At 63.8% G+C, this 112,232-nt stretch carries 110 protein-coding genes, 1 tRNA gene and 1 pseudogene; 38 read left to right on the top strand and 74 right to left on the bottom strand.

The genetic code is table 11. The features are described from left to right. The first annotated feature begins 13 nt into the window (after window positions 1-13). From JQ628_RS29855 to JQ628_RS29845, 3 genes are all read left to right on the top strand, one after another. Complete coding sequence (locus JQ628_RS29855; protein WP_212228797.1) at window positions 14-1,087, top strand: glycosyltransferase family 2 protein; 1,074 nt, start codon at window positions 14-16, stop codon at window positions 1,085-1,087. Further along, on the top strand, window positions 1,084-1,923 hold the full coding sequence (locus JQ628_RS29850; protein ID WP_212228795.1) for a ChbG/HpnK family deacetylase: 840 nt from the start codon (window positions 1,084-1,086) through the stop codon (window positions 1,921-1,923). Before JQ628_RS29855 ends, JQ628_RS29850 begins: the two co-directional genes overlap by 4 nt. A 121-nt stretch (window positions 1,924-2,044) precedes the next feature. Beyond that, on the top strand, window positions 2,045-2,887 hold the full coding sequence (locus JQ628_RS29845) for a DUF2076 domain-containing protein (protein WP_212228793.1): 843 nt from the start codon (window positions 2,045-2,047) through the stop codon (window positions 2,885-2,887). Window positions 2,888-2,959: 72 nt separating this feature from the next. Here JQ628_RS29845 and JQ628_RS29840 read toward each other — a convergent pair whose 3' ends face one another. Next, window positions 2,960-3,694 carry a L,D-transpeptidase gene (locus tag JQ628_RS29840; protein ID WP_212228791.1) on the bottom strand — a complete coding sequence of 245 codons (735 nt, stop codon included), beginning with the start codon at window positions 3,692-3,694 and terminating at the stop codon, window positions 2,960-2,962. 299 nt (window positions 3,695-3,993) lie between these two features. On the opposite strand from JQ628_RS29840, the gene JQ628_RS29835 reads away from it, so the two are divergent. Further along, window positions 3,994-4,770, top strand: coding sequence for a protein phosphatase CheZ (locus tag JQ628_RS29835; RefSeq protein ID WP_212228789.1), 777 nt, complete (start codon window positions 3,994-3,996; stop codon window positions 4,768-4,770). A 186-nt stretch (window positions 4,771-4,956) separates the two neighbouring features. Here JQ628_RS29835 and JQ628_RS29830 read toward each other — a convergent pair whose 3' ends face one another. Continuing rightward, window positions 4,957-5,478 carry a hypothetical protein gene (locus tag JQ628_RS29830; protein ID WP_212228835.1) on the bottom strand — a complete coding sequence of 174 codons (522 nt, stop codon included), beginning with the start codon at window positions 5,476-5,478 and terminating at the stop codon, window positions 4,957-4,959. A 320-nt stretch (window positions 5,479-5,798) separates the two neighbouring features. Between JQ628_RS29830 and JQ628_RS29825 the strand changes: the two genes are divergently transcribed. The 3 genes from JQ628_RS29825 (at window position 5,799) to JQ628_RS29815 (ending at window position 9,183) form a co-directional block, all read left to right on the top strand. Beyond that, a complete protein-coding gene (locus tag JQ628_RS29825) occupies window positions 5,799-6,095 on the top strand; it encodes a co-chaperone GroES (protein ID WP_212228787.1) in 297 nt (98 codons plus the stop codon). Window positions 6,096-6,230: 135 nt separating this feature from the next. Next, window positions 6,231-7,874, top strand: a complete 1,644-nt coding sequence (groL, locus tag JQ628_RS29820) for a chaperonin GroEL (RefSeq protein ID WP_212228785.1) — start codon at window positions 6,231-6,233, stop codon at window positions 7,872-7,874. Window positions 7,875-7,986: 112 nt separating this feature from the next. Beyond that, window positions 7,987-9,183, top strand: a complete 1,197-nt coding sequence (locus JQ628_RS29815; RefSeq protein ID WP_212228777.1) for a hypothetical protein — start codon at window positions 7,987-7,989, stop codon at window positions 9,181-9,183. A 67-nt stretch (window positions 9,184-9,250) separates the two neighbouring features. Here JQ628_RS29815 and JQ628_RS29810 read toward each other — a convergent pair whose 3' ends face one another. Together JQ628_RS29810 and JQ628_RS29805 are read right to left on the bottom strand one after the other, a co-directional pair. Further along, window positions 9,251-9,616 carry an META domain-containing protein gene (locus JQ628_RS29810; protein WP_249128604.1) on the bottom strand — a complete coding sequence of 122 codons (366 nt, stop codon included), beginning with the start codon at window positions 9,614-9,616 and terminating at the stop codon, window positions 9,251-9,253. Between the two features lie 263 nt (window positions 9,617-9,879). Continuing rightward, the gene (locus JQ628_RS29805; protein WP_212228773.1) at window positions 9,880-11,544 is read right to left on the bottom strand and encodes an L-lactate permease; all 1,665 of its coding nucleotides are present in this window, start codon (window positions 11,542-11,544) and stop codon (window positions 9,880-9,882) included. 297 nt (window positions 11,545-11,841) lie between these two features. Between JQ628_RS29805 and JQ628_RS29800 the strand changes: the two genes are divergently transcribed. After that, window positions 11,842-13,590 (top strand): ABC transporter ATP-binding protein/permease, encoded by a 1,749-nt coding sequence (locus JQ628_RS29800; RefSeq protein ID WP_212228771.1) that lies wholly within the window; start codon window positions 11,842-11,844, stop codon window positions 13,588-13,590. A gap of 8 nt (window positions 13,591-13,598) precedes the next feature. Here JQ628_RS29800 and JQ628_RS29795 read toward each other — a convergent pair whose 3' ends face one another. Then, window positions 13,599-14,102 (bottom strand): HPP family protein, encoded by a 504-nt coding sequence (locus JQ628_RS29795; protein WP_212228769.1) that lies wholly within the window; start codon window positions 14,100-14,102, stop codon window positions 13,599-13,601. Between the two features lie 72 nt (window positions 14,103-14,174). Continuing rightward, a complete protein-coding gene (locus tag JQ628_RS29790) occupies window positions 14,175-15,188 on the bottom strand; it encodes a TorF family putative porin (RefSeq protein WP_212228768.1) in 1,014 nt (337 codons plus the stop codon). A gap of 176 nt (window positions 15,189-15,364) precedes the next feature. On the opposite strand from JQ628_RS29790, the gene JQ628_RS29785 reads away from it, so the two are divergent. After that, entirely contained in the window at window positions 15,365-15,982 is a 618-nt protein-coding gene (locus JQ628_RS29785; RefSeq protein ID WP_212228766.1) for a hypothetical protein, read from the top strand. Here JQ628_RS29785 and glcF read toward each other — a convergent pair whose 3' ends face one another. Together glcF and JQ628_RS29775 are read right to left on the bottom strand one after the other, a co-directional pair. Beyond that, window positions 15,983-17,296, bottom strand: a complete 1,314-nt coding sequence (gene glcF, locus JQ628_RS29780; RefSeq protein WP_212228764.1) for a glycolate oxidase subunit GlcF — start codon at window positions 17,294-17,296, stop codon at window positions 15,983-15,985. It abuts the gene before it with no gap. Then, window positions 17,293-18,528: an FAD-binding protein gene (locus JQ628_RS29775; RefSeq protein WP_212228762.1), complete on the bottom strand. Its 1,236-nt coding sequence runs from the start codon at window positions 18,526-18,528 to the stop codon at window positions 17,293-17,295. The genes glcF and JQ628_RS29775 overlap by 4 nt, the downstream gene beginning before the upstream one ends. Window positions 18,529-18,856: 328 nt before the next feature. Here JQ628_RS29775 and JQ628_RS29770 point away from each other — a divergent pair, with 328 nt between their 5' ends. Then, window positions 18,857-19,195 carry a putative quinol monooxygenase gene (locus JQ628_RS29770; RefSeq protein WP_212228760.1) on the top strand — a complete coding sequence of 113 codons (339 nt, stop codon included), beginning with the start codon at window positions 18,857-18,859 and terminating at the stop codon, window positions 19,193-19,195. 1,090 nt (window positions 19,196-20,285) lie between these two features. Continuing rightward, window positions 20,286-20,489 carry a cold-shock protein gene (locus JQ628_RS29765; RefSeq protein WP_212228758.1) on the top strand — a complete coding sequence of 68 codons (204 nt, stop codon included), beginning with the start codon at window positions 20,286-20,288 and terminating at the stop codon, window positions 20,487-20,489. 124 nt (window positions 20,490-20,613) lie between these two features. On the opposite strand, the gene JQ628_RS29760 is transcribed toward JQ628_RS29765, so the two are convergent. Further along, window positions 20,614-22,107 (bottom strand): FAD-linked oxidase C-terminal domain-containing protein, encoded by a 1,494-nt coding sequence (locus tag JQ628_RS29760; protein WP_212228756.1) that lies wholly within the window; start codon window positions 22,105-22,107, stop codon window positions 20,614-20,616. Window positions 22,108-22,482: 375 nt separating this feature from the next. On the opposite strand from JQ628_RS29760, the gene cycA reads away from it, so the two are divergent. Further along, window positions 22,483-22,866, top strand: a complete 384-nt coding sequence (cycA, locus tag JQ628_RS29755) for a cytochrome c-550 CycA (RefSeq protein WP_212228754.1) — start codon at window positions 22,483-22,485, stop codon at window positions 22,864-22,866. A gap of 291 nt (window positions 22,867-23,157) precedes the next feature. Here cycA and JQ628_RS29750 read toward each other — a convergent pair whose 3' ends face one another. The 4 genes from JQ628_RS29750 to JQ628_RS29735 form a co-directional block, all read right to left on the bottom strand. Next, entirely contained in the window at window positions 23,158-24,039 is an 882-nt protein-coding gene (locus JQ628_RS29750) for an AraC family transcriptional regulator (RefSeq protein ID WP_212228752.1), read from the bottom strand. A gap of 93 nt (window positions 24,040-24,132) precedes the next feature. After that, window positions 24,133-24,657, bottom strand: coding sequence for an SRPBCC domain-containing protein (locus JQ628_RS29745; protein WP_212228750.1), 525 nt, complete (start codon window positions 24,655-24,657; stop codon window positions 24,133-24,135). After that, window positions 24,635-25,000: an ArsR/SmtB family transcription factor gene (locus JQ628_RS29740; protein WP_212228741.1), complete on the bottom strand. Its 366-nt coding sequence runs from the start codon at window positions 24,998-25,000 to the stop codon at window positions 24,635-24,637. Before JQ628_RS29740 ends, JQ628_RS29745 begins: the two co-directional genes overlap by 23 nt. A gap of 185 nt (window positions 25,001-25,185) precedes the next feature. Beyond that, window positions 25,186-26,166, bottom strand: coding sequence for an alpha/beta fold hydrolase (locus JQ628_RS29735; protein WP_212228739.1), 981 nt, complete (start codon window positions 26,164-26,166; stop codon window positions 25,186-25,188). 263 nt (window positions 26,167-26,429) lie between these two features. On the opposite strand from JQ628_RS29735, the gene JQ628_RS29730 reads away from it, so the two are divergent. Further along, window positions 26,430-26,606 (top strand): hypothetical protein, encoded by a 177-nt coding sequence (locus tag JQ628_RS29730; RefSeq protein ID WP_212228737.1) that lies wholly within the window; start codon window positions 26,430-26,432, stop codon window positions 26,604-26,606. A gap of 116 nt (window positions 26,607-26,722) precedes the next feature. Here the strand turns inward: JQ628_RS29730 and JQ628_RS29725 are convergent, their stop codons facing one another. From JQ628_RS29725 to JQ628_RS29705, 5 genes are all read right to left on the bottom strand, one after another. Next, window positions 26,723-26,983 (bottom strand): hypothetical protein, encoded by a 261-nt coding sequence (locus tag JQ628_RS29725; protein ID WP_212228736.1) that lies wholly within the window; start codon window positions 26,981-26,983, stop codon window positions 26,723-26,725. A 92-nt stretch (window positions 26,984-27,075) separates the two neighbouring features. Beyond that, window positions 27,076-27,735 carry a tetratricopeptide repeat protein gene (locus JQ628_RS29720; RefSeq protein ID WP_212228735.1) on the bottom strand — a complete coding sequence of 220 codons (660 nt, stop codon included), beginning with the start codon at window positions 27,733-27,735 and terminating at the stop codon, window positions 27,076-27,078. A gap of 93 nt (window positions 27,736-27,828) precedes the next feature. Next, window positions 27,829-27,954 carry a type B 50S ribosomal protein L36 gene (gene ykgO / locus JQ628_RS29715; protein WP_006611362.1) on the bottom strand — a complete coding sequence of 42 codons (126 nt, stop codon included), beginning with the start codon at window positions 27,952-27,954 and terminating at the stop codon, window positions 27,829-27,831. Between the two features lie 317 nt (window positions 27,955-28,271). Beyond that, complete coding sequence (locus tag JQ628_RS29710; protein ID WP_212228734.1) at window positions 28,272-28,721, bottom strand: MaoC family dehydratase; 450 nt, start codon at window positions 28,719-28,721, stop codon at window positions 28,272-28,274. A 12-nt stretch (window positions 28,722-28,733) separates the two neighbouring features. Next, complete coding sequence (locus JQ628_RS29705) at window positions 28,734-29,210, bottom strand: MaoC family dehydratase (protein ID WP_212228733.1); 477 nt, start codon at window positions 29,208-29,210, stop codon at window positions 28,734-28,736. 104 nt (window positions 29,211-29,314) lie between these two features. Between JQ628_RS29705 and JQ628_RS29700 the strand changes: the two genes are divergently transcribed. From JQ628_RS29700 to JQ628_RS29685, 4 genes are read left to right on the top strand one after another with little or no spacing between them, the layout of a single operon-like run. Then, entirely contained in the window at window positions 29,315-30,199 is an 885-nt protein-coding gene (locus JQ628_RS29700; protein ID WP_212228732.1) for an amidohydrolase family protein, read from the top strand. 36 nt (window positions 30,200-30,235) lie between these two features. Then, window positions 30,236-31,084, top strand: a complete 849-nt coding sequence (locus tag JQ628_RS29695; protein ID WP_212228731.1) for a dienelactone hydrolase family protein — start codon at window positions 30,236-30,238, stop codon at window positions 31,082-31,084. Further along, window positions 31,081-31,824, top strand: coding sequence for a haloacid dehalogenase type II (locus tag JQ628_RS29690; protein WP_212228728.1), 744 nt, complete (start codon window positions 31,081-31,083; stop codon window positions 31,822-31,824). The genes JQ628_RS29695 and JQ628_RS29690 overlap by 4 nt, the downstream gene beginning before the upstream one ends. A gap of 3 nt (window positions 31,825-31,827) precedes the next feature. Further along, window positions 31,828-32,310 carry a YbaK/EbsC family protein gene (locus JQ628_RS29685; RefSeq protein WP_212228718.1) on the top strand — a complete coding sequence of 161 codons (483 nt, stop codon included), beginning with the start codon at window positions 31,828-31,830 and terminating at the stop codon, window positions 32,308-32,310. Here the strand turns inward: JQ628_RS29685 and JQ628_RS29680 are convergent. The 5 genes from JQ628_RS29680 to JQ628_RS29660 form a co-directional block, all read right to left on the bottom strand. Next, window positions 32,307-32,684 (bottom strand): cysteine rich repeat-containing protein, encoded by a 378-nt coding sequence (locus JQ628_RS29680; protein ID WP_249128585.1) that lies wholly within the window; start codon window positions 32,682-32,684, stop codon window positions 32,307-32,309. The genes JQ628_RS29685 and JQ628_RS29680 overlap by 4 nt on opposite strands. A gap of 124 nt (window positions 32,685-32,808) precedes the next feature. Then, the gene (locus JQ628_RS29675) at window positions 32,809-33,798 is read right to left on the bottom strand and encodes a tripartite tricarboxylate transporter substrate binding protein (RefSeq protein ID WP_212228714.1); all 990 of its coding nucleotides are present in this window, start codon (window positions 33,796-33,798) and stop codon (window positions 32,809-32,811) included. Window positions 33,799-33,842: 44 nt separating this feature from the next. Then, window positions 33,843-34,340 carry a TPM domain-containing protein gene (locus JQ628_RS29670; RefSeq protein ID WP_212228711.1) on the bottom strand — a complete coding sequence of 166 codons (498 nt, stop codon included), beginning with the start codon at window positions 34,338-34,340 and terminating at the stop codon, window positions 33,843-33,845. Between the two features lies 1 nt (window position 34,341). After that, complete coding sequence (locus tag JQ628_RS29665) at window positions 34,342-35,229, bottom strand: TPM domain-containing protein (protein WP_212228695.1); 888 nt, start codon at window positions 35,227-35,229, stop codon at window positions 34,342-34,344. 19 nt (window positions 35,230-35,248) lie between these two features. Further along, a complete protein-coding gene (locus JQ628_RS29660) occupies window positions 35,249-35,851 on the bottom strand; it encodes a LemA family protein (protein WP_212228693.1) in 603 nt (200 codons plus the stop codon). Window positions 35,852-36,155: 304 nt separating this feature from the next. Here JQ628_RS29660 and JQ628_RS29655 point away from each other — a divergent pair, with 304 nt between their 5' ends. From JQ628_RS29655 to JQ628_RS29645, 3 genes are read left to right on the top strand one after another with little or no spacing between them, the layout of a single operon-like run. Then, window positions 36,156-37,019: an enoyl-CoA hydratase gene (locus tag JQ628_RS29655; protein WP_212228691.1), complete on the top strand. Its 864-nt coding sequence runs from the start codon at window positions 36,156-36,158 to the stop codon at window positions 37,017-37,019. Between the two features lie 18 nt (window positions 37,020-37,037). Next, on the top strand, window positions 37,038-38,183 hold the full coding sequence (locus tag JQ628_RS29650) for an acyl-CoA dehydrogenase family protein (protein ID WP_212228689.1): 1,146 nt from the start codon (window positions 37,038-37,040) through the stop codon (window positions 38,181-38,183). A gap of 10 nt (window positions 38,184-38,193) precedes the next feature. After that, window positions 38,194-39,390, top strand: a complete 1,197-nt coding sequence (locus tag JQ628_RS29645; protein WP_212228675.1) for an acyl-CoA dehydrogenase family protein — start codon at window positions 38,194-38,196, stop codon at window positions 39,388-39,390. A gap of 182 nt (window positions 39,391-39,572) precedes the next feature. Here JQ628_RS29645 and JQ628_RS29640 read toward each other — a convergent pair whose 3' ends face one another. From JQ628_RS29640 to JQ628_RS29615, 6 genes are all read right to left on the bottom strand, one after another. Next, window positions 39,573-41,885 carry a xanthine dehydrogenase family protein molybdopterin-binding subunit gene (locus JQ628_RS29640; RefSeq protein ID WP_212228673.1) on the bottom strand — a complete coding sequence of 771 codons (2,313 nt, stop codon included), beginning with the start codon at window positions 41,883-41,885 and terminating at the stop codon, window positions 39,573-39,575. A 124-nt stretch (window positions 41,886-42,009) separates the two neighbouring features. Further along, window positions 42,010-43,107, bottom strand: a complete 1,098-nt coding sequence (locus JQ628_RS29635) for a S1C family serine protease (RefSeq protein WP_212228671.1) — start codon at window positions 43,105-43,107, stop codon at window positions 42,010-42,012. Window positions 43,108-43,221: 114 nt separating this feature from the next. Beyond that, window positions 43,222-44,097 carry a dihydrodipicolinate synthase family protein gene (locus JQ628_RS29630; RefSeq protein WP_212228661.1) on the bottom strand — a complete coding sequence of 292 codons (876 nt, stop codon included), beginning with the start codon at window positions 44,095-44,097 and terminating at the stop codon, window positions 43,222-43,224. Next, complete coding sequence (locus JQ628_RS29625) at window positions 44,094-45,050, bottom strand: NAD-dependent epimerase/dehydratase family protein (protein WP_212228659.1); 957 nt, start codon at window positions 45,048-45,050, stop codon at window positions 44,094-44,096. Before JQ628_RS29625 ends, JQ628_RS29630 begins: the two co-directional genes overlap by 4 nt. Before the next feature lie 16 nt (window positions 45,051-45,066). After that, window positions 45,067-46,707 carry a phosphoglucomutase (alpha-D-glucose-1,6-bisphosphate-dependent) gene (gene pgm / locus JQ628_RS29620; RefSeq protein ID WP_212228658.1) on the bottom strand — a complete coding sequence of 547 codons (1,641 nt, stop codon included), beginning with the start codon at window positions 46,705-46,707 and terminating at the stop codon, window positions 45,067-45,069. A gap of 173 nt (window positions 46,708-46,880) precedes the next feature. Next, the gene (locus tag JQ628_RS29615; protein ID WP_212228656.1) at window positions 46,881-47,120 is read right to left on the bottom strand and encodes a hypothetical protein; all 240 of its coding nucleotides are present in this window, start codon (window positions 47,118-47,120) and stop codon (window positions 46,881-46,883) included. A 280-nt stretch (window positions 47,121-47,400) separates the two neighbouring features. Between JQ628_RS29615 and JQ628_RS29610 the strand changes: the two genes are divergently transcribed. Beyond that, the gene (locus tag JQ628_RS29610; protein WP_249128600.1) at window positions 47,401-48,339 is read left to right on the top strand and encodes a glycoside hydrolase family 16 protein; all 939 of its coding nucleotides are present in this window, start codon (window positions 47,401-47,403) and stop codon (window positions 48,337-48,339) included. A gap of 18 nt (window positions 48,340-48,357) precedes the next feature. Further along, window positions 48,358-49,830 carry a GH1 family beta-glucosidase gene (locus JQ628_RS29605; RefSeq protein WP_212228652.1) on the top strand — a complete coding sequence of 491 codons (1,473 nt, stop codon included), beginning with the start codon at window positions 48,358-48,360 and terminating at the stop codon, window positions 49,828-49,830. A gap of 18 nt (window positions 49,831-49,848) precedes the next feature. On the opposite strand, the gene JQ628_RS29600 is transcribed toward JQ628_RS29605, so the two are convergent. From JQ628_RS29600 to JQ628_RS29590, 3 genes are all read right to left on the bottom strand, one after another. After that, window positions 49,849-50,139 (bottom strand): hypothetical protein, encoded by a 291-nt coding sequence (locus JQ628_RS29600; RefSeq protein ID WP_212228650.1) that lies wholly within the window; start codon window positions 50,137-50,139, stop codon window positions 49,849-49,851. Between the two features lie 160 nt (window positions 50,140-50,299). Further along, window positions 50,300-51,541, bottom strand: coding sequence for a serine hydrolase domain-containing protein (locus tag JQ628_RS29595; RefSeq protein ID WP_249128583.1), 1,242 nt, complete (start codon window positions 51,539-51,541; stop codon window positions 50,300-50,302). A gap of 48 nt (window positions 51,542-51,589) precedes the next feature. Continuing rightward, window positions 51,590-52,663 (bottom strand): hypothetical protein, encoded by a 1,074-nt coding sequence (locus JQ628_RS29590; RefSeq protein WP_212228648.1) that lies wholly within the window; start codon window positions 52,661-52,663, stop codon window positions 51,590-51,592. A gap of 189 nt (window positions 52,664-52,852) precedes the next feature. Between JQ628_RS29590 and JQ628_RS29585 the strand changes: the two genes are divergently transcribed. Continuing rightward, window positions 52,853-54,157: a PQQ-dependent sugar dehydrogenase gene (locus JQ628_RS29585; RefSeq protein ID WP_212228646.1), complete on the top strand. Its 1,305-nt coding sequence runs from the start codon at window positions 52,853-52,855 to the stop codon at window positions 54,155-54,157. A 21-nt stretch (window positions 54,158-54,178) separates the two neighbouring features. Here JQ628_RS29585 and JQ628_RS29580 read toward each other — a convergent pair whose 3' ends face one another. Both JQ628_RS29580 and JQ628_RS29575 read right to left on the bottom strand, forming a co-directional pair. Beyond that, complete coding sequence (locus tag JQ628_RS29580) at window positions 54,179-55,111, bottom strand: CobW family GTP-binding protein (RefSeq protein WP_212228643.1); 933 nt, start codon at window positions 55,109-55,111, stop codon at window positions 54,179-54,181. Between the two features lie 2 nt (window positions 55,112-55,113). Further along, complete coding sequence (locus JQ628_RS29575; protein WP_212228641.1) at window positions 55,114-56,604, bottom strand: amidohydrolase family protein; 1,491 nt, start codon at window positions 56,602-56,604, stop codon at window positions 55,114-55,116. A 130-nt stretch (window positions 56,605-56,734) separates the two neighbouring features. On the opposite strand from JQ628_RS29575, the gene JQ628_RS29570 reads away from it, so the two are divergent. Next, entirely contained in the window at window positions 56,735-57,634 is a 900-nt protein-coding gene (locus JQ628_RS29570) for a hotdog domain-containing protein (RefSeq protein ID WP_212228639.1), read from the top strand. Between the two features lie 29 nt (window positions 57,635-57,663). Here JQ628_RS29570 and JQ628_RS29565 read toward each other — a convergent pair whose 3' ends face one another. The 6 genes from JQ628_RS29565 to JQ628_RS29540 form a co-directional block, all read right to left on the bottom strand. Next, on the bottom strand, window positions 57,664-60,504 hold the full coding sequence (locus tag JQ628_RS29565; RefSeq protein WP_212228637.1) for an ATP-binding protein: 2,841 nt from the start codon (window positions 60,502-60,504) through the stop codon (window positions 57,664-57,666). A gap of 301 nt (window positions 60,505-60,805) precedes the next feature. After that, on the bottom strand, window positions 60,806-62,371 hold the full coding sequence (locus tag JQ628_RS29560) for an ABC transporter substrate-binding protein (RefSeq protein WP_212228635.1): 1,566 nt from the start codon (window positions 62,369-62,371) through the stop codon (window positions 60,806-60,808). Window positions 62,372-62,389: 18 nt separating this feature from the next. Next, a complete protein-coding gene (locus JQ628_RS29555; RefSeq protein WP_212228633.1) occupies window positions 62,390-63,424 on the bottom strand; it encodes an ABC transporter ATP-binding protein in 1,035 nt (344 codons plus the stop codon). After that, window positions 63,421-64,410: an ABC transporter ATP-binding protein gene (locus JQ628_RS29550; RefSeq protein WP_212228631.1), complete on the bottom strand. Its 990-nt coding sequence runs from the start codon at window positions 64,408-64,410 to the stop codon at window positions 63,421-63,423. The genes JQ628_RS29555 and JQ628_RS29550 overlap by 4 nt, the downstream gene beginning before the upstream one ends. Further along, a complete protein-coding gene (locus JQ628_RS29545) occupies window positions 64,407-65,300 on the bottom strand; it encodes an ABC transporter permease (protein WP_212228629.1) in 894 nt (297 codons plus the stop codon). The genes JQ628_RS29550 and JQ628_RS29545 overlap by 4 nt, the downstream gene beginning before the upstream one ends. Before the next feature lie 14 nt (window positions 65,301-65,314). After that, on the bottom strand, window positions 65,315-66,256 hold the full coding sequence (locus JQ628_RS29540; protein WP_212228627.1) for an ABC transporter permease: 942 nt from the start codon (window positions 66,254-66,256) through the stop codon (window positions 65,315-65,317). A 159-nt stretch (window positions 66,257-66,415) separates the two neighbouring features. Between JQ628_RS29540 and JQ628_RS29535 the strand changes: the two genes are divergently transcribed. Then, complete coding sequence (locus JQ628_RS29535) at window positions 66,416-67,462, top strand: LacI family DNA-binding transcriptional regulator (RefSeq protein ID WP_212228624.1); 1,047 nt, start codon at window positions 66,416-66,418, stop codon at window positions 67,460-67,462. A gap of 106 nt (window positions 67,463-67,568) precedes the next feature. Here JQ628_RS29535 and JQ628_RS35000 read toward each other — a convergent pair whose 3' ends face one another. The 5 genes from JQ628_RS35000 to JQ628_RS29510 are packed head-to-tail and all read right to left on the bottom strand — an operon-like array spanning window position 67,569 to window position 73,204. Further along, window positions 67,569-67,766, bottom strand: a complete 198-nt coding sequence (locus tag JQ628_RS35000) for a hypothetical protein (RefSeq protein ID WP_433996174.1) — start codon at window positions 67,764-67,766, stop codon at window positions 67,569-67,571. After that, complete coding sequence (locus JQ628_RS29525; protein WP_212228620.1) at window positions 67,724-68,710, bottom strand: Bug family tripartite tricarboxylate transporter substrate binding protein; 987 nt, start codon at window positions 68,708-68,710, stop codon at window positions 67,724-67,726. Before JQ628_RS29525 ends, JQ628_RS35000 begins: the two co-directional genes overlap by 43 nt. Continuing rightward, the gene (locus JQ628_RS29520) at window positions 68,707-70,344 is read right to left on the bottom strand and encodes a hydantoinase B/oxoprolinase family protein (protein ID WP_212228612.1); all 1,638 of its coding nucleotides are present in this window, start codon (window positions 70,342-70,344) and stop codon (window positions 68,707-68,709) included. Before JQ628_RS29520 ends, JQ628_RS29525 begins: the two co-directional genes overlap by 4 nt. Continuing rightward, entirely contained in the window at window positions 70,341-71,969 is a 1,629-nt protein-coding gene (locus JQ628_RS29515) for a hydantoinase/oxoprolinase family protein (RefSeq protein ID WP_212228602.1), read from the bottom strand. The genes JQ628_RS29520 and JQ628_RS29515 overlap by 4 nt, the downstream gene beginning before the upstream one ends. Continuing rightward, window positions 71,966-73,204 (bottom strand): NAD(P)/FAD-dependent oxidoreductase, encoded by a 1,239-nt coding sequence (locus tag JQ628_RS29510; protein ID WP_212228600.1) that lies wholly within the window; start codon window positions 73,202-73,204, stop codon window positions 71,966-71,968. The genes JQ628_RS29515 and JQ628_RS29510 overlap by 4 nt, the downstream gene beginning before the upstream one ends. A gap of 89 nt (window positions 73,205-73,293) precedes the next feature. Here JQ628_RS29510 and JQ628_RS29505 point away from each other — a divergent pair, with 89 nt between their 5' ends. Further along, the gene (locus JQ628_RS29505) at window positions 73,294-74,208 is read left to right on the top strand and encodes a LysR family transcriptional regulator (RefSeq protein WP_212228599.1); all 915 of its coding nucleotides are present in this window, start codon (window positions 73,294-73,296) and stop codon (window positions 74,206-74,208) included. 44 nt (window positions 74,209-74,252) lie between these two features. Here JQ628_RS29505 and JQ628_RS29500 read toward each other — a convergent pair whose 3' ends face one another. The 22 genes from JQ628_RS29500 to JQ628_RS29395 form a co-directional block, all read right to left on the bottom strand. Further along, on the bottom strand, window positions 74,253-74,939 hold the full coding sequence (locus tag JQ628_RS29500; RefSeq protein ID WP_212228598.1) for a TetR/AcrR family transcriptional regulator: 687 nt from the start codon (window positions 74,937-74,939) through the stop codon (window positions 74,253-74,255). 90 nt (window positions 74,940-75,029) lie between these two features. Then, window positions 75,030-75,746, bottom strand: a complete 717-nt coding sequence (locus tag JQ628_RS29495) for an ABC transporter ATP-binding protein (protein WP_212228595.1) — start codon at window positions 75,744-75,746, stop codon at window positions 75,030-75,032. 4 nt (window positions 75,747-75,750) lie between these two features. After that, complete coding sequence (locus JQ628_RS29490; RefSeq protein ID WP_212228831.1) at window positions 75,751-76,542, bottom strand: ABC transporter ATP-binding protein; 792 nt, start codon at window positions 76,540-76,542, stop codon at window positions 75,751-75,753. Continuing rightward, window positions 76,539-77,525 carry a branched-chain amino acid ABC transporter permease gene (locus JQ628_RS29485; protein WP_212228594.1) on the bottom strand — a complete coding sequence of 329 codons (987 nt, stop codon included), beginning with the start codon at window positions 77,523-77,525 and terminating at the stop codon, window positions 76,539-76,541. Before JQ628_RS29485 ends, JQ628_RS29490 begins: the two co-directional genes overlap by 4 nt. Beyond that, the gene (locus tag JQ628_RS29480; protein ID WP_212228593.1) at window positions 77,522-78,364 is read right to left on the bottom strand and encodes a branched-chain amino acid ABC transporter permease; all 843 of its coding nucleotides are present in this window, start codon (window positions 78,362-78,364) and stop codon (window positions 77,522-77,524) included. Before JQ628_RS29480 ends, JQ628_RS29485 begins: the two co-directional genes overlap by 4 nt. A 35-nt stretch (window positions 78,365-78,399) precedes the next feature. Beyond that, a complete protein-coding gene (locus tag JQ628_RS29475; RefSeq protein WP_212228592.1) occupies window positions 78,400-79,560 on the bottom strand; it encodes an ABC transporter substrate-binding protein in 1,161 nt (386 codons plus the stop codon). A gap of 15 nt (window positions 79,561-79,575) precedes the next feature. Next, the gene (locus JQ628_RS29470; protein WP_212228590.1) at window positions 79,576-80,343 is read right to left on the bottom strand and encodes an SDR family NAD(P)-dependent oxidoreductase; all 768 of its coding nucleotides are present in this window, start codon (window positions 80,341-80,343) and stop codon (window positions 79,576-79,578) included. Continuing rightward, a complete protein-coding gene (locus JQ628_RS29465; protein ID WP_212228586.1) occupies window positions 80,340-81,296 on the bottom strand; it encodes an enoyl-CoA hydratase/isomerase family protein in 957 nt (318 codons plus the stop codon). The genes JQ628_RS29470 and JQ628_RS29465 overlap by 4 nt, the downstream gene beginning before the upstream one ends. Next, a complete protein-coding gene (locus tag JQ628_RS29460; RefSeq protein WP_212228584.1) occupies window positions 81,296-82,849 on the bottom strand; it encodes a class I adenylate-forming enzyme family protein in 1,554 nt (517 codons plus the stop codon). The genes JQ628_RS29465 and JQ628_RS29460 overlap by 1 nt, the downstream gene beginning before the upstream one ends. Before the next feature lie 2 nt (window positions 82,850-82,851). Continuing rightward, window positions 82,852-84,075 (bottom strand): cytochrome P450, encoded by a 1,224-nt coding sequence (locus tag JQ628_RS29455; protein WP_212228582.1) that lies wholly within the window; start codon window positions 84,073-84,075, stop codon window positions 82,852-82,854. Between the two features lie 115 nt (window positions 84,076-84,190). Beyond that, on the bottom strand, window positions 84,191-86,272 hold the full coding sequence (locus tag JQ628_RS29450; protein ID WP_212228581.1) for a 3-hydroxyacyl-CoA dehydrogenase NAD-binding domain-containing protein: 2,082 nt from the start codon (window positions 86,270-86,272) through the stop codon (window positions 84,191-84,193). Between the two features lies 1 nt (window position 86,273). After that, a complete protein-coding gene (locus JQ628_RS29445; protein ID WP_349628136.1) occupies window positions 86,274-86,948 on the bottom strand; it encodes an ABC transporter ATP-binding protein in 675 nt (224 codons plus the stop codon). Window positions 86,949-86,958: 10 nt separating this feature from the next. After that, entirely contained in the window at window positions 86,959-87,681 is a 723-nt protein-coding gene (locus tag JQ628_RS29440) for an ABC transporter ATP-binding protein (protein ID WP_212228824.1), read from the bottom strand. A 1-nt stretch (window position 87,682) separates the two neighbouring features. After that, window positions 87,683-88,681, bottom strand: coding sequence for a branched-chain amino acid ABC transporter permease (locus tag JQ628_RS29435; protein ID WP_212228577.1), 999 nt, complete (start codon window positions 88,679-88,681; stop codon window positions 87,683-87,685). After that, complete coding sequence (locus JQ628_RS29430; protein WP_212228575.1) at window positions 88,678-89,547, bottom strand: branched-chain amino acid ABC transporter permease; 870 nt, start codon at window positions 89,545-89,547, stop codon at window positions 88,678-88,680. The genes JQ628_RS29435 and JQ628_RS29430 overlap by 4 nt, the downstream gene beginning before the upstream one ends. 12 nt (window positions 89,548-89,559) lie before the next feature. After that, a complete protein-coding gene (locus JQ628_RS29425; protein WP_212228573.1) occupies window positions 89,560-90,714 on the bottom strand; it encodes an ABC transporter substrate-binding protein in 1,155 nt (384 codons plus the stop codon). Between the two features lie 21 nt (window positions 90,715-90,735). Then, complete coding sequence (locus JQ628_RS29420) at window positions 90,736-92,280, bottom strand: class I adenylate-forming enzyme family protein (RefSeq protein ID WP_212228571.1); 1,545 nt, start codon at window positions 92,278-92,280, stop codon at window positions 90,736-90,738. Between the two features lie 119 nt (window positions 92,281-92,399). After that, entirely contained in the window at window positions 92,400-93,548 is a 1,149-nt protein-coding gene (locus JQ628_RS29415; RefSeq protein ID WP_212228569.1) for an acyl-CoA dehydrogenase family protein, read from the bottom strand. Between the two features lies 1 nt (window position 93,549). Next, window positions 93,550-94,653: a CaiB/BaiF CoA transferase family protein gene (locus tag JQ628_RS29410; protein ID WP_212228560.1), complete on the bottom strand. Its 1,104-nt coding sequence runs from the start codon at window positions 94,651-94,653 to the stop codon at window positions 93,550-93,552. A gap of 2 nt (window positions 94,654-94,655) precedes the next feature. Then, the gene (locus tag JQ628_RS29405; RefSeq protein WP_212228559.1) at window positions 94,656-95,444 is read right to left on the bottom strand and encodes a citryl-CoA lyase; all 789 of its coding nucleotides are present in this window, start codon (window positions 95,442-95,444) and stop codon (window positions 94,656-94,658) included. Window positions 95,445-95,469: 25 nt separating this feature from the next. Further along, complete coding sequence (locus JQ628_RS29400; protein WP_212228557.1) at window positions 95,470-95,682, bottom strand: ferredoxin; 213 nt, start codon at window positions 95,680-95,682, stop codon at window positions 95,470-95,472. A 5-nt stretch (window positions 95,683-95,687) separates the two neighbouring features. Continuing rightward, window positions 95,688-96,902 carry a cytochrome P450 gene (locus JQ628_RS29395; protein ID WP_212228555.1) on the bottom strand — a complete coding sequence of 405 codons (1,215 nt, stop codon included), beginning with the start codon at window positions 96,900-96,902 and terminating at the stop codon, window positions 95,688-95,690. Window positions 96,903-97,075: 173 nt separating this feature from the next. Between JQ628_RS29395 and JQ628_RS29390 the strand changes: the two genes are divergently transcribed. Next, complete coding sequence (locus JQ628_RS29390) at window positions 97,076-97,885, top strand: enoyl-CoA hydratase/isomerase family protein (RefSeq protein ID WP_212228553.1); 810 nt, start codon at window positions 97,076-97,078, stop codon at window positions 97,883-97,885. 11 nt (window positions 97,886-97,896) lie between these two features. Here the strand turns inward: JQ628_RS29390 and JQ628_RS34995 are convergent. From JQ628_RS34995 to JQ628_RS29375, 3 genes and pseudogenes are all read right to left on the bottom strand, one after another. Next, a pseudogene (locus JQ628_RS34995) lies at window positions 97,897-98,415 on the bottom strand (FAS1-like dehydratase domain-containing protein); the annotation flags it as partial. Between the two features lie 16 nt (window positions 98,416-98,431). Next, complete coding sequence (locus JQ628_RS29380) at window positions 98,432-99,838, bottom strand: sensor histidine kinase (protein WP_212228549.1); 1,407 nt, start codon at window positions 99,836-99,838, stop codon at window positions 98,432-98,434. After that, window positions 99,835-100,515: a response regulator transcription factor gene (locus tag JQ628_RS29375; RefSeq protein ID WP_212228542.1), complete on the bottom strand. Its 681-nt coding sequence runs from the start codon at window positions 100,513-100,515 to the stop codon at window positions 99,835-99,837. Before JQ628_RS29375 ends, JQ628_RS29380 begins: the two co-directional genes overlap by 4 nt. A gap of 334 nt (window positions 100,516-100,849) precedes the next feature. Here JQ628_RS29375 and JQ628_RS29370 point away from each other — a divergent pair, with 334 nt between their 5' ends. From JQ628_RS29370 to JQ628_RS29345, 6 genes are all read left to right on the top strand, one after another. Beyond that, window positions 100,850-101,743, top strand: coding sequence for a MipA/OmpV family protein (locus JQ628_RS29370; protein ID WP_212228540.1), 894 nt, complete (start codon window positions 100,850-100,852; stop codon window positions 101,741-101,743). Window positions 101,744-101,749: 6 nt separating this feature from the next. Then, window positions 101,750-102,487, top strand: a complete 738-nt coding sequence (locus JQ628_RS29365) for a hypothetical protein (RefSeq protein ID WP_212228538.1) — start codon at window positions 101,750-101,752, stop codon at window positions 102,485-102,487. Between the two features lie 304 nt (window positions 102,488-102,791). Continuing rightward, window positions 102,792-103,451: a hypothetical protein gene (locus JQ628_RS29360; protein WP_212228529.1), complete on the top strand. Its 660-nt coding sequence runs from the start codon at window positions 102,792-102,794 to the stop codon at window positions 103,449-103,451. After that, a complete protein-coding gene (locus JQ628_RS29355) occupies window positions 103,448-103,714 on the top strand; it encodes an HGGxSTG domain-containing protein (protein WP_212228527.1) in 267 nt (88 codons plus the stop codon). The genes JQ628_RS29360 and JQ628_RS29355 overlap by 4 nt, the downstream gene beginning before the upstream one ends. A gap of 103 nt (window positions 103,715-103,817) precedes the next feature. Next, complete coding sequence (locus tag JQ628_RS29350; protein ID WP_212228525.1) at window positions 103,818-104,786, top strand: hypothetical protein; 969 nt, start codon at window positions 103,818-103,820, stop codon at window positions 104,784-104,786. Window positions 104,787-105,026: 240 nt separating this feature from the next. Next, window positions 105,027-105,500 (top strand): hypothetical protein, encoded by a 474-nt coding sequence (locus JQ628_RS29345; RefSeq protein WP_212228523.1) that lies wholly within the window; start codon window positions 105,027-105,029, stop codon window positions 105,498-105,500. A 142-nt stretch (window positions 105,501-105,642) separates the two neighbouring features. On the opposite strand, the gene JQ628_RS29340 is transcribed toward JQ628_RS29345, so the two are convergent. Together JQ628_RS29340 and JQ628_RS29335 are read right to left on the bottom strand one after the other, a co-directional pair. Next, window positions 105,643-106,503 (bottom strand): ImmA/IrrE family metallo-endopeptidase, encoded by an 861-nt coding sequence (locus JQ628_RS29340; RefSeq protein ID WP_212228521.1) that lies wholly within the window; start codon window positions 106,501-106,503, stop codon window positions 105,643-105,645. Window positions 106,504-106,514: 11 nt separating this feature from the next. Beyond that, the gene (locus JQ628_RS29335) at window positions 106,515-106,886 is read right to left on the bottom strand and encodes a helix-turn-helix domain-containing protein (RefSeq protein ID WP_212228519.1); all 372 of its coding nucleotides are present in this window, start codon (window positions 106,884-106,886) and stop codon (window positions 106,515-106,517) included. Window positions 106,887-107,061: 175 nt separating this feature from the next. Between JQ628_RS29335 and JQ628_RS29330 the strand changes: the two genes are divergently transcribed. Genes JQ628_RS29330 through JQ628_RS29320 form a run of 3 tightly spaced genes read left to right on the top strand, consistent with a single transcriptional unit; the run spans window position 107,062 to window position 109,071 of the window. Then, entirely contained in the window at window positions 107,062-107,514 is a 453-nt protein-coding gene (locus tag JQ628_RS29330) for a multiubiquitin domain-containing protein (RefSeq protein ID WP_212228517.1), read from the top strand. Then, on the top strand, window positions 107,474-108,655 hold the full coding sequence (locus JQ628_RS29325) for a ThiF family adenylyltransferase (protein WP_212228515.1): 1,182 nt from the start codon (window positions 107,474-107,476) through the stop codon (window positions 108,653-108,655). The genes JQ628_RS29330 and JQ628_RS29325 overlap by 41 nt, the downstream gene beginning before the upstream one ends. Before the next feature lie 5 nt (window positions 108,656-108,660). After that, window positions 108,661-109,071 (top strand): DUF6527 family protein, encoded by a 411-nt coding sequence (locus JQ628_RS29320; RefSeq protein WP_212228513.1) that lies wholly within the window; start codon window positions 108,661-108,663, stop codon window positions 109,069-109,071. Window positions 109,072-109,219: 148 nt separating this feature from the next. On the opposite strand, the gene JQ628_RS29315 is transcribed toward JQ628_RS29320, so the two are convergent. Further along, a tRNA-Glu gene (locus JQ628_RS29315) sits at window positions 109,220-109,294 on the bottom strand. Between the two features lie 279 nt (window positions 109,295-109,573). Beyond that, window positions 109,574-109,918 (bottom strand): hypothetical protein, encoded by a 345-nt coding sequence (locus JQ628_RS29310; protein WP_212228511.1) that lies wholly within the window; start codon window positions 109,916-109,918, stop codon window positions 109,574-109,576. 11 nt (window positions 109,919-109,929) lie between these two features. On the opposite strand from JQ628_RS29310, the gene JQ628_RS29305 reads away from it, so the two are divergent. Beyond that, window positions 109,930-110,940: an RluA family pseudouridine synthase gene (locus tag JQ628_RS29305; protein ID WP_249128579.1), complete on the top strand. Its 1,011-nt coding sequence runs from the start codon at window positions 109,930-109,932 to the stop codon at window positions 110,938-110,940. A 216-nt stretch (window positions 110,941-111,156) separates the two neighbouring features. Further along, window positions 111,157-112,053, top strand: a complete 897-nt coding sequence (gene rpoH, locus JQ628_RS29300; protein ID WP_212228509.1) for an RNA polymerase sigma factor RpoH — start codon at window positions 111,157-111,159, stop codon at window positions 112,051-112,053. Window positions 112,054-112,232: the final 179 nt, after the last annotated feature.

The raw sequence follows: 112,232 nt of genomic DNA, 5'->3' as shown, positions 1-112,232 counted from the left end.
TGGAACCTGATCGATGAAGCTTGGTAGCGACGTTTCCGGATTGTCCACGACCACGGCGACCGCCGCGGCGCAAGGATTGTCGATCGTCGTGCCGGTCTACAACGAGGCCGCCGGACTCGCATTCCTGCACCAGCGGCTGTGCGACCTCGCGCGCAAGCTGAAGCAGCGTTACTCGCTCGGCTGCGAGGTCGTCTATGTCGATGATGGCAGCGCGGACGATACGCTCGCCATCGCGCGCGGGCTCGCGCCTGACGGGATCGATGTGCAGGTGGTGTCGTTGTCGCGCAATTTCGGCAAGGAAGCCGCGCTGATGGCCGGACTCGACCACGCTCGCCGCGGCGCCGTGATGTTCATGGATGGCGACGGCCAGCATCCGCCCGACCTCGTCGAACGACTGGTCAAGCACTGGATCGATGACGGCTACGACGTCGTCTATACCGCGAAGGCGCATCGCGACAATGAATCGTTCCTGCGCCGGCAGGCCGTGCGCGGTTTCTATGCGCTGATCAATTGGGGCGCGCGGCAAAAAATCCCGGAGGACGCCGGCGATTTTCGCCTGCTGTCGCCGCGCGCAGCCGCCGCGCTGCGGCAACTGCCCGAGCGCAACCGCTTCTTCAAGGGCCTCGCAAGCTGGATCGGCTTTCGCCAGATCCGCGTCGATTACGAGCCCGCAGCGCGCGCCCATGGCGTCACCTCGTTCAGCCCGGGCCGGCTGATCGGGCTGTCGATCGAGGGACTGACCTCGTTCTCGGTGGCGCCGCTGCGCTTTGCCAGCCTGCTCGGCGCGCTGCTGGCATTCGCCGCCTTCATCTTCGGATTGACGATCCTGTGGGAAGTCCTGACCACCGGCAAGCAAGTGCCCGGCTATCCCTCGCTGGTGATCGGCGTGATGACCATCGGCGGCGTGCAGCTCATCATGATCGGCATCGTCGGCGAATATATCGGCAAGATCCTCTCCGAGCTGAAGGCGCGCCCGATCTACTTTGTGTCCGAGCACAGCGAGAAGCGCGCCGATTCCAGAACTGCCGACTTCAAGACGGCCGATTCCAAGGCGTCCGAGGCCGTCGAACGGACCGCGGCGGAATGAACGAAAACCAGCGCCGGATCTGGCTGTGCGCCGACGACTATGGCCTCAGCCCCGGCGTCAACCGCGCCATCCGCGACCTGATCGGTCGCGGCCGCCTCAACGCCACCTCGGTGATGGTGGTAGGTCCCGCGATCGGCCGCGACGAGGTCGCCGCTCTGCAAGAGATCGCCGCGAGCAGCCCGCGCTGCGCGATCGGCCTGCACGCCACGCTGACGGCGCCGTTCCGGCCGCTGACCATGCACTTCAAGCCGGTCGACGGCGGCATGTTCCTGCCGTTCCCGAAACTGCTGCGCGCCGGCCTGTTGCGCCGGCTCGACCCGGAGATCGTCCGCGCCGAATTGTCGGTGCAACTGTCGGCGTTCAAGGATCTGTTCGGCCGTGCCCCCGACTTCGTCGACGGCCATCAGCATGCGCAACTCTTCCCGCAAGTGCGCGATGGATTCCTCGCCGCAGTGAAGGAAGCTGCACCCACCGCCTGGGTACGCCAGGGCGGCCGCAACCAGCCGCTCGCAACACGGCTCTCCGAGCCCAAGGCGCTGCTGCTCGACACCTTGAGCGCACAATTCCGCAAGCGCGCCGCACGCGCAGACCTTGCGTTCAATCCGGCCTTCGCCGGCGCCTATGATTTTTCGCGCTCGCCCGATTTCGGCGCCTTGATGCGGCAGTTCCTCGATTCGCTGCCCGACGGCGGCCTCGTGATGTGCCATCCCGGCTTTGTCGACGACGTGCTGGTCAGCCTCGATCCGCTGACCACCCAGCGCGAACGTGAACACGCTTATCTCGCCGGCGAGGCGTTTTCGCGCCTGCTGGAGATGAACAAAGTTACGTTGGGTTGAACCGAGAAATCGGTCAGGCGTTTTGTCGCATACAGAAATTTAATCTGAGGCCCCCACTACTCGCCACCAATTGGCGGCCCCACATCTCTCCCGCGCTTCGCGCATGCTTCAGGAGAACGCCATGACACCGCAAGAACGCCAACTGATTGACGATCTGTTCGACCGGCTTTCCAAGCTGGAGAATTCACCGCGTGATCCCGATGCCCAGGCCGTGATTGCCGATGGCTTGCGCAAGGCGCCCAACGCGACCTACGCCCTGGTGCAAACCGTCCTCGTGCAGGACGAAGCGCTGAAGCGCGCCCATGAGCGTATTCAGGAACTGGAAGGCGTCGCGCAGGAACAGCGCCAGCCCGGCGGGTTCCTCGATTCGATGCGCGAAAGCATATTTGGCCAGGGACAAGGCCAGCGTGGCTCGGTGCCGAACGTTCGCGCGCCCGACATGGCCGGCGGCGACCGCCCGGTCTGGAACAGCGGCCAGGTAATAGGCCAAGGGGCGGGACAGGGTCCCGGCCAGTACGGCGGCGGCTATGGTCAGCAGCCCGGCGGGTACGGCCAGCCCTATGGCGGGCAGCAACCGCCCCCGATGCCGGGTGGCGGCGGTGGCGGTTCGTTCCTCGGAACGGCGGCAGCGGCCGCGGCCGGCGTGGTCGGCGGATCGCTGCTGCTCGGCAGCATCCGCTCCATGATGGGCGGCGGCCACCAGCAGAGCTTTGGCGATTCGGCAGGGCTTGGCGGTGGCATAGAAGATCGCAGGCCCAACCAGTCCGACAGTGACCTGTCGCGCGAAGCCGGAATCAATGACATCGGCTCGCGCGGCCGCGATGACTCCGGCTCGCGCCAGGGCATGGTCGATCAGCAGGCCTCGAACGATAGCTATAACGACGGCTATGATGACGACGACGACATGGATCACGATTCCGACGGCTTCGATGACGACGGCGACGGCGGCAGCGATTACGCGTAAAGCATCCGCCTGAATGCAAAAGCAAACGGCCGCCCGATCGGGCGGCCGTTTCATTTTCGAGTTCGAAGGAATTTACATCACGACCACTTTGGTGCCGACGCCGACGCGGCCGTAGAGATCCATCACGTCCTCATTGCGCATGCGGATACAGCCGGAGGAGACGTTGGTGCCGATGGTCCAGGGCTCGTTCGAGCCGTGGATGCGATACAGCGTCGAGCCGAGATACATCGCGCGTGCACCGAGCGGGTTGTCCGGGCCGCCCACCATGTGACGCGGCAGGTCGGGACGGCGCGCCAGCATTTCCGGCGGCGGCGTCCAGTCCGGCCATTCCTTCTTGGCCGTGATGGTCTTGGTGCCCGACCAGGTAAAGCCGGGACGGCCGACGCCGACGCCGTAGCGCAGCGCCTTGCCGTCGCCCTGCACGAGGTAGAGAAACTTGTTCGGCGTATCGATCACGATCGTGCCCGCGCCTTCGTTGCCGTGATAGTCGACGAGCTGCTTGTTGTATTTCGGATCCATCGCCCGCTGCACGGGCTCGGCCGCCTCTTCCTGGCGGTACATCCCACCTTGCTGCGGATCCATCGGCGGCAGCATCGAGCGGCCGTAATAATCCGGCTGCTGCTGATACATCGGCTGCTGCTGATAGCGTCCGCCCTGTACCGGCTCGCCGAACAGGAATTCGATGAAGCCGCCACCCATGTTGGAGGCGACGCGCACCGGCTGACCGGACTGCGCTGCGGCGGAATGGATGGTGGCGCAAAGGATCGAGGCGCTCGCAAGGAGCGCGAGAGCAAATTTTCTGGACATTGACGTACTCTGTACTGTTCGTCATCGGACGCGTGGGATGCGCGCCCTTCACACGCGATTCACTACAATTCAAAACCTGTTTCGTTTGGTAAACGGAATCGGCGTTTCGATTCACCACGTCGTCAGCCGGCGGGGCTTTTGTCCGGTAGCGTTTATTTTCGATGAAGGCCGCAGCCGCATGGTTAATCGTTGGTGTGCGAAGTGCATTGCGCTTGCGCGCAGGTGTGTTCCCCGCGTGAACCTCACGTTAAATCGCCTCTGTATAGAAAGTGCGCAGTGAAGGGGTGGGAAGTAAATCCATGTCGGTAAGCCGCAAGCGTTTTCGTGTTGAAGAAGCCATCGTCGGCGAAATGCCGATGCCAATGCCCGTCGTCGCCGAGGTCGATACCGGGCCGATGCATCGCGAGATCATGGCGGAGCTCCGTGCTATCCGCGCCATGATGGCCGCGCCCGCGCGCAGCCACGCGCCGGAGACGGTCGAGGCGGCCGCCAACCGCGAGGTTGCCGAAACGCAGGCGCTGCTGGAAACCTACCGTGCGCAGATCGAGCAGTGCGAAAAGCTGAAGGTAGAGCTCGACCTGATCCACGATGCGATCAGCCGCACCAAGCGCGAGATCGCGGTGCTGCACGGCAAGAGCTTTGACGGCCAGGAAATGGCCAAGGTCAATGGCGAGCTTGGCGCCGTGGTCGGCGGCACCGAACAGGCCACCCAGCAGATCCTCGAGGCCACCGAAGCGATCGACCAGGCTGCGACCGCGCTGTCCAAGAACGTCTCGCCGGACCAGCAGCGTTTGCTCAGCGAGGAAATCCAGGAGCGCGTGATCTCGATCTTCGAAGCCTGCAACTTCCAGGATCTCACCGGCCAGCGCATCAGCAAAGTAATGACCACGATGAAGTTCATCGAGCAGCACATCTACGAGATGATGGAAATCTGGGGCGGCGTCGACGCCATCAAGGCGCATGCGGTTCCGATCGTCGACACCCGCGAGGGCGACGCCAAGCTGCTCAACGGACCGAAACTCGACGGCGATGTCGGCCATGCGTCGCAGGACGACATCGACGCGATGTTCAACTGATCGCGGACTTGCAGATCAAACAACAACGCCGGCCCAAATGGCCGGCGTTTTTTCGTTCTAAGCCGTCATTGCGAGCGAAGCGAAGCAATCCATCCATCGGCGCGCGCGCTATGGATTGCTTCGTCGCTCCAGCGCAAAATTGCTTCGCAATTTTGTCGCGGGCTCCTCGCAATGACGGGTAGACAATCACGCGCGCGGCGCGCAGCGGACGTAGACCATGTTGCCGTAGCGGACCGCGGCATCCTTGTCGATGAAGCGGGTGACCAGCACACGGCCGTCAAAGGATACGATCTCGCGATCCTGCTCGCCCGGGGTCGGCCCCGCGGGACCGATATAGTTCTTGCCGCTCGGGCTGCCCTTCAGACGCAACTCCTGCGGCGTGGCCTGGTCGGCCAGATGCATGACGACGCCGCCTGAAGAGCCTGCCGATATCACGTAGGGCTGCTTGCACTGCGCGCGCGCCATGGCCTCGGTGCGGGCGCGGTCGTTCGGATTCTGATAGGAGGCAAGGCCCCAGCGGCCGACGATCTCGTCGGAGCGGATGGTCGCCGGCATTTCCGGCGCGACGCCGGGCTCGTTGGTCACGGGAGCGGAAGTCGACCCGCCACCAAAACTGAAACCGGTGGTCTCGCAGCCACCCAGGAAGGCCGCCAGCGCGGATACGATTGCAAGGCTCGCAACCGGACGCGCGTTATGTGACCCGATTATCATGGTATCCCCCGAACTAACTCCAGGCCGCACCCGTCATACAGCCAACCGCAAAACGTCAACCGGAGCAATGGTGTTACGCCACGGACCCGGTTTGGTTTCGGTACCACCATCCTATATTGGCCTCACCAAGGCCTTAACCCTGTTGCTTGACAGGATTGCCGCAAGGCCATATTTCCCGCCGACAGTTAGCACTCAAATACCACGATTGCTAAAGGTGCAGCCGACCGTTCTGCCCCCCAAACGGCATCGAACCGCCCCATTCCACACCAGTTTCGATGAACCCGACCTGAAAACCGAAGCCTCCAAGAGGAAACGTCATGGCCAAATCCAAATTCCGCCCCCTGCATGACCGCGTCGTGGTCAAGCGTATCGACGCCGAGGAGAAGACCAAGGGCGGCATCATCATTCCGGACACCGCCAAGGAAAAGCCTTCGCAGGGCGAGATCGTCGCCGTCGGTCCGGGCGGCCGCGATGAGGCCGGTAAACTGATCCCGATCGACCTCAAGATCGGCGACCGCGTGCTGTTCGGCAAATGGTCGGGAACCGAAGTCAAGCTCGACGGCGAGGAACTCCTGATCATGAAGGAGTCCGACATCATGGGCGTGCTGGCTTAAGCGCACGTCGTCTCCCTCACCCTGAGGAGGCAGCGAAGCTGCCGTCTCGAAGGGCCGTTCTTTTCCACAAATCATCCTTCGAGACGCGGGCGATGCCCGCTCCTCAGGATGAGGTTCATTCCAGGAGCAATTCAAATGGCAGCGAAAGACGTCAAATTTTCCGGCGAGGCGCGCGAACGCATGCTGCGCGGCGTCGATGTTCTCGCCAACGCAGTCAAGGTGACGCTCGGCCCCAAGGGCCGCAACGTCGTCATCGAAAAGAGCTTTGGCGCCCCCCGCATCACCAAGGACGGCGTCACCGTCGCCAAGGAGATCGAACTCGACGACAAGTTCGAGAACATGGGAGCGCAGATGCTGCGCGAGGTCGCCTCCAAGACCAACGACACCGCCGGTGACGGCACCACCACCGCAACCGTGCTGGCACAGGCAATCGTGCGCGAAGGCGGCAAGTCGGTCGCGGCCGGCATGAACCCGATGGACCTGAAGCGCGGCATCGACATCGCCGTCAGCGCCGTGGTCAAGGATATCGAGAAGCGCGCCAAGCCGGTGGCTTCCTCGTCGGAAGTGGCCCAGGTCGGCACCATCTCGGCCAACGGCGACGCCGCCATCGGCAAGATGATCGCGCAGGCGATGCAGAAGGTCGGCAATGAAGGCGTCATCACCGTCGAGGAGAACAAGTCGCTCGAGACCGAGGTCGACATCGTCGAAGGCATGAAGTTCGATCGGGGCTATCTGTCGCCCTACTTCATCACCAATGCCGAGAAGATGACCGCCGAGCTCGAGGACGTCTATGTCCTCCTGCACGAGAAGAAGCTGTCGGGCCTACAGGCGATGCTGCCGGTGCTGGAAGCCGTGGTGCAGTCGGGCCGCCCGCTCCTCATCATCGCCGAGGACGTCGAGGGCGAGGCGCTGGCGACGCTGGTGGTCAACCGCCTGCGCGGCGGCCTGAAGGTCGCCGCCGTCAAGGCGCCGGGCTTCGGCGATCGCCGCAAGGCGATGCTGGAGGACATTGCGATCCTCACCGGCGGGCAGCTCATCTCCGACGAGCTCGGCATGAAGCTGGAAAGCGTCACCGTGAACATGCTCGGCCGCGCCGGCAAGGTCGTGATCGACAAGGAGAACACCACGATCGTCAAGGGCGCGGGCAAGAAAAAGGACATCGAGGCCCGTGTCGGCCAGATCAAGGCGCAGATCGAGGAGACCACCTCGGACTACGACCGCGAGAAGCTACAGGAGCGTCTTGCCAAGCTCGCCGGCGGCGTTGCGGTGATCCGCGTCGGCGGCGCAACCGAGGTCGAGGTCAAGGAGAAGAAGGACCGCGTCGAGGACGCGCTCAATGCGACCCGCGCCGCGGTGCAGGAAGGCATCGTGCCGGGCGGCGGCGTGGCGCTGCTGCGCGCCAAGAAGGCGGTCGGCCGTCTCTCCAACGACAATGCCGACGTCCAGGCCGGCATCAATATCGTGCTGAAGGCGCTGGAAGCCCCGGTGCGGCAAATCTCGGAAAATGCCGGCGTCGAAGGCTCGCTCGTGGTCGGCAAGATCATGGAGAACAAGTCCGAGACCTTCGGATTCGACGCCCAGACCGAGGAATATGTCGACATGGTCGAGAAGGGCATCATCGATCCGGCCAAGGTGGTCCGCACCGCGCTTCAGGACGCCTCCTCGGTCGCCGGCCTTCTGGTGACCACCGAAGCCATGGTCGCCGAGGTACCGAAAGAGCCGGCGGCGCCCGCGATGCCGGGCGGCGGCATGGGCGGAATGGGCGGCATGGGTTTCTGAGGCCCTCGCCGTCGTCGAGATCGAAAGGCCGCCTCCGGGCGGCCTTTCTTTTTGGCTAATGACACAGAGGTTTGCTAGTTACGTGGCAAACGCGGTTCCGAAGGGATTTGATATGCGCCCGCTCCTGCTCTGCCTGATTGGATTGACGGCTGTCGCGGTAGGTGCCGCGTTCGCCCAGACGAAGCAGCCGTCCAAGGCGGCGCCTGGCGGCAGCGAAGTCAGATATTTCACCGCGATCGACGGCCTGATGGACGGCAACGCCGACGTGGTGCTGAAAGAAACCCGGCAGGGCAAGACGGTGACCGCGGCAACGCTCGACGTCTGCTATACCGCCGACAAGAACTCGGACCGCAAGGACCGTTTCGTCGCCAACCTCACCGTCAACGGCCAGACCCTGACCGGCACTGCTCAGAGCGTCAGCGACAAATTGCCTGTCACGGTCAAGCTGACGCGCAAGCCGACCGGCGACAGTTTTGAATTCCGCGGCCAGATCAGTGTCGGCCAGACCGTGACCGAGGTGGTGTCGACCGACAACACCGATCTCAGCGAGAAGGAATATCAGGAAAGCCAGACCACCGAGGACGGCATCACGGCAACCCCGAAAGATTTCACCGACGTGTCGCCGGAAGCGATCGGCGTGAAAGTGAAGCTCGAAGCGGCGCTCGATTTCGTCAAGAGCCTCAAGGGCCAGGATCTGGAAGTTTCGCTGAGCAGCCTCTCGGTCACTTGCGACGAACTGCGCAGCGGCGTGACGACCATCAATCTCACCATCGATCCCGATCGCGCGGCCGAGCTGATTGCCAAGGCCAAATCGACGCCCGGTGTGGTCGAGGCCGGCTGGACCGCCGGAGCGGTCGAGATGGATCGGGCGATCCGCTTCTCCGCGGCCGAGTGGCGCGACGGCGGCAAGGTCAACCGCGAAAAACTCGCCGCGGCGATTGCCGGCGTGCTGAGCAGGACGCTGGCGGCAAAGCCCGCGTCGTCGGCCTGGAACGCCAATACCGGCAAGCTGAAGCTGACCTTCAAGCGGCCGAGCCCGGTTCTGCCGGCACTTGCGCTGACCGAGACCGTCGAGGTCACGGCTTTGGTGTCCTCCGACAAGCCTGGCACGTCGGATCGGCTGATGCTGTGGGTCAGCAGCCCCGTCACCACGACGGCGGATGAGGGATCCGGGCCAAAGCTCAACGTCACCGAGGATTCCGTTAGCGACGAAGAAGGCGAACCGGAGAACGATAATGGTTCAATCGAGGCGCTGACCAAGGAGTTGAAGGGCCAGCGCTGGGATGCCGACAAGTCGGTGTGGAAGTAGACGCGGCCGCCCTGTCATTCCCTCTCCCCGCCCTCTGCGGGGCGAGATCAGCCTGAGCCACCCGCCATCAATTCGTATTGATCCGGAAACGCAGCGGCTTCGTGCCGATCAGCGTGACATAATCGCCCTGCCGTCTCCACGTCCCGGCATCGCTCAGCGCCGCGATCAGATCGTCGTCCGCCTGCGCGCGATCCGGTGGACAGCTCCGGTTTTCCATCGCTCCCGGCACGAACACGATGGTGTTGCCGGCAACCGAGAACTGGCCCTTCCCGCCCTTGCACCAAAGCTCGAGCACGACCTCGCCATTGTCGCCGATCTCGAGCGAGGGGATACGCTTCGAACCCGGCATGCGGGAGACGTCGAGCGTCATTTCGAGGCCGAACGGAAATTCCTGCGCCCGCACCGGAGCAATGTCGAGAACCACCGCGCACATCAATGAAATGGCGGCAACGAGCTTCAAACGGCGTATGACGAAAACCATGCGACCTCGCGATAATCCGCGGCTCCATCTTTTTGTTTGAGCACGATCTTTTCGGAAAACCGGTGTCCACTTTTCCGGATCATGCTCTGGCCGCGCGCCCTTGTATGGAACGAATGTGACAATGGCCAGACTGGCCGCCAATAAAACTCAAGCCGGAAAGAAAATCCCCGCGACGGTGAGCCGCGGGGATTTTGTTCAGGTGCTTTCGCCTGTTGCTATTTCAGGACCATAAGAGTGAACGGATAGACGTATGCCTGCAGCGTCACGAACAGGCCGACAAGGCACGCCAGCACGATCGAGTGCAGGAACACGTAGCGCAGGATCGAGCCTTCATGGCCGTACCAGTTGGTCGCGGTGGAGGCGACCACGATCGATTGCGCGTCGATCATCTTGCCCATGACGCCGCCGGAGGAATTGGCGGCGGCCATCAGCACCGGCGACAGACCGAGCTGTTCGGAAGTGATCCGCTGCAAATTGCCGAACAGCACGTTGGAGGCGGTGTCCGATCCGGTCAGCGCCACGCCCAGCCAACCAAGCAGCGTGCCGAAGAAGGGATAGAGCACCCCGGTCGCGGCAAAGGCCAGCCCCAGCGTCGCGTCGACGCCGGAGAGCCGGGTCAGCGTGCCGATTGCCAGCATCGCCGAGATCGTGATCAGCGAGATCGCGCACAATCTGATGGTGCGGCCATACTCGGTGATCAGCCTGACCGGCGAGAGTCCCATCAACAGGCCGGAGATGATCGCGGCGATCAGCATGCCGGTGCCGGTGAAGGACAGCCAGGTAAACGCGAAGACGGCGCCTTCCGGCGTCGGCCTGGCGGCGACCGGCGGCACCTTGTTGATCATGTTGTGCAGCTCGGGCACCGCATAGTTCCAGACGAAATTGGCATTCGCCCAAGTCTTGAATACACCATTGCCCCAGATCAGCATCAGGATGCAGACGATGATCCACGGCAGCAATGCGCTCCACAATTCGCCCTGCGTGAGCGGCGTCTTGTCGAGCGGTTTGGCGGCCGTCATCGTCGAGGCCGATTCATCCGTGCCGCGCAGCGCCGGCGAGGTCCACAGCTCCTTTGGCTGCCACACCCTCAGGAACAGGATCAGGGCGCCCATCGAGATCAGCGAAGCGCCGATATCGACGATCCAGGGATTGATGAAGTTCGAGATCACGAATTGCGGGACCGCGAAGGAAATGCCGGTGACCAGGATGGCCGGCCAAACGTCCTTCATGCCCCGCCAGCCCGCGAACGCCCACACCACCCAGAACGGCACGATCAGCGAGAACACCGGCAATTGCCGGCCCACCATCGCACCCAGAACGTAGGGGTCGAGGCCCGTCACCGAAGCGAGGCCCAGGATCGGCGTGCCGAGCGCGCCATAGGCCACCGGCGCGGTGTTGGCGATCAGCGACAGGCCGGAGGCCGCGAGCGGCGAGAACCCGAGTCCGATCAGCACGGCGCCGGTGATGGCAACCGGCGTGCCGAAGCCGGAAGCGCCTTCGAAGAACGCGCCAAAGGAGAACGCGATCAGCAGCAGTTGCAACCGCCGGTCCTCGGTAACGCCGCCGACCGCACGCTTGAGCAATTCGAATTTTCCGGTCGCGACCGTGATCTGGTAGAGGAAGATGACGTTGAGCACGATCCAGCCGATCGGGAAAAAGCCGGTAACGACGCCGAGGATCGATGCGCGGATCGACATGTTGGCCGGCATCGTGAAGACGAAGATCGTGATCAGGTTGGTCACGATGACGGCGATGATCGCCGCGATGTGGGCCTTGACCCTGCCGCTCGCGATCAGCACCAGCAGCGTGACCACCGGGATAGCGGCCGCGATGGTCGATAGCGCGGCGTTGTTGAGCGGATTGTAATGTTGATCCCACATTTGTGCTTTCTCCCGAGCTGGTTGTTGCGCCGAACGGCGTGCAGCCCGGCGTGCCCGGCGATTGCAGGTGTCCTTGCAGGCTGCGGATCGGCCAGGATTCCGGCAGCGCCGTTTCCCCGCTCACATCCGCGCGAAAGAGTGAACGTCCCCCGCCCTCGACCGTTCGCCCATGCTAGGATCAACTCCTGCCCTGCGACAAGTCGTCGCTGGCCCCGTACAGCTACGACCTTGGTCTTAACTTCCAATTTTCGCTCGTTTTCTCAGGGCCTTGAGCCCCTTTCCCGGAGACGCTGACCTGTGAACAACATCCTCGCGACGCTCGCGATCGTATGGCGGATCGCGTCCCCCTACTTTCGCTCGCAGGACAAATGGGCCGGCCGGGGGCTTCTGGCCGCGGTGGTTACGATCGAGCTCCTGCTGGTCGCGATCGACGTCCTGATCAACCAGTGGAACGCGCGCTTCTACAACGCGCTACAGGACCGGAACTGGGACGTGTTCGTGCGCGAGATCGGCATTTTCTCGCTGCTCGCGGCCTGCTACATCGCGCTCGCCGTCTATCAGGTCTATCTCAACCAGTGGCTCCAGATCCGCTGGCGGCGCTGGCTGACGGGCCACTATCTCGGCGAATGGCTCGATCAGAGCGCCAATCACTACCGCATGCAGTTGCAGGGCGATGCCGCCGACAACCCCGACCAGCGCATCAGCGACGACGTCAAGCTGTTCGTCGAGAAGACGATGGACATCGGGCTCAACCTGCTCAACTCGTTCGTGACGCTGCTGTCCTTCATCGTGATCCTCTGGGGCCTCTCGGCGGCGGCGCCGCTGCATGTGTTTGGCGCCAGCTTCGATATCCCCGGCTATCTCGTGTGGGGCGCGCTGATCTACGCCATCTTCGGCACGGCACTCACGCAATGGATAGGTTCGCCGCTCGTGCTGCTCAATTTCCAGCAGCAGCGCTATGAGGCGGATTTCCGCTTCAACCTGGTGCGCGTGCGGGAAAATTCCGAGCAGGTCGCGCTGATGAAGGGCGAGCAGGCCGAACGCAGCCGGCTGTGGGACCGCTTCAATTTCGTCGTCGACAACTGGTACGGCATCATGAGCCGCACCAAGCGCCTGACCGCCTTCACCGCAAGCTACGGGCAGGCCGCGGTGATCTTTCCCTACATCCTGGTCGCGCCGGCCTACTTCGCGGGAAAGATCCAGCTCGGCGGCGTCGCACAGACCGCCTCCGCCTTTGGCAGCGTGCAAAGGGCCCTGTCGGTGTTCGTGAATATCTACCGGTCGCTGGCGGACTGGCGCGCCGTGCTCTCGCGTCTCGACGGATTCGAGATGTCGATCCAGAGCGCGCAACATCTGGCGGCAGGTAGCGCCTCGATCAAATCGGTGGCTTCGAAGAACGAGGACGAGATCGGCCTGCGGCAGTTGCTGGTGCGGTTGCCGAATGGCGCGCCGCTGGTCGCGGCCGACGGCTTCAAGCTGAAGGCCGGCGAGCGCACGCTGGTGACGGGCCCCTCCGGCGCCGGCAAGTCGACCCTGTTTCGCGCCATCGCCGGCATCTGGCCGTTCGGCGACGGCACGATCGCCATTCCACCGAACGCTGTCGTGATGATGCTGCCGCAGCGGCCATACTTTCCGATCGGGTCGCTGCATGCCGCGATCGTCTATCCGGGCGAGGCAGATAGTTTCAGCAGGGATCAGGTCCGCGATGCGCTGGTAGCCATCGGCCTGCCGCAACTCGCCGACCGGCTGGACGAAGAGGCGCACTGGAACAGGATGCTATCGCTCGGCGAGCAGCAGCGCCTCGGGCTGGCGCGGGCGCTGCTGCATGCGCCGAATTACCTGTTCCTGGACGAAGCCACCGCATCGCTCGACGAACCGTCGGAGGACGCGCTCTACCGGCTGCTGCTGCAAAAGCTGCCGCGAACCACCATCGTCTCGATCGGCCATCGCTCCACGCTCGACGCGTTCCACGACCGCAAGCTGACCCTGGTGCGCGATGGCGACCGGTTCGTCCTCAGCGAAGCCGTTGCAAGCGTCAAGGCTTGAGCGCAGGTCTATAGCCAGCGGTGCGGCCATGGCTCGCGCCGGATCCACCGGTGCCAAACCAGGGCGAACGCGGTCAGTAGCAACGCGCCGCAAAGCACCGGCGCGAACAGGAACGTCCAGGGCAGGTTGTGGGAGATCACCAACAGCGGATTGATGCCGGCCGGTGGATGAAACGTGCCGGTCAGGTACATCGCCAGCACGGCCAGACCGACGCCCGCGGCCGCCGCGACCTCGCCGGGCCCGGTCACCTTGAGCACAGCCAGCCCAACCAGGGCCGACACCACGTGGCCGCCAACCAAGGCGCGAGGCTGCGCCGGCTCGGCGTGCGGCGAGCCCATCACCAGCACAATGGAAGTTGCGAAGGGAATGAGCGCAAGCGGAAATTGCTCGCTGATCGAGAACCATTCCATGCCGCCGATGGCGATGGCGGCTCCCAGCCCCGCCACAGCGCCAGCCAGGGCGATCCGTCCGATATTGGAAGGCGGGTCCTTCGTCTCTGTCCGATCCGTCATTCAGCGCTGCCGCTAACGCAAAGAGGCGGCAGATTGCTCTGCCGCCCCCCGCTCCGTCCAATCAGGATTGTCTTACTTCAGGTTGCTTGCCGCGGTCAGGTCAGCCGACAGCTTGACGATGCCGGTGGCGCCGCACCAGTTGGAGCCGAAACCGCCCGGATTGATCGCGGTGACGAAGGCCGGGTTGAAGTTGGTGGTGGTGTGGTCGCTGGTGAAGGCGTTGCACGAAGCCTTCGACAGGTCGGTGTCGGAATAGCGGATGTCCAGCGTGAACACCTTGTAGGTGAAGCCGATGCCGATGTTCCAGGTGTTGTAGCTCGGCTCGGGAATGCCGGCCGCATAGTTGGCGAGCGGGCTGACGACGCCGTAGAAGGCGTCCGAAGTGCCGAGCCACTGCCGACCGAATTCGCCGGAAACGTACATGCCGACGCCGCTGGAGCCGAAGGTGGTCGAGGGCGCGGTCCACTTGCCGGTGATCGAGGCGTAGTTGCCCCAGGCGCCGAGGTTGAGGAAGTTCGGCGAGTAGTATTCGTTCACACCGATCGTGAACTGGTCGGTCACGGCGATGTTCACCTTGCCGTAGACTTCGAAGAAGCTGGCGTTCTTCTTGGCGACGTTGCCGTTGAGCGGCAGGTTGCCGTTCAGGACGCACTGGGCGTCCGAGCCCGGGATGCCGGAGCCGGGGAAGGCAGCGGCGTTGAAGCACTGTCCGCCGGGATAGAGGTAGCCCCAGGCACCGAAGTCGAACGCGAAGATGCCGAAGGTCGGGCGGATACCGGCGTAGAAGTCGATTTCGGCCGCCGCGCGGTTCGGGAACGAGATGCTCTCGCCGGCGATACCGGCATAGAGCTGGAGGTCCTTGGTGACGTTGTAGCGCGGCTCGAAATAGACCGCGACCGATGGCTTGTGGTTGGACTGGGTGATGCCGCGGAAGACGTAGTCGTTCATGACGGCGGCGCCGAAGGCCAGATCCCAGGGATCGAACGGCGCCGGCGGCGGCGCCTTGGCCTTCACGTACATATCCGCCGACATGGCGGACCCCGCAGTCATTGCCAGCACCGCGGCGGCCAAAACCAGTTTCTTCATGACGATCCCCATCTATTGCAAGAACAGCCGGGCCTCATTGCCCCTAGACCGGTGAAGACCGACTGCAACCAAATCTCGCGGATCAATCTGAAACCTGCTCACCACACAGTGAAGTGAAAAAAACAAGCACTTGCCGCCTTTTTAGGCGTTTTCGCCTTTCTGTCGCAGGTAGTTGGATGGTGTTGCATTCTCACCACAATTTTTCGGGGTTTCGCGCGCGGGTTGCGGTGAATCGCGACCAGAAATCAACAGCCCCGCGTGCGGCAAGACCGAATCGAAGTGCTGGTAGAAGTCGGATCGACGGCCCGATGCCGCGGGGGCTCGAACGCGAAAGGCCGCAGCGTCTCCGCTACGGCCTTTGCGAAACGAGCGTCCCGCTGATTGGTCAGCGTCAGTTGTGGTCGCCACCATCCGACGATGACGATCCCCATGACGGGGCGGGTGTGGGCGTGGCCCAGCTCGGCGCAGGAGCCGATTCAGCTTCAGGCTCCGGAGCAGGTGCCGGCGCGGGCTTGGGTGCCGCGGCCTTTTTCGGAGCGCTCTTCCTGGCCGCCTTCTTCGCTGCTTTCTTTGGCGCAGCCTTCTTCGCTTTCTTGGCGGATTTCTTTGCGGCCTTCTTCGCCGACTTCTTCGCAACCTTCTTGGCGGACTTCTTTGCCGACTTCTTCTTTTTCGCCGCTACGGCCTTCTTGGCTTTCTTAGCCTTCTTGGCCTTCTTCGACTTCTTCGCCATCGTATTCATCCTCCTGTTGCCGCCGATCGAAGAACTACCGAACGCCGCGTGGCGCCGATGATCAGTTCAGTCCCGGCCGAGGGCCTCCTGTCGCCCAATCGAGAAGCTCAATCGTATGCACCACAGGAACTGACGTGCCACCGGCAATCTGCACCATGCAACCAATATTGCCAGCAGCGATCATATCCGGCTCGACCTTCGCGATATTGGCGACCTTGCGATCGCGCAATCTGTTCGCAATGTCGGGCTGGAGGATGTTGTAGGTCCCCGCCGAACCGCAACACAAATGGCTCTCGGGTACATCTTTCACCACGAATCCATTCTTGGAAAGCAATTCTTTCGGAGCCTGTGTGATTTTCTGCCCGTGCTGGAGCGAACAAGCGGAGTGATAGGCGACCTTGATGTCGCCGTGCTGGCCGCTTGGCCGCAGCTCGATGCCGCTGAGATACTCGGTGATGTCCTTGGCAAGCGCCGAGATCCGAGCGGCCGGGGCTGCGTATTCCTGGTCTTCGCGCAGCAGGTAGCCATAGTCCTTGATGACGGTGCCGCAGCCCGACGTCGTCACCAGGATGGCATCGAGGCCGCCACTCTCGGCCTCCTTCCGCCAGACATCGATGTTGGCCCGCGCCCGCGCCAGCGCATCGCCATCATGGCCGAGATGATGGGTCAGCGCGCCGCAGCATTGCTCGTCCTTGACCAGCACCACCTCGATGCCGTGGCGCGTCAGCACGTTGATCGCAGCCTTGTTGATGCGCGGCGCCAGCACCTGCTGGGCGCAGCCTTGCAGTAGCGCGACCCTTCCGCGGCGCCCGCCGAGAGCCGCAAAGACGCTGCCGGGAGCGGCTCCGGGCGGCGGCAGGCGGCCTGGCGAGAGGGCCAGCATCGCCTTGATACGCTTCAATAAACCCGGCGTTGGCGAAGCCGCCGGCGTCGGCAGGAAGGAGCTCAGCGGCCGCCCTATCCGCGCAAGCCACATGCTGGCGCGGAACCAGCCGGGCCGCGGCAATACGAAGGCGAGCACCGCGCGCAGCAGCCGTTCCGTCAGCGGCCGCGAATAGTCACGCTCGATCCGCACGCGCGCCTGATCGACCAGATGCATGTAGTTCACGCCGGACGGACAGGTGGTCATGCAGGCGAGGCACGACAGGCAGCGGTCGATATGCTTGACCACTTCGGCCGTCGGCGGCCGGTCTTTCTCCAGCATCTCCTTGATCAGGTAGATGCGCCCGCGCGGGCTGTCGAGCTCGTCGCCGAGCAGCACATAGGTCGGACAGGTCGCGGTGCAGAAGCCGCAATGGACGCAGGCCCGCAGGATCTTGTCGGCTTCCGCGATGTCGGGATCGGCGAGTTGCGCCAGTGAGAATTCGGTTTTCATGTCGCAGTTCCCCGCGCCATCCGGCCGCGGTTGAGAATGTTCTTCGGATCGAAGCTGGCGCGGACCCGCTCGCCCAGTGCGGCAACGCCAGCCGCCTGTGGATGAAATACGTCAATGTGGCGGCGTACCTCGTCGGACGCGCGAATCAGGGTGGCATGTCCGCCGGCGGCATCGACGCGCTGACGCAGCAACGCGGCCTGCGCGTCCGGCTTCGGCGGCAGCGCCGCCCAGATCAGGCCGCCGCCCCAATCATAGATCACGTCGCCGCCGCTTTCACGCGCGAGCGCCTGGCCGAGCGCGCCGCCCGAGGCCGGCGGACAGACGATCCGCCACACCGGCCAGGCACCGAGCGGGCCGCTTGCCGCGAACGGCAGCACGTCGCGGATCGAGTTCCAGACCGCTGCCGACGCGTCGTCCTCGAGCGGTTCCGCAGCGCCGAATGGTGCGATCAGCGCGGTGAGCGAGGCCGCGCGATGCGTCACTGACGCTCCGATACCCTCGAGCCGCAGCAGGGTGACCGCCTGCCCTGCTCCCAATCCCGCCAGCGCACTGGAGGCCGTGCGGAACGCCGAACCGGGCAGGTGCGCCGCGCCGGACACATCGAAGGGCGAGCCGAGCGCCGCCGTCATCGCCTTGTTGGCGGTGATGTCGTCGAGCCCGCGCAGCAGCAGCGTGCGCTCGCTCTCCGGCCGCGGCATCACCTTCAGCGTCACCTCGGTCATGACCGCGAGCGTGCCCCAGGAGCCGGCCAGGAGCTTGCAGAGGTCGTAGCCGGTGACGTTCTTCACCACCTTGCCGCCGGTCTTGAAGCTGTCGCCGAAGCCGCTCACGGCATGGGCGCCGAGCAGATGGTCGCGGGCGCCCCCTGCCTTGATGCGGCGCGGCCCCGCAAGACCGGCCCCGATCATGCCGCCGACGGTGCCGATATCAGGCGTGCCGAGCAGCGGCGCGGTATCCATCGGATCGAAGGCGAACTGCTGGTTCTTCGAATCGATCAGCGATTTGACGTCGGCGAGCGGCGCGCCCGCCTGCACCGTGATGATCAGTTCGTTCGGCTCGTAAGAGGTGACCGCATTCAGCGCCGACAGGTCGAGCACCGCATTGGTCGCCATCCGCTGGCCGATTCCGCGCTTGCTGCCATGGCCGATGATTTCGAGCGGCTGCTCGCTGGCAACAGCCGCGCGCACCACCTGCTCCACGTCCTTGGCATCGCGTACCCTGAGAGTTTCCACGCCGTCTTACGCTCCTACCGGTGGTGCGTTTGTCGCAGCCATCCGAACTCCACGCCATCCTTCTAAAGGCGTGGCTAACGGGCACAAGTGGCAGGCCCGCGGGGGGTCATGGCGGGTCTGGACACAAATCTCGAAAACAACCCCATGCACAGTAGGAAACAGTCCCCGCCCCGGCACTTACGCCTCGCTCCCGGAGCGCGAGCGGTCAATGCGCGTCGCTGCATCACACTTCGAGCGATATCGAAGCATTAACGACAACCATTCGCTATCTGTCGAATTGTACTTGTCGTCGCGTCCATGGCGACGACTGAAACAGCGGAGAAAGCTCATGGGTCGATATGCCATCAACGAACGAACCATCAGTGAAGCCGTCGCCGGCGGTGGATTGCTGGTGGTCGCGCAATGGGAAGCCAAGGACGGACAGGCCGACCGCATCGCCGATATTCTGTCGCGCTTCCTGCCCGAGGCGCAGCGCGAACCCGGCGCAAAGATGTTCCTGATCTCACGGGCGAAGGAAAACCCGGCGCAGTTCCTGTTCTACGAGCTGTTCCGGGATGAAGCCGCCTTCAAGGCGCATCAGGAGAGCGAGCACTTCAAGACCTATATCGCCGGCGAAGCGTTGCCGCTGCTCGCCAAACGCGAGCGCATGCAATACGCGCTGATCTAGTCCCGCGCATGCGGGAAAAAGATCGCGTTTCTCAACGGTCGGCCAGACGACCTATTGAGCAAGGTCGACGGTGCCGCGGCTCGCCCCGCGGCAAACGGCTGGCTGGGCGATGAGTGCCGGTTGCAATGCTCAAACTCGCCTGATGCGACGGACGGAATCGAACTGATGCGGGGGCGATTCGAAATGATATGGAGCCACTGCAAATCCCGCCCCGCACCCACCGCAGAACATTTCCTTGGTCAATGACCGTCGTCGGCCTCCAACAAGGCAGGGTGATGAGCAGTCAGGGCATCGCTCTGTATTGAGCGAGGCAATGATCCATTGGTAGTCCGGATGGTCATCCCTGATGAACTCCCCATACTTCTGCGGCAAACGCGATACGTACGTTCCATCGGCAGCGAAATTGCCATCTTGCGGGACGGAGCCAGCAGTTGGAGCGATCGGGTCACGGCGGTGGGTCAAGCGGGCAATCTCGCATTGTGGCGAGGCGAGGCGACGTGCAATTTGCTAAATTACCGTCGAGATCGATGGGAGCGAGCGAAGCAAAGCTCCGATTGATCGTTCCCTCGAAGTGGCTCCGACCTCCACACAACCTAAAGATACAATTTTGTCAATTTTCGTGCTGAACCTGGAAACGTCATTCGGACATTTCTCGGCTCAATACTCGTATTTGGATCATTGGCGCCGACGTGGAACACCGGCACGCACACATTCCTTACACGTCTGAATCCGAGAACATTTGCGGATGCCAGCGGTTTCGTCGCCTGCGCCAACAGGCTTCGCTCGCTCATACCGCCTCAAAGAAGGACGACGGTCAGCCGGATGGGTGAGGGGTAATTTGCAACCCAGCAATGAAAAAACCAGAGGTTGAAAGTCAGCCCAAACTAGCGTCCGCTCACACCACTCTGCGCTTATCCGGAAAGGCCGCCGTTGTAGCCCCGGCGGCGGCCTTACTTTCCTCCCCCGCAACCTCAAGGCCGTTCTCTTCAGGGCGGCCTCTTTTTGAAGCCAGCGGGTCATGTTGCCGGGCCTATTTTCGCCGGAATTCCGGTACCACCATTGCGTGTGTTATGGAATCAAGGAGAATGACGTGGCGATAGGTACGGTGAAGTGGTTCAACGCGACCAAGGGCTATGGATTCATTCAGCCCGACACTGGCGGCAAGGACGTGTTCGTCCATATCTCGGCTGTTGAAAAAGCAGGTTTGAGCGACCTGAGAGAAGGCGTGAAGGTTAGCTACGAAGTCGTAGCTAGCCGCGGCAAAGAGTCCGCTGAAAACCTCAGGGTAGGTTGATAGCGCCCTCGGAGCTCGAAATCTGACCTCCTGGCGGCCGGCCTCAAAGCGCCCATGCAGTTCCTGGTCCCCGATATGGTCCAAAGGACGGTGAGAACGGCCGACGGGAGATCCTGCCGAGCTCTCAGAACCGCGGGATATCCGGAAACGCCAGCTTGCCGCCGTGCACGTGCACGCGGCCGAGCTCGGCGCAGCGGTGCAGGGTCGGAAACACCTTTCCGGGATTGAGCAGGCCCTGCGCGTCGAAGGCGCATTTCAGGCGCTGCTGCTGGTTGAGGTCGATCTCCGAGAACATTTCCGGCATCAGGTCCCGCTTCTCGACGCCGACACCGTGTTCGCCGGTCAAGACGCCGCCGAGCTCGACGCAGCAGCGCAGGATGTCGGCGCCAAAGGCTTCGGCGCGGTCCATCTCGCCGGGCTTGTTGGCGTCATACAGGATCAGCGGATGCAAATTGCCGTCGCCGGCATGGAAGACGTTGGCAACGCCAAGACCGTATTTTTCGGAAAGCTCGCGGATGCGGGTCAGCGCCTTCGGCAGCGCGCCGCGCGGGATGGTGCCGTCCATGCAGAGGTAATCGGGAGAGATGCGCCCGACCGCCGGAAACGCCGCCTTGCGGCCGGCCCAGAACAGGTTGCGCTCGGTCTCGCTGGTGGAAATCTGGCACGTCACCGAGCCGCAGCCCTGTGCGATTGCCTCGACGCGCTTGATCAGTTCGTCCACTTCAATGCTCGGTCCGTCGAGTTCGATGATCAGCAGCGCCTCGACATCGAGCGGATAGCCGGCGTGAACAAAGGCCTCGGCCGCGTGGATCGCGGGCTTGTCCATCATCTCCATGCCGCCCGGAATGATGCCGGCGCCGATGATGCGCGCGACGCACTCCCCGGCCGCCTCGACCTCGGCAAAGCCGACCATCAGCGCCCGCGCCGTCTCCGGCTTCTGGAGGATGCGCACCGTGATCTCGGTGATGACGCCGAGCAGGCCCTCGGAGCCGGTGATGATGCCCATCAGGTCGTAGCCGGCATTTTCCGCCGACTTGCCGCCGATCCGCAGGATCTCGCCGCTCATCAGCACGATCTCGCAGCCGAGCACGTTGTTGGTGGTCATGCCGTATTTCAGGCAATGCACGCCCCCGGAATTTTCCGCGACATTGCCGCCGATCGAGCAGGCGATCTGCGAGGACGGGTCGGGCGCGTAGTAGAAGCCGGCATGCGCGACGGCCTGGCTGATCGCAAGATTGGTGACGCCGGGCTCCGTCACCACCACGCGGTTGTCGAAATCGATCTCGCGGATGCGCTTGAACTTGCCGAGCCCCAGCAGCACGCCGTCGGCCAGCGGCAGCGCGCCGCCCGACAGCGAGGTGCCGGAGCCGCGCGGCACCACCTTGATGCCCTGCTCGCTGCAATATTTCAGAACCTTCGACACCTGCTCGGTGGTATCGGGCAGCACCACGACCATTGGCGGCTGGCGGTAGGCCATCAGCCCGTCGGACTCGTAAGGCAGCATTTCGGCCGGCGTGTCGATCACGCCCTCGCCCGGCACGATCGCGCGCAAGGCCGCCACGATGGCGTCGCGGCGGTCGAGCACCGCCTGATCCGATGCCGGCATCATGATGGCCATGCGAAAATCCTCCGGGCCCACGAACTAGCGATTTGTATTGGCAAATCAAGCACGTCTACCGGGGCTTGGGTAGATCATCCAAAGGTTGGATTGCCACGCCAGAGCGTGATGACGCAAATCGTCATCACGCTCTATCTTTTTGTTTGAGCATGATCTTTTCGGAAAACCGGTGCCCACTTTTCCGGATCATGCTTTTGTTTGAGCATGATCTTTCGGAAAACCGGTGCCCACTTTTCCGGATCATGCTCTGGACGCGATCAGTTCCCTCTGGGACAAGTCTGCAATGGTGAAACCTGTCAAAGTTTCGTGGCTTGTCCACCGCAAGCCGGCCATGCCACAAGCACCACGCCATCATCCGGGAAAAATGAGAAGCACATGAAGATATTGACTTTGGGCGCCCTGATCGTCGTTGCCTCGTCCGCCACCGCAATGGCGCAGGACGTCGCCGCCGGAAAGACCTCGTTCAACAAATGCCTGGCCTGCCACGCCATCGGCGAAGGCGCCAAGAACAAGGTCGGCCCGGAACTCAACGGACTCGATGGCCGCCATTCCGGCAAAGTTGACGGCTACAACTATTCCGACGCCAACAAGAATTCCGGCATTACCTGGAACAAGGAAACCTTCCTCGAATATATCAAGGATCCGAAGGCAAAGATTCCCGGCACCAAGATGGTGTTCGCCGGCATCAAGAACGAGAACGAGGCGAACAACCTCTGGGCCTTCCTCTCGCAGTTCGACAAGGACGGCAAGACGAAGTGACGGCGCCTGCGGCGAGGCTGTGAGCCCATACAGATCGGGATTGGGTGGATAGCGGCCTGTCCGTTTCCTGCGATCGGCAGGGACAGGCCGCCGTCAGAGGTGTGAGCGAGCCCGGCCTTCATGGTTCGAGACGCGCCGCGAGCGGCGCTCCTCACCATGAGGGTCCAGGATTTCAGCCGCGAAACAAGACCTCATCCTGAGGAGCGCGCATCGCGCGCGTCTCGAGGGATGGCCGCAAGGATGTCGCCTCATCAAATCCCCTATGTGCGATAGCCCTACCGTCAGAGGGCGCTATTTCAGCGGCAAGAACAGTTCCGCGACCGTCTCATGCTCCGGCACCTCCGGGAAGAAGCTCAGCCGCTGACAATAGATCGGGAAGTCGCGCGCTTCCTCGCCGCTGGCCGGAAGCCAGTCGCGATAAAGGTAAAGCGCGGCGGGCTCCAGATTGTCGGTGTTGCCAACGACGCGCAGCACCGCGCAGCGTCCGCCGGGAATCTCGCCGGCCTTGATCTGCTCGCCGTTCGCCTCGATCGGCTGGTTGGTCCCGACACAAAGGTCCACGCTATAGTCGGCAGGCGATGCAGGACGCCGCTCGGAACGCCAGACATTGAAGGTCGGATTTGTCCTGGGGTGCAGGCCAGCGGCCTTGCGCCACGCGATGAAGCGCTGGATGGTGGCGCCGAGCGTCGCCGGGTCGCCCCGGTGCTCCATGATCGCCACTGGCGTCGGGGGCACATCGCGAATCGTCACGTCTTCCGTGGTGAAAGTCTTCTGCATGAGCTTGCTCCTCGCGTTGTCGAGAGGCCCGAAGGCCGCAAGCCACGGCTCCCAGTCGGGAGACTTCCGGAACGACGAAGGCGATTGTCCGAACCGTTGCCGAAAGGCGCGTGCGAAGGCGTCCGGTGCGTCGTAACCGGCATCCATCGCTATATCCGTGACGCTTTCGGCATCCCTGTAGGCCAGCCGGTATGAAGCGCGCTTCATGCGGGCAAGCTGGATATAGCGATGCACGGACAGCCCGAAGGTCGCCGTGAACTGCCGGTGGAAATGATATTTCGACCAGGCTGCGACGCTGCTCAGCACGTCCAGGTCCAGGTCGTCGTCCAGATGCCGGTCGATGTGATCCAGCACCCGTTGCATCCGGGCATGGTAGTTTTGAAGCGCCGCCTTCATCGTCCTCCTCCGTGGCGGCTCCAGTTAGTCGCTGACGGCCATAATGTGCTCGACCGATCTTGCGGTTTGGCATGGCCGGCCGCGAAATCGACTTCATGACCGCCCTACGCTCCCGCCCAGGGTGACGAGAAGCTGGTCCAGTTGCTCGAACTGCTCGGGCATCGCATCGGCCGCGCCGTTGCCGGCGGCGTCGAGCGCTTCCTTCGACGCATAGAGCTCGCGCACGGTCACCCGGGTCTCTCCATTCCGCTCGTCGAAGGTCACCGTGGTCACGGATCCGGCGTCCCCGTTTTCGTCATTGCTCCAGACGAGGCGGGAGTACGGCGTGACTTCGACGTATTTGCCGTAGAACGCCATGGGGTCGGGCGCGGCGGGGTGCTTGATCTCCAGGCGATAGCCGCCGCCGGTGCGAACATCCATCTCGCAGGAGAGCAGGGTCATGCCCATCGACTTCGGAATCCACCATTGCCTGAAGAGCTCGGGGCGCGTGAATGCCTCGAACACCAGGTGGGCGGGCGCCTGAACGATTCGCGTGACCAGTGTCTCGCGATCGGAGCTGCGCTCCACCGTCGTGCGGTTCTTCCCGGAAGTGGGATCACTCTCTCTTCTTTCGTCCATCGGCCTTCTCCTTCCGTTTCAGTTCCTCGATAACCTTGTCCAGTTCGTCGAAGCGTGCGGTCCAGAGTTGGCGGTATCTCTCGATCCATGCCGCCTCGTCCTCCAGCCGGCGCAGGCCCAGCTTGCAGGTCCGCACGCGCCCGACCTTCTCCGTGATGACGAGCCCCGCCTGCTCCAGGACGCCAACGTGCTTCTTCATGCCCGTGAGGGTCATGCGGAACTTCTCGGCAAGGTCCGTGATCGAAGCGTCTGCATGTCCGAGTTGCTCCAGAACGCCGCGTCGGGTGGCGTCCGAGAGCGCGGCGAACGAGGCATCGAGGCGGGTTTTCGCATACTGAACCATGTGGTTCAGTATCTAGCGCACGGATTGGCGGCATGCAAGAGGAAGCTGCGCGCGGAGTTGCCGGACGCTTTCATTGCCAAATACAGATTCGATCGACTCGCCGACGCTCAGGTCCCAAGCCGCCACACCCGCCGCCAATTTCTCGCCATGATGCAGCTCGCCTCGTTGCGGCCGTGGCTGCGCGCTTACGGGTCTACGGCCTGGTTGGCCGCGCCGGCGGACGCGGTGGTCGTGGTGACGGCTTTGGCCGTGGCCTCGATCTCGGCAATCACGAGATCGGGCGCCGCGTACTGGATCATGTGGCCGACGCCAGGCAGGACGATCAACTTTGTGTTCTGCGCGGTCTTCGCCAGCGGCTGGGAATGGATGTGGGTCGACACGGTCTTGTCGACATCGCCGGCGATGATCGTGATCGGAGCGGTGACGTCGGCATAGCGCGGCGCCTGCTCCGCCATTGCCGCGCGCAGCGTCACCAGATCGGTGGCGTTGGCGACGAACTCGCGCGGGCGCAGCAGCAAACGCGTCGCGGTATCCTTCACGAAACCGTCCGGCATCGCCTGCGGAGCGAACACACCGCCGGCGCCGGAATCGGCGAGCCATAGGCCGAGCGGCAATGTGACGGTGTGTGCGAGCAGCGGACCGATCACCGGCGTGGTCACCACGTAGTTGTATCGGCCGACACCGCCGGGCCAGGGATAGGCGACCGGCGCCAGCATCACGAGACCCGCGACACGATCGGGATAATCGAGCGCGATGCGCAAGCCGAGCGCGCCGCTCCAGGAATGCACCACAATGATCGCCCGCTCCACACCGAGCTTTCGCAGCGCCTCGTCGATCATGCGGGCCTGCAGGCCCGGGGTTGAATCCGAAAGCTGCTCGCGTGTGCTCCAGCCATGGCCGGGGCGATCGATCAGGATCACGCGATGCGTCTTCGCAAGGCGCTCGCCGACCGGCCGCCGCATCACCTCAAGGTTGGAGCTCGCGCCATGCAGCATCACGATCGGCACGTCCGCATCGCGCGGCCCGATATCGAGGACGTGCAGCGTCGCGCCGGAGACCTCGACCATGCGGCCTTGCGGCGGGTGGGCACGCTGCACGGCGAAGACGCCGGCCTGCGTGATCAGCGCCAGCACCGCCAGCGCCGCCACCACGGACAGGATTACCATTGAGATGTTCCGGAGGGGTTTGGGCACCTGCGAGCTACGAGCCTGGCGCATAGCGGTTTCGCCGGGTTTTCCACAAAACGCGGGGCCTGTGGATAGTGGGTCATACGCCCGTCATTGGCCACTTTATACATTCCCCGCCGTTATTTCGGCTACGCGGCGGCCTCAACCGATCACGTCTGCCTGTTGTCCGGCGCCATCCACTGAATCCACAGGAACGGAACCGGATGAAGCAGATTTGTAAGGCGGGTAACGGAGGAACTTCAATGTTTAACAATCTCAGCGAAGCCGCGATCGACCGCATCGTGGCCGCCTGCAATGGCGATCTGCGCGGTGCGGTAAAGGCCCTGCTGCTGGTCAACGAGCAGTTGGAAGCCGAGCTTGCGCAGCTTTATGCGGTGACCGGCGTGGTCGCCGAGCGCAGCAACCAGCGTCTGCACTAGAGCAGGATGACTTTTCTTCGAATCGTCATCCGCTCTATCTTTTTGTTTGAGCATGATCTTTTCGGAAAACCGGTGTCCACTTTTCCGGATCATGCTCTAGGTATTGATCCGGACCGTCAGTTGTCGGCTTTGGGCTCTTCCTTGGGGCAGGCGCTGATCGTCGAACGCGCCAGCTTGGCGTCGTCGAGCGATCCGTAGGGCCCGGTTCCGAACCAATATCCCGTCGAGTAGGCGCCGCCCTCGTAGATGACGGGATTGCTGGTGACGATGTCGCACTTGCCGTTGGCGCGGTTGCCGACCACCCAATAGCCCTGCTGGGCAAAGCAGGCCGTTCCGAACCCGATGCTCATGATGCCGGCGAGCAGCAAGCTTTTCATAATTTTCGCTCCTACACGCGTATCCCGCAATGTAAGTCGCGCGGCAGCCCGCACACAATCGCCGTCAGCATCTGGTGGTTAACAGGCGCGTATCAGATATCGCGGCCTTCTACCTTTTCGGTAAGGGTTTTCACCAGCTCCGGCACTTTTTCCAGGTACGGATTGACCGCGAGCGCCTTGCGGAACGCTTCCAGCGCGCGCTTGTCGTCGCCGAGATCCTGCATGATCATACCGAGTCCGGCCAGTGCCCCAAAATGCCGGGGCTCGCGGATCAGCACCTGCTGAATGTCTTCCAGCGAGTGGCGGTAGTCGTTCTTCAGGTAGTAGAGCGTCGCCCGGCGATTCCACGCCTCGACATAATCGGGGCGCAGCTTCACGATGGAGTCCAGCAGCTTCAGCGCGACGTCGACGTTCTTGGCGTCCATCGCCGCCTTGGCGCGCGTCATCAGGAGTGCCGCAGTGTCGCTCGGCGTCTGCATCCATTGCGCCCAGATCCGCGCCTCGACGTGACGGGCGCTGGCCTCATCGGGCGCGGCCTTCAGCGCGCCGAACAGGAAGTCGATGCCCTTGCCGCGATCGGCGCCGACCTTGGGCAGCTTGGCAGGCGCTTCCGGCAGCTTCTTTTTGCTGTCCTTCGGCGGCACGACGCGAGGGTCGTTCTGCGCGAACGAAGCTGCCGGCATGGCTGCGATCAAGGCCGCTGCGAACAGTGCCGGTAGGGTGTTCCGGAGGGTCGGGAATCTCAACGCCATAAGCGAAGTCTAGACGCAGAAAATCGCGCTGCAAAGCGGCGCGACCTCAAACGGACGTGAGAAGATAAGGCCGAAAGGCGCTTGGCCGAGCAATCAGCCCTGGCGCGCCTTGAAGCGGCGCTGAACCTTGTTGATCACATAGACCCGGCCCTTGCGGCGGACCAGACGGTTGGCGCGATGGCGGCCGCGCAGCGATTTCAGCGAGTTACGGACCTTCATGGGACAATCCTGATTGCTTCCAAAGGCCGTGCTGGACAGGCCGAAATTGGCGAAAAAGGGATTTTGCCCGCCGGCGGCCATGCCGCCCGGGACGGGGCGGTTTCTAGGGCATGGTGGGTCCAGATGTCAACCGAAAGGGACGGATATGGCTGTTTTGGACCAGATCGGAACTTTCCCCCCGTCACCCTGAGGTGCGCGCCTTGGCGCGCCTCGAAGGGCGCACGGCCCGCCTGTGGCCGATTCATCCTTCGAGGCTCGCCCAGCGGTGCAAGTGCACCGCAAGGCTCGCGCCTCAGGCTGACGGGTCAAGGGCGGAATCACTGGCAGAACAAATCCAGCGGGAACTCGACCATGGCCTCGCCCGTGGCGACCTTCTCGCCGCGCTGGTTCTTCACCACCACGTCGATCAGCACCCAGCGCGATTTGCCGGTCGACTGCTTGGCCTTGATGATGCCGGAGGGCCGGATGGTGTCGCCGGGTTTGACCGGCTTGACCCAGCGCGTCTCCAGGCGGCGGTGGATGGCGCCGGCCGGGTACGCCCAGTCGGTGATCATGCGCGAGATCAGGCCGAAATTGTTCATGCCGTGCATGATCACGCCGCCGAACTGGGTCTTGCCGAAACTGCCCTTCATGTAGTCGTCGTCGAGATGCAGCGGGTTGTAGTCGAGCGAGGCATCGCAGAACAGGCGGATGGATTCGCGGGAGACCGAAAATTGCGGCCCGTCGATGGTGTCGCCGGCGGAAAGGCTGTCGAACGTGGTCGTCATTGCGCTCTCCCCTCAAGCCGGCCGAATCGTCCAGCCGCGGCCGGAACAGATTACGTCGCCCTTTTGATTGAAGAAGACGTTGTCGTGCACCACGAACAACCTTTCGCGCTTGATGAACTTGTCGAGCGCGCGGGCTTGCAGGGTGATGACGTCACCCGGCCGCGCCGGGACGTTGTAGCTCCAGGATTGCCCGGCATTGACCGTGCCGGGCGAGCGCATCCAGTCGTCGGCCGGCGTGCAGGAGAACATCAGCATGATGTGGATCGACGGCGGCGCGATCAGCCCGCCATAGCGCGTGGTCTTCGCGTAAGCCTCGTCGAAATAGAGGGGATGGGTCTCGCCGACCGATTTGCAGTAGAGCTCGATCGCTTCCTTTGTCAGCGTGTAGGGAATCGTCTTGCGCGGCTCGCCGGGAACGATCTCGTCCCAGACCTTGCGCAGATTGGCGTCTTTCCAGAAATCGGTCTCGAAGGCTTGCGCCTGCGCCATGCCGTCCTCCCGCTTTTCGACGGTTATCCCGCCTTGCGAAATTCGTTATATGGTATAATCAATTTTCGGAAGCCGAAAATCAAGCCATCCGCGACGAGGAAACCATGCCCAAGCTGAAGCTGCCCGACATCGAAAAGGTCGTCGCGATCGACATCCATACCCATGCCGAAGAGCCGTGCGGGCTGCACGCCGACGACGGCTATGACGATTTCCAGGAGCGCATGGCGGAATATTTCAAGTCGCCGAACAAGCATCCGCCGACCGTGCCGGAAACCGCGGCCTACTACCGCTCGAAGAATATCGCCGCGGTGATCTTTCCGGTCGATGCCGAGCGCGAGACCGGTTTCCGCCGCTACAACAATTACGAGATGCTCGAGGTCGCCTCCGATAATCTCGATGTGCTGATCCCGTTCGTCAGCATCGATCCGCACAAGGGCAAGCTGGGCGTGCGCGAGGCGCGCAAGCTGATCGAGGAATACGGCGTGCGCGGCTTCAAATTCCACCCCACCATGCAGGGCTTCTACGCCAACGACCGCATGGCCTATCCGCTCTATGAAGCGATCAACGACGGCGGCGCCATCGCGCTGTTCCATACCGGCCAGACCGGCGTCGGCAGCGGCATGCCCGGCGGCATGGGCATGCGCCTGAAATATTCCAACCCGATGTATATGGACGACGTCGCGGCGGACTTTCCGGATCTGAAGATCATCCTCGCCCATCCCTCCTTCCCCTGGCAGGAGGAGGCGCTGTCGGTCGCGACCCACAAGCCGAACGTCTATATCGATCTCTCCGGATGGTCGCCGAAATATTTTCCGCCGATCCTGGTGCGCTACATCAACTCGATCCTACAGGACAAGATGCTGTTCGGCTCGGACTGGCCGGTGATCACGCCGGACCGCTGGCTTGCGGATTTTTCCAAGCTCGACATCCGCGAGGAGATCAGGCCGAAGGTGCTGAAGGCCAACGCGCGGAAGATTTTGGGCATCTAAGGGAGTATCATCGGCGGCAACTTCGCGAGGTGGTCCATGACGAGCTTCGCCAGATTTGCCGCCCTGCTCCTCTCGCTCCCGATCTGGAGCGCCGGCGCTGACCTTGCGCCGGCGGCCGACAGACCGCCACGCCTTGTCGAACTCGAAAGTCCGCTCTCGCAGGCGGGCCCGCAGGCATTGCAGGGTTTTCTGCGGTTGCCTGATGGTCCCGGGCCCTCGCCCGCGGTCGTGCTGCTCCACGGCTGTGGTGGCGCCTGGCGCGGGATCGACGAACGCTGGGGCAAACGACTTGCGGAGTGGGGCTACGTCACGCTGACCATCGACCGGTTCGGCACGCGCGGCATCACCAATGCCTGCACCGGCGGACTGCCGCCACAGACTCTGCACGATGCCTATCGCGCGCTGAATTTCCTTGTCGAGCAGTCATTGGTCGATCCGAGCCGCGTGGCCGTAGTGGGATTTTCGCAAGGCGCCATGTTGGCGCTGCTCTCCGTCGAACGCGGCCAGCTCGAGCGCAGCTCCAAGGAAAAATTCAGCGCGGCGGTCGGCTTCTATCCGCCCTGCCTCGGACTGAAGGGCAACATGACGGTGCCGACGCTAATCATGGTCGGCGAGCTCGACGACTGGACGCCGGCAAAGGAATGCCGCAACCTTGCCGAAGGCCGCGACGACTGGGGGATCTCGCGCGAACAGGGCAAGGGCGCTCCGATCGAGCTGATCGTGCATCCCGGCGCCTATCACGATTTCGACATCCCCGAATTCGCAACCCCGCGACAATTTCTTGGCCATCACCTCGAATTCAACCAGGCGGCGCTGGATCGCTCCATCGACGCGCTGCGCAAATTCCTGTATGCGACGATCGGCAACAAAGAGAAACAACCGTGACAATCAAAGCCGTCGTGTTCGATGCCTATGGCACGCTGTATGACATCCAGTCGGTGGCATCCGTCACCGAGGATGCGTTTCCCGGCTATGGCGAGATCATCACGCAGGTCTGGCGGATCAAGCAGCTCGAATATTCCTGGCTGCGCTCGCTGATGGGACGTTACCGGGATTTTTCTGCTGTTACGCGCGAGTCGCTCATCTACACGCTGCGCTGTCTCGGACTGACCTATGACGAAGCGGCGTTCGAGAGCATCATGGAAAAATACCTGCATCTCGATCTCTATCCGGATGCGCTTTCATCGCTCGCCGCCATGAAGGATCGCAAGCTTGCGATATTGTCCAACGGCAGTCCTGACATGCTGAACCCGCTGGTACGCAACACCGGGCTCGACCGCGTGCTTGACGCCACCATCAGCGTCGATGCAAACAAGATATTCAAGCCAAGCCCGGACGCCTACACCTTGATCGAATCCACCCTGAACGTGCCGCCTTCCGTGGTGTTGTTCATATCCTCCAATCCGTGGGACGTCTGCGGCGCAAAATCGTTCGGCCTGAACGTCGCCTGGATCGAACGCGTGACGCCGGAAGCGATGGCGCTCGCCTGCGTCGAGAGCGAGGTGCTGCCGCCGCTGACGATGTTCAAGGCGATCCGCACGCAGATGGACGAGCTGGGCTTTGAGCCGGACCATCGCATCCGCGCGCTGGCCGAGCTGCCCGCACTGGTTTCCCAGAGGTCATAGCGAATGAGCATCGAATCGGTCCGCGCCTTCTTCGCGGAGAAGGCGCCCGACATCTCCGTGATCGAATCCGGCATGAGCTCGGCGACCGTTGCGCTGGCCGCCGAAGCCTATGGCGTCGAGCCGGCGCGGATCGCCAAGACGCTGTCCCTGCGGGTCGGCGATCGCGTGGTGCTGATCGTGGCGGCCGGCACCGCGCGCATGGACAACAAGAAGGTGAAGGCGCTGTTCGGCGGCAAGCCAAAGATGCTCGGCCTCGACGAGGTCGCCGACATCACCGGCCATGAAGTCGGCGGCGTCTGTCCGTTCGGGCTGAAGACGCCGCTGCCGGTCTATTGCGATGTCTCGCTGAAGGCGTTCGACGTGGTGGTTCCCGCCGCCGGCTCCACCCACAGCGCGGTGAAGATCACGCCGGAGCGGATGGCGGAACTCACCGGTGCCGAATGGGTCGACGTCTGCCTGACGCCGGCCGACACGCAGCCCGCCTAATCCTCGTCGTCCTCGATATAGGGCCCGGGCTGCCTGTACTGCGGCTGTATGGGTTGCTGGTACTGCGGCTGCCGATATTGCGGCTGCTGGTACTGCGGCGATGGAGCGGAGCGTGCACGCGGTGCGGCCCGCGAGGCCTCCTGCTGGGCGTTGGTCTCGAACACCGCGCGGCAGCCGCTCGACAGGTTCGGCGTGTTTTGCCGCAGGCAGCTCACGATGCGGCCGGTATCGGGAACATGCTCGCTGCACAGACGCCAAACGTCGGGCGTGCAGGCCATCTGCTGTTCCCAGGTTCCGCGATATTCCTGCGCTTTGGCCGCGCCGGTTGCGGCAATCGACAGCGCAAGCGCAAGCACGATTCGTTGCGTTCTCATGCCGGGGTCCTTTCTGCTGGTAGAAGACTTTGTGGGCGCGCGTCTCGCGGCGCACACGCTTTCAGACCAGCAAATAAATCGGGCCGGACAAGGTTCTTGCCGCACAATAAAATGTGAAGGAGGCCTACTCCACCTTCCCAATTTTTTTCACCGCCGCGATCAGCCGCGCCGAGTCGGCCGCAACGAACTTTGAAAAATCGGGCGCATCGAGATAGGCAACCGGGCTGCCGGCGGTCTCGAAGGTCTTGACCACCTCCGGCGCCTTCACGGCTTGCGCCATCGCTTCGCGCAGCCGCGTCATGATCGGCGCGGGCAGCGCCGCCTGCGCGAACAGCCCGGCCCAGATGTAGAACTCGACATCCTTGTAGCCGAGCTCCTGGAAGGTCGGCAGGTTCGGAAAGCTGTCGATGCGCCTGGCGCCCCAATTGGCGAGCACCCGCATCTTGCCGTCGTCGACCTGCTGCTTGAGCGTGCCCGGCGCGGAGGCCAGCGCCTGCACCGTGCCGCCGAGCAAGGCGGTGAGCGCGGGACCGGCGCCGCGGAACGGCACATGCAACAACTTGATGCCGGCGCTCGCCGCGAACATCTCCATCGCGATATGCAGCGTGCCGTACGGTCCCGACGAACCATAGGGAATTTGTCCGGGCCGCGCCTTGGCGTCATCGACGAATTCCTGGAGCGTCTTCCACGGCGCGGAAGCCGGCACCGCCAGCAGCGTCGGATCGGCGAGCACGCGCGCGATCGGCGCGAATTGCGAGACTTCATAGGCCACCGGGCGATCGAACAGGCGGTCGGCTTCCGGCAGCACGGCTAGCGAGGACAATGTCATCAGCAGCGTGTGTCCGTCAGGCTCGGCGCGCGCGGCCGCAGCATTGCCGACCGATCCGCCGCCGCCGCCCGCGCGGTTGTCGACGATCACAGGCTTGCCGAGAATCTTCTCCAGCGCCAGCGCCACCGGCCGCGCCGCAAGATCGGCCTGGCCGCCGGCCGGGAACGGCACGATCATGGTGACGTTGCGCGAGGGATAGACGCCTTGCGCCGACGCGGTGTTGGCGAAGGCAGATTGTGCCAGCGGCAATGCGGCGGCGGCCTTGAGTAGTTCGCGGCGGTTCATGAGTGTTCTCTCCCGGGACGGTGTTTGTTTTGATTGACAGTAGCCTAAATCACCACCGGCGCATCCGGCAATTCGTTGCGGTCACCACCCTGCGCGGGGAAATGCTGCGCCATCAGGTGCGACACCGCTTCGATGCCCCTGATGACGCCGCGCTCGAAATCGCCCGCCCTGAAATCGCGTTCCATTTCCGTGCAGATCTTTTCCCAGCCGGCCGCGCCGACCTTGGCGTCGATGCCGCGGTCGGCAACGATCTCGAAATCGCGGTCGGCCAGCAGCAGATAGATCAGCACTCCGTTATTGTGCTCGGTGTCCCAGATGCGAAGCTGGGAGAAGATGTCCAGCGCGCGCTCGCGCGCCGGCTGGTTGCGGAACAGCGGCATGCCGTCGAGCGCGCCTTCGACCACAAAGCTGATCTCGCCGGAATGCGTCGCCTCGCTCGCCTTGATCGCCGCCTCGATCCGCGCCAGCACCGCGGGCGTGAAGATGCGCTTCAGGCGCCAGCGATGTTCGAGGAGATGCCTGCCGACACGCTTGATGCCCATGCTACCAGCTCCCCGATGCACCGCCGCCGCCAAAGCTGCCGCCGCCGCCGCTGAAGCCGCCGCTCGAGCTACCGCTGCTACTGCTGCTGCTCCAGTCGCTGCTGCGGCTGCTGCCACTCGACCAACTGCCACCGCCGCCCGCCCCGCTGCTGCCTCCCGACGGCACGAGATCAAAGAGCATCGTGAAGATGAACGCCAGCACGCCTACGGCCAGCGCCAGCGTCAAACTTCCAAACAGGAACCACGCGACCACAGCGAGAACGCCACCGGTCGCGCCGGCGCCGACCAGCCTCCCGAGCGCGCCACGCAAGATGCCGCTCACGGCGAGTGCGAACATGATCCAGAACGGATTGAACTGATCGAACAGATTGTCGCCGTCCCAATGCGCCGGCTCCGGCGCCGGCAGCTTTTCGCCGTTGACGACGCCGATCATCCGGTTGACGCCGGCCGAAATGCCGCCGGCAAAGTCCCCGCTCTTGAATTTCGGCGTGATCACCTCGTCGATGATGCGCTTGGTGGTGGCGTCGGTGAGCGCGCCCTCGAGGCCGTAGCCGACCTCGATGCGCAAGTGCCGGTCGTTTCTGGCGATGACCAGCAGCGCTCCGTCGTCGATCTTCTTGCGGCCGATCTTCCAGGCTTCCGCCACGCGCAGCGCGTACTGCTCGATCGGCTCGCCTTCCGTGGTCGGCACGATCAGCACCGCGATCTGGCTGCCCTTGCGGGTCTGAAGGTCCTGTAGCGTCTGCGTCAGCGAGGCGACGTCGCCGCTCGACAGCGTTCCGGTCCGGTCGACCACGCGCCCCGTAAGCGGCGGCACGGCCACCAGCGCCAAGGCCGGGGCGACCCAGCCCAGCAGCAGTGCAAGAACGAAGACTCTTGCAGCATTCATGGCAGCAGCCGCCCGACGGCTACTTCGCGGGCGCCGGATTGAAATCGACCTTGGGTGCCCTGGAAATTTCCGCCTCGTTCTCCACCGAGAAGTTCGGTTTCTCCTTGTAGCCGAACGCCATCGCCGTCAGGTTGTTCGGGAAGGTGCGGATGCCGACGTTGTAGTCCTGCACCGCCTTGATGTAGCGGTTGCGCGCCACCGTGATGCGGTTCTCGGTGCCTTCGAGCTGCGCCATCAAATCCTTGAACAGCGCATCCGACTTAAGCTGCGGATAGTTTTCCGTCACGACCAGCAAGCGCGACAGCGCGCTGGAGAGCTCGCCCTGCGCCTGCGTGAATTTCTGGAACGCGGCGGGATCGTTCAGCACCTCGGGCGAGGCCTGCACGCTGCCGACCTTGGCGCGGGCGTTGGTGACCCCTAACAGCACGTCCTTTTCCTGCTGGGCAAAACCCTTCACCGAGTTGACGAGATTGGGCACGAGATCGGCGCGGCGCTGGTATTGATTGACCACTTCCGACCAACCCGACTTGACCTGTTCGTCATTGGTCTGGATCGCATTGTAGCCGCAGTTCGTCAGGCTCAGACACGACAGCGCCGCCAGCACCGTGAAAAATTTACGCATTTTGATCTCCCGGCAATATTGTAGTGAACGTAGCAGAACCGATTTGGTTCGTCATTGTGGGCGCGCTCTCTCGTGTCCCGGCCTCCGAGCCGGACCCATGCTCGCTGCGAACTCCCTATCATGGGTCCCGGGCAGCGCATCATTCCGCAAGCGCTTCATGCTGCGCAGCGCACGGGACACGATAGCGCATCGTCGCCCGCCTCCCGGAATGACAGCGTCTAAACGCATCACTCCGCCCTTGCCTATCGCCAGCCGCCATCACAACATGGCCCTAACAAAACAAAAAGGGAAACGCGAGGGCGTCATGGCATTCGAGACCATCATCGTGGAACGGCCCGAGCCGCGCATTGCGCGGATCGTGATGAATCGGCCGGAGGCGCGCAACGCGCAAAACTTGCAGATGACCTACGATCTCAATGCCGCCTTCGACCAGGCGGTGCAGGACGATGCGGTCAAGGTCATCATCCTCGCCGGCAACGGCCCGCATTTCTCGTCCGGGCACGATTTGCGCCCCGGCGGCAAGAATGCCGCGGGCGTGGATTTTCCACCGGTTGGAAATTGGGGTGGCTTTGCCGAGCCGAACGCGCACGGACGCTTCGCGCGCGAGCAGGAGATTTACCTCCAGATCACGCGGCGCTGGCGTAACCTTGCCAAGCCGACGATCGCCGAAGTGCACGGCAAGTGCATCGCCGGCGGCTTGATGCTGGCCTGGGCCTGCGATCTCATCGTCGCCAGCGACGATGCGGAATTCTGCGACCCCGTCGTCACCATGGGCGTCTGCGGCGTCGAATGGTTCGTGCATCCCTGGGAACTCGGCCCGCGCAAGGCCAAGGAGATGCTGTTTACGGCGGACGTCTGGAAAGCGCAGGAGGCGCACCGGCTCGGCATGGTCAATCACGTGGTGCCGCGGGCTGAACTTTCGTCCTTCACGCTTGATTTGGCGCAGCGGATCGCCGCCAAGCCGTCGTTTGCACTGAAGCTGACCAAGGAAGCCGTCAACCGCTCCGTCGACGTGATGGGCCAGCCGGCGGCGATCGAGCAGGCCTTTGCGCTGCATCAGCTCTGCCATGCGCATAACCTTCAGGAATTCGGCATGGTCGTGGACCCCTCGGGCCTGCACCCTTCCGTCAGGAAGCCGAGCGAAGCCAGCAAGACCACAGCCCTTTGAATTCGAGCGAACCATCAGATGGATCTCACCTTAAGCGATGAGCAGCGGCTGCTGCGCGAGAGCGCCGACCGCTTTGTCAAGGAAACCTACACCGCCGACAACAGGCGCAAGATCGCTGGCGAACCGCTCGGCTTCAGCCCGGCGCTGTGGAAGCAGTTTGCCGATCTCGGCTGGCTGGCATTGCCGATCGGCGAAGATCACGGCGGTCTCGGCGGCGGCGCCATCGAGATCGGGATTCTGATGGAGGCCTTCGGCCGCGGTCTTGTCTCGGAGCCCTTTTTGTCGACCGTTGTGATCGGCGCCGGGCTGGTCGCCCAATGCGGCACCGAAGCGCAGAAGCAGGCGATCCTGCCAAAGGTCGCCGACGGTTCGCTGATCCTCGCCTTTGCGCATTCCGAGCGCGCCGCGCGGTTCGATCTCGCCAAGGTCGAGACATTGGCGACCAAAGCGTCCGACGGCTGGCATCTCAACGGCCAGAAGATCACAGTGCTCGACGGCAATGCCGCCGGTCAGATCATCGTGTCCGCGCGCGTCGCCAACAGCAACGGCGCGTCCGGCAATCTCTGCCTGTTCCTCATTCCATCGGATACGCCCGGCCTCGTGCGGAGCGACTATTCGCGCCTCGGTGGCGGCCGCGCCTGCAATCTTACGCTGAAAGATGTGCGCCTCCCCGCCGACGCCCTGCTTGGAGACGGCAGCGATGCCCTCCCCGTCATCGAGGCTGTGATCGATCGCGCCATGGCGGCGCTTGGTGCGGAAGCCGTCGGCATCATGCAGACGCTGCTCGACACCACGATCGAATATACAAATATCCGGAGACAGTTCGGCCGGCCGCTGTCGGCCAACCAGGTGATCCGCCATCGCCTCGCCGACATGGCGATGCAATGCGACGAGGCGCGCTCGATGGCGCTGCGCGCGGCGCTGATGGCGGATGCTGAGCCCGTGGCACGCGGCCGCGCAGCCTCCGGCGCGAAGGCCAAGATCGGCAAATGTGCGCGCTTTGTCTCCGAGCAATCGGTTCAGCTTCACGGCGCCATGGGCGTCACCGAAGAACTCGACATCGGCCTTTATTTCAAACGTCTGCTCGCCTTCGACACGCTGTTCGGCGGCAGCGCGCATCACTATCGCCGCCACGCCGCGCTCGGCGGGCGGACCAACGCGTAAGGAGCGCACCATGGACCTCACCTTCAGCGCCGAGGAACGCGCCTTCGAACAGGAAGTGCGCGACTTCATCGCCGCCAACCTGACGCCGGAAATGAAGCGTGCCACCGCGCTGACCCCATCGGTGTTTTCCGATCCCGATATCGGGATGGCCTGGCAGCGGAAATTGCACAAGCAGGGTTGGGGCGCGCCCGGCTGGCCGGTGGACTATGGCGGTCCCAAATGGACGCCGGCGCAACGCTGGATCTTCGAGGCCGAATGCGCCCGCGCCGGCGTTCCCAACGTCAACGTCATGGGCGTGAAGATGGTCGGCCCCGTCATCATCGGCTTCGGCACGCAGGAGCAGAAAGACTTTTACCTGCCGCGAATTCTTTCCGGCGAGGACTATTGGTGCCAGGGCTATTCCGAGCCGGGCTCCGGCTCCGATCTCGCCTCGCTGAAAACGCGCGCGGAGCGCGACGGCGACGACTACATCATCAACGGCACCAAGATCTGGACCACGCATGCCCACCACGCTAACCGCATGTTCGCGCTGGTGCGCACCAGCGAGACCGAGAAGAAGCAGGACGGCATCAGCTTCATTCTGATCGACATGAAGACGCCGGGCATCACGACGCGGCCGATCCTGACCATCGGCGGCGATCACGAGGTCAACCAGGTGTTCTTCGACGACGTTCGTGTGCCCGTCGCCAACCGCGTCGGCGAGGAAGGCAAGGGCTGGACCTACGGCAAGTATCTGCTCGAGTTTGAGCGCGGCGCCGGCATTGCCTCCGCGAAACTGCGCGAGGCGTTGCGGACGATTTCAGAGCTTGCGGAAGCCGACATCACCGGCCGCGCCATCGACGATCCCGACATTTCCCTGCGGATGTCCGAGATCGAGGTCGACATCGACGCACTGGAAATGACCGAGCTGCGCGTGTTGTCGGCGCTACAGACCGGCGAGCGTCCCGGCGCTGTTTCGTCGATCCTCAAACTGCGCAACAGCGAAATCCGCCAGGCGGTGACGCGGCTCGGCGTCGACGTGATCGGCCATGACGGCCTCGCCGTCGAGCCGGTGCGCCCGCTGTACCGCCTCAACCATCAGCCGCCGGTGCCCGAGGGGATGCTGACGGTGGTGCCGGAATATCTCAACGGCCGGGCCTATACCATCTTCGGAGGCTCGTCGGAGGTCCAGCGCGAGATCATCGCGAAGATGGTGCTGGGGATTTAGCCCAGCACGCTGACCTCTCCACACGTCGTCCCGGCGAACGCCGGGACCCATACCGCGTTGTGCTCTCGGTTGAAACGAGGTCGCCGACGCCGTCGCAAAACAACAGCCGCCGCGGTGTATGGGTCCCGGCGTTCGCCGGGACGACAGCGGTGAGTTTGAAACGACGTGCCTAGACCCCCGCCCTAGCTCGCATCCCGGATCGCCTGCCAGACCTTCGCCGGCGTCAGCGGCGTGTTGAGCTGCTTGATGCCGAGCTCGCTCAGCGCATCCATCACGCCATTGGCGATGCAGGGCGGGCCGCCGATCGCGCCGGATTCGCCGCAGCCCTTGGCTCCCAGCGGATTGGTCTTGCACGGCGCGGAATCATCCAGCGTCACTTCGATCGGCGGAATGTCTTCGGCGCGCGGCACGCAATAGTCCTGGTAGCTCGCGGTCAGCAGTTGGCCTTCCTCGCTATAGGCGACGCCCTCATACAGCGCCTGGCCGATGCCCTGCGCGACGCCGCCGTGCACCTGACCGGTCACCAGCATCGGATTGACGGCGACGCCGACGTCATCGACCGTGGTGTAGCGCACCACCCTGGTGACGCCGGTTTCCGGATCGATCTCGACTTCGCAGATATGGGTGCCGTTCGGCCAGCTCGGCCCGTCGACCTCGCCTTCGCTGTCGACGCTGAGCCTGGCGCCATTCTCTTTCCCAGCAATCTCGAACAGGCTGATCCGTTTGTCGGTGCCGACCACCGTGAGATAGCCGTCGCGATATTCGATGTCGCCGGCGGAAGCTTCCAGCAGGTTTGACGCCTTCTCGCGCGCCTTGTTGATCAGGTCGTTGGTCGAGACCGCGACCGCCGTGCCGCCGACGAACAGCGAGCGCGAACCGACGCTGCCGAATCCGGTGGCGAGATCCGTGTCGCCCTGCACGACGTCGATCCTGTCCATGGGAATGCCGAGCGCCTCGGCCACCATCTGGCTGTAGGTGGTTTGCAACCCCTGCCCCATCGCCATGGTGCCGGAATGCAGGATGACGCGGCCTTCTGCGGTGGCATGCAGCGAGACTTTTTCAGTGTGGGCGCGGCCGCCTGTCCATTCGATGTAGGACGTCAGCCCGCGGCCATAGAGCATGCCGCGCTTCTTCGCCGTTCTCTTGCGCGCGGCAAAGCCGTCCCAGTCGGCAAGTTCGGAGGCGCGCGTCAGCATGTGCGCAAAGGCGCCGGAATCGTACACCTGCCCGACCGCATTGGTGTAAGGCAGTTGCGCCGGCTTGATGTAATTCACCTTGCGGATCGCGCGCGGGTCCATGCCGATCTGGCGCGCGGCAGCGTCCATCAGGCGCTCGACGATGAAGACAGCCTCGGGGCGGCCGGCGCCGCGATAGGCGCCGACCGGCGCCGTGTTGGTCATCACCGACTTCACCTCGAAATGCACCAGCGGCAGGTCGTAGACGCCGGTTTGCACGAACGGCCCGAGCACGAGCGGAATGATGTTGGCAGCACCCGAGCTATAGGCACCCGTGCCACCGATCGAGCGCACGCGATAGGCCAGCACACGGCCCTTGGCGTCGAGCGCGAACTCGCCAGTCGAGGTGAGATCGCGGCCATGCGTGCCGCCGACGAACTCATCGGTGCGGTCGCCGCGCCAACGGATCTTCTTGGCCAACTTGGTCGCGGCGTAAGCGACGATGCCGTCTTCAGGATAGAGATTGGTCTTCTGACCAAAGCCGCCGCCGATATCGCCGACCAGCACGCGCACGCTTTCCACCGGCCGCTTCAATACGGCGCCCGCCAGCACGTCGCGCGTGGAGGCCGGCGTCTGCGACTGCACATACAGGATCAGCCGGCCGGTCTTGTCGACCTCGGCAATGGTCGAGCGCGGCTCCATCGCCGAGGGGACCAGGCGCTGGCTGACCAGATCGAGCGACACGACATGCGCGGCGTTCGAGAAGGCCTCTTCGACCTTGGCCGCATCGCCATAGCTCATCGCAGCCACGACGTTGTCGGGCGCCTCCGGCCACACCACCGGCGCGCCGGGCTTTGCGGCCTCAACGGGGTCGACCACCGACGGCAGCACCTCGTACTCGACCGCGATCGCTTCCGCTGCGGTCTGCGCCTCGACGCGCGAGGCGGCGACGACGGCAGCCACGGCCTCGCCGGCGTGTCGCACCACCTCATGGGCAAGCAGGCGCCGCGGCGGCACCGTCATCGGCGAGCCGTCCGGGCGCTTGAAGATCGCGAGCGTCGGTATGGTGCCGATATCGTCCCGGACCAGATCGGCGCCGGTATAAACGGCCTGAACGCCGGGCATGCCAGCCGCGGCATTGGTGTCGATCGAGACGATTTTCGCATGCGCATGCGGCGAGCGCAGCACATATAGCCAGAGCGCGCCGTCTTCCGGCTTGTCGTCGATGAACTGTCCCTTCCCGGTGAGCAGTCTCTGATCTTCCAAACGCTTGACCGGCTGGCCCGCACCAAAACGCAAATTGCCGGGAAGAATGTTCATTCGCTGTCCTTAATCCTCATCATGAGCGGCCAGCGTTTTAGCTGATTTTTCCGCGCAGACAACCGACGTGCACGGCACATATCTTGTGCATGCATCGGTGCCATGCGCCTTCTTGCAGGAGACCTCAGGACCGGCTGATATCGACGATATTCACGGTAACGTCGCGGCTGTCCGAGCCGCGCTTGATGGTGAGGCGCAGGCTGCCGCCCGCCCCTACCTGCTCGATCTGATCGGTGAGATCGGAAAGACGGCGTACCGGCTTGCCGTCCGCGCTGGTGATGACGTCGCCGATATCGCCTGTAGACATGTCGACGCCGCGAATGCCCGCCCGCGCCGCCGGGCTGGAGGGGGTGGTGCGCACCACGATGACGCCCTCGATGCCGAGACGGGTCGATACCGCTTCGCTGGCCGCCACGATACCGATCCCCGGCGTCGGCACGCGGCCGCTCTTGATCAGGTCCGGCACGACGCGGTTGACGATGTCGACCGGGATCGCAAAGCCGATGCCGGCATTGGAGCCGGAAGGCGAAATGATCGCGGTGGTGACGCCGATCAGGCGTCCCGCCGAATCCAGCAGTGGGCCGCCCGAATTGCCGGGATTGATCGCGGCGTCGGTCTGGATCACGTTGGATATCTCGCGGCCGCTTTGCGTCGGCAGGCGGCGCTTCAGCGCACTGATGATGCCGCTGGTCATCGACTGGTCGAGCCCGAATGGATTGCCGATCGCAAAGGCGGATTGTCCGACCTTGAGGTCAGCGGAGCTGCCGATCGCCAGCGGCGGCGGCAGGTTGCGTGCGCTCTTGATGCGCAGCACCGCCAGATCATAGTTCGGCGCCACGCCGATCACCTCCGCCTGTGCCACCTCGCCGGAGGCGAAGCGGACCGCGACTTGCCTCGCATCCTGCACCACGTGATCGTTGGTGACGATGTGGCCGTCATTGTCCCAGACGAAGCCGGTGCCGGATGCGCCCTGGCCCTGGCCTTGCCCATCGCCCTGCTCCTCCATCAGGGGATTGGATGCCGAGCGTGCCGCCACCTGAACGACCGACGGAGACACCCGCTCAAAAATGCCGATGGTTGCCCGCTCGCCCTCCGCGAGGGGGCCGCGCTGCTCCACCGCGCGGGCCGTGGGGCCTGTCCAGGTGCGGTTGATATTGGCCGCTGTCAGTGCCACCAGGATGGCCGCCACGACGGCCGCACCAAACACATACCGGGGGTTCATGGGTAAATTCTTCCTTCGCGGCCTGCCCGCCGCTCCCCCAGAACGCAGCACGCGCCCGGAAGTTTCCGGTTCGCTCAACGTTATCGAAGAGTTGAAATGCCGCAGGCGGCCTGCCTAGCCGAGATCGCGCAGCACCGCTTCGACCACCTTGCGCTGGTCCGCCGTCAGCGCGGCCTGCGGCGGCACGGGATCGCCGACGTCATAGCCCTGGATCGACAGTCCCGCCTTGATGCAGGCGGCAAGGTTGAAGCGCGCAAAGGCCTCGTTGACCCGCCACAATTTGCGTTGGAGCACCAGTGCCTCGTCCCAGCGCCTGGCCTTGCAGAGATCGTAGAGCGCAACGCTCTGGCGCGGGATGATGCAGGCCGGTCCCGCCATCCAGCCGAAACCGCCGATCAGCATCACCGCGGCCGGAATGTGAGCGGAAGCGGAAAACACCTTTATGTTCTCGCCGCATCGATTGATGATCGACAGCAGCCGCCCGGTATTGGTGGAAGCATCCTTGATGTAGCCGATGCGTGGATGGCCGGCGAGCTTCTCGATCACGTCGAGGGTAAGGTCGGAGCGCTGGAACTGCGGATTGGTGTAGATCACCACGGGAATGTCGACGGCATCCGCGATCGCGCGGAAATAGGCTTCAACGCCGGCGTCCGTAATCGGAAAATAGGCTTCCATGATCGCCAGGATGCCGTTGGCCCCGAGCTTTTGATACGCCTTCGCCTGCGCCACCGCATCCGCGGTCGAGGTCGATACGACGCCGGCGACGACCGGCACGCGACCTTTTGCGGCCTCGATCGTCGTCTGCACCACCGCCGTGCGCTGCGCCGCATTGAGGTAGGCAAATTCGCCGGTCGAGCCGAGCGGCGTCAGCCCGTGCACGCCGGCGCCGATGAGGTCGTCGCACAGGCGCGCCAGCACCTCGGTTCGGATCTTGCCGGACGCATCGATGGGCGAGACGAGATAGGGAAAGACGCCGTGGAAATCAGTCATGCCTTGAGCCTCGTGGACGGCGAGACATAGTCGGGATCGTGTGCAAAGGGAAGCGAAGCGCCGATGCGCAAGGCCTGCAACACGGCGGCGAAATCGGTCTTGGCGCGAAAGCCGAGCAGGCGCTCGGCCTTCGCCGGGTCATAGACGCGGCTGATGCTTGCCGGAAGCTGCCAGCCCCGCTGCGCGTAGAGCGAAGCGGCTTGCGGAAAATAGCGCGCGACAACACTCGCCGCGTCTGCCTTCAGCGCTTCCGCATCCGACCGCACGAAAGGCGGCGGCGCGCTGATGACGAACACCTCAAAGCCGGCGGGCGCTTTCTCCAGTGCGACGACATGCGCATCCGCGGCGTCCTCGACCGTGAGGCGGCGGTGCAAAAATTCGTTCGCCTTCAAATTCGCGCCGCTCAGTCCGCGGTCGGTATCGTCTTCCTCGGGAAAGAAGCGGCCGGTGCGAAGCACGGCGCAGTTCAGCCCATGCTCGAAACTGTAGAGACGGCAAAGCCCTTCGGCCGAGAGCTTGGTCAAGCCGTAGATGTTACGAGGCTCGAGCGGACCGGTAGCTTCATCGAGCCAGATGGCCGCCGATCCCCGGGCCTGCCTGATTTCCCGGGAGATCATCAGCGAGGTCGTCGAGGTGAAGACGAAGCGGTCATGCCGGGCAGCGACGGCCGCCTTCAACAGGTTGAGCGTTCCCGTGACGTTGACATCGATAAAGGACTGCTCGGCGAAGCGCGCGATGTCCGGCTTGTGCAGAGCGCCCGCGTGGATCACCGCCTCGATCGCGTGATCCGCAAACACCTGCTCGACCACGGCCCGATCCGCGACCGACCCGACGACATCGGTCTCCTCGCCCGCAACCACGTCCAGCCCGGTGACGCGGTGGCCGGCCGTTCGCAGCCTCGGCGCCAGGAAGCGGCCGAGCCAGCCGGAAGAGCCCGTCAGCAGCACGCGCATGACGCAGGCCTTGCCGTCAGAAGACTTTTGCGACCGCGGCCTGCGCGTCGCTCTGGATTCGCTTCAGATGATCGGCGCTTTCAAAGCTTTCCGCGTAGATCTTGTAGACATCCTCGGTGCCGGACGGCCGCGCCGCAAACCATCCACTATCGGTCTCGACCTTCAGGCCGCCGAAGGATTGATCGTTGCCCGGCGCTTTGGTTCGGACCGCACGCACGGGTTCGCCGGCCAGCGTCTTCAAATCGAGCTGCTCGGGCGTCGCCGCTTTCAGCGCATTCTTCTGCGGCAGCGTCGCCGCCACGTCGATGCGCTCGTAGAAGGGCACGCCGAGCTCGTCGGTCAGCGCGGTGAACGACTGGCTCGGATCGCGGCCGGTCTTCGCCATCATCTCCGCGGCAAGGAGGCCCATCACGATGCCGTCCTTGTCTGTCGTCCACACCGTTCCGTCCCGCTTGAGGAAGGAAGCCCCGGCACTTTCCTCGCCGGCAAAGCCAAAACCGCCGCTGCCGAGACCCTCGACGAACCATTTGAATCCGACCGGCGTCTCGACCAGCTTTCGGTTCAGCTTTTTCGCGACGCGGTCGATGATCGAGCTGGAAACGATGGTCTTGCCGATCGCGGCGCTCCCGCTCCAGCCTGTCCGGTGCGCGAACAGATAGGCGATGGCGGCGGCCAGAAAATGGTTCGGGTTCATCAGCCCGCCCGTGCGCGTCACGATGCCGTGGCGGTCCGCGTCGGTGTCGTTGGCGAATGCGACGTCGAACCGGTCGCGCATCTGGATCAGGCTCGCCATCGCGTAGGGCGAGGAGCAGTCCATCCGGATCTTGCCGTCCCAATCCGCGGTCATGAAGCGGAAGGTCGGGTCGACCGCATCGTTCACGATCTCAGCCTTGATCCGGTAGCGCTCGATGATCGGCTGCCAGAAATGCACGGCCGCGCCGCCCAGCGGATCGATGCCGATCTTCACGCCGGATGAGGCCACCAGCGCCAGATCGACGCTGTTGCCGAGATCGGCAACGTAAGGCGTGATGTAATCGTAGAGATGCGTCGACGGTGCTTTTCGCGCGCGCTCATACGGCATCCGTTTGACGCCTTGCAACCCCGCCGCCATGTAGGCGTTCGCCTGCTTCTCCACCTTGCCGGTGACGTCGGTATCGGCCGGGCCGCCATGCGGCGGATTGTACTTGTAGCCGCCATCCTCCGGTGGATTGTGCGATGGCGTGATCACCACGCCGTCGGCAAGACCCGACGTTCGCCCCTTGTTGTAGCTCAGGATGGCATGCGAGATCACCGGCGTCGGCGTGTAGCCGCCGCGATCATCGATCATGATCTCGACGCCGTTCGCCGCGAACACCTCGACCGCACTGGCCAGCGCCGGCTCAGCCAGCGCATGGGTATCGATGCCGATGAACAGCGGCCCGGTCAGGCCGGTTTCGCGGCGATGGTCGCAGATCGCCTGCGTGGTTGCGAGGATGTGATCCTCGTTGAAGGAGTTTTTCAGCGACGAGCCGCGATGGCCCGACGTGCCGAAGGCGACGCGCTGCGCGGGATCGGCCGGGTCGGGCTTTTGCGCAAAATAGGCGGTGACCAGCCGGGGAATGTTTTGCAGCGAAGCAGGATCGACCGGCTTGCCGGCGGCGGGATTGGGCGCAGTCACTTGACCTCACATGGTTCTCGCAAAGGATAGCCTGATAAGTCAGGAGCACGCCTGCAAGTTCGGATTCAATGACCGCCTTTTTAGGACTGCGACTGCATACGGGTCAAATTGGCCGCAAAATGCGAGAGAGCCCGGGACGGTGTCCCGGGCCCTCGCACCAAACTGTAGAGAGATCAGTAATAGTAGCGCACGCGGGGATAGCCGTACACCACCGGCGCACCGTAAACGACCGGACCACCGTAGTAGTAGCCGTAGCCACCGTTGTAATAGGCATCGGCCGCGATCGCCGCAGCAGTCGCCGCCGCGACACCGGCAACGACGCGTGCGCCACGACCGCCACGCGCTTCAGCGGGAGCGCTCGCCACAGCGGCAAGGGTGGCAACGGCAGCAACGGTCAGAACAAGCTTTTTCATGGGAAGCCCCTTTGGTTGATATGACCCATAGACGGGATTGGGTTGCGAATGGTTTTGAGCACCGCCTGAAAATGACCCTAGGCCCTCCCGCTGCCGAGTTATGTGCGCAAGGTCACACAGCGCTTTCCGCTTGCGAAAGGGCACGGTGTCGCACCTGCTGCGCGTCTATTCGCGCCTCGCGTTTCTTGTCCGCGATGACGACAGTCGGCTAAATTTCGCCATCCGCGCCAATGAGGCTGATCACGTGACGACGCCAAGAATAATCGCCGCGATCGGATGTCTGGCCGCGCTTGCGTCAGCATTCGCGCAGGAAGAGCACCCCTCCGCACGGACCAGCCTTTCGCTGCAGGTTGCGAGCGATCCGGCACCCGAGAAATGCCGCCGCATCGAGGCGACGCATTCGGTTTTTGGCATTACCACCATGCACCGCACGTTTAACGACGATTTCAACGAACATCCGCTGTCGCGCGGCAAATGGATACCGCATTATGCCGGCGGCGCGGCCTGGCCCGATGCGCGCTACTGGGGCGGCGACGGCTCCGACTTCAAGCGCAAGACCGCCTGGAACGGCGAACAGCAGATCTATGTCGATCCGCGCTACGCCGGCCGCGGCACGACGCCGCTCGGGCTCGATCCGTTCAAGGTCAGCAACGGCATCCTCTCAATCGTCGCCAGCCGCACGCCGCCCGAGCTCAAGAACGTGCTGTTCGACAACGAATACATCTCCGGCATCCTGACCACGCAGAGCGTGTTCGCGCAGAAATACGGCTACTTCGAAATCCGCGCCAAGATACCGGTCGGAATCGGGGTGTGGCCGGCGTTCTGGATGCTCGCCGATGACGGCGGCTGGCCGCCCGAGATCGACATCCTGGAAGGCCGCGGGCAGCGGCCGGGCACCATGGTGATGACCACGCATTGGCGCAACCCCGAAACCGGCCTCGTCAATTCCTGCGGATTCGATTTCGTGGTGCCGACCGCTTCGAGCGAATTCCACGACTATGGCGCGCTGTGGCAGCGCGACCGCATCACCTATTATATCGACCGCAAGCCGGTCGCCGACATCGCGGTGCCTCCCGGCTACGACGATCCCGCCTACATGATCGTCAATCTGGCGATGGGCGCAAAGAATTTTCAGGGCGTCGGATTCGTCAGCGCGGAATCCCCGGCAACGGTCGCATTCGAGATCGACCGGATTTCCGCCTTCCAGATCGATCCGTAAGTTGTTCGGGAGCGTTTGATGTTTTCCAGCTTTTCGCGCCGGCATTTTGCAAAGCTTGCCGGCCTTGCCGCGCTCGGCCTGACCGCATCGCCGACTGAGGCCGCCGAAAGCAAGGCGAAGCAGGGCAAGGACCGCCACGCGCCCGCGCCATTTCCGAAGGATTTCGTCTGGGGCACCGCCACGTCGTCCTATCAGATCGAAGGCGCGGTCAAGGAAGACGGCCGCGGTCCGTCGATCTGGGATACGTTCTCGCACACGCCCGGCAAGATCGGCGACGGCACTAACGGCGACCGCGCCAACGAGCACTATCATCGATACAAGGAAGACGTCCGCCTCATCAAGGATCTCGGCGTCAAGGCCTATCGCTTCTCGATCGCCTGGCCGCGGGTATTTCCGGAAGGCACCGGCAAGCCCAATCCCAAGGGGCTCGACTTCTACAACCGCCTGCTCGATGAGCTGCTCGCCAATGGCATCGAGCCATATGCGACGCTGTATCATTGGGATTTGCCGCAGGCGCTACAGGACAAGGTCGGCGGCTGGCAATCCAGCGAAACTTCGAAGGCATTCGCAGAGTATTCCGGCTACGTCGCCGAGCGCCTGAGCGACCGCGTCAAATATTTCTTCACGCTCAACGAGGCCGGGCGCTTTCTCAATTTCGGCTACGGCTGGGGCATCGATGCGCCCGGGCTGAAGCTGCCGACCGCCGAGCTCAACCAGGCGCGCCACCACACCGTGCTGGGGCACGGCCTCGCCGTGCAGGCGATCCGCGCCAGCGCCCGCAAGGGTACCAAGGTCGGCATCGCCGAAAACATCGCCGCCTGCGTGCCGGCGTTCGCGACGCCGGAACATATCCGCGCCACCGAAATGGCGACGCGCGAATTGAATGCCGGATTTCTGGGCGTGATCCTCGAGGGCAAATACACCGACGGCTTTCTGGCCTATTCCGGCAAGGACGCGCCAAAGTTCACCGCCGACGAACTGAAGATCATCGGCTCCAAAAACGATTTCGTCGGGCTGAACATCTACGCACCGCAATTCTACATCGCCGCCTCCGACAAGAAACCGGGCTGGAGTGTGCTGCCCTTTCCGGCCTCGTTCCCGCACATGAACTCGGAATGGCTGCGCATCGGCCCGGAGGTGATCTACTGGGCGCCGCGGCTTGCTGCAAAAGTCTGGAACATCGAAAACATCTTCATCACCGAGAACGGCACCTCCTCGGAGGACAAGCTCACCGCCGACGGCAAGGTGAATGACCTCGACCGCATCAGCTTCCTGCGCAACTACCTGTTGCAGTTGCAGCGCGCGACCGCAGAGGGCGTGCCGGTGCGCGGCTATTTCCTCTGGAGCCTGATGGACAATTTCGAGTGGATTTTCGGCTTTGAGAAACGCTTTGGTGTGTACCACGTCGATTTCGAGACCCAAGCCCGGGTCCCGAAGCTCAGCGCAGCCTTCTACCGGGACGTGGTGGCGAAGAACGCCATCGGCGTGTAAAGGCTCGCGCCCCGCGCTCTACGCCGGCTGCTCATCGGTGTCGTGTTTCAACCCACGCATGAGGAAACTGGTGCGACGCACGGATTGCTTGAGCACCGCCTGCGCGGCCAAGGCCACCTCGCGCGAGAAATGGATGTCGATGGTCGCCGCGCAATATTCCGACCGGGCCCATCCCCGGAGTTCGTCGCCGACAATCTCCAGCACCTCAAACCCCAGGAAAACGGCGTCGTATATCTCCCGTCCGAGCGAAAGATTGAGCTTTGCCTGGATGGCGAGCTGTTCAATGTCCGTAAGCCGAAACGACGTCATGGAAAAAATCCCCGTAGCGCAAATTAGTCTGCGCTTCGGGCGAAAAGGTTCTGCCTGCGGATATGCGTAGTTTTCCGGGAAGGGATAAATTTTTCGGGAATAAGAAGCTGGCAGCGGAGTTATACGCTGATCGGCCTCGTGCTATTTTCCCGCAGAGGTTTCATGCCGGTTTGAATGCGTGACACACGCCGCGTTCGAATTGCCGATAAGCCGCAAGCGCCTGCCTGTCGGCAAATGGCAAAACCTGCATCATAATCACACCGGCCACCCGCAACGTCGGATCGATCCAGTAATAGGTGTTGTACAGGCCGGCCCAAGTCAGGCTGCCTGCCCTGCGTCCGTCGGGCACCGGATCGATGTTGATCATGCCGCCGAGGCCCCAGCGCAGATGCACGCCCGGGAAAAAATCAACGTCGTTCGAAAGCGCTGCATTTTCCGTCTTCAGGCGCCCCGCCTCGATGTTGCCGATCTGGTTCTTGCCCATCAGTGCAACGGTCTCCGGCCGCAGGATGCCGGCGCCGCGAAAATTTCCGCCGTTGAGCAGCGCCTGCAGCAGCGTGAGATAGTCCGGCGCGGTCGAATAAATGCCGCCGCCACCGGAGAACGAGATCGGCTCGTTCAGTTTTTCGAACGGCTGCGCTACCAGCTTTCCGTCCGCGCCATGCCGGTGCAGGCTCGCCTGCCGCGCGCGCTGCTTTTCCGTGATCGTCGGCGACGTGTCGTTCATGCCGAGCGGACCGGTGATGTTCTCGCGAATGTAGCGGTCGAGCGGTTGTCCGCTCGCGATCTCCACCATGCGGCCGACGCGGTCGATGCTGCCGCCATAGGCCCAGCGCGTGCCCGGCTCGAACATCAGCGGCATGCGCGGCAGGTCCTTTTTGCCGCGCGCGGCCTTGAGGTAGCGCACGACGTTGGCGTCCCACAGCGGATAGCTCAGGCCCGACGTGTGCGTCAGCAGGTGACGCAAGGTGACCGGCTTGTGCGCCGGCTGCAATTGCGGCGCGCCCTTCGCGTCAAAACCGCTGAGGATTCTCGGGGAAGCCAGCGCCGGATCGATATTGCCGGCGGGCTCGTCCAGCTTCAGCCTGCCGCGCTCCACAAGCTGAAGCGCCGCGACCGAGGTGAGCAGCTTGACCATCGAGGCGATGCGAAAAACCGTGTCCGTCGACATCGGCGTCGCCGTCGCCATGCTGCGCAGGCCGAATGCCCCTTCGTAGATCACCGATTGCTCGCTCGCGGCCATCGCCACAATGCCGGGGACTTCCTTCGCGTCGACCCTGGCTCGTAGCGCGGCGTCGATTTCGCCGGTTTGAACCGGCTTGCGCGACCGCGCCGCCAAGGCCGGCGAATGCACGGACGGCAACATCCCCGCCGAGGCAAGGGCCGCGCTTTGCAGCATCATCTGACGACGGCTAAGCCATGATACCGATCGCATCCCGTGCACCAGATCCTATCGCGTCTTCGTTTCCTCGTATTTCGACAGCGCGGTCTCGAACTTCTTGTTGAACAGCCACATCCCGTCCATGATTTCACGCATGGTCGCAGACGTCCTGGCGCGATCGGATTTTCCAAAGGTGAAGACGCTGTTATTGCGCAGATATCCCATCACGGTGGGATCGGAAATCCGGTAGGCAAGAAGATTGCCCGACCGCAGCGCCGATTTCGTCGGCGAGGGAACGATCTGGATCAATTCGAAGAACTTCATCTGGTCGATCGGATCGGGCAGCGTCTTTACGATACCCGGAATCTGCGTGAACAGCTCGGCATGCGCATTCATCAGGCCGTTGCGCACGCCGGTCCAATGATTGTACCGGCGGTCCATACTGCCGGCGCGCGCCTCTTCCTTGTCGTCGCGCGCGATCAATTGCGGATCGAAGGCGGCAATCGAGCTCTTGATGGCCGCCCATTTCCGCTGGCCGCTCTGATCCTCCGGCACGCCGGTCTGGTAACTGCCCTTGTACTTGTTCGAACGCGCATTGCCGATGTTCTGGTAGCCGTTGGTTTCGGCATAGAACATCCCGACGCTGATCCGCGCCGCGATCTCCGCGTTGGCGGCGTCCAGCCCTTTTGCCCGTGCGATGGCTCTCGCGAGATCAGCGACATCCTTGATCGGCGTGGCTGAGTTCTGCGCATTGGCAGGCGGCGCCTGCATGACCTCGAAAACCTTCAGATACTCGTCGATCAGCGGCTCGTTGTCCGCGTCGAAATAGGCCGGCGGCATTCCGAACTTGTTGGACCTTCCGATCCGCGACGGCTGCGCATCCGTTAGATCCTTGTAGCTGCTGATCACGTCGTTGCGCGCGAGATAGACCGCCTGCCCCGGCAGGTTCGGCAGCGCCTGCTTCGCATCGATCTGCGCGCGCCGCTCGCGCAGGATCGATTTGAAGCGGCTGAGCGCACTGTTATAGGCAGCGAGCGCGTCCGGCTGTTTGTTCTCGGCCGCAGCAGGCTGCGCCACGGCAGCTGATATGAAGCCGACACCGCCGGCCGATGCGAGAACGACGGCAAGAGACAACGCCAACATAGTCGGGCCACGAAAGGACATTGCAGAGCCACTCGCAATGAAATGACGAGTGCTCGTGTAAACGAGATTCTGCCGTAATTCCAGACCTCGGCAGCCATGATACACGGTCACTTGAGGTCGCGATGGTGGACATTTGACGCGAAGGCCGACACATATGGCGGCGGGCGGTGTGCGCGACAGGAGAATTGCATGACATTTTCAAGCCTCTTTGCGCGGCTGGTCGCGCTGATCGGCGGCGTCGCGCTGCTGTGGCGCCGGATGCAGGGCGATGCGCCCAAGCCGGCCTGGGGCAGCGCGCCGGTGATTCCGGCGGCAAAATCGCAAGGCGCCATCCCGACGCTCAAGATGCCGACCGCGAAGGGCTGGAGCGAGGGGCAGAAACCGGTCGCCGCGCCTGGGCTTCAGGTCAACGCGTTCGCTAGCGATCTCGACCATCCGCGCTGGATCGACGTGCTGCCCAATGGCGACGTCCTCATCGCCGAGTCGACGCAGATCGCGGGAACGCCGCGCAACGTGTTCCACTATGCGATGCAGGCGACGATGCGCCGTGCCGCCGCGCTTGGCGTCAGCGCCAACCGCATCACGCGGCTGCGCGATCGCGACGGTGACGGCGTTGCCGAGGAGCGCGGTATCTTCATGGAAGGACTGAGCCAGCCTTTCGGGATGGCGCTGGTCGGCAGCACATTCTATGTCGGCAACACCGACGGCGTGGTGGCCTTTCCGTATACGGCCGGCGCGGATCGCATCACCGCCACAGGCAAGAAGCTGATCACCTTCAAACCCGCCGGGCACTGGACGCGCAGCCTGTTGGCGAGCGCGGATGGCAAAAAGCTCTATGCCGGCGTCGGCTCGCTCAGCAATATCGGCGAGCTGGGCATGGAGGCCGAGGAAGGCCGCGCAGCGATCTACGAGCTCGACCTGGAGCGTGGCACCAGCCGCATTTTTGCCAGCGGCCTGCGCAACGCCGTGGGGCTTGCATGGGAGCCGAAGACGTCGGTGCTCTGGACCGTCGTCAACGAGCGCGACGGTCTCGGCGACGAGACACCGCCGGACTATTTGACCTCCGTGCGCGAGGGCGGCTTCTACGGCTGGCCCTATTGCTATTGGGGCCAGACCGTCGACGATCGCGTGCCGCAGGATTCCGCGCTGGTGGCCAAAGCCATCACACCCGACTACGCGCTCGGCGGCCACACCGCCTCGCTCGGCCTGTGCTGGATGCCGGCGGGCACTCTGCCCGGCTTTCCCGAGGGCATGGCGATCGGCCAGCACGGCTCCTGGAACCGCAGCACGCTGAGCGGCTACGCCGTGGTGTTCGTGCCGTTCGAGAATGGCAAGCCGTCAGGACCCGCGCGCGATATCCTGACGGGATTTCTCGCGACGGACGAGAAGGTGTCCTACGGACGGCCGGTCGGCGTCACGCTTGGTCCCGATCGCTCGCTGCTGGTCGCTGACGATGTCGGCAACGTCATCTGGCGCGTGACAGGCGCCAAGTAGATCACAGAATGGATCGGCCTCTCACGCGGCCTCGGTGCACGCTTCCATGACCTTGTCGATCTCGGCCTTCGAGAGAACTCCGAGCTCGGCAATGAACACGATCCGCGCGCGCGGCACCCCGGGCGCCAGCGCCTCGCCTGGCGCCAGCGTCGCGCGCCCGCCGGCGAGCTGGAACACCATCAACCGCCCGGGCTGCTCCGCTGTCTCGAACAATCCCTTCGCCCGCGCGAGCTTTGGCGCCAGCAGCCCGATCGCCTGCTGCAATCGCGGGAGCGACACCGGCCGGTCGGATGTCCAGCTCAGCGTCTCGAAGCTGTCAGCCGCCGGCCGTCGCGGCCCCACTTCGCGCGGCGCCGGCACGCGATCTGCATCCACGGGAAACAGCAGCGCAGTTGGGACCTCGCCGTGCAGCGCGTCGACCACCACAGCGGCAGGGCGTAGCGCGCGGGCGGCATCGCGCAGTTGCGCGCGAGTGACTGCGTCCGCCAGATCCACTTTGTTCAGAGCGACCACATCGGCCGCGCGCAACTGAGATCGCAACAGCGCATCGTCATTCAGTGTCTCCGCGCGTGTCGTCGCGTCGAGCACGCACAGCACGGTTTCAAGCGGCGCTTCCTGCCAGATCAGGGGATCCATCAGGTTGCGCACGATATCCGCGGGATCGGCGACCCCGCTGGTTTCGATCACGATGAACTCCGGCCGCGGGTCGCGCCGCAGCAGGGCGGCGAGCGTACGCAGGAGATCGCCTTCCAGCGAGCAGCAGATGCAGCCGTTGGCGAGGCTCACCACGCCATCGCTGGCCCCGGTGATGAGTTCGGCATCGATGTTGATCGCGCCGAAATCATTGACGACGGCGGCGATGCGCCTGCCTTCCGCATGCGCCAGCAAATGGTTGACGACCGTGGTCTTGCCCGCGCCGAGAAAACCAGTCACCAGCAGGATCGGGACCGGCACCATCAATCCGCGACAATGGGCCGGCGCACCGGCCGGCCGGGCCTTGCCGCCACATCCAGCACGCCGTCTGATATCAGCGGCTGGCCGCTGACGATGAGATGCCGCACGCCTTCTGACGGACGGTTCATCGCCGAGAAGGTCGCGCGGTCGCTCAGGGTCTCGAAATCGAACACGACGATGTCGGCATCGGCGCCCGGCTGGAGCCTGCCCTTGGCGCGCATCGCGGGCGTGCTGGCGGAAAGAATCTCCGCCGGGATCAGCGCGCATTTGCGCACGCCTTCCAGCAGCGACAGCGCGCGGCGCTCGCGCACCCACTCTCGGATGAAGCGCGTGAAGCAGCCGGCCGAGCGCGGATGCGAGGTGGCATCATCGGGCAGCGGCCAGGCATCGCCGGTGTAGGCCTTGCCGTCCGACAGCGTCCAGGGCATCGCGTCAGACGCGATCGCGCCGCCCGGATACAGCACCGACATGTCGAGCAGGTCGCGATGATGCGGATTGTTCTCGGTGTCCAGGATATGCCACAGCACCAGCGTCGATGGTTCCTCCTTCTGCGCCGCCAGCAGTTCCTGCCGATCACGAAAGCGCCGGCCATCGGTCACCCGCTGCACCGAATCGTAGCCAAGGCCGTTGCGTTCCTCGAACTTGGGGTCGCTGAAGAAGGCCGCGGCCAGCACAGTCGAGCCGGTGCCGTAGGGATAGGCTTCGACCGTAATCGGAAGGCCCTGGGCCTGCGCCTTCTTGATCAGCGCCGCGCAACGCTCCACGTCCGTCTTGCTGGACGAGTTGAAGTGGCAGATGTGCATGTGCGCGCCGGTGGCGCCCGCATAGCCGATCAGACGGATATAAGCCTCGGCCGCGCTCTCGGGATCGATGCGGGACATGTAGGCGACATGGGTGAAGGTTGCGACATTATGTGCGGCCGCAAGCTGGCACACCGCGGTCAGCTCCTGCACTCCGGCGCCGGGCGCATAGGCGTTGAGAATGCCGATGCCGATGCCGCCCTCGTTCAGTCCGCCCGCCAGGCGATCCAGGATGCCGGCGATTTCCTTGTCGCTGGCGACATTGTCGATCCAGCGGCGATCGCGCATGGCATTGCCGAATGCCTCCAGCGAGCTTTCCGCGTTGGAACCGGTCATCGCGCCGATGCGCGCAAAGGCCCAGTTGGCGGCGGCGCCGTAATTGAGCACGCGGCCCTTTTCGGCCTGCCGCCGATACCAGGACGCAACCGGCAACACGCCTGCCTCGAGGTCGAGCGTCGTCGTCACGCCGTCGAACGCCTGCATGCGATCGGCCGGGATCGACTGGCCGTGCGCGTGCAGATCGATGAAGCCCGGCGCCACCACGAGCCCGGTCGCGTCGATCACGCGCTCGGCGCTGCCGAGGCCCGTACCGACGGCGGCGATTTGTCCATCCACCAGTGCCACATCGCCGATGGCATCCATCCCGCTGGCCGGATCCACCACCCGGCCGCCGCTGATCACCAAGCCGCCCATGTCGTCACTCCCGCAAGCCGCCGCGAATCCAATAGAGGCAGATTTTCCTGACCACAACCACCTCCACCGATGCTGATGTCGCATGCGCAAGGCTACACAATCCATCGCGGGAACATGCTAAACGGCTGCCATGTCTGAAATCTCGACCTATGACGGGCAACCGCTGCCGTTCGAACAACTCGCGAAAGCGATCGGGGAACGCCGGTCGCTCTATGGCCGCGCCAGCGGACTTCGCATCGACCGTGCGGAACGCGGCGAAGCCTGGTCCAGCCTGCCCTACCAATCCGTCTTCGCCGGCGACACCGGTTCCGGCGTGATCCACGGCGGCGTGGTTACCGCCATGCTGGATGAAAGCTGCGGCATGGCCGTGCAGCTCGCGCTCGACGGCAGCCGCGCGATCGCGACCCTCGATCTGCGCATTGACTACCAGAAGCCCGCCAAACCCGGGCTCGACATCAAGGCGCATTCGATCTGCTATCACGTCACGCGCTCGATCGCCTTCGTGCGCGCGACCGCCTACCAGGAGACTGAGCAGGATCCGGTCGCCACCGCCGCCGCCTGCTTCATGGTCGGCGCCAACCGCGCCAACATGCTGCGCGACAGATCGGCCTACGAGGTACCGGTTCTCGACGCGCCCGAGGACAATTCAGGCCCGTTCGCCAACAGCCCGTTCGCCCGCTGCCTCGGCATCCGCGTCACTGAGGACGGCGTGCTGCACATGCCCTTTTCGCAAAGGATCATCGGCAATCCCGTTCTGCCCGCCATCCACGGCGGCATTACCGGCGCCTTCCTGGAGACCACAGCGATCGTCGGCGTCGCACGCGAACTCGGCATCGCGACACCGCCCAAGCCGATTGGCCTCACCATCAACTATCTGCGTTCCGGCCGCGCGCTGGACAGTTTTGCGAACGTCTCCATCGTCCGGCAGGGCCAGCGCATCGTCGCGTTCCAGGCGCAGGCTTGGCAGGAGGATGCGACGAAGCCAATTGCTACGGCGTTCGGGCATTTCAGGCTGAGACAGCGAGAATAGGGAGCATGACTCCCGCGCCAACACCGAACTCAGCTTGCGCTGGATGCCAAGGATTCTTCCAGAAATCGTCTTGCCGTTTTCAGATCCACCGTCTCGAGCCCCTCACTGAACCGGCCATACACGGATGACAACGCCGCCCAGGCTTTCTCGGGATGCTGACTGCGATAGAGGCGAGCGAGTCCGAGCGTTGCCCGAAGCTCCCAGGCCAGGGCCGATTGGCTTTTCGCCAGATCGATCGCGCGGAGATACGCCGCTTCTGCACCTGCTTGCCCCTTTGCGTTGAGAATTTCGGCTTCGAGGCGCAAATATTCCGGCATGAACATCGTTTGACCGTTTTGATGCATGTCCGCAACGCGCTCGTCGATATGGCGTTTGGCATCCTCATGGCGGCCAACGCCCACAAGGGCTTCGATCAGGCCGAGCGCATGATAGGCCGGATTGTAGCCGGACAGACGCACCCGTTCGAAGCTTGCCTCCAGCGCCGGTAAGGCGGGACCTGCACCCGCAGTCCGGAATAACAAGTCGGCCTCAAAGGAATCTGCGAGTTCAGGAAATGGCCGTATCGCATGCGCGACGCTCGTCTTTTTCAGATGTGCGGCGATTTTCCGGGCCCACTCCCAATCGCCGAGCCACGAGGTCACGACGGATGCCTGATAACAGGCCATGACGATGATGATCGGGTCGCTCTGGCGTTCCGAAAAATCAAGCAGCCGGCGCGTGGACGCGGCGGCTTCGCCTGGCTGGCCAAGAAGCCACAGAATACGGGCCGAAACAGCGACCGATCGGACGCGCTGATCCAGACCATATTTCAGCGTGTTGATCTTTTGGTCGAGCGGAGCGTTTTGCAGAACGGCCCGGAAGCAGGCTCCGGCCTTCGCCTGGTCTCCGGCGTAATGAAAGGACTGGCTCAGCATTGCGTTCGCCATGGCGCGCGCGACTGCATCGTCCAGTTCTTCGGCAATCTGCAAGACTTGCACAGCCACCGGCATGGCCGCCTTGTGCTTTCCGGTCCGGGTCAAGTAGATATGGTGGCCGCCGAGCGCCCTGATCTGCGCATACTGGTCCTTCAGCTCGGCGGAGAGAGCGATCAACGCGTCGATGGCGCGAAGAGACGTGTCGGTGTTTCCGAGCATCACGACACAGGATTGAGCGTAGGCGGATCGCAGCATCAGCTCCTGGCGAGTACGGCGCTGCGTGGCGTTCATCGCATCCAAGGCGCGTGAAGACCATTCGTAAGCTTCGGCCATCAACCCGAGTTGCATGAAAAACATGGAGGCTCCGGCGCCGACATGAATGGCCAACGCAGTGTCACCATCCTCCGAAAATGCCCATTGCAGCGCCGCGCGCACGTTGCCGATCTGATCCTTCTGGGCCGGATACCCTCCTTCGGCAAAGGTCTTGTCCTTGTCGGACCACATATCGTCGAGCGAGCCAGCAAAATATTCCGCATGCGCTCTTGCCGCTCGAACATACTCGCCGGCTGCGCGCAACTCTTCCATGGCATAGATACGGGTCGTTTCCAGCAGCCGATAACGCGCGACACTTCCGCTGATGTCGGCTGAAACAAGCGATTTGAAAACCAGATTTCCGAGATGATCGAGGAACTCGGCCTCCGTGCTTCCACCGTCCTCCGCTACGGAGATCGCCGCAGTCAACGTAAAATGACCGGCAAATATGGCGAGCCGCCGCAGGATAGTCCGCTCGGATGGACCAAGGAGCCCGACGCTCCAGTCGAACGTGGCGCGCAGTGTCCGATGGCGGTCGGGAGCCGTGCGCCTGTGCAGCGACGGCAGCCTGAGCCCGTCCTCCAGGTGCGCGGCCAACCCGCGCAATCCAAATATCGCGACGTAAGCCGCGGCGAACTCGATGGCCAGCGGAATTCCGTCAAGCTTGCGGCAAATCTCGCCGACCACATCGGCGTCCGATTCTTCGAGCTTGAATTCGCCCGAATGGGCGGTTGCGCGTTCGATGAATAGCTGGGCCGCCGCGTAGCCGTCCAGATCCGGCAGCGTCAAGTGCCGCGACGAGTCCGGCATGTTGAGGGGCGTCAACAGGTAGACGTGCTCGCCCTCGGTAATCAGGGGCTCACGGCTGGTCGCCAGTAGTTTTACACCAGGCGCGCCTTGCAGCAGCGCAGATGCCAAACGCGCTGCATCCGAAATCAGGTGTTCGCAATTATCGAGTATGACAAGCAGCTCTTTATTCTGCAAAGCCTTGACGAGGCCCGGAAGCGGATTCCTTTCCTGCGTCGGAATACCCAGAGTGCTCGCGAGCGCATTGGGCACAAAGTTTCCATCCGCGATCGAAGCAAGATCAACCAGCCAGACGCCGTGCTGGAAGTCGGCCAGCAAATCTTCGGCTACAGCCAGCGCAACCGACGTTTTTCCAATCCCTCCGGGGCCAACGATGGTGAGCAAGCGGTGCTGACCGATCTGCCCGACCAATTCGGCAGAGGCGGCACCCCGCCCGACCAGTCTTGCCGGCGCCACGGGCAGGTTATGCGCGCCTCTGGCGGAGCTTTCTTTCGGTGGTGGAATGTCCAGGCTGTCGGACGACGTCGATGCGACAAGACTGTAGCCGCGCCCCGAGACCGACAGGATATATCGCCGGCCGCCGGTCCCGTCGCCAATCGCCCGACGGAGCGCCGAAATAGTCACCCTGAGGCTGCCCTCATCAACACGGGCGTTCGGCCACACCCGTTCCATGAGCTCGCCCTTGCTGACAAGCTCACCGGAACGCTCGGCAAGTGCGATCAAGGTATCGAGGGCACGGCTTCCAACGCGCAGCGTTCGGTCACCTTCAAGCAGCAAGCGCTGGTGAAGGAAGAGTCGAAAGGGACCAAAGCGGACGACGTTCTCAGCACCACGCATTCGCACGTCCCTTGTATCCTGAGATCGATGCTCGGGGCCAAAAGCAGATGGCGCTCCCTGAGGAAATCGACGGCTCAAGGAAAAGCGCAGATCATACAAGCACAACTCGGCTTGATTGCCAGGAGACTGATACCACCTGGGTATACCACCATCAAGCTGGAGAAGCCGCGTCAAAGGTATCTCGGCCGTCGGTTTGGCCGATTGATCTGACTATCAATTATCTTCGTTACGGCCGCGCGCGCCAAGGCAACGAGCCGGGCGACCTGAGCGCCGCGAAACCCGACGCTCAGGTCTGCAAGCATCACTTCTTGGCGATGTTCCAATAGACCGGGACCGCCGCCTTCAGGATGCCGTCGACGTTGCTACGCACGGCACGCACCAGGTAAAGCTGCGCCGCTGGCCAATAGGGCACGTATTCCACTGCCCGAAGCTGGAGTTCGGTCGCGATCTTCTTCTTCTGCCCGGCGTCGGTCGCCAGTGCGAAGTCGCTGCGCAGCTTCTCGATCGTCTCGTCGCAGGGCCAGCCGAACCATGCCTTCTCACAGTTGGCGCGAAGGGCGAGATGGCCTACCGGCTCGAACATGTCCGCGCCCGTCGGCCCCGACATGAAAAGCGACCAGCCTCCCTTGTCGACGGTCTCCTTCGAGGCGCGGCGTCCGACCAGCGTGCCCCAATCCATCGCCTGCGGTTCGACCTTGAGACCGATCTGCCGCATCAATTGCTCGGCGACGAGGCTGAACGTGTTGGTCGGGCCGCTTTCAGTGGCGTGCAGCACCACGACCGGCGTACCGTCATATCCGCTCTCGGCGATCAGCTTCCTGGCCTTCTCGAGATCCGGCTTCACCCAGCCCTCTGCCGTGAAGTAGGGCGATGAGCACATGAAGAAGCTCGGGCAGTTCTTGTAGAGTTTTGGATCGCTGACATAGGCCCGCGCAAACTTCTCCTGATCGATCATGTAGCTGATCGCCTGACGGACCTTCTGGTTGTTGAAGGGCGGCACCGCCGTATTCATGCGGAACACCATCTGCATGCCCAGCGTATCCTGCGGCATGGTCTTGATGTCGGGATTGCCCGCGAGCGTCGGCAAAAAGTCCGGCGGCACTTCCTCGAAGAGGTCGATCTCACCGGCCTGCAGCGCGTTGAGCGCAGTCTGCGCATCCGGAATGTAGTGCCATTCGACGCGATCGACCTTGGCGATCTTGCCGCCGGCCAGGCCGTTCGCCGGCTCCTGACGCGGCTTGTAATCCGGGTTCTTCACATAAACCACCCTGGAGCCCGGGACCCACTCGTCCTTCTTCATGATGAAGGGACCCGAGCCGGTCGCATCGGTGATCGCGGTATCAGCCGGGGTTGCGGCGATTGCCTTCGGCATGATGAACGGCACGTTGGAGCTCGGTTTGCTGAGCGCCTCGATCACCAGGCCCCACGGACGCTTGAGCTTCAGCTCGAAAGTCTTTTCGTCCTTGACGGTCAGGCCGTCGCTGACGGAGGCAAGCTGCTGGCCGAGGCCGTCGCGCTGCCACCAGCGCTTCAACGAAGCGACCGCATCTTCCGCAGTCACCGGCTGACCGTTGCTGAAGGTCAGGCCGCCACGCAATGTGAATGTGTAGGTGAGCTGATCATTGCTGACCGACCACGCTTCAAGCATCTGCGGCTGTGCGGCCAGTTGCTCGTCCAGCGAGAACAGCGTGTCGTAGACCATGTAGCCGTGGTTGCGCACCATATAGTCGGACGTGATGACGGGATCGATCTGCTTGAGATCGCCGAACGGCCGGATCTTCAGAACCGTCTCGGCGCGGGCGGGCGACACGGCACCCAGCAAGCCTGCCGCGACGACGACGGCAAACAGTCTATTCGGCGCTTTCATTTCGGTACTCCTCCCGTTTCACTGTTTTTGAACGACTGCAATGTCTTCGGCCGCGCCGGGGCGCGAGACGTTCGGCGGCGGCAGTGATTGCGAATGATGGCAAGCGACGAAGTGGCCGGCCGCGATCTCGGTCATCGGCGGCGCCTGCTGCGCGCAGATGTCCGTGGCGAAGGGACAGCGCGTCCGGAAACGGCAACCGGAAGGCAACGCAGCAGCGCTCGGTATCTCCCCTTCGAGCGGCAAACGGCGGCGGCGATTGCGCGGATGGGTCACCGGCACGGAATCGATCAGTGCGCGCGTATAGGGATGCGCCGGCGCAGCGAACATCGCCTCTGCCGGCGCCTGCTCGACGATCGCGCCGAGATACATCACCGCGACGTCGTCGGCGAGATAACGCACCACGGACAGATCGTGCGAGATGAAGAGATAGGAAATCCCGATCTCCCGCTGCACGTCCTTCAACAGATTGAGGATCTGCGAACGGATCGAGACGTCGAGCGCGGCGACGGCCTCGTCGGCGACGATCAGCGACGGCTCCGCCGCGAGCGCCCGGGCGATGCCGAGGCGCTGGCGTTGCCCGCCGGATAGATGGTGCGGCAGGCGGGAATGGAAATGCTGCGGCAGGCCGACCTGATCGAACAGGCGCAAGACCTTGCGCTGGCGCGAGACGGCATCGCCGATGCCGAAGTTCAGGAGCGGCTCCTCGACGATCTCGGCGGCCGTCATGCGCGCATTGAGACAGGCGAACGGATCCTGGAACACCATCTGGATCTGCCGGCGCTTGCGCCGCAGCGTCTCACCGGCGAGGTCAGTGAAATCCTCGCCGTTGACGCGGACGGAGCCGGCGGTCGGTTTCAGGAGACGCACGACCAGCCGGCCGATCGTCGTCTTGCCGCAGCCGCTCTCGCCGACGAGACAGAACGTGCGGCCGCGTCCGACTGCGAAGCTGACGCCGTCGACAGCCCGCAATTCGCGCCGGCCGAAGAGTCCGAATGGACCTTTCTGCGATGTGAAGACCTGCGTCAGGCCGGAGACTTCCAGCACCGCGCTCATGCCGGCATCTCCTCGTCAATCCTGCCAAGCCAGCAGGCCGCCTGATGCGGGCCTGCGCCGGACAGCGGCGGCATTTCGGAATGACAGACCGGCATGGCGGAGGCGCAGCGTTGACGGAACGAGCAACCCGTACCGAGCGATGCCGGGCTCGGGACATTGCCCGGAATTTCCGCGAGACGATCCCGGCTGCCGCTGTTGAGCTGCCGGATCGCGCCAAGCAGGCCGCGCGTATAAGGATGCGCCGCGCGGTCGAAGAGATCGTTGGCGCTCGCCTGCTCCACGACGGTGCCGGCGTAGAGCACGACGACCCGATCGGCCATTTCTGCAACCACGCCCAGATCGTGCGTAATGAGCAGCACCGACGTGCCGAACTCGCGGCGAAGATCGTCGATCAGCGTCAGAACCTGCGCCTGGATGGTGACGTCGAGCGCTGTCGTGGGTTCGTCGGCGATCAGCAAGGCCGGACGAAGCGCCAGCGCCATGGCGATCATCACCCGCTGCCGCATGCCGCCGGAGAGCTGGTGCGGAAACTCCTCTGCCCGCCGCCGCGCGTCCGGAATGCGTACGAGGTCGAGGAGTTGCAGCGCCTGCCGCAGCCCGTCGGCTTCAGAGACGCCGCGGTGTTCGACAATCACCTCGGCGATCTGCTGACCTATCCGCTGCAGCGGATTAAGCGACGTCATCGGCTCCTGGAACACTATCGCGATGCGGTCGCCGCGCAGCCGCCGCATTTCTTCGGCGCGAAGCGAGAGGAGATCACGCCCCTCGAAAAGGATTCGGCCGGAGGAGACCTGCATGACCTTGCGGTTGAGCAGGCCGATGATGGACAGCGCCGTCAGGCTTTTGCCGCAGCCGCTTTCACCGACCAGGCATAGCGTTTCGCCCGGATCGATCGAGAAGGAGACATTGCGGACCAACGAAACCGGGACGGCTCCCGCATTGAGCGTGACCCCGAGATTCTCGACGGAGAGAAGCGGAGCGCTCATCGCACCTCACCTCCCTGAAGGCTCGGGTCGAGCAGGTCGCGCAGCGCATCGCCAAGGAGATTGGCGGCGAGCACGGTGACGGCGAGCATCAGCGCGGGAAAGCCGAGAATCCACGGCGCTATCTGTAGGAACTGCCGGCCCTCCGACATCATGTTGCCCCAGCTCGGCACGTCAGGCGGCGTACCCGCACCGAGGAAGGACAGGATCGATTCAAGGATCATCGCCGACGCAAAGACATAGGTCGTCTGCACGATGATCGGCCCCGCCGCGCCGGGCAGGATGTGCCGGCGAAGGATTGTCGTCGCGCGCCCGCCGCAGGTGATCGCCGCCTCGACATAGACCCGCTCGCGCAGTGTCAGGACGCTCGCGCGCACCACGCGCGCCATGCGCGGAATTTCCGGCACGCTGATCGCGGTGACGATCACGAAGGGCGAGGCGCCGATCAACGCGACGAGCGCGATCGCGAGCAGGATTGCAGGGATCGCCATGACGGCGTCCATGGCCCGCATGGCCACCGTATCGACCGCGCGGAAATAGCCGGCGATGACACCGATCGTCACGCCGACGAGGGTTGTAACAACAGCAACGGCCATCCCGACCGAAAGCGACACGCGCGTTCCCCACAGCGCGCGGGCGAAGACCGAACGGCCGACCTGATCGGTGCCGAACGGCTGATCGAGCGACGGCGGGCTCAGTCGGGCAAGCGGATCGAGCGCCGCCGGATCCGGGGTAATCCAGGGGCTCACCAGAGCGAGCACGCCGAAGGCGAGAAGCAGGCCGCAGCTCGCGGTCAACATCGGCTGGCGCAGCGGGAAGCTTGCGATGCGGCCGGGCCGGCCGCTGCCGATATCCGGCTTCTCGATCCCGCCTGCGGTCGAGGTGATCGTCATCTGCCGCCGTTCCATCAATACCGGATCCGCGGATCGACGACGGCATAGAGGATGTCGACCACGAGATTCACGACGACATAGACCCCGGCGAAAAGCAGGATGAGCGCCTGTACCACCGGATAGTCGCGCCGAAGGATCGAGTCGGCGGTGAGCCGGCCGAGACCTGGAATGCTGAACACCGTTTCGGTGACGACGACGCCGCCGAGCAGCGCCGCGAACCCGATGCCGACGACGGTGATGATCGGCACGGCGGCGTTACTGAGCACGTATCGCGAAATGATCTTGCGCCCCGCGAGTCCCTTGGCGTGTGCGGTGCGAACATAGTCCTCGCGCAGGACTTCCAGCACCGCCGCGCGCGTAACCCGCGCGATCAACGCGATATAGAGGAAGGACAGCGAGATCGCCGGCAGCACGAGCGAGTGGAGCGAACCTAACACGCCATGGGACAGTGGCCTGTAACCCTGCACCGGAAACCAGCGCAGGCCGAGCGCCAGTGTGTAGACGAGAACAAACGCGACAACAAAGACAGGCACCGAGAAGCCGAGCACGGCGCCAGCCATTGTCAGGCGTGCAATGAACCCCTTGGGACGATAGGCCGCCACCAGACCGAGCGGGACCGCAACGACAACCGCGATCATGATCGTCATCAGTGAGAGGATCAGCGTCGGCTCGATGCGCTGCGCGATGAGCTGCGAAACCGGGATGCGGCTGAACAGCGACAGGCCGAAATCACCGCTCAGCATGCGCCCCATCCAGGTAAGGAACCGCTGTAGCAGCGGCAGATTAAGCCCGAGCGCCTGGCGCACCGCCTCCACCTGCTGCGGCGAGGCAAAGTCACCGGCAATGAGCACGGCCGGATCGCCGGGCGCCAGACTGAGCAGCAGGAAGACGAACACCGCGACCGCGAGCAGCACGGGAATGGCTGCGAGCAAACGGCCCAGGACGTAATGGGTCATGCCGTACCTCCCGCTCCCCCTTTTTCTTATGTTAAACGTTTTTTGTAGTAAGCACGGTCTGACATCATCCGCAATACCCTTTTAATAAGCTATGGAAATGGGGCTTGTCGATCGCGCATCTGCCCGATAAAAAAACGTTTAACAGAAGAGAGGGTGCTGATGTCCGCAGGGCCTTTGCCCACCATCCACGAGGTCGCGCGGCTGGCCGGCGTTTCAGTCGCCACAGTATCGAAGACGCTGAACCGCTCGGGCAAAGTGAGCGAGGTCCTTCAGGAACGCGTCAACGCCGCAGCGCAGAAGCTCGGCTATGCACCGCATGCCAGTGCGCGCAGCTTGCGGAGCGGCGCGACGCGCATCCTCGGCCTGCTCGTTGCGGACCTCGCCAATCCCTATTTCCTGAGGCTGGTCGAGAACATCGAACGGCTTTCGAGCGCCGCCGGCTATTCGGTCATTCTCTGCAACAGCGCCGAGGATCCGGCACGGGAGGAGCGGCATCTGGCGATGCTGCTGTCGCAGCGTGCCGACGGCGCCATCGTCATTCCGACGCGCCGCGGCTGGAACGGGCGCCTCGCTGCGCTGTCGAGTCTGCCGATGCCCGGCATCCTGGTCGACCGGCGGATCGAGGGGCTCGATCTCGATTCCGTCACCACCGACAATGTTGCGCTCGGGCGGCTGGCGGCGGAGCATCTAGGCGATCTCGGCCATCGACGCGTCGGCGTGATCATGGGTTCACCCGAGCATCAGATCGCGCGCCATCGCCTGGATGGCTTTCGGACAGGGTTCGCCGAACGCGGCGTGACGCTCGACGAGCGGCTGATCGAGAAGAACAACTTTTCGGAAATGGCCGGCCATGCGGCTACGCTTCGGCTGCTGTCGCGCTCCGACCGGCCGACGGCAATCTTCGCGACCAACAACCATCTGGCTCTCGGGCTGCTGCGCGCCGTCGGCGAACGCGGCCTGTCCATTCCCGACGAGCTCTCCGTCATCGCGGTCGACGAGTTGCCGTGGGCCGGCCTCGTGCGCCCCGGCCTGACCGTCGTGACCCAACCGTCCGAGGCAATCGCCGAGACAACCGTTTCAACCCTCCTCAAACGCATCTCCGAAGGCCGGTCCGGCATGAACGAGGACGACGGCGAGCGATCGATCCAGTTGCAGCCGGCGCTCGTGGTGCGCGGCTCCACCGCCGCCATCCGGGAGCAGCCATGAACGATCTGTCCATTCCCGCGCGTTGATCGGCGCATCCACTCTGGGCAATAGCTCTCTCTCAGCCAATCGCCTCATCGAACCGCAAGCGCGATCCGCCATTCGTTTCTCAAGTCGGGTCCGCGCGCAACATCGGTAGCACCAATTCGGCGTAGTCGTCGCTGACCTGCTCGGGCGAGAGCCTGCCGCCCGCGGAAAACCAGTTCAACACGGAAACGCAGAGCAAGACCGCGGCCACTCTGGTTATGCCGATACGGCGCTCGTTCAATCGGCCTGGACGCCCGAGGTCTTCACAATCGGCGTCCACTTCTTCACCTCGCTCGCGACAAAGGCCTTGAACACCTCGGGCGTCGTGCCTTCGACGATGAAGCCCTGCGCCGCAAAGTAATCCTTGATGTCGGAAGACTGCATGGCCCTGTTCGCTTCCGCGCTCAGCTTTTCCACCACCTCGGGCGGCGTGCCGGCCGGCGCGAACAGGCCTTGCCATGAAAGCGCCTCGAAGCCCGTCAGCCCTATTTCATCCAGAGTCGGCACGTTCGGCAGCTTGGGAAGCCTTGCCTTCGAGGTGACGGCCAGCGCGCGAACCTTGCCGGCCTCGATCTGCGGCAACAGCACCAACACGTCGCCGAACGTGACCTGGATTTGACCGCTCATCAGGTCGGTGAGCATGCCGGCGCTGCCGCGATAGGGAACGTGCACCATCGAGACACCGGTGGCCTGCTTGTACATCTCGCCGGTGAGATGCATCGACGTGCCGTTGCCGGCCGAGCCGTAACTCAGCGCATCGGGTTTCGATTTGACCAGAGCGAGAAACTCGGCCGCACTGTTCGCCTTCACGTCGGGGTTGACCGCCAGCACCAACGGGGCACTCACCATCCTCGACACCGGCGCAAAATCCTTCAGCACGTCGTAGGGCAATTTCGCGTACAGCGCCTGCGCGATGGCGTTGCTGCCGGTGACGCCCGCCAGCAGCGTGTAGCCGTCGGGCGCGGATTTGGCCACGAAGTCGGCGCCGATGGTGCCGCCGGCGCCGGGCTTATTGTCGACCACCACCGGCTGGCCCCAGGCCGCGGCGAGCTTGTCTCCCAGGCGCCGCGCGAGCACGTCGGTGCTGCCGCCGGGCGCGAAAGGAACGACGATACGGATCGGCTTGTTCGGATAGGGTGCTTGCGAATGACCCTGCGCAGGCAGGAGCACCGCAACGCAGGCCAACGCCAGCGTGGCACAGCGCGGAAACGGGAAACGGATCATGGGCAACTCCTTGCGAGTGGGTTCGCGGATGCAATTGGAGCGGGACAACCCCAGCCGCCGCCGCCAGCGGTTTCGATGATCAGCCGGTCGCCCGTGGACCATGCGATGCGGGCGCGCGCAGGCAAGATCTCGACCGCGCCGTCCACACGCAAAATCCGGGCCACGGACGTTGCGCCGGCCCCGCCGCCTCGAGCGCCGCGCGCACGGCCGACATGGCGCTCGCCGCGATAGGCGATCGAGCCCTCTCCTTCGAGCAGGCGATAGATGCGCCGCACGCCGTCGCCGCCGCATTGCATGCCGGCGCCGCCGCTGCCGCGGCGGATCTCGTAGCATTCGACACGCAGCGGCGCTTCGGCCTCGATCACCTCCACGGGGGTATTGCGAGCGTTGCCTACGTCGGTGGAGACGCCGGCGCGGCCGGGCGCGTGGACACCGGCGCCAGCGCCGCTGGCGATGATCTCGGTGAACATCCAGCGCCGCCCGTCCATCCGCGTGCCGCTCAGCGCGAGCACGGTGGCCACGCCGGCATGCGGCGCCACGCCGGTGCCGCTTGCCGACTGCGACCAGGCGCCGAGAATGGCGTTGCAGGCCAGCTTCACGGTAGCCGTTCGCGCATTGACCGCCGCCGGCAGCGCCGGATTGACCAGGCTGCCGGGTGGAAGCTTCAGCGTCAACGGCACCAGGCAGCCGGCATTGTTGGGGGCGTCCGGCGCCAGCGTGCGCATGAAGAAGAGAGCCGCCGACAGCATCGCCGCCGGCGAGGCGTTAAGCGGCCCCCGCACCTGCGGCGCGGTCCCGTCGAAGTCGATCACCAGCGCGTCACCTTGCTTGGATAGCCTCACGGCGATCCTCACCGGCGCGGTGTCGACGCCGTCGCCGTCGAGTTGATCGTGCCAGGTCCATTCGCCGTCGGGCGCGGCCGCAAGGGCGGCGCGGGTCATGCATTCGGTCTGCGCGATCAAGGCATCGCAAACCTCGGCAAAACGAGATCCGGTGTGACGCGCGATCTGCCTCAGCTCGCGCGCGCCTTGCGTCAGCGCCGTCCACTGCGCTTGCAGGTCGCCACGCAAATTGTCTGGCGTGCGCGAGTTGGCGGCCAGTATGGCGTCGATGTCGGGCAACACGCCCTCTGCGCTGCGCCAGCGCACCGGCGGCAAACGCAGGCCCTCCTGGTACACTTCGTTGGCGTCGGGCGGGATGGAGCCGGCGGCCATGCCACCCACGTCCTGATGATGCAGGTTGGCCGCGGCCAAGGCGATCACTTCGCCATCATGGAAAACGGGGTGTACCAGGGCGAGGTCCGGCAAATGAGTGCCGCCGGACCAGGGATCGTTGAGCAGATAGGCGTCTCCTTCGGACATCGCTGCGAGCGGAAAACGCGCGAGCACACCGGCAACGGCGGGGATCAGCGATCCCAGCAACAGCGGCAGCGAGCGCGCCTGGGCAAGCAGGCGTCCGTCCGGCAGAAACAACGCTGCGGCACAGTCGCCGCTCTCGCGGGCGATCGAAGAAACCGCAGCGCGCATCATGCCGTCCTGCATGCGGTCGGCCGTGCCTTGCAGCGCCAGGCGCAGCGGCTCCATGCACAGGGCGATGGCTGGATCGCGTGCGATGTCGCGCGCGCGCGGCATCATGCCTGCGCCTCCAGCGTCAGCATCCGGTCCGGCGTCAGCCGCCAGGACCAGCCTGCCGGGACCCAGACGGTGGTCATCGGCGCAAACAACGAATGTGGTCCCTCGCCTTGCGGTGGCAGCGAATCCCACGGGCTTTCGTTTGCCACCACGCGGACGTCGCCCTCGTCCGGACTACAGAGCATGCCCAGCGCCGCCATCACGCCGGCGTGCGGCATCACCAGCACGCGGCGCATGCCGGCCAGCTCGGCGACTTCGGCCGCATGCTGCGCGCCGCCGCCGCCTATCGCGACGAGCACCGCATCTGCCGGATCCAGGTTGCGCTGGAAGGCGTGAGTCTTGAGCGCCTCCGCCATCCCGGCTGCGGCCGCGCTCACGACGGCCTCGGCCATTCGAGGCACCGAAAGACCGAGCGCGCCGGCCACATCGCTGAGCGCGATCTCGGCGGCGGCGCGGTCCAGTACGATCCCGCCGGCCAGTCGGGACGGCAAGCGGTCCAGTACGCACAGCGCATCGTTCAGCGTGGGCAAGTCACCGCCCAGACCAAAGGCAGCCGGCCCGGGCCAGGCGCCCTGCGAGCGCGGGCCGAGGCGCAGCGCGCCGCCCGGCAGCACCGACACGACGCTGCCGCCGCCGAAGCCGATGGAGGTGATATCCGCGCAGCGCTGGCGGATCGGCAAGCCTCCGCATTCCAGCGCTTCGGCAAAGGTCGGCCGGCCGTCCAGGAGGAGGCTGATGTCGGCACTGGTGCCCCCGACATCCAGGCTGATCGCGGCACCGGAACGGCATGCTCCGAGGCAAGCGGCCACGCCCTGTAGCGCCGCGCAGGGACCCGACATGGCAAGGCCGATCGGCTGCTCGGCCAGATCACGCCAGGGCGCGGTGCCGCCCGCCGATCGCATCAGATGCAGCATCGGCAGACCGCGCATTCTCAGTGCGGCGGCCAGCGCGTGCAAATAATCTGCTGCCAACGGTTTGGCATAGGCGTCCAGCGCCGTGGTCAGCCAGCGCTCGAACTCCCGCACTTGCGGATCGACCTCGCTGGACAGGGAAACGTACAGGCCCGGAAGGCGCGCATGCAGCGCAGCACGCAGCGCGCGCTCATGTACCGGATTGCGATGCGAGAACAACAGACCGATCGCCAGCGCGCGCACGCCCGCGGCGCTCACGGCATCCGCAATAGCGTCCACCGCCGACAGTTCGAGCGGCTCCACCTCACGACCCTCGGCATCGATGCGCCCGCCTATTTCGAAACGCAGCGATTCCGGAAACAGCTTTGTTTCGGGCACGGCCGGCATGATCACCGGCTCATACAGTTCCTTGCGGTCCTGGCGCGCCAGCACCGGCACGTCGCGCATGCCGCGCGTCAGGACAAGGGCCACCGGCGGCTCGTTCAACTCCAGCAGCAAGTTGGTGATGACGGTGGAGCCGTGCACCACGCGGTCGATGTCGCCGGACACGATGCCTGCCTGCGCGCACAGTTGATCGAGGGCCTCGACGACCGGCTCCGCCAGCCGGCGTCCGGCGCGCGGATATTTGAGCGCCGCGATGCGCCCGTCGCCATGCAGGGCCACGGCGTCGACGAAGGTGCCGCCCATGTCCACGGCGACGGACCAGGGAGCGTTCAATTGAATCGCTCCGGCGAAAAGGGCGTCAGGTCCACCTGCGTCGGGCGTCCGGCGACCAGATGCGCGATCTCGCGGCCGGTGGCCGCCCCCATGCACATGCCCATATGGCCGTGGCCGAAGGCGAGCCAGGCGTTATCGGCCGCGCGCACGGGACCGACTACAGGCAGACTATCGGGAAGACAGGGACGATGGCCCATCCAGCGTGTGAAGGACGATGTGTCCAGGTGCGGGAATAACTGCTGTCCCTGACGAAGCAGCGCGTCGGCGCGCGCCATGTTGGGCGCCGCTTTCAGGCCGGCGAACTCCACCGTGCCGGCCAACCGAAGGCCCATGGCCATCGGGTTGACCATCAGGTTGTGCTCCACCGCCATCACGGTGTGGCGTAGCGTCAGGTTCGAACTCTGCACGGTGATGTGGTAACCGCGCTGCGTCTCCAGCATCACCGGGCTATCGAGCGCCGCTGCCAATGCGCCCGACCAGGCGCCGGCCGCGACCACCACGCCATCCACCGGCAGCGGCTCGCCCTGCTCCAGCATCAATGCCGTTACGCGCCCGCCCCGACGCTCGAAACCGCGGACGCGGTCGCGTACGTGGCGCGCGCCGTCACCGATGCAGCGATTGTACAGCGCCTTGACGAGGGCGGACGGGTCGGAAGTAGAGCCGTTCTCGGGCGCCAGAATGCCGAAGCGAAAACGCCCCTTCAGGTCGGGCTCGAGACTTTCCAGTTCGTCCTGTTCCACGTCCTGCATCCGCACGCCCAGCGATCGCCGCAGGTTCATGCCCCAGGCCCACTGTGCCGCCGTCTCGCGGGAGGAAAACACGTACAGGCAGCCGCTACGCCGCACCAGCTCCCGGGCATCGGCATGGGCGAGCAGCGGACCGTAGCAGTCGAAGATCGGCGCCAGCAGCGAACGCAACGCGGTGGCGATACGTGTCACCTCTTCGCGCGACGAATGACGGAGCATGCGCAGCAGCCACGGCACCACTTGCGGCGCATAGGCCCAACGTACCGTCAGCGGGCCGAGCGGATCCAGCAGCCAGCGCGGCACCTTCTTCCACATGCCCGGCATGCCTACCGGCAGGCAGGCGCTGGGCGAAAGGGAGCCGGCATTGCCGAAGGAGCAGGCTTCGCCCGCGTCCAGCGGGTCGACGAAAGTCACGGCATGACCATCGCGCTGCAGCCATGCCGCGGTGCAAGCGCCGACGATTCCGGTCCCTATGACGACAATGTGCATGGCGGGGAATTCTGGAAAATAATTCCTTCATCACACAAGCCAATTCTTTTAATACCGTCATCAGTATTTCTGATACGCGAGGATACTCGATGCGGCCCGCAATTCTTTCCACCCTCAGCCTGCGCCAGATGCGCGCCTTCGTCGCAGTCGCTCGGGCGGGCAGCTTCACGGCGGCAGCGCGACAGATCAACCTGACGCAATCGGCCGTCAGCATGCTGATCCAGCAGCTCGAGGAGACGCTCGGCCTTAAACTGTTCGACCGCGGCGCGGTCGTGTTGTTGACGGCGGCCGGCCAGCAGTTGCTCCCCTTGGCGCGCCGCATTCTGGATGACCTGCAACAGATCGCAGAGGGCGCTTCGGACCTTCGCTCCCTTCGCACCGGCCTGTTGCGCGTGGTGGCGCCGCAGATGCTGGCGTGCACGTGGGTGGCGGCAGTGCTGGGCGAGTTCGAGGCGGCTCATCCCGACGTCGGCCTCCGCGTCGCCGACGCCATGGCGGACGAAGTGGTGAGCATCGTGCGCCGGGGCGAGGCGGAACTGGGCGTTGGCCCCGAGCGCGCCACCGGCGAGGATGTAACCAGCACATTCCTGATGGATGTCCCGATCCGAGTGGTCTGCTCGGCGCGGCACCCGCTGGCGCAGCAACGCGCCGTCTCATGGAAGAAACTGCGCGACGCGCGCTGGGTCATTTATTCCAGCGAGTTCAACCGGCACCTGGAGCGCCTGCTGCATGAGCACGACAGCTCGCTTTCCATGCAGACCGCCGTCGAGGTCAAATATCTCACGACCGCTTTGGCGTTGGTGGGCGTAGGTACCGGCCTGGCAGCCGTTCCCGACTACGGACGCGTGTTCGCGCCGAATTTCGGCGTGCGCTTCATCAAGCTGCGCGCCCCGGAAATCCAGCGCCGCTACTATATCTATCAGCGGCGCGGGCTCGTGCTCTCACCGCCCGCGGAGGCGTTCGTCAAATTGCTGCGCCAACGCGCGGCACGCAGCGGCGGATGAATCCATGCAGGAATTTGCGAGCGCACAGATACGCCATTCGTTTCTCAAGTCGGGTCCGCGCGCAGCATCGACAGCACCAAATCGGCGTAGTAGTCGCCGACCTGCTCGGGCGAGAGCCTGCCGCCCGGGGAAAACCAGTTCAGCACGGAAACGCAGAGCGAGACCACGGCCACCTTGGTTATGCCGATATCGGCCGCGTGGAAGCTGCCATCCTCGCAACCCGCACGAATGCAGTCCTCGAACAATTTTTCGATGGCGTCGCGATATCGGAGAATCTTCTTGCGCTGGGCTGCATTCAACGAATGAAACTCGAAATTGGAGACAAACATGGCCGTGCGCATCGCCGCGTGCGAAGCGACGTGCACCTGGACCACTCGCCGCAGCCGCTCCGCCGGCCGCCCCCGCTCGCGCGCGGCGGCACTGACCTGGTCGAATACCCACTCGGACATGAGGGTCACGACGGTATAGAGCAGTTCCTCCTTGGAGTGGAAGTGAACATAGACCGCAGCCGGACTGAGCTTGGCCTTCCTGGCAATATCGCGGGTGCTGGCGGCATGAAAGCCGGTCTTGGAAAAGCTGTCGACGGCCGCCAGCAGAATGCGGCGAATCGACGGGCTTTCGATTCGACGGTTGAACAGGTCGGCGAGATTCCGGACCACGCCTCCGGAATTCATCGACGATTCAGCCGTCAATCGTTCTACGATCGTTCGCTTCTTGATGCCAAGCCCCATGGTCCAGTCATGGTAATTAGTCGCGCTTCGATAAGCAAACGCTTAGCGGAGACGCATTCACAGCGAAAATCCAGGCCCGCAGCCTCTCCCTCAGTGCAGCGGCGGACGCGACAGCAGAGCGTCGGCCGCACGCTCCTGATCGGCGAGCTCCGCGCCCGGACCGCTGCCGACGATATCGCCGCCTTGCAGCACCACATAGCGATCGGCGAGGCGCGCCGCAAATCGATGATTTTGCTCGGCCAGCACCACGATGAGGCCGATTGCACGCAAGGCGGAGATGACTTCCACCAGCCGATCGAGGATGACGGGCGCCAGCCCCTGCGACGGCTCGTCCAGCAACAGCACCGAAGGGCGCCGCGCAATCGCCACCGCAATCGCCAGCATCTGCTGCTCGCCGCCGCTCAACAGGCCCGCCGTCTGGCGCGCGCGCTCGGAGAGGATGGGAAACATCGAATGCAGCGATGCCTGCATGGCGGCTCGTTCCGCCGCCGGCAGCAAGCGCAGGCCGAGCTGAAGGTTCTCCTCGACGGTGAGCGGCGAGAACAGGTTGCGGCGTCCTTCGGGCACCAGCGCAAGCCCCATCCGCGCCCGCTGCCGGGCCGACGTTCGTTGCAGCATCCGGCCGGCTATACCGATGTCGCCGCCGCCGGCGACCGTGCCGGCAAGCGCGCCGAGCAGCGTGCTCTTGCCGGCGCCGTTCGGCCCGAGCACGACAAGGAACTCGCCGTCCGCCGCGGTGAAGGACACGTCGCGGCAAACCTCGATCCGGCCGTAACGCGCACTGAGATGTTCCACGTGCAGCGCCATTGCCTCACGCCTCCCCGCCGATCGCCGATGTTTCCGCGGCAGCGCCAAGATAGACCTGCAACACCTGGGCGTCGCACTCGACCTCTGCCGGCGTTCCCTCGAACAGCACGCGGCCGGCATCGAGCACCGTGACGCGGTCGCACAGAAGGCGGATCAGGCTGAAATTGTGCTCGACCAGCAGCACGCCGATGCCACGGCCGGCCAATTTGCGGATTTCACGCGCCAGCACCTCCTGCTCGGCGCGGCTGAGACCGGCCGCCGGTTCGTCCAGCAGCAGGTAGGTCGCGTTCGCCGCGATGGCGCGCGCCACCTCGACCATGCGCACGCGCCCCATCGATAGTTTTCCGATCTCGATGTCGGCAAGCGGCATCATATCGAGCTCACGCATCACCGCTTCGGCGCGGCGCTGTAGCTCACGCTCTTCGGCGCGGGCGCCGGCCAGTCCGAACAGCGCCGACATGAGGCTGCGCTTGACCGTCGGAAACAATCCGCAAAGCACGGCCTGGCGAACGGTGGTTTTCAGATCGACGCGCGGTGTCTGGAAGGTGCGGGCGACGCCGGCGCGCACGATCCGGTGCGGGGCCTCGCCGGCGACATCGCGGCCGTCGATCAGGACACGGCCGGTTGCTGGTTTCAGGAATCCGGTGACGCAGTTGAACAGCGTGCTCTTGCCGGAGCCGTTGCGCCCGATCAGGCCGACCACACGGCCCGGCGTCACCTCGACGCTGGCCCTGTCCAGCGCCTGCACGCCGCCAAAGGAGATGCTGACATCGAAAGCCTGAAGCGCGGCACTCATGGCGCGACCTCGGGCGCCGTGACCGCAGACGGCACCGGCTTCGGTTCGGCCGGCTCCTTGCGGCGAAGCAGGGACAGCAGGTAGCCAATGCGGCCGAGCAGGCCGTCGCGTGCAACCAGCAGAATGACGATCAGGGCGCCGCCATAGAACAGCCCCTGCGCTTCCTGCGCCGGCAGCAGCTTGCCCAGCATGTTCAGCAACAGCGTGCCGATGACGGGACCCAGGATGAAGTCCGCGCCGCCGACCACGGCCATCAGCAACACCGAGATCGAGGTCTGGGTGTCCAGCGATTGCGGGCTCATATAGGTGATGTAGTGAACGTAAAGCCAGCCGCCGGCCCCGGCCATCGCAGCTGAGAACGCGAGCATCGCGCTCAGCAGCGGAGCGACCGCGACGCCATCGGCGATGGCGCGGGTACGATCATGCCTGATGATGTTGAGCGCCCGGCCCCAGGCGGAGTCCATCAGGTTCTCGTACAGCAGCACGGCGACGCAGACAAAACCCCACACCAGGATGTTGAATACGACCGGCTTCTCGAAGCCCGGGATCGGCGGCACACCGCTGATACCGATATAACCGCCGGTCACGTCATCCCAGTTGCGCGCGACGATCTCGACCAGCGTGCCCAGCGCCAGCGTCGCGAGCGCCGTCGCAAGCGGCGCCATCCATGTCACCGCACGCGCCACGCTCCATGCCATCAGGGCAGGCAGCGCCAGCGCGAACACAAGGGCGGCGAAGGGCGACAGCCCGAATCGGGTGGTGGCGATCGCGCTGGCATAGGCGCCGATCGCCGCGAATACCCCTTGCGCCATCGACAGGATGCCGGCCTGGCCGTAGCTCAAGCCCGCCGACAGCGAGATCAGCGACAGGATTCCGGTCAGAATGGAGATGTCGAGCCAGACGGGATTGGAAGAGGTCACGGCGCAGGACGCGGCAGCAAGCGCCAGCATCACCAGTGTATTCGGCCTGCGTTTTCCGATCACGGGCGGTCTCCGGCGAAACGGTTCGACCCGAGCAATCCCGTCATCAGCACCACCAGCATGAAGGCCGACGGAATCATCGACGTGACCATGCCGGAGGTGAAGCCCGCGCTGAGCGCCTCTACGACGCCCATGGCCAATCCGCCAAACAGGCTGCGAAGCGGGGTCTGGATACCGAAGATGATGGCGGCCGCGAAACCGATGAAGGTGAGACTGAGCGATGCCGTGAAATCGAGCCCGGCACTGTGCAGGATCAGGAGCCCGGCAAGCCCGCCGAGCAGCCCGCCCGCCAGGATGGTTCCGCATTGGACACCGAGCACCGGGATAGCGGCAAGCTCGGCCCCGACCGGATTGGCGGCGGCGGCGCGCATCATTCGCCCGAGGCTGGTGGCGCGCAGCAGATAGTAGGTGAGCGCGACGAGACCGACGCTGATAGCCACATTGATCAGGCCCTGGGGATTGATGCGCAACCCGCCGATCTCAAGCATCCTGCTGAAGGTAGGACGCACAAAGGGCTGCGTGCCCCAGATCAGCAAGACGATCGAGGCGATCGCAACCGACAGGCCGAAGCTGGCGAGCGCGACGCGAATGCCCTCCTCCCCGCTCCGCTTGAGCAGCGCGAAGATGCCGGCCATGACAGCCGAGGCGAGCAGCGCGCTCAGCACGCCGGCCACGAGACCGAGCGTACCCGCCACGCTGGTGGCGACCGCCGCCGCGATCAGCGCGTAAGCGCCGATCGCAAAGTCGACCGTGCCGGCGGTCGCAAACAGCAGGCTCATCGGCAGCGCCAGAATGCCGTAGACGGCGCCGTTGATCAGACCGCGAATGACGTATTCGATCATTCAGAATCTCCAGGTCGCGCGCCGCACGGCATACTTCACGGCGCCGAGCGGAACTGCCCGCCGCGGATGGTCGTGACGACGAGGGCATCGGCGCCCCAGCCGTCATGATTGTCCTTGCTGAAGCAAGGCTTTCCCATCGAATAGGTCTCGAAACCGCACAGGCCCTCGATGGTGTCGCGCATCTTCTCGCCCGTGACCGGACCGTCGATCGCCTTCAGCGCCGCCACCACCGTCATGAGGCCGTTGCCGCCGATGATCTCGCCCCAGCCCTGCGGCTCGTTGCCGTTTTTCCTGAGCAGCGCCACCAGCTTCTGTTCGGCAGGAGTCGGATCATAGGGCAGATTGCCGATGCTCAGCACATGAACGCCCTCGCCCAGCGAACCTGCGGCATCGATGAACGATTTCTGCGCGAGGCCGCTGTTGGCGAAGAACGGGACCTTGAGACCGACGTCGTTGGCGGCCTTGAGGAAAGCCGCCCCCAGCGACGAGATCGACATCTGGATGAAAACGGCATCGACATTGGCGTTGCGCAGTCTGGTCGCCTGCGACGTCAAGTCGGTCGCCGTGTATGCCGCGCTGACAGTCTCGGCGACGGTGAAGCCGTGTTCAGCACTCAGCTTTTGCGCGTATTCGGCGCCGAACTTCCCATAGGCATCTTCCTGATAGATGATGCCTATGCGCTTGGCGCCCTTCTTGACCGCGCTCTGGAGCAGCGTCTGCACGCCCACCATGTCGTTGATCGCGACGCGGAAGACCCACGGTGCAAAGCTGTTCGTTTTGGCGGTGACCGCCACCGTTCCGGCAGGTCCAAGCAGCGGCACCTTCAGCCGCTCGGCGATCGGGCCAGCCGCCAGGATCGTGCCGCCGGTACCGGGTCCGATGATCGCCACGACCTTCTCGTCGTTGATGAGTTGCGTGACGCCACGCGCGGCTTCGGTCGGATTGGTCTTGTCGTCGAAGAAGACCAGCTCGAGCTTCCTGCCCTTGACGCCGCCGGCAGCGGCGATTTCCTTCTCGATCGCCATGATCGCATTGCGCTCCGGCAAGCCGAATACGGCCGCCGGCCCGCTCAGGCTCAGGACGACACCGATCTTCACAGGCTGTCCACCTTGCGCAATCGCGCGCGACGGCGCGAACGCCATCACGAGCGGCAACAAGGCGGCGCCGACAAGCATTCCCCTCGAAAAGCACTTCATCTGATCCTCCCGTTTTCAGCGTAGTCCGCCGCTGACCCGCATCAGTTCTCCGCTGATCTGGTCGGACAGGGGCGATAGAAAGAACGCCAGCGCTTCGGCGACGTCGCGCGGTCCCGTGTGAACCTGCAACGGAATGCGCTGGCGCTGCCGTTCGTTGAACTCGTGGCTGAAGGCCGCTTTCACGCGCTCGGTAAAGACCGAGCCCGGCGCCACGACGTTGACCCTGATGCCGTCGGGCCCGAGGCTGCGGCACAGCGTATGCGTCAGGCCCACGACCGCAGCCTTGGCGGCGTCATAGGCCGCATTTCCCATGTGATCGAAATTGCCGAAGGCCGCGAGCGAGGCGACATTGACGACCTTGCCGTAGCGGCGTTGCCGGAAATGCGGCGCAAAGGCGCGAATCATCAGGAAGGCGCCTTGCAGATTGAGCCGGTAGGTCTGCTGGAATTCATCGAGGGTGATCTTTTCCAGCGGCCTGTCGATCAGGTCTTCCCCGATCCCGACAATGCCGCCGGCGATGTTGGCCAGACCGTGGATCTCACCGAATTCGCTCTGCGCCGCCTGCCGCACGCTCTCGACCCCGGCCTCGTCGGCCGTATCGGCCTTCAGGGTCTTGAGCTGGGTCTGTTGCTTCGGGAAGCGTTCCGCCAGCGCGGCAAGCCTGCGCGAGCTGATGTCGCAGGCGAACACCTGCGCTCCTCCGGTAAGCAGCAGACCGACGAGCTCGGTGCCGATCCCACCGGCGGCCGCCGTCACGACATAGGCGCGCCCGGCGTGGCTCATGCCGCCCCCTTTGTGAAGGCCGCCCCGCACAGACCACAGAACCTGTGGTCCTCCGGCAGATAATCGGCGCCGCAGGAAGTGCAGGTCACGCTATATCCGCCATAAGGCGCGACCGTCATGTGGCCCGTATCGGCGGCGCGCCAGCTCGGCTCGGCCGTGATGGCGCGCTTGTTGAAGAAGGCCCCAAAACCCTCGCGCGATTCCATCGAGGGGAAGTGCAGCGTCAGCCACTCGCGCGCCTGGGTCATCTCGCGAAACGCCAGTTCCTTCTGCGCGTTCAGTGCGACCTTGGTGTAGCGCAAGGCGTCCGGAAACTTCTTCGCCAGAACATCGACCAACGCGTCGACCTCGGCATCGAGCGCACCCAGTTCGGCGACCGTATTGACGACGCCCCATTGCAGCGCAAGGTCCGACGTCACCGGCTTCAGCGCCATCAGCACGTCGCGGGCACGCTTGTCGCTGATCGCGAGCGGCCACCATTGCGTCGGCCCGAAGCCGGCCACGCTGCCGATGCCGACGCCGACCTGCTGTAGCTTGGCCGTGCTTGCCATCACGGCGAAATCGGCTGCGAGATGGAATGCGTTGGCGCCGCCGACGACGTCGCCATTGATGCGATGGATCACGGGCTTCGGGCAATGGATCATTTCCCAGAACACGCGCTCCAGCGCGCGCTCGTAGGAGCGCATGCCGATCATGTCGTCATTGTACTTCTGATGGTAGTCGCCGACATCGCCGCCGGTCGAGAAGAAGCGGCCGCCGGCAGCCGTGATCACGACACTGCGTACCCCGGGACCCTCGCCGGCGCGGACCAGCGCATCGATGATCTCGTCCAGCGTCTTGCGACGGAAGGAATTGCCACGCTTCTCGCGGTCGATGGTGATCCAGGCAGCGTAACCGCGCTGAATGAACGTGATGTCCTCGTAGGCGACGTCAAAGGTCCGATAATCCTGCATCAGTTGACTTTCTTCTTCATGCCTTCCCAGAACTTGGCCCGCAGCTCGGTCTTGAGGATCTTGCCCATCGCGCTCTTGGGCAGGTCGGCGATGATCTCGATCTGCTGAGGACATTTGTAGTTGGCGAGCCTCTGCTTGCAGAAGGCGATCAACTCTGCCGGTGTCGGGGCGGGCTTGTCCGGCAGCAACGACACGAAGGCGTGCGGGAGCTCGCCCCACTGCTCGTCTGGCCTTCCGATCACGCTCGCTTCGCGCACCGACGGATGCCAGTACAGGACCTCCTCGACTTCGCGGCTCGAAATATTCGCGCCGCCGCTGATGATGAGATCCTTTTTCCGGTCGACGATGTAGAGGTAGCCGCCGGCGTCGACCCTGGCCATGTCGCCGCTGTAGAGCCATCCCTCGCGGATCGTTTCGGCGGTTTTCTCCGGCTCGTTCCAGTAACCGCTCATCACTTGCGGCCCGCGAAAGATGATCTCGCCGACCTCACCCGGCGCGACGTCGCGACCATTGTCATCGACCACGCGCAGTTCGGTACCAAAAGCCGGCCGGCCGCAGGAGTTGAGGCGGTCGCGGTCGCCCTTCATCGCGGCAAGATGATCGGCCTTGTCGAGCACGGCCGCGATCGACGACACCTCGGTCATGCCGTAGCCCTGGATCAGAATGTTGCCGAACACCTGCATCAGCCGCTCGACCCGCTCGGTGGGCATTGGCGCCGACCCATAGCCGATGGTGCGCAGACTGGAACAGTCGGTCGTCGCCAGCTTCGGGCTTTCCAGCACGCGAAACAGCATGGTCGGCACGAGATGGCAGTGGGTGATGCGCTCCCGCTCCACCAGCGAAAGCCAGCGCTCGGCATCAAAATGCCGCTGGTCCGTCGTCACCAGCGCGCTGCCGACGAGCCACGCCGGAACGTAGAACATGTTGATCGACGCGATCGAGTTGTGCGGATAGACCAGCAACAGCTTGCTTGCCGCATCGATCTCGTATTGTACGATCACAACGGGCGCATGCGCCACGCTCTGGCGATGCTTGTGCAGGACGCCCTTCGGCGTTCCGGTGGCGCCGCTCGTGTAGCAGATCATGAAGTCGTCGTCGCCGGTGACATCGGTCGTCGGCTCGGCACCGGACTGTCCGGCCAGCCATTTCTCGTAAGGCGAGTCCGGCTGGCCGGGCTTCACCACGACCGTGCGCACGTCGGGCAGGTTGGCCTGGTCCAGCCGCCCCTTGTACTCGGCGTCGACCAAGACCACGGTCGAACCGGAGTGCTGTAGCACATTAGCAATCTCGCGCGGCACACTGCGAAAATTGACGGGCACATGGACGAAGCCGCCCTTCGCTGCGGCCGCGACGGCCTCGATCGCTTCGACGCCGTTGTTGAGCAGGACCGCGACGCGGTCGCCCTTCTTCAGCCCCATCGCCGACAGACCATTGGCCTGACGATTCACGCGTTCATTGAACTCGGCGTAAGTGAACCGGCGCGCCCCATCGACGCAGGCGAGCGACTTCGCGTGTCGAATGGCGCAACGCCTGATCCACTCGGCGATCGTCATGGTCAGGCGACGCTCAAGCGCATCGGCGCCGCGATGCTGCGGCTGAGGATGCGCGGTTGATACCGAATCTCCCCGCTCAGCGCGATGCGCGGGAAGCGTTTCACGATCTCGCGCAAGGCGATCTCGACTTCCAGGCGCGCCAGCGGCGCCCCCAGGCAGAAATGAATGCCATGGCCGAAGGCAAGATGCGGATTGGGAAAACGGGCGATATCGAGCGAATCGGGTTTTTCGAACTTCGCCGGATCGCGATTTGCGGACGCCATCAGCAGCATGACGCGCTCGCCCTTCCTGACCGCGACATCGCCGATGGTCAGATCGTCGGACGCTACCCGCATCGTGCCCTTCATCGGTCCATTGAAGCGCAGGCACTCCTCGATCGCGCTCCGCACCAATCCGGGTTCGTCGCGCAAGCGCTGCAACTGATCCGGCGCTCCCAGGAGCGATGCGATCGTGTTGCCGAGCAGAATCTGAGTGGTCTCGTGACCGGCATTGAGCATCAGCATGCAGGAATACAGGACGTCGTCCTGGTTCATCTCGGGATCGGCCCGCTGCACCTCCATCAGCCAGCTCATCATGTCGTCGCGCGGACGATCGATGCGTTCGTCATAGAGCTCCTGCAAGTATGCCTTGAACTCGATGATCGCCTGCTGGGCGAGGTCCATGCGCTTCGGATTGCCTACGCCGCCGTGCAACAGTTCGTTGAGCTGGGAAGACCAACGATGGAACCGGTGCAGGTCGGCGGCCGGCGCGCCGATAATGGTCGCGATCACATTCGCCGGCATCAGCAAGCCGAACTCGCTGATCAGATCGACATCGTCGCGGCCCTGCCAGACGGCGAGGAATTCGTCGACAAAGCGCTCGACCACACGCCGCATGGTCTCGACCGATTTTGGCGTAAAGGAACGGCTGAAGATGCGGCGAAGCCGCGTGTGCTTCGGCGGGTCGACGAAGACCGACCAACTGTTGAGGACCTCGTAGGTCTGCCGAAAACGCCCGCGCTCGGCAGCCGACAGGCGTGTCTCAAAATACGGCGTCACCGTGTCAGCCATCATGCGCGGATCGTGCAGGCCGGCATAGACGTCGTCGTAACGGGCGACGATCCAGCCGCGCCAGCGCTCGTTCCATTGCACGGGCCGGTGTTCGCGCAGTTCCCGGTAATACGGGAACGGATCGTTGATCAGGCCAGGCTCCAGAAGATCGTCATTTGCGGATTTTACGGCCGTCATCTTGCTGGTTTCGCTCCCATCCGCGCGCCGGTTATAAGCGTTCGCTTAGTAAAACTAAGCACGTGCTTAGTCTAGACCCGGCCGTTTTGCACTGTCAAACGCTTTCCCCTGTGTTTCAGGACGGCGGCCAGATCGCGCCGTAAACAGTGCCACCGTGCGAGGCAATCCGCCGCAATGTCCGCGGTGGCTGTAGCCGCTCGCTGCCGTAGCGATCGGCCAGTTCATCGCACCGCGCTACGAATGCTGCGGTGCCCTGTGTGTCGACATAGGAGAGCGGTCCGCCCGTCCAGGGCGCAAAACCCCAGCCGAGGATTGCGCCGACGTCAGCTTCGGAAGGATCAGTGATGACCCCTTGCTCCAGCGCCCGGATTGTCTCCAGGGCCTGGGCCGCAAGCAGGCGATCGCGCGCGTCTTCCACCGTGGAGGACATGACGCTGCCGCCAGCCGCCTCCGCAAGGCCGGGCCAGAACTGTTTCTCGCCGTTGTCGGCATAGTCATAAAGGCCCTTGCCGCTCTTCTTTCCGGTGCGCCCTAGTTGCTCGACCAGTCGACCGATGAGGTCGTAGCCCGGGCTTTGCCGGTAGGCCTCGCCGAGGTCCTTGCGGGTCTGCACGTTGATCTGATGGATCAGGTCGAGCGCAACGGCATCGGACAATGCGAGCGGCGGGACGGGCATGCCGCTGGCCTCGCCGCCTTTCTCGATCAGTTCGGGCGAAATCCCCTGCGCCAGCATATCGAAGGCTTCAGCCTGATAGGCCATCACCACCCGCGTGGTGTAAAAGCCGCGCGCATCGCTGACGATGATGGGCGTCTTGCCGATCGCCTGGGCGAAATCCATGGATGTCGCGAGCGTCTCGTCGCTGGTGCGTTCGCCGCGGATGATTTCGAGCAGCGGCATCCGCGGAACCGGCGAGAAGAAATGCAGACCGATGAATCGTTCGGGGCGCCGCGAGGCGGCAGCGAGTCCGGTGATCGGCAGCGTCGAGGTGTTGGTAGCGAAGACCACGTCAGCGGCCAACTCCGCTTCCGCCCGGCGCGTCGCCTCCGCCTTTACCGCTCGATCCTCGAACACCGCTTCGACGACGAGATCGACATCGCGCAACGCGCTGTAGTCGCCCGCCGGCACGATGCGCTTCAACGTCGCGTCCGCCGCGCCGGGGTCGGCCCGCCCCGCGGCGACCGCCGCCTCTTCCTGCCGCCGCAGGCGTTCCAGCCCGCGCGCGGCAGCTTCCTGGCTGACATCGAGCAGCACGACGTCAAGGCCCGCGCGGGCACATACGAGCGCGATGCCGCCGCCCATCAATCCTGCCCCCAGTACGCCCACTCTGCGAAAACTGCGCTTCGGGTAACCGGCCGGACGGCGCACCAGTTCGTTTGCCTTCGCTACGCTGACGCCAAGCGTCCGCATCATGTTGCGCGCGACCGACCCATTGGCGATCTCGACAAAGCGCCGGGCCGCCATCTCCAGCGCGGCTTCTCGGCCCGCACCCGGGCCATCCCTGAGCACCTCATGGATCGCGAGCGCCGCAGGCTGATTGATGGCGGCCTTGACCGGGGACATCGGTCCGCCCGACCTGTCCGGCAGTGGGGACGGCTCGTCCAGGATGCAGCGCCGCGCAGCTTCGAGCAGCGCGTCGTGGCCCGCTAGTTCGTCGATCAGCCCGCGCTGTAACGCCTGCGGCGGGATCATCGGCTGGGCGGCAAGCAACAGCGCCTGGGCGGCGGCTTCGCCAACCAGCCTCGCGAGCCGGAACGCGCCTCCGGCAACGGGCGGCAGTCCAAGCCGCAGATCGGTCAATCCGATCTGGATGCCGGCGCCAGATGCGGCAATGCGCCGGCGGCAGGCCAAGGCAGTTTCGTATCCTGCTCCGCAAGCGTTGCCATTGATGGCCGCGACAAAGGGACGGTCCGCAACTTCGATCTTCCGCAACGCCGAATTCAAAAGGCTGACGGCGCGGTTCAGGTCTCCGCTGTCACGCCCCGGAGCGGTCGCCTCCAACAGCCACTCGATATCCAGCGCCGGCGCGAAGCTGCCATCGCGACCGGTGATGATCGCACCCTTGATGCGGTCGTCGGCGACGAGGCGGTCGACGATCCCGGCAAAGTCCCCGATCGCCCCCGGATCGAGCCGGGCCGCTTGCCACGTAACGACCGCGATCGCGTCCGGGCCGACTTCGACCGAAATTGCTGCCGTCATTTCAAATTCCCAGATAGGCGCTGCGGACCCTGTCGTCGCTGCGCAACTGCTCGGGCGTGCCGGACAGGACGACCCGGCCGTTTTCGATCACATAGGCAAAGCCGGCGAGGCCGAACACAAAGGCGGTGTTCTGTTCGACCAGCAGCACGGCAATGCCGCGCGCATTGACCTCGCGAACGATCTCGCCGAGGCGTCCGACCATCTTCGGCGACAGGCCGAGACAGGGTTCGTCGATCAGGAGTATCTTCGGATCCGACATCAAGGCCCGCCCGACCGCCAGCATCTGCTGCTCGCCGCCGCTCAGCGTGCCTGCACGCTGCGCGGCTCGCTCCTTCAACACGACAAATTGCGCAAAGACCTTTTCAAGCTGCTCCTGCACTTTCGACGCGGGATGCAGGAAACCGCCCATTTCCAGGTTCTCGAGCACGGTCATGTCGGGAAAGAGCTGACGCCCCTGCGCTACCTGCACCACGCCGCACCGGACTATGTTGGCGGTCGAGAGCTGGCTGATGTCGTACCCGTCAAAGACGGTCGTGCCGCGGCGCGCGACCAGACCGGTGATCGCATTGAGCGTCGAGGTCTTTCCCGCGCCATTGGCGCCGACCAGACCGACAATCGCGCCATCGGGCACCTCGAGCGATACGCCGCGCACAGCGGCCACGCTTTGATAGGACACGTGAAGATCTTCAACCCGCAGCATGGGCTTCGGCTCCGAGATAGGCCTCGATCACCCGCGGGTCGCGCGTGACCTCGCCCGGCAGGCCGTCGGCAATCATGCCGCCGGCGTCCACCACCACGGCACGCTCGACCAGCCCCATCAGGAAATGCAGATTGTGCTCGATCACCCAGACAGTAACGCCGGCCGCATGCACACGGCGGATCACGCGCTGGAGATTGGCAACCTCTTCCGCGCTCAGCCCTGCCGCCGGCTCGTCGAGCAGCAGCATCGAGGCGCCGGTCGAAATCGCCATGGCGATGCCCAGCTCGCGCATTACTCCGCTCGGCAGCGAGCCCGCCGGCTCGTCGGCGTATTTTTCGAATCCGAATTCATGCAGCACGTCCGGAATGACCGGCTGCCGCCGCGCGCCGCGCCCGAGCGGCAAATGGCCTGCGATACGCAGGCTCTCGCGGATGGTGAGCTTTGGAAACACCCGCGCGCCCTGGAAGGTGCGCACCAGGCCGCGCATGGCCAGTTCGTGCGGCGGCAAGCCGGAGATGTCCTTGCCGTCAAAGAAGATCTGCCCCTCGGTCGGCCGCAGGAAGCCGCTCACCACGTTGAACAGCGTGGTCTTGCCGGCGCCGTTCGGGCCTATCAATCCGCTCAGCTCACCCTTGCGGATCTCGAGCGTGATGTTGCGCAGCGCCACCAGGCCGCCGAAGCGCTTGCTGACATTGTCGATGCGCAGCATGTCAGTTCTCCGCTTCGGCCGGCGGCGGGGCCGGCTTCGGGCGTTGCCATCGCTTCAGGACGCGGTTTGCGACGCCGACGATGCCCTGCGGCATCAGGAGCACGACCAGCACGATCACCACGCCGAGAACAACGAGGCGATACAGGCTCTCGATCCGGAGAAGCTCGGGAATGCCGAGGAACACGAAGGTCCCGACGATCGGCCCTGCCAGCGTGCCTGCACCGCCGAGGATGACGATGCCGACCAGCGAAATCGTTTCATGGACCGAAAGCAGTTCCGGCGAGATGAAGCTCATCATCGGCGCGTATAGCGTGCCGACCATCGCGGCGAGGGCTGAGCTGATCACATAGGCGATCATCTTGTGACGCATCACGTCGATGCCGAGGAAGGAGGCGAGCACCTCGTCCTCGCGGACGGCGATCAAGGCGCGGCCGAAGCGGGAACGCTGAATGAAGAACACGACCGCAAGGGTGACCAGCAGCATGGCGACCGCGATCCAGTACATGCCGCGGCTGTTTGCGAAGTTGAAACCGAACAGTGCCTCCGGTGCGTAGGTGATGCGCATGCCCATGGGGCCGCCGGTCACGTCCTGCCAGTTCGCGGCGGTCAGCCGCGCCAGCTCTCCGAAGGCAAAGGTGATGAGCGCGAGATAGACGCCGCCGGTGTAACGCAACGCCGGATAGCCGATGATCGCGGCAATGGCGGCAGCCGCCAGCATGGCCGCCGGAATCGACCACCAGAATGTCAGGCCCGCGCTGTTGATCAGGATGGCGGAAGCGTAGGCGCCGAATCCATAGAAGGCGGCATGCGACATCGCGAATTGGCCGGCATAGCCGACAATCAGATTGAGCGACGTGGCGAGCGCAGCCTGTAGCGCAATCAGCGTGCCTATGTAGACGAGATAGCGCGATCCGCCATATGCCGGAACGAAGATCAGCGCCGCCAGCAGCAGCCAACCAACATACGGCAGGGCCCGCGCGACGAGAGCTATCGGCTTCATACGCGCGCCGTTCCGCGGACGCCGAACAGGCCGGTCGGGAAGTAAAGCAGCGCCACGATCATCAGCACGAAGCCATAACCGTCGCGGAACGAGGCGGAGAGGTAACGCGAGCCGAAACTCTCGGCGAGGCCGAGCAGAAATCCGGCCGCGACGGCGCCCGGCACGCTGCCGAGCCCGCCGAGCACCGTGAGGATCAAGCCCTTCATCAACGGCGCCGCGGCCATATAGGGCGTGATCGCAAACAGGCTGCCATAGAGCGCGCCGGCGGCTCCCGCCATGGCGCTGCCGATCGCGAATACCGCGGCGGTAACGTGCGTGATCTGCACGCCGACCAGCGCGGCGCCGGTGCGATTCTGCCCCATCGCGCGAATCGCCTTGCCGAAGCGCGTCCTTTGCAGGAACAAATAGAACGCGCCAACCAGGAGCAGCACGAGGGCGAGCACCAGCAGTCGCTGCGCCGACAGCGTCATGCCCGCGAACCGGACGCTGCCCGCGAGCGGCGGATCGAAGGTGCGATGATCGGGCGTGAAGACCGCGGAAGCCAGATGTTCCACCACCATGATGATGCCGAGCGACACCGTGAGACCGGCCATGTGGTCGGTCAGGGTGTGACGGAAGATCAGGCGCTCCAGGATCAGACCGAACAGGGCCATGCTGAGGGCGGCGAGCGCGAGCCCCGGCCAGAAGCCGAGGCCCGTCGTCACGCTGTAGAAGGCGACGTAGGCACCGAGCATCACCATCTGGCCATGGGCGAAATTCAGGATGCCCATGATGCCGAACACCAGCGTCACCCCGACGGCAACGGTGGCGTAGAGGCCGCCGACCATCAATCCGTCGACGGCGGTCTGGGCGATGTCAAGCAGCATGGACTCCCTCGTCTACTCAAAGGGAGCGCGGACCGAGGAAATCTTGCCGTCCTTCAGGATGCCGATGTCGATGTCGGCTTGCGCGCGGCCATCCTTGTCAAAACGCATCGTGCGCACGCCGTCATAGCGCATGCCCTTGATGCTGGCGGCGATCGCCTTCAAATCCGTCACCGACCCGACCTGCTCCATGGCCTTCGCCATCATGAACACGGTGTCGTAGAAGGTCAGGGCCCAATAGGTGTTTGGCGACATGTCCTTCTTGGTGAAAGCCTTGTAGCGTTCGATCCATTCCTTGACCTTGTTCTCGCTGGCGTAATCGAGGTCGCGGGTCAGGATTTGCCAGACGAACCCATCGATCTGCTTCGAATATTTGATGCCCGGGGCGCCGGAGCCGCCGCGGTAGAGAAACTTTTTCGGAAGGTTTCCAAGTTCAGTGCTCTGGCGGACGATGGCCTCGACCATCGCGTCATTGGTGCCGGTCAGCAGCCCGTCGAGCTCCATGTTCTGGAACTTGCGCAGCACCGGCGCGAAATCCGATGTGTCGGGCTGAAAATATTCCACGATGGGCACGGTCACGCCCGCGCCTTCGAGCAGCGGCTTGTAGGCAGCGACGATGGAGCGGCTGACGTCCTCGTTGGGAAGCAGGATGCCGACCTTCTTGACGCCCAATTCCTTCACGCTGGTCGGCACGAACGACTTTGACACCACGGAATCGGCATCCAGCGTGCGGAAGGCCAGTTCGAAGCCGGGCTTGCCGAGCAACGTGTCCAGCAGGGTGAAACCGCCGAAATAGAGAATATCGCTCTTGCCGAACAGTGTTGCGGCAGGCATTCCGGGGCCGCTGGTCAGAATGCCGAAGACGACCTTGATGTCGTCGTCCCGCAGCAGCTTTTGCGCGCCGCTTACCGCGAGCTCGGGCTTGGATTGCGCATCCTCCGAGACCAGCGTGAAGGTGTATTTCTTCCCCTTGACGGTGATACCGCCCTTCTTGTTGATTTCGTCGAAAGCCATCTGGACGCCTTCGGCCGCGGGCAGGTCGAAGCTCGCATGCGGGCCGGTCAAGCTGTTGACCATGCCGATCTTGACCGTCTGCGCCGACGCGGCGGCATTCAAGGCGACGCTTGCCGCCGCGGCAAGCAACCAAAGTTTTAATCCAGAAACGGTCACGGCGCTCCCCTCCCTACTGTCCTACTGAGTCCAGAACTGTTCCCTGAGTTCGCGCCGCAGCACCTTGCCCATGCTGTTGCGGGGCAAGGCGTCAAGCACGACCATCGATTTCGGATGTTTGAATTTCGCAAGCTTGCCGACACAGAAGCTGAACACCTCTTCGTCGGTGATCGCTTCGCCGTCGCGAAGCACCACGCAGGCGCGCGGCGACTCGCCCCAAGTCCGGTCCTGGACGCCGACGACGGCGACTTCGAGGATCTTTGGATGCTCCACCAGCACGCGCTCGATCTCGGCCGGATAAATGTTCTCGCCGCCACTGATGATGGTATCGCGCTTGCGGTCGAGGATATGCAGGAATCCCTGCTCGTCCATCACGCCGACATCGCCGCCGGTCTCCCATTTGCCGACGCGCATCGCGGCCGTCGCCTCGGGATTGTCGAAATAGCCCATGAAGGGCACCGGATTGATCGCATAGATCTGACCTGCCTCCCCTGGAGGCAATCGCTTGCCCTCCTCGTCCAGGATCGCGACTTCGCAACCGAAAGAGGCGCGTCCAAGCGAGCGATTGCTGGCGATAAGGTCCTCGTGACGGCAATAGGTGAGCCAGCCGCTTTCGGTCCAGCCATACGCGTCCGAGAGCCGCGCTTTCGGGAACATCTGCTCGAAGCCGTCGATCAGCGGTGTCGGCAGGCGCGCGCCCGAGCTCATGATGCCGCGCAACGCGCTGCATTCGCCGACCCGCGCCCCCTGGGCCGCCGCCTCCTGTAGCGTCGAGATCATCTTCGGCACTAGGAAACACCAGGTCACGCCGCAACGATCGATGTCATTCAGGATCTCCTCGCCTCTGAATTCGGAGCGCAGGATCACCCGCGCCCCGACGCACAGCGAGACAATCGCGACGGAGCCGAAGGATTGATGGAAGATCGGCCCGGGCACCAGCGTCACCGCGTCCTCGGTGATGCCGAACCGCCATCCCCATGAGCTGAAACGAGTGAGCATCGTCAGATGACTCATCATCGCGCCCTTGGGGAAGCCGGTGGTGCCGGACGTATAGAAGATCGCACCCGGATCGTGCGGGCGCGCACGGCTCACGATCCCGCTTGACGGCGCTGCGGCGATTAGCCGCTCGTAAGCCATGGCGTGATCTCTCGCGTTGCCGATCACCACGATCCTGCCGGATCCGAACGGAATCCTGGTTCGCAGGGCCGCGAGCAGCGGCAGGTATTCCTCGCCGATCACGAGCGCGCTCGAACGGGAATTGTTGATGAGATAGGCGAGTTCTTCCGCGGTCAGCCGGTAATTGGCGGGAACGGCCACCAGACCTGCCAGTTGCAAGCCCACATAGGTCTCGAGATATTCCGGGCTGTTGTCGGCGAACAGCACGATACGGTCGCCGGCATCGAGTCCCAAAGCGAGCATCGCCTGCGCGCAACGATTGGCGCGCTCCCAGAACTGCCCGTAGGTGCGGCTGCCGTCCTCGAACTCGATCGCCACCGCGCCGGGATTGCGGCGAACGGCAATACCGACGAGGTCGGCGAGACAAGCGACATTCGGACCGTACGACATACGAGATAAGCACCCGCTTAGTATTTAGTAAGCGACAGCTTATTCGTCGCCTGATCGAAGTCAACTGGCAGGCAGTCGCTGCACTGCATCATGCAACAGGTCCTTTCATTTTTCGCGCATCAGTATCTTGCGCTCGGAGAAAATCCGCGTGCGATGCCGCGGCGCGCCACCACGAGATGATTGAGCAGCGAAGTACCGTCGACAACGGACATCATTCGCGCGTCGTTCTGGAGCCGGTGCAAATGGTGCGTTGCCGGCAATCCCGACGAACCAAGGCAGTCGGCCGCCCATTGACACGCCTCCAGCGCGAGCTCGCCGCCGATCGCCTTGGCGCCCGACGCCAGCATGTTCGCATCGGAGCTGCCGAGGCCGGCGACGGCGCGGTAGCTCAAGAGCCTGGCCGCCTCGATCCGCGCCCACAATTCCGCATGGCCACGCTGAACGAGACTGCGTTCCGCCAGGGCGACCCCCGCAACGATGCGCTGCCGGGCATAATCGGCGGCGATATCGATCGCGGCCCGCGCGATGCCCAGCGCCTGCAAGGCGGCGAGCACGCGCGCGATCGGAAACGCCGTCTTGGCCCCGCTTGCGCCCTCGCCTTCACCGCCCAGGCGCATCTCGTCCGAGACCTCGCAATCGTTCAATTCGAGCTCGGCGAAGCTGAGATGCGTCAATCCGATCGGCTCGAGAGGACGGCGCGCGAAGCCCGCCATGTCGGGCGTAACGATGAAGCGCGTGAAATGCTCCGGCGTCTCGCCGCTCCGCGCCAACACGATGAAGAGGGAAGCCACCATGCCATGGGTAACCCAGGTCTTGCGTCCCGTGATCTTCCAGCCGCGACCATGACGTCTTGCGACGGTTTCGATGCGCGACAAATCGGAGGCGGCCTGGGTCTCGCTGATGGCGATCGCCCCGATGTCGTCGCCCGACAGCAAGCCCGGCAGAAACCGCTTGCGCTGCGCGGGCGATCCGAAATCGTGGAGATAACGCTGCACACTGTGGTTGCCGAGCAGCGGAAGGCTCGGCGACAGTCCTTCGACCAGGGCTGCGAACGCCAGCGGCGACAGGCCCTTCCCGCCGGCCGCGAGCGGCAGGATTGAACCGAGATAGCCCGACGGCTCCAGCTTGCGGAAGATCTCCCGGAGCGTCGCGAGCGGCAGCGGACCTTGCTCGCGCGCGGCATAGGGCGCGGTCACCGCCCGCGCAAAGGCAAGCAGCTCCAGCTCGCCGGCCGAAAGCTCGAACCTCGGCAGCGCCCCGGACGGCATATCAACCCTGCTCCGGCGTCATTGCGAGCGGTGGCGGCGCTTGCGGCTCGGCGCGCTGGGTGGTGGCAAACTCGAGCGGCATGCGTACCTGTAAGCTGCCGCCATCGCCGGATGGCAGATGGTAGAGCATGCCGCGCGCGTGCAGCTCCGCATCCACGGTTACTTCGGAATAGTCGCGTTCGGGTCCGCAAGGCAGTTTGGCGGCGCGCAGCAACTCGACCCATTCATGGCGGCGGCGTTTGCGCATCAAGGGATTGAGCAATTGCTCGATCAGGCCCTGCGCATCGCAGCGCTGGTCGTTGCCGGCAAAGCGCGGATCGTCGGCCAGTTCGGGCGCCCCGACCTTTTGGCACAATGCCTGCCAGTGCCGTTGATGCAGCACGGTGACCTGGATCATGCCGTCGGCCACCTCGAATTTGGGCGTGCAGGACACCACCGAATGATTGCCGTTGCGGCGGACCATTTCGGGCGCAGCGCCATACATGGTGATGTGCGGATACTGCATGTACAGGCAGACATCGGCCAGCGAAGCCTGGATGAAATCACCCTGCCCGGTGACGCGGCGGTTTTCCAATGCGGCCATCACGCCAAGCGCCGCCCAGACGCCGGTCGACACGTCGACGACGGACGGTCCGGTGCGGAAGGTCGGCCCTTCAACGGCGCCGGTTGTCGCCATCAGACCCATGGCGGCCTGGGCGAGGCCGTCGGTGCCGGCGGGCCCGCCCTGCCCGAAGCCGGTAATCTCGACACAAATCAGGCTCGGTTCATCGCGGCGCAGCGACGCCCCATCAAGACCCGCGCGCTTGAGCATGGCCGTATCGAGATTGGAGATCACGACGTCGGCCTGCAACGCCAGTTGCCGCGCCTTGGCCGCACCGGCGGGATCGGTGATGTCGATGCACACCGCCTTCTTGTTGCGGTTGGTGGACGCATAGAGCGCCGCCACGTCGCCGGCCTTCGGGCCGATGCGGCGGGTGATATCGCCCTGCGGCGGCTCGACCTTGGTAATCTCGGCGCCGAAATCGCCGAGCACCTGACCGCAGGCAGGACCGGCCACCATGTGGGTGAACTCCACGACCTTCAAGCCTTGCAGCACACCGGCCATGGTCAACCCCTGCCAAGCGGACGAAGCGGCGGCCCGTCATAGTCGACCTCGTCGTCCGGCACATGGCGCCAGCCATCCTCGCGGGTCATTTCTTCGACGGCATGAACCGCGAGTCCTGCACTGCGCGGAACGAAGGCGAGCGCCCGGACGATCTGCCAGTTGAGGCCCATGTCGAGGCCGAGCGCGGCGAGCGCGCCATCCTGGTTCATCGGCAGCGGACGTTTCTTGGCGCGGCCGAGTTCGTCCTGTACGGCAAAGGCAAGCTTCGAGTAACTGCCGGTCACTCCATTTGCGTCGGCAATGGAATAGAGCTTCGGCACCCGCGGATCGCCCTCGGGATGCAGTGCATGCCCGTATCCGGGCACCCTTTCCTTGCGCAGCGAAAAGTGCCGCACGATCTCCTGGGCGGCTTCCTCCAGCGACTGCTTGCCGGAATCGATCAGCGGGCGGTGATGAACCAGCCGCTCGGCGAGTTGCTGGCACGCGCCGCCATAGATGTCGCCAAAAGCCAGGATGCCGCCGGCCACTGCGGCCTGGATCGGCGTTCCGGATGAAGCGAGGTAGCGCGTGACGATGCTGGAAGGCACAATGCCGTGGTCGAGCACCGATACCAGCATCGCTTCCAGCGTTTTCGCGTGTCCCGGCGGCGGCAGCTCGCCGCGGGCGAGCAGCAGGAACGCCTCCGCAAACGAGACTTTGCCGACGAGTTCGCCCAGACTGTAGCCGCGGATCACCACGGACTGCTTGTCGCCATAGGTCAGCGCCGTCTTCCAGCGCCCTTTCGTGGCCATCGACGTTTCCCCTGTATCTTCTTGTTCATTGTTGCTCTTCGTAGATCAGATTGATGGCCGAAACCGGACAGAGTTCCGCCGCATCGAGCGCGGCCATTTCATCCAGCTTCCGGCCTACATAGGCAGCGTGCCCGTCGGGCTGAATTTGAAACAGGTCCGGGTTGAAGTTCACGCACATGCCCGAGCCGACGCAGAGATTGGGATCGACCTCGACCCGGATCAACTTGCGGTCATTCATCCCGTTCATCCCAGCATGAGATTGATCGGAGGGGCGATGCTGCGCCCGAGGATCCGCGGATCCCATTTGATTTCGCTCGTCAGATGCATTTTCGGGAAGCGCCGCAGCATCTCGTTGAAGGCGATCTCCATCTCCATCCGCGCCAGCGGCGCGCCGAGACAGAAATGGATACCATGGCTGAAGGAGAGATGCGGATTGGGGCTACGCGTGACGTCGAAGGTCTCGGGATCCCTGAACTTGGCCGGATCGCGGTTGGCCGCGCCCATCAGGAGCAGGATGCGATCGCCCTCGCGCACCGACTTGCCGGCAATGCTCATATCGGCGCCGGCCACCCGCATGGTGCCCTTGAGCGGGCCGTTGAAGCGCAGCCCCTCCTCGATCCCGGTCTTCATATAGGCCGGATTTTCACGAAGCAGATCGAGCTGCTCCGGCATTTTCAGCAGTGTCGTCAGCGTGTTGCAAATCAGGTCCTGCGTGGTTTCATGGCCGGCATTGACCAGCAGGATGCAGGAATGCAGGACATCATCGCGGGTTAGCGCGGAATCGTTGCGCTGCACCTCCATCAGCCAGCTCATCATGTCGTTTCGCGGCTTCCTGAGGCGCTCCTCATAAAGCCCGGCGAGATAGTCCTTGAACTCGATCAGCGCGTTCTGGGCGCGATCCATTCGCTGCTCTTCGCCGACGCCAGCGAGCAACAGAGTTGTCAAGGCGTCCGCCCAGGCATGGAAGCGGTGCACGTCCTCACGGGGGGCGCCGATGATCGAGGCAATGACGTTGGCCGGAAACGGATAGGCGAAGTCGCGGTTAAGATCGACGATGTCGCGCCCTTCCCATTCGTCGAAAAAATCCTTCACATAGCCTGCAACCACATCGCGCATTGTCGCGCTCGATTTTGGCATGAATGCGCGGGCAAAAATCCGGCGCAGATGGGTGTGATCAGGCGGATCGCGGAACACGACAAAGGAATGCAGCACCTCGTAAGTCAGCGCAAAGTGCCGTCGTTCCTCCTCCGAAAGCCGGGTCTGGAAGAACGGCGTGATGCGGTCGGCCAGCATCTGGCTGCTGTGCAGGGCGTTGTAGACGTCTTCGTAGCGGGACAGCACCCAACCGCGCCAACGCTCGTTCCAGTGACACGGATGATGCTCGCGCAACAACTGATAATAGGGCGCAGGGTTCTGGACGATTTCCGGATCAAGCAGGTCGTCATTCACCGCGGACATCAATTTCTCTCCAAGACAGGGCCCAGAGCGCATCAGCCCTTCATAAGCAGTCGCTTAGTCTTTACTAAGCGGTTGCTTATGTCTAGGATGCTTCCCTCACCTGGTCAACCCTCACTGCCGATTTCCCTGAAGGCGACAAGCCATCCGGCAAGCAAACTGACAAAGGAAACGCGATGTCCGACCTCTATGCCGGCTACCGCCGCCTTCGCTTCGACCGGCCGCACCCACGGGTGTTGCGGATCACGATCGACAATCCGGGCAAAATGAATTCGATCGACGAAGTGATGCATCCCGAAATGGTCCGCGTCTGGCACGACATCAGCGGCGACGACAGCGTCGCCTGCGTGATCCTGACCGGCGCAGGGGATGCCTTCTGCGTCGGCGGAAATTTCGATATGGTGCAGGAGATGGTGGACAATTTCGACGTGCGCATGAAGAACCTGCGCGAAGCACGTGACGTCGTCTACAACATGATCAATTGCACCAAGCCGATCATTAGCGCGGTCCGTGGACCCGCTGTCGGCGGCGGGCTGGTCTGCGCCCTGCTGGCGGACATTTCAATCGTTGCCAGGACCGCCAAGCTGATCGACGGCCACACCCGCATCGGGCTTGCCTGCGGCGACCATGCGGCGATCATCTGGCCGATCCTGTGCGGCATGGCGCGCGCCAAATATCATCTGTTGATGTGCAACACCATCACCGGCGAGGAGGCGGAACGCATCGGACTGGTTTCGCTTGCCGTCGATGATGCCGAGCTTGATGCGAAGGCCTTGCAAGTCGCGACGCAGCTCGCGGAGGGACCGCCCACCGCGATCCGCCTGACCAAGTACACCATGAACCACTGGCTGCGCATGGCCGGTCCGATCTTCGATGCTTCGCTCGCGTTCGAATTCCATGCCTTCACCGGTCCCGAGCTGAGGGAAGGAATTGCCGCGGTGAAGGAAAGACGCAAGCCGGTATTTCCGACCCATAGCGCGTTTTGAACGCGGTAGATTCAAGGCCGACGCGCCAAGCGATTGCCGCCGGAACCGAAAACGAATCCCGGTCCGGAGGCCGCTCGCCAGCTCCCTCGAATTATCGAGCCCTTGCAAGGAGACATCGGCCGTGGTCGAGAACGACGACGTCGCGCACGGGACCCGGCACCTGAACGAGACGATGTCGCCGTCACGCCAAATGTCGGTCGCGATCTCATCTGCTGATGAGGCTCAGGGCCGGACCCTTGCGGTCCGCCAAACCCGCCGTCGCCGCGCGCCACAATCGCCATGACGAAGGTAAAGAGCGGCGCGCCATCGGCCGCCGATCGCGCGGTGGTCTCGCGCAATATCACGGCGCCCTTGCCGGCACCCTTGTCGTACACGGCGGCGATGCGCGAGTTCGCCAGCAATTCAGCGGCCACCTGCAGTTGACGATGCAGGACCAGCCGCTGTTCACCATGGAGGATTCTTGCGAAATCGACGCCCGTCCTGCGAATGATCCCGATCGAAGCAAGATGCAGTCCGGCACCCTCCAAGACGAATGGAAATTTTTCCTCACGACAAGGATTCTTTCAAATGTGCGACGACATGTTGGACGTTTTTGTTGGACGAATTTGGCGCGTGTGCTGACGTGTCTTGGTGCTCTGAGCAGGGAAAGCGCAAATACATCGTCGTTCCCTGCCCGGCGCGCGAGTTGATGACGAGCTCTCCGCCATGAGCGGCCATGATCTCCCTAACGATCGAAAGCCCGAGGCCAGCGCCTGCGCTTGCGCCGTTACCGGTCTGAAAAGGCTCGATGAGCTTGTGCTCGGCGCCAGATGGGAATCCCGCGCCGTCGTCATGGATGGAAACGCCGCCGCGGCTTAGAGTGGCCGTGACGCGTTGCGCGCCGCGCGCATGGATCAACGCGTTGCCGACAAGATTAGCGAGTGCGCTGCGAATGGCGGCCTCGACCCCCTGGACGATGAAGGGGCCGTCCTCGGCCTGCTCCAGCGCAAGTTCGATGTCGGAATCCAGAGCCGAGGGACTGAAATCCGCAAGCGTTTCCAGCACCACGACGGAGAGGTCGATTGGACGCTTCTCGATGACGTGATTTTGCAGGCGCGCGAGGTCCAACATGGCCGAGACGAGCGAAGTCAGGCGGCGCACGTCGCTCACGAGCGCCGCCTTCAAAGATGGTTCGGGTACCTCTTCGATCTTTGCGCGTAACAGCGTCAGCGGCGTTCGCAGTTGGTGGGCGGCATTGCCCAGGAACCGGCGCTGCATCTTGATATAGGCGTCGATCTCGCTGAAAGCGCGGTTCAGCGCTTCGACCAGCGGTTTCAACTCACGCGGCACTTGAGACAACGAAATCAAACCTTGCGGCGCCGCCGGATCAATGGCGAGCGCCAGCCGCGTCACGCGTTCGATGCTGCGTGAAACGAAGCGGGCAGCCAGCATTGCACCGATTCCGACGATCGTCGCGAATCCCAGCGCAAGCAGTGCGAAGGGAAAGACATTGCGGGAAATGAAGGTCGCTATCTCCTGGCCAAAGCGGGGCTGAGGGTCTGCGATCATCATCGTCAGTTGCAACGCTCCCCTTTGCACGACCGAGAGGCAGACGGTTCTGTTCCTGTCCAGCGTGTTGAACGCGGCAAAGCCGGCGGGTCCGGTGTAGGGGAACGCGAAGGGGAGAGTCGGTCTGCGTTCGGGGCCGAACTCGTCGACCAGATCGCCGGCGGACACGACGTACCAAAGTTGCGGGCTGCCCGATTTCAACTCCTCCAGAGCGCTGGTCGGGCGGATGGTCAGAGTGCGGCCATTGACCACAGTGGCGCGACCGAGGATGGCTGCCGCGACATGGCAAGAGGCGTCACGAGCATGCGTGTAATACCTCCAGACGACGATACCGAGCAGGATAAGGAAGATGGCTGTCGCCACAATGCCGAGCGATACCGCGAAAGTCCGGGCGATCGAGGTCATCGACGCTTTGCCATACGCAGGATGTAGCCGATGCCTCGCATGCTCCGGATTTCGATGTCGCTGCCGAGTTCGGTCAGCTTCCTCCGCAATCTGGACACCTGGGCCTCGAGCGTGTTGGACTCGATCTCGTCGTCGAAGCCGTATATCTGCTCGATCAGCGCGTCGCGCGTGACGATACGGTCCCGGCGCATCAGGAGCGCGGCAAGGATCAAGGCCTCGCGGCGCCGCAGCAGGACGCGGTCGTCCGCGACGATGGCTTCACTGCTGCTGAGATGAAGTTCGACATTGCCAAAGGAAAGCACCGGCGGCGCGAGCTGACGGGGACGCCGCAACACGGCGCGTACCCGGGCGATCAACTCCTGCGGCTCGAACGGCTTGCCCAAATAGTCGTCCGCGCCGCCATTAAGACCGTCCACGACGTCTTCCTTGGCGTCCTTTGCCGTCAGCACGATGATGGCCGGCCGTTCGGGCAGTTGCCCTAACGCCGCAACGATCTCCAGGGCGTCGCCATCGGGGAGCATCCGGTCAACAATGGCCAGATCATATTTGAAGCCGTCGAGCGCCTGCCTGGCGTCCGCAATCGAACCGACGACATCAACGATGCCATGTAATGGATTGAGCAACCGGCTGATGTAGCGGCCGATCTCCGGTTCATCTTCGATCACGAGGGAGCGCACGCCGCTGGTCCTTTGCAATTGCGGAGCGATTGACCTGGATCGAAACACTCCCCGGCCGAATTATAGCGTCTCGGCTCGCGCACGGCCTCCTTTAAGGCAAGCCAGGTGGGCAAATCCAAGGCCGCACCGATATCGACGAGCAAAATTAGCGCGCGGGCAGTCTCGGGCAATGTTCGGGCAATGTTGGTCGCGACGGCCGAAGATCCCATTCATGAGAGGGAGTCGATGGCCGCGGGGATCGGCGGGCAATCTTCGGGCAACGTTGCCGAAACATACGGTGTGCACGAACCACACCAGCCGACCTGCCGGGACATCGGAGGTCAGGGGCCAGTAAATGAAAGATCTCGACGAAGCCGCACTCCGCCAAGTGGGCGGTGTGCAACCGCGGCTGCTGACCGCTTCCATCGCTGTCCTTGGCTCCATCGTGGCAAGCTTTCAACCGGCGAAAGCTCAGACTGCTTTCACGCTTCCGGCGCCGCCCTTTGAAGTGCCCGGATTGCCGTCCGCGTCCGGCAACTGGACGGCTACAATCGGTATCGGCGGAGACTATAGGCCAGACTACCCGGGATCGAAGAACTGGATGCTCAGTCCCGTGCCGATCTTTTCCATTCGCCGCGCCGGGATGGTGAAGGAGTTTCGCGGCCCGCGCGATAGTCCGAGCATTGCACTGATCGACTTTGGTGATCTCCGCGCCGGTCCCGCCGTCAAGTACGTGAAGGAACGAAAGAGCAGCGACCATTCCGAGCTGAACGGCTTGGCCGACGTGAAGGCGGCCTTCGAGTTCGGCGGGTTCGTCGAATATTATGCGGTCGACTGGCTTCGCCTGCGCAGCGAACTGCGCCAAGGTGTAGGCGGCCACAAGGGGACGGTAGCTGACTTCTCCTCCGATTTCATCGTGCCGCTGATTGACCGGCTCACCATCTCGGCGGGGCCACGCTTCACGTGGAAGAGCGCGAAAGCGATCGCACCCTATTTCGATGTCGATGCCGCGCAATCACTGGCTTCGGGCCTGCCGGCATTTGACGCCAAAGGAGGCGCTTACTCCGTCGGATTCGGCGCCCAGGTTTCTTACCGAATCAATCCGCAATGGGAAGTGCACGCCTATGTCGAGTACGAGAAGCTGCTTGGGGACGCAGCCAACAGTCCGATCGTGAAGCTCCGCGGTACGCCAAACCAGACCACCATCGGCCTTGGCGCATCCTACTCGTTCGATTTCAAGATCCGATAGACAAACATGCGCAAGATCACTCTATGTGTTGGCCTTGCCATCGCATCTGCGTCACTGAGCGCTGCCGCGGCCTTTGAGACACGCGCAACGCGGCTGCAAGCGATCAAGACGGTTGGGATTATCTCGGCGATGGGCGACGAGATAAGCATGACACGCGCCGGGCTTACGCCATTGAACAACCGCATCGAGAGCGTGCCGGTGCAATCCTGGAAGCTCGACGACTTGATCGTCCAGCAGGCCACCGCCTTGATGAGCCGACGCTTTCAGGTGCAGACGGTGGGCTATCCCCGTGGGGCGTTTGCAGCCGTCAAGGAGTCGGCGATTGGTCCCGTCAATCTCGCCCGTGGGGACCCGTTCAAAGTTCTGGTTCGCAGGAATGTCCTGCCGCAGGGGCTCGATGCTTACATCGTGATTACGCGTGCGAAATCGACACTCGGCACCGGTCGGAAGGTCGAGGGGCTTGGCTTTGCCCAGTACCGCACGTTGCTCGCATCCTATGGCATCGTCCATGCGCTTTACGAGGTCCGCGTCATCGATGGCAAGACCTTCGACGTGATCGACAAAAGAGCGGCTTCTCCGCTCGGTAATACCGAGATGATCAGGCTTGCCGGCCCAAGCCGGACGGTCGAGGGGACGTTTGAGGGCGCGGATTCAGGCGAGCAACTGCGGGCTGCGATCGTTGACCTCCTGACACGAAGTCTTTCGGTCACGCTCACCGACATGCATCTGGCGGGCGCGCCGTAGTCAAACCGCCGCAGTGCGCTTCCGACATGCCCGATTCCAAAATATCGAAAACAACCCCATGCACAGTAGCCGGCGGCCGGCGCGGATGCTCGAAAGCGGGTTGACACGCCGGGCAAATCACGGGTATTTTTCTATTATTCCGAAATGCTGCAACCTGTCGCACCTGCAATAGCGGGCGCGCCGGCTGCTATGCGGCCGGAAAATCCTCCACACCATTGAACTTGCACCGCCTCGCCACGGCGAACGATCGCTGCGCGTGGCCTAACTGCGTGCGCTCGACGCGCGCGTGCCAGGGAATCCCGACATGAACGCTGCTCCTGATCTCGCCATGCCCAACGTCGCCGCCACCGACCCGGCCAAACCTGCCGCCTGCCCGCGCATAAAACTCTCGCCGCACGGGTTCTCCATCGACCATCCCGATCCGGAGCTCGGCGAACAGTTGATGGCGAGCGCGCTGGGGGTCACCGAGCGCGAAGCGATGGACGGCATCCTCCGGCAATTGGTGCGGGCCAGCGTGAGCGGCGACAGTGCCGACGAGGTCAACCTCTCCTTCATGATTTCGATGGTGAAGAGCCTTCGCCCGCGGGATTCCGTCGAGGCCATGCTGGTGGCGCAAATGGTTTCGGTTCATGTGATGGCGATGCGATGCGCCGAGCACCTCGCGAGCGCTGATGACCTCGCCCAGCACGACAGCGCCGCGCGCGCCCTGGGCCGGCTCGCCCGCACGTTCCCCGCCCAGATCGACGCGCTCAACCGCTACCGCAGCCATGGCGAGCCCGCCATCACCGTGCAGAACGTGAAGGTGGAAGACGGCGGCAACGCCATCGTCGGCAACGTCACGCAGCATGCGAGCGTGGTTGTTTCGGAGAAGAAGCGGGCAGCGGCGGCGCGGAAGAGGGCAAACGCGTCGGGCTCCACGCGAAGGCCGGATTCCGGAGATACCGAGCAGGAAGCACAAGCATGAGCGATCACGCTCGCAACACCGGCCCGATGCTGGCGAGCCGGCGTTGTGGCGCCAAGACCCGCTCCGGCGGTTCGTGCCGAAGGCCGGCGGGACGTGGCAAGAGGCGCTGCCACATGCACGGCGGCGCACGGGGATCCGGCGCGCCAAGGGCAAACCGGAACGCGCGCAAGCACGGGCGGTTCACCAAGGATGCGATCGCCGAGCGAAGGCGGATTCAGGCGCTGTTGGGTGAAGCGCGGAGGTTGCTGGAAGAGATGAAGTGAGACGACCTCGCCTGTGCTTCCGACTTGCCGCTTGGTCATGGGCGAACCCTGAGGTATCGCTATGACAAACAGGGTTTGAGGTGTTCCGTTGCTGCTCTCAGGAATGCACCTTATCAAGCGCCCTTGTCTCATCGGCGCGATGGCCGTTTGGGGGACGACTGTGTCGCTTGCGCAGGAGCAAGCGCCCGACATTCCGGCTTGGCTGCGGAGCCATATTGGCGACGGCGAAGGCCAGATCGCCCGGGTGGTGTTGCAGCGGGCGCGCGCGCTCTATCTGAAGAAGGTGACCGCGGGCGTCGTCAAAAATCCCTGCTACTTCGCCATGGACGCGACGCGCCCCCACCGTGGCGGATTGGGCAAGCGGTTTTACACGATCTGCGAAGCCGACCGGACGTTTCGCGCCGCTGGCACGGGTCACGGCAGCGGCCGCAACGTCAAGGGTGTCGCGAACTTCGGAAACGGAAAGGAATGCGTGAAGAATTTCGGCAATGCGCTGGATTCGTATCTGACGACCGGCGGCGCCTATGTGACGGCCGAAACGAGGACTTTGTTCAAGGGCTATTATCGCGCCTCGGCGAAACAGGAAGCCGTGCTGGTGCGCTCATTCGTTCAGTTCGACGGCGAGGGAGAGACCGCCAACGCCAGGGAGCGCGATATCGGCGGGCATGCGGCCGTCCTGCTGAGACAGATACGTTATCGATGGATGCCGAAGAGTCCCTACGCGAATGAAAACGGGTGTGTTCCGGTCGGCACGCTCGAGGACTACGCCGGCGGACGCAGCAACGGGTGCACGAGCTGGTCGCGACCCGATGCAGACAAGATCATTCCGCTGCTGAAGGATCCGACGACGGTCTACATCTACCCTGAATCGAAGGACATCAAGGCGGTTGCGCAAGCCGTCTCGGCGCGCCGGCCGAGTTCGTCCGACAGCCCCTATTGGAACGCCGTTTGCCTGAAGCAAATCGGAGCGCCGAAATTCTGGTCAAGAGAGACGCTTGGACCGCTGCTCGCGCGATTCCATAAGGAGCCGGACCCGGCCGCCGTCATCCGTCCGGCGACGTGCAAGAAATAGATTCTAGATCCCGCTGAGGCAACGCGTCCCGCTCGTCGGCTGTGCGCAAGCGAGACGCGCTGCCGCGTGCACGGCGGGGCACAGAAATTCGGCGCACCAATGCGCACAAGCATGGGCTGTACGGGGATGCGGTCGAAGTGCAGAGGCGGGTCTAGGCGTCAATAGGAGAAGCGCGGAAGCTACTAAGAGAGAAAAATTGAATCGTACCATTCGGTAACCACCCAACGGAGCTAGATATAGATGTCCCTAACTGAAAATCAGATCAAACACATGATTGACCGCTTCCTCGGCTGGAAGCTGCCCGGAAACTTTAACCCAGACGGCGGCATCAGCTTTAAGAAGACTTTCAACGAGCGCACAGCCCACCCGATGAAGCATGAACCGTCTGGCACCAACCTCTTTGATGCCAGCCAGGTTGACGGCATGGTGCGGCACATGATCGAGGAAATGCCTCTGAAAGCAGACTTTCAATGGCTTATTGAAGCTCCCGGAGCGCGCTATCTCGCAGTCCAGCGGGGCGCGGATTTTGAGTGGACTGCCGATCAAAACAAGGCGCTTGCCTTCCGTTCTAAAGAGCAAGCTGACGCCCTCATGATGGCCGTCCGCCAAATGGATCGCGCGATGGAGCCACATCCGCGCAGTTCCTTCGTTGCACTATTCGGCTTTGAAGGGACCCTCGGCAACGCGAGGGTCGTCGAACGTGACTGGATATAGTGGCTGCGGGCCATAGCTAGATAATGTTGAGCCTCCTGATCAAGTCCGAAGAACCCTCGGAGTAGTTACAGTCGCCCGGAGCGACTTTCGCGCAACGCCATGCGGCTCGAAGTTAACCCAGACGCCGCGTAGAGCCGTCGTCCTACTTGCGTTTGTTTCGCCCGGGCCAAGGAAGCACACCGTCGAGCTCCCGCAACCGATAGGCGTCCTCGTCCCAATGTTTTCGTTCGGACGGCGGCGCCAATTCCTCCTCGTCGAACCACAGCAAGGTCAGCGTCTGGTCCCATGGTCCCAGATGCCGGGTGTCCTCAATGAGCACCCCGTCGCGTTCCCAGTCCTCGAACCACTGGTCCGGCTCGGCTTCCTCGGGGCTGGAGGGCCTCTCGCCAGCGCGAACGCGCGCGCTGTAGGAATCGGACGGCAGAGACGAGCCCGGTCTGATCCAGCCCTTGGCCTGGCGAAGACCTGCCGACCGGGCGCTGTAACGGATCTTGCCGCCTTCCGAGACGACGAACGCACACAATTCGCGCGAGAACGTCGCGAACCGCGAGCCGGTGGAAAGCAGCGACGCGTCGAACTCGTCGGCCAATTCGCCGATCGAGGCCAGCCCGATGTCGGCGCTGTCGACCCGAGGTTTGAACAACTGATAGGGCAGCAGCAGCTCGGCGGCGAAGACGTCGCAGGCGATCTCGCCCGGCGGCCGGCGAGCATAGCTCCAGCTCGGAGTCGAGTGATCCGCCTCGATTCCGAGGGCGACGTGGGCCACTTCATGGCAGACGCTGAAGCGCCGGCGCCTCGGGTTCTGCGCGCAGTTCACGCAGATGCGGTACTTGCCGCCGGTGTCGCGGAAGGACCACGCATCCTCGTTCTCCCCCAACGCCTCTTCGACTACCGTCCCGCCGATCTGCGCCGCATACGCTTGGACCGAGACGGGCAAGGCGGGCGGCCCGCAGAGCTTGATGAACTCCCGCGCCTTCGTTGCGATATCGAGTTCATCGAACATAGGCCGTGCCCCTATTTCATGAATTTCCGGATGCGGGCGAGCGAGGTCGCATAATCGGGTCGCGCTCCGCGGTTCACCACCGTCGTCAACATGTGAAATTCGTCAAATACGACGTTCGGATCCTCACGGACGAAATCGACAAGCTTGATGTCGATGTTGCCGTGTTCGACCAGGAAGCGCAGGATCTCGGCATCGCGCTTGGACGGCGCGAGCGCCGACACAAGTTTGTCGACCACCTCCTCGGAAGGGGATTCCTTAACCCCAGCTTCCAGGCGGTGGATGTAGGCGTGGTCGACGCCGCTGCGATCGGCGAGTTCCCGCAGGCTCAAGCTGCGGCGATTGCGCAAATTCTTCAACCAAGTCCCTAGCGCCGTTTCCGGCATCGTCCCTCCTCGCCAAAATTTTGCCGTTTTTTACATGTTGTCTAGCTGGACAACACGCCCTCTCCGGCAGCGTGCCGGACGGGGCGTTTTTCGGGGCCAACTGTTGTCTGGCTAGACACCAGCCTACACCGGCTCGGGAAAAACGCAAGCGCCGAAGCGCGGAAAGGTACTGGATATGTCTGTCGAGGTCGCAGCGCACCGGGTGCGCATTCACATCAACCGGGAGGCCTACGAATCGCCGAACCCGACCACCGGCGAGGCCCTTTATGGCCTGGCGGGAATTCCGGCGCATCAGCGCCTCTACCGCGAGGTCGACGGCGACAAGGAAGACAAGCCGGTGCCGCGCGACGGCGAGCGCATCCGTCTGAAGGAAGACGAGCACTTCTACAGCCAGAAGGTGATCGAGATCTTCGTGAACACTGACGAGCACCAGATCGAAAAGAAGCACATCACCTACGCTCAGGTCGTCGATCTCTATCTCGGCAGCGGCGGCAGCCCGTCGAACGAATACCTAGTCAAGTATTCGCACGGTCCGGCGGAAAACCCGAACGGCACTTTGGCTCCCGGAGAGAAGGTGAAGGTGAAGGATGGCATGCGCTTTAGGGTTGCCGGAACTGGCGAATCATAACCCCTTCATCAGGGATCTCGAGGAGCTCGGCTACCACCTCGACTTCGTCGGGGGCTACTTCGTCATCTACGGCCTGCCGTATCTCGACGATCACGGCGCGCTCAAGCATGGAGATTGGGCTAGCCCTCTCGACCTCAACGGGGCCGTGATCGACAAGCCCTCCAATCACCAGGCATGGTGGCGAGGCACCCGGCCGTTCGACCAGCAGAAACGGCAACTCAGGCTCGGCGGCGGAGCGCATCAGGTGACCATCGCCCCGGATCTGGTCACCGATCAGTCGTTCTCGTTCAAGCTGCAGGAGAACGGCGCGAACCGCGACTACCGCTCGTTCGAGGAGAAGGTGCAGACCTATCTCGATGCGATCACGGCGCCTGCGATGGCGGCGTACCCGGACGCGACGCCGTTCGGCGGCATAGCGGTGAAGGCCGCGGCCCAAGGCAGTCCGCTGCGGTTTCCCGACATGATGTCCTCGAGGTATCACATGAACGACGTCTCCTCGCTGCTTCGCGGCAAGCGCATCGCCATCGTCGGCTTGGGCGGGACCGGTTCGTACATCCTCGATTTCGTTGCGCGGACCCATGTCGATCTCATCGCGCTCTTCGACGACGACAAGGTGCACGTCCACACGATCTTCCGGATCCCGGGGTTCATTCCCGATGCGATCGGAGGCTTCAAGGTGGATGCGCTGGCGCGTCAGTATGGCAACTGGCATTCGGGCCTGGAGCCGGTGCCCGAGCGCATCACTTCGGCGAACATCGACCGCCTGGCCGGCTTCGAGTTCGTCTTCGTCTCGGTCGACGACGGCCCGGCCCGCAAGCTGATCGTCGATTGGCTGAGCGCGCGAGGAATTCCCTACATCGACTGCGGGATGGGGCTGGACAGGTCCCTGGTGGGACTGAGCGGTTTCGTCCGCGTCACCGGCACCGACCGCAAGGCGTACGACAACAACGTCGGCAGCGCGCGGTTGCCCGTCGAGAACGCCAAGGAAAACGAGTATCGCAAGCAGGCGCAGATCACGGAGTTGAACGCGCTAAACGCGGTCATGGCCGTGATCAGGTTTAAGCAGCATTTCAAACTGCTCGATCGTCTGGACGAGGCAACGTCGTACATCTTCGATACGGCGACGATGGAGATGGAATAGGACGCATGGTGAGCTTCATGTATCGGGCCGTCGAACGCCTGCCCAAGCAACTCGAACAGGGAGTCCTCTACCACTCCCCGGAATTCGACGTCGCTGCGCTTTCCTGCGCCTGCGGCTGCGGACATCGCGTTATGCTCTTGGTGCCTGACAGTCACCAGGTGTCGCAGCAGAACGGTTTCGCGACCGTGCGGCCGTCGATCTCGGTCTGCGACGCACCTTGCAAGTCCCACTACATCATCACGTCCGGCCGAGTGCAGTGGCTCGCCGCGTTCTCGGACGCCATGGCCTCGTCAACGATGCGCAGGCAGATCGCTCGGCATGTCGAGCGCGAAGCCAAGCTGCAGACATGGACAAGCTGGATCCGCATTGTCGTCGCAAGGGCGTTCGGACGGCTCAAGCAGATGTTGCGAAAGTGAATCGGTGGGCGCGACCGCGATCGTGCGCTTGCCTGGAGACGGGCACCCGCGCCCCCCTGACTCGGCATGCCAGCCTGACAGCAGCACCATCCGAGAAGCATCGCTTGATTCGGAACGGCGACGGCATCGCGTTTGTCGTTGATTTTTTTGGCGCTCCCTAGGGGAATCGAACCCCTGTTTCAGCCTTGAGAGGGCCGCGTCCTAACCGCTAGACGAAGGGAGCGTACGGAAGAGGGAATAGCCGCGAAATGGGCCGTTCGCAAGGCCGGGGCAATCGCATTTGGTCAGACTTGGCGATTGTGGCCATCCTTCGAGACGCCCGCCTTTGGCGGGCTCCTCAGGATGAGGTCCTGATTTGCGGCTCCGCCGTCATTCCGGGATGGTCCGACGGACCAGACCTCAGGTGCGCATTGCGCACCGGGGAATCTCGAGATTCCGGGTTCGATGCTTCGCATCGCCCCGGAATGACGCGAAGCTGCTCTTACCCCCAGCGCCCGCGGCGCTACGGCTCGCTGGCAAACCTCAGCGTACCTGCCGGCCGCAGGGTCTTCGCGTCGAAGGTCCGGATCTCCGTCGCCCCGCCGACGTCCAGCGTCACCACCAGCCGCTCGCCGGCGACCGCGGTGGAGAGGATTTTGGCGCCCTTCGGCAGCGTGGCGGTGACCTCAGTGGTGGCGGCCGCGGTCGTGACGCTTCCATCCGACTTGAAAAGGCGGTAGCCGATGGCGACGAGCACGGCGCCGATGGCAACCGCCGTGGTCAGGCTCGCGATCAGCATCATCCGCCGCACCCGCGCAAACAAGGCGGCCTGTTCGGGGGTCTGCTCGGGAATGGCGTCTTCGGTCATAAGGTTTTTCTTTGCAGCAAGAATCTAGCGGTGGCGAGAGGCTGGAAGTCACGGTCGGCGGCGACGAAGGTGCTGCCCGGCTCGACCGCGTGCTGGCGGTGCGCTGCCCGGCGCTGTCGCGCTCGCGGCTGAAAGCGCTGATCCTGGCCGGTTCCGTCACCGTCAGGGACGCCGTCGTCCGCGACCCCGCTTATCATGTCAGAAACGGCGATACGATCACAATCGACGTGCCGGAAGCAGCCCCCGCCGAGCCCGCGGGCGAGGATATCGCGCTCGATATCGTCTATGAGGACGACGACATCATCGTCATCGACAAGCCGAAGGGGCTGGTGGTGCATCCCGCGGCGGGCCACGAGACGGGGACTTTGGTAAACGCGCTGATCGCCCATTGCGGGGCCAGCCTTTCCGGCATCGGCGGCGTGAAGCGTCCCGGCATCGTGCACCGGCTGGACAAGGACACGACCGGGTTGATGGTGGTCGCCAAGAACGACGGGGCGCATCAGTCGCTGTCGGCGCAGTTTGCCGATCACGGCCGCACGGGCGAGATGCGGCGCGGCTACCTTGCCTTTGCCTGGGGCGTGCCGAACCGCCAGCGCGGCACGATCGAGGCGCCGATCGACCGCCATCCGCATGCCCGCGAAAAAATGGCGGTGCGCGACGGCGGCCGCGAAGCCGTGACCCACTGGGAAGTGGAGGAGACGTTTGCTGCCCGCGACGGCAAGCCGGTGGCCTCGCTGCTCGCCTGCCAGCTCGAGACCGGGCGCACGCATCAGATCAGGGTGCACCTCGCCCATATCGGACATCCATTATTGGGGGATTCCGTCTACGGCCCCCACTTCAAGACCAAGGCCAGCCACCTCGCCCCCAGGAGCCGGGCGGCGTTAACCAACCTCGACCGGCAGGCGTTACACGCCTACCTCCTGGCCCTGGAGCACCCGCGGACGGGAGAGATTTTGCATTGGGAGAGCCCGCTGCCGGAGGACCTCGTTCTCCTGCAAAATGCCCTGCGGGCGGCGCTATGACGCAGGCTTTTCGGAAAAGCACTATCATTACAAAAAGTTATACCAGCCACACGGGGAGTTGACGTCAGTAATCCTTCCCTATTGGACCCCTGATCGTGTATGTTGCGGGTGCGTTGAATATCCAACGCGGAACATCGCAGAGCGTCCGGCTTTGACAAAGCGGCCGCCTGCCGGGCCCGCCGCTATCGGGGGCCTGAACCACTGGAGGGCGCACGAATGGCCCGTACAGCTACGTTGCCGGTTCTCAATGGAGAATCCGGCCTCTCAAGATACCTCGCCGAGATCCGCAAGTTCCCCATGCTGGAACCCCAGCAGGAGTACATGCTCGCCAAGCGTTGGCGCGAGCACGATGATCGCGACGCGGCGCATAAACTCGTCACCAGCCACCTCAGGCTCGTGGCCAAGATCGCCATGGGCTATCGCGGCTACGGATTGCCGATTTCCGAGGTCGTCTCGGAAGGCAATGTCGGCCTGATGCAGGCGGTGAAGCGATTCGAACCCGACAAGGGGTTCCGTCTCGCCACCTACGCCATGTGGTGGATCAAGGCGTCGATTCAAGAGTACATCCTGCGTTCCTGGTCGCTTGTGAAGATGGGCACCACGGCGAACCAGAAGAAGCTGTTCTTCAACCTGCGCAAGGCGAAGAGCAAGATCAACGCGCTGGACGAGGGTGATCTGCGCCCCGACCAGGTGGCGATCATTGCCAAGCGGCTCGGTGTGACTACCCAGGACGTGATCGACATGAACCGCCGTCTCGGCGGCGATGCGTCGCTCAACGCGCCGATCCGCGACGACGGTGAAGCCGGCGAATGGCAGGACTGGCTGGTCGATAACTCGCCCAACCAGGAAGCCATCATGGCCGAGCACGAGGAGTTCGATCACCGCCGGCAGGCGCTCAACGGCGCCATCGGCGTGCTCAACCCGCGTGAACGCCGCATCTTCGAGGCGCGCCGGCTCGCTGAAGAGCCGATGACGCTGGAAGACCTCGCCGCCGAATTCGGCGTGTCGCGCGAGCGCGTGCGGCAGATCGAAGTCCGCGCCTTCGAAAAGGTGCAGTCGGCGGTCAAGGGCACCATCGCGAAGCAGGAAGCGGCACTCGAAGCCGCGCACTGATACAAATTTACAGGCGGATCGAAACGAAAGCCGGCGGCAACGCCGGCTTTTTGTTTTTGGGGGTTTCGTGTGAGCTGGGCTCTCCCAACAACCACCGCCGTCGTCCCTGCGAACGTGTTCGGTCCCGTGGGATTGGCAAGAGCCTGGATGGGAGCTTGGTAGCCGAGGCATTTGAGGCG

This window comes from Bradyrhizobium lablabi, from assembly GCF_018129385.1.
In the GTDB taxonomy this organism is placed as follows: domain Bacteria; phylum Pseudomonadota; class Alphaproteobacteria; order Rhizobiales; family Xanthobacteraceae; genus Bradyrhizobium; species Bradyrhizobium lablabi_C.
The sequence above is the reverse complement of the archived record's forward strand: the minus strand, read 5'-3'. Positions and strand labels throughout refer to the sequence as shown.

Bases quoted from the DNA above. Each gene is read 5' to 3' on its own strand.
- JQ628_RS29855 (WP_212228797.1), top strand. From the start codon at position 14: ATGAAGCTTGGTAGCGACGTTTCCGGATTGTCCACGACCACGGCGACC.
- JQ628_RS29850 (WP_212228795.1), top strand. From the start codon at position 1,084: ATGAACGAAAACCAGCGCCGGATCTGGCTGTGCGCCGACGACTATGGC.
- JQ628_RS29845 (WP_212228793.1), top strand. From the start codon at position 2,045: ATGACACCGCAAGAACGCCAACTGATTGACGATCTGTTCGACCGGCTT.
- JQ628_RS29840 (WP_212228791.1), bottom strand. From the start codon at position 3,694: ATGTCCAGAAAATTTGCTCTCGCGCTCCTTGCGAGCGCCTCGATCCTT.
- JQ628_RS29835 (WP_212228789.1), top strand. From the start codon at position 3,994: ATGTCGGTAAGCCGCAAGCGTTTTCGTGTTGAAGAAGCCATCGTCGGC.
- JQ628_RS29825 (WP_212228787.1), top strand. From the start codon at position 5,799: ATGGCCAAATCCAAATTCCGCCCCCTGCATGACCGCGTCGTGGTCAAG.
- groL (WP_212228785.1), top strand. From the start codon at position 6,231: ATGGCAGCGAAAGACGTCAAATTTTCCGGCGAGGCGCGCGAACGCATG.
- JQ628_RS29815 (WP_212228777.1), top strand. From the start codon at position 7,987: ATGCGCCCGCTCCTGCTCTGCCTGATTGGATTGACGGCTGTCGCGGTA.
- JQ628_RS29810 (WP_249128604.1), bottom strand. From the start codon at position 9,616: ATGTGCGCGGTGGTTCTCGACATTGCTCCGGTGCGGGCGCAGGAATTT.
- JQ628_RS29805 (WP_212228773.1), bottom strand. From the start codon at position 11,544: ATGTGGGATCAACATTACAATCCGCTCAACAACGCCGCGCTATCGACC.
- JQ628_RS29795 (WP_212228769.1), bottom strand. From the start codon at position 14,102: ATGACGGATCGGACAGAGACGAAGGACCCGCCTTCCAATATCGGACGG.
- JQ628_RS29790 (WP_212228768.1), bottom strand. From the start codon at position 15,188: ATGAAGAAACTGGTTTTGGCCGCCGCGGTGCTGGCAATGACTGCGGGG.
- JQ628_RS29785 (WP_212228766.1), top strand. From the start codon at position 15,365: ATGGTGTTGCATTCTCACCACAATTTTTCGGGGTTTCGCGCGCGGGTT.
- glcF (WP_212228764.1), bottom strand. From the start codon at position 17,296: ATGAAAACCGAATTCTCACTGGCGCAACTCGCCGATCCCGACATCGCG.
- JQ628_RS29770 (WP_212228760.1), top strand. From the start codon at position 18,857: ATGGGTCGATATGCCATCAACGAACGAACCATCAGTGAAGCCGTCGCC.
- JQ628_RS29760 (WP_212228756.1), bottom strand. From the start codon at position 22,107: ATGGCCATCATGATGCCGGCATCGGATCAGGCGGTGCTCGACCGCCGC.
- cycA (WP_212228754.1), top strand. From the start codon at position 22,483: ATGAAGATATTGACTTTGGGCGCCCTGATCGTCGTTGCCTCGTCCGCC.
- JQ628_RS29750 (WP_212228752.1), bottom strand. From the start codon at position 24,039: ATGAAGGCGGCGCTTCAAAACTACCATGCCCGGATGCAACGGGTGCTG.
- JQ628_RS29745 (WP_212228750.1), bottom strand. From the start codon at position 24,657: ATGGACGAAAGAAGAGAGAGTGATCCCACTTCCGGGAAGAACCGCACG.
- JQ628_RS29740 (WP_212228741.1), bottom strand. From the start codon at position 25,000: ATGGTTCAGTATGCGAAAACCCGCCTCGATGCCTCGTTCGCCGCGCTC.
- JQ628_RS29735 (WP_212228739.1), bottom strand. From the start codon at position 26,166: ATGGTAATCCTGTCCGTGGTGGCGGCGCTGGCGGTGCTGGCGCTGATC.
- JQ628_RS29730 (WP_212228737.1), top strand. From the start codon at position 26,430: ATGTTTAACAATCTCAGCGAAGCCGCGATCGACCGCATCGTGGCCGCC.
- JQ628_RS29725 (WP_212228736.1), bottom strand. From the start codon at position 26,983: ATGAAAAGCTTGCTGCTCGCCGGCATCATGAGCATCGGGTTCGGAACG.
- JQ628_RS29720 (WP_212228735.1), bottom strand. From the start codon at position 27,735: ATGGCGTTGAGATTCCCGACCCTCCGGAACACCCTACCGGCACTGTTC.
- ykgO (WP_006611362.1), bottom strand. From the start codon at position 27,954: ATGAAGGTCCGTAACTCGCTGAAATCGCTGCGCGGCCGCCATCGCGCC.
- JQ628_RS29710 (WP_212228734.1), bottom strand. From the start codon at position 28,721: ATGACGACCACGTTCGACAGCCTTTCCGCCGGCGACACCATCGACGGG.
- JQ628_RS29705 (WP_212228733.1), bottom strand. From the start codon at position 29,210: ATGGCGCAGGCGCAAGCCTTCGAGACCGATTTCTGGAAAGACGCCAAT.
- JQ628_RS29700 (WP_212228732.1), top strand. From the start codon at position 29,315: ATGCCCAAGCTGAAGCTGCCCGACATCGAAAAGGTCGTCGCGATCGAC.
- JQ628_RS29695 (WP_212228731.1), top strand. From the start codon at position 30,236: ATGACGAGCTTCGCCAGATTTGCCGCCCTGCTCCTCTCGCTCCCGATC.
- JQ628_RS29685 (WP_212228718.1), top strand. From the start codon at position 31,828: ATGAGCATCGAATCGGTCCGCGCCTTCTTCGCGGAGAAGGCGCCCGAC.
- JQ628_RS29680 (WP_249128585.1), bottom strand. From the start codon at position 32,684: ATGAGAACGCAACGAATCGTGCTTGCGCTTGCGCTGTCGATTGCCGCA.
- JQ628_RS29675 (WP_212228714.1), bottom strand. From the start codon at position 33,798: ATGAACCGCCGCGAACTACTCAAGGCCGCCGCCGCATTGCCGCTGGCA.
- JQ628_RS29670 (WP_212228711.1), bottom strand. From the start codon at position 34,340: ATGGGCATCAAGCGTGTCGGCAGGCATCTCCTCGAACATCGCTGGCGC.
- JQ628_RS29665 (WP_212228695.1), bottom strand. From the start codon at position 35,229: ATGAATGCTGCAAGAGTCTTCGTTCTTGCACTGCTGCTGGGCTGGGTC.
- JQ628_RS29660 (WP_212228693.1), bottom strand. From the start codon at position 35,851: ATGCGTAAATTTTTCACGGTGCTGGCGGCGCTGTCGTGTCTGAGCCTG.
- JQ628_RS29655 (WP_212228691.1), top strand. From the start codon at position 36,156: ATGGCATTCGAGACCATCATCGTGGAACGGCCCGAGCCGCGCATTGCG.
- JQ628_RS29650 (WP_212228689.1), top strand. From the start codon at position 37,038: ATGGATCTCACCTTAAGCGATGAGCAGCGGCTGCTGCGCGAGAGCGCC.
- JQ628_RS29645 (WP_212228675.1), top strand. From the start codon at position 38,194: ATGGACCTCACCTTCAGCGCCGAGGAACGCGCCTTCGAACAGGAAGTG.
- JQ628_RS29640 (WP_212228673.1), bottom strand. From the start codon at position 41,885: ATGAACATTCTTCCCGGCAATTTGCGTTTTGGTGCGGGCCAGCCGGTC.
- JQ628_RS29635 (WP_212228671.1), bottom strand. From the start codon at position 43,107: ATGAACCCCCGGTATGTGTTTGGTGCGGCCGTCGTGGCGGCCATCCTG.
- JQ628_RS29630 (WP_212228661.1), bottom strand. From the start codon at position 44,097: ATGACTGATTTCCACGGCGTCTTTCCCTATCTCGTCTCGCCCATCGAT.
- JQ628_RS29625 (WP_212228659.1), bottom strand. From the start codon at position 45,050: ATGCGCGTGCTGCTGACGGGCTCTTCCGGCTGGCTCGGCCGCTTCCTG.
- JQ628_RS29615 (WP_212228656.1), bottom strand. From the start codon at position 47,120: ATGAAAAAGCTTGTTCTGACCGTTGCTGCCGTTGCCACCCTTGCCGCT.
- JQ628_RS29605 (WP_212228652.1), top strand. From the start codon at position 48,358: ATGTTTTCCAGCTTTTCGCGCCGGCATTTTGCAAAGCTTGCCGGCCTT.
- JQ628_RS29600 (WP_212228650.1), bottom strand. From the start codon at position 50,139: ATGACGTCGTTTCGGCTTACGGACATTGAACAGCTCGCCATCCAGGCA.
- JQ628_RS29595 (WP_249128583.1), bottom strand. From the start codon at position 51,541: ATGATGCTGCAAAGCGCGGCCCTTGCCTCGGCGGGGATGTTGCCGTCC.
- JQ628_RS29590 (WP_212228648.1), bottom strand. From the start codon at position 52,663: ATGTTGGCGTTGTCTCTTGCCGTCGTTCTCGCATCGGCCGGCGGTGTC.
- JQ628_RS29585 (WP_212228646.1), top strand. From the start codon at position 52,853: ATGACATTTTCAAGCCTCTTTGCGCGGCTGGTCGCGCTGATCGGCGGC.
- JQ628_RS29575 (WP_212228641.1), bottom strand. From the start codon at position 56,604: ATGGGCGGCTTGGTGATCAGCGGCGGCCGGGTGGTGGATCCGGCCAGC.
- JQ628_RS29570 (WP_212228639.1), top strand. From the start codon at position 56,735: ATGTCTGAAATCTCGACCTATGACGGGCAACCGCTGCCGTTCGAACAA.
- JQ628_RS29565 (WP_212228637.1), bottom strand. From the start codon at position 60,504: ATGCGTGGTGCTGAGAACGTCGTCCGCTTTGGTCCCTTTCGACTCTTC.
- JQ628_RS29560 (WP_212228635.1), bottom strand. From the start codon at position 62,371: ATGAAAGCGCCGAATAGACTGTTTGCCGTCGTCGTCGCGGCAGGCTTG.
- JQ628_RS29555 (WP_212228633.1), bottom strand. From the start codon at position 63,424: ATGAGCGCGGTGCTGGAAGTCTCCGGCCTGACGCAGGTCTTCACATCG.
- JQ628_RS29550 (WP_212228631.1), bottom strand. From the start codon at position 64,410: ATGAGCGCTCCGCTTCTCTCCGTCGAGAATCTCGGGGTCACGCTCAAT.
- JQ628_RS29545 (WP_212228629.1), bottom strand. From the start codon at position 65,300: ATGACGATCACCTCGACCGCAGGCGGGATCGAGAAGCCGGATATCGGC.
- JQ628_RS29540 (WP_212228627.1), bottom strand. From the start codon at position 66,256: ATGACCCATTACGTCCTGGGCCGTTTGCTCGCAGCCATTCCCGTGCTG.
- JQ628_RS29535 (WP_212228624.1), top strand. From the start codon at position 66,416: ATGTCCGCAGGGCCTTTGCCCACCATCCACGAGGTCGCGCGGCTGGCC.
- JQ628_RS29525 (WP_212228620.1), bottom strand. From the start codon at position 68,710: ATGATCCGTTTCCCGTTTCCGCGCTGTGCCACGCTGGCGTTGGCCTGC.
- JQ628_RS29520 (WP_212228612.1), bottom strand. From the start codon at position 70,344: ATGATGCCGCGCGCGCGCGACATCGCACGCGATCCAGCCATCGCCCTG.
- JQ628_RS29510 (WP_212228600.1), bottom strand. From the start codon at position 73,204: ATGCACATTGTCGTCATAGGGACCGGAATCGTCGGCGCTTGCACCGCG.
- JQ628_RS29505 (WP_212228599.1), top strand. From the start codon at position 73,294: ATGCGGCCCGCAATTCTTTCCACCCTCAGCCTGCGCCAGATGCGCGCC.
- JQ628_RS29500 (WP_212228598.1), bottom strand. From the start codon at position 74,939: ATGGGGCTTGGCATCAAGAAGCGAACGATCGTAGAACGATTGACGGCT.
- JQ628_RS29495 (WP_212228595.1), bottom strand. From the start codon at position 75,746: ATGGCGCTGCACGTGGAACATCTCAGTGCGCGTTACGGCCGGATCGAG.
- JQ628_RS29490 (WP_212228831.1), bottom strand. From the start codon at position 76,542: ATGAGTGCCGCGCTTCAGGCTTTCGATGTCAGCATCTCCTTTGGCGGC.
- JQ628_RS29480 (WP_212228593.1), bottom strand. From the start codon at position 78,364: ATGATCGAATACGTCATTCGCGGTCTGATCAACGGCGCCGTCTACGGC.
- JQ628_RS29475 (WP_212228592.1), bottom strand. From the start codon at position 79,560: ATGAAGTGCTTTTCGAGGGGAATGCTTGTCGGCGCCGCCTTGTTGCCG.
- JQ628_RS29470 (WP_212228590.1), bottom strand. From the start codon at position 80,343: ATGAGCCACGCCGGGCGCGCCTATGTCGTGACGGCGGCCGCCGGTGGG.
- JQ628_RS29465 (WP_212228586.1), bottom strand. From the start codon at position 81,296: ATGCAGGATTATCGGACCTTTGACGTCGCCTACGAGGACATCACGTTC.
- JQ628_RS29460 (WP_212228584.1), bottom strand. From the start codon at position 82,849: ATGACGATCGCCGAGTGGATCAGGCGTTGCGCCATTCGACACGCGAAG.
- JQ628_RS29455 (WP_212228582.1), bottom strand. From the start codon at position 84,075: ATGACGGCCGTAAAATCCGCAAATGACGATCTTCTGGAGCCTGGCCTG.
- JQ628_RS29450 (WP_212228581.1), bottom strand. From the start codon at position 86,272: ATGACGGCAGCAATTTCGGTCGAAGTCGGCCCGGACGCGATCGCGGTC.
- JQ628_RS29440 (WP_212228824.1), bottom strand. From the start codon at position 87,681: ATGCTGCGCATCGACAATGTCAGCAAGCGCTTCGGCGGCCTGGTGGCG.
- JQ628_RS29435 (WP_212228577.1), bottom strand. From the start codon at position 88,681: ATGAAGCCGATAGCTCTCGTCGCGCGGGCCCTGCCGTATGTTGGTTGG.
- JQ628_RS29430 (WP_212228575.1), bottom strand. From the start codon at position 89,547: ATGCTGCTTGACATCGCCCAGACCGCCGTCGACGGATTGATGGTCGGC.
- JQ628_RS29420 (WP_212228571.1), bottom strand. From the start codon at position 92,280: ATGTCGTACGGTCCGAATGTCGCTTGTCTCGCCGACCTCGTCGGTATT.
- JQ628_RS29415 (WP_212228569.1), bottom strand. From the start codon at position 93,548: ATGCCGTCCGGGGCGCTGCCGAGGTTCGAGCTTTCGGCCGGCGAGCTG.
- JQ628_RS29410 (WP_212228560.1), bottom strand. From the start codon at position 94,653: ATGGCCGGTGTGCTGCAAGGCTTGAAGGTCGTGGAGTTCACCCACATG.
- JQ628_RS29405 (WP_212228559.1), bottom strand. From the start codon at position 95,444: ATGGCCACGAAAGGGCGCTGGAAGACGGCGCTGACCTATGGCGACAAG.
- JQ628_RS29400 (WP_212228557.1), bottom strand. From the start codon at position 95,682: ATGAATGACCGCAAGTTGATCCGGGTCGAGGTCGATCCCAATCTCTGC.
- JQ628_RS29395 (WP_212228555.1), bottom strand. From the start codon at position 96,902: ATGTCCGCGGTGAATGACGACCTGCTTGATCCGGAAATCGTCCAGAAC.
- JQ628_RS29390 (WP_212228553.1), top strand. From the start codon at position 97,076: ATGTCCGACCTCTATGCCGGCTACCGCCGCCTTCGCTTCGACCGGCCG.
- JQ628_RS29380 (WP_212228549.1), bottom strand. From the start codon at position 99,838: ATGACCTCGATCGCCCGGACTTTCGCGGTATCGCTCGGCATTGTGGCG.
- JQ628_RS29370 (WP_212228540.1), top strand. From the start codon at position 100,850: ATGAAAGATCTCGACGAAGCCGCACTCCGCCAAGTGGGCGGTGTGCAA.
- JQ628_RS29365 (WP_212228538.1), top strand. From the start codon at position 101,750: ATGCGCAAGATCACTCTATGTGTTGGCCTTGCCATCGCATCTGCGTCA.
- JQ628_RS29360 (WP_212228529.1), top strand. From the start codon at position 102,792: ATGAACGCTGCTCCTGATCTCGCCATGCCCAACGTCGCCGCCACCGAC.
- JQ628_RS29355 (WP_212228527.1), top strand. From the start codon at position 103,448: ATGAGCGATCACGCTCGCAACACCGGCCCGATGCTGGCGAGCCGGCGT.
- JQ628_RS29350 (WP_212228525.1), top strand. From the start codon at position 103,818: ATGCACCTTATCAAGCGCCCTTGTCTCATCGGCGCGATGGCCGTTTGG.
- JQ628_RS29345 (WP_212228523.1), top strand. From the start codon at position 105,027: ATGTCCCTAACTGAAAATCAGATCAAACACATGATTGACCGCTTCCTC.
- JQ628_RS29340 (WP_212228521.1), bottom strand. From the start codon at position 106,503: ATGTTCGATGAACTCGATATCGCAACGAAGGCGCGGGAGTTCATCAAG.
- JQ628_RS29335 (WP_212228519.1), bottom strand. From the start codon at position 106,886: ATGCCGGAAACGGCGCTAGGGACTTGGTTGAAGAATTTGCGCAATCGC.
- JQ628_RS29330 (WP_212228517.1), top strand. From the start codon at position 107,062: ATGTCTGTCGAGGTCGCAGCGCACCGGGTGCGCATTCACATCAACCGG.
- JQ628_RS29325 (WP_212228515.1), top strand. From the start codon at position 107,474: ATGGCATGCGCTTTAGGGTTGCCGGAACTGGCGAATCATAACCCCTTC.
- JQ628_RS29320 (WP_212228513.1), top strand. From the start codon at position 108,661: ATGGTGAGCTTCATGTATCGGGCCGTCGAACGCCTGCCCAAGCAACTC.
- JQ628_RS29310 (WP_212228511.1), bottom strand. From the start codon at position 109,918: ATGACCGAAGACGCCATTCCCGAGCAGACCCCCGAACAGGCCGCCTTG.
- rpoH (WP_212228509.1), top strand. From the start codon at position 111,157: ATGGCCCGTACAGCTACGTTGCCGGTTCTCAATGGAGAATCCGGCCTC.